Below are 113,035 nucleotides of genomic sequence, written 5' to 3' on the forward strand. Positions count from 1 at the left end.
AATGTCGGCAATGTCGGCAATGTCGGCAATGTCGGCAATGTCGGCAATGTCGGCAATGTCGGCTATCCGTACTCACCGCTCCAAAGCAGACCGTCGCCTCTCCACCCGGTCCAGCCGACCAGCATGAACGAAGCGGAGCCCCGGAAGCAATCCGGCGGCTCACGACCCCAATACGCCGTTGCCCGCGTGTCATGTGTTTCCCGCACGCAGCCGTTCGAGAAGCTCCGGACCATCAGAAGAGCGTTAGAGGTCGATCTCGAGAATGCTGGCAAAAAGCTCAGGGGCCTTCCTGCCAGCATCGATTTCGCCATTCGAGTCCAAATTTTCGGACTCGATCACGGCTAGGCGTCTGACGGGAATATCTTCGCGCGAGGCAATGTACCTGATCGGCAGCTCTGCATGATGGCGGCCGCTTCATCGCTTTCGATGTAGCGACGCGTCATAGGAACTGCGTCAGCCTTTCGGCTGATCTGGATTTGGAAAACGACAAGGTCATCGTACTCGAAGGCAGCTTGTGCCGCGGCGAGGTAGTATTCCCACATCCGGCAGAAACGGTCGTCGTAGAGCTCGGCGGCGGCGGCCCGGTTCGCCATGAAACGCTCGCGCCAGGCCTTCAGCGTCAGCGCATAGTGCCCCCGCAGCACCTCGATGTCGGTGACGACCAGTCCGGCGCGTTCGATCTCCGGCAGGATCTCGGAGAGCGACGGAATGTAGCCGCCGGGGAAGATGTACTTGTCGAGCCAGGGCGTCGTGAACCCGGGCTCGGCCGAGCAGCCGATGGTGTGCAGCAACATCACGCCATCCTCTGCCAGCAGCTTCTGGCACGTCTCGAAGAACGTGGCGTAGGAGGCGACGCCGACATGCTCGAACATGCCGACGGAGACGATGCGGTCGAAGCGGCCGGTGAGGCTGCGGTAGTCCATCAGGTCGAAGCGGACCTTGCCGGCCAGCGCCGGCGTCAGGCGCTCGCGGGCAAAGGCCAGTTGCTCCTCCGACAGGGTGACGCCCTGAACCTCGGCGACCCCTGCCTCGGCCAGCGACAGAGCAAGGCCTCCCCAGCCGGAGCCGATGTCGAGGACCTTATGCTGCGAGGCGACCAGGAGCTTGGCGATGATCCGCTGCTTCTTCACCCGCTGCGCCTCCTCGAGACTCCGGTCGGGCTGCTCGAAGTAGGCGCAGGAGTACTGCCGGTCGGCATCGAGGAAGAGGTTGTAGAGCCTGCCATCGAGATCGTAGTGGTGCGCCACATTGCGGCGGGAGCGCCCGGGCAGGTTGGTAAGGCGGAGGCGACGCAGCCGCGAGCGGCCGCGGTCCAGCAGGCGGGCCGGCAAGGAGTGGGTGCGGTTCTGGTTCTCGCGCAGCATCAAGCCGAGGAAATCGTAGATCGTCCCCTCCTCCACGACGAACCGGCCATCCATGAACAGTTCGCCGAGCCGCATGTCGGGATCCATGATGAGGGCAACCTCGGCCGCCCGGTCCGTCAGCCGCACGACGACCGGCGTCGACGCGCCGTCGCCGAAGACGAGCCGGGTGCCCCGGGCGGTGATGATGGTGAGCGATCCTCGCTGGACGATGCGGGCGAAGATGGCACGTAGGAGACGATCCAAGGCAAAAGCTCCCGTGGGCACGCCAGAGGGCGCGCGGCTGTCCGGCACAAACGGTTTCAGGGACTGCGGACTTCTTCGGACGATCCGGAGACGCGACGGCGGCGCTCAGGCCACGACCGTCCTCGCCACGTGGATGCCGTGTTTCTTGATCCGGTGCCAAAGGCTCCGCTCGTTGATCCCAAGGAGCTTTGCCGCCTCGACCTGCACGCCGCCCGACTGCTTCAGCGCCGCAAGGATCCGCGTCTGCTCGAACCGGTCCAGCGCCGCATCGAGGTCGATGGGGAATCCCTGCTCCTCCCGCAGCGAGGCCGGGCGCTCGAGCACGTAGGGCGGCAGGTCCTCGACGCCGATGGTGGGGCCGCGCGAGGAGATCAGCGAGCGCTCGACGCAGTTCTGGAGTTCGCGGATATTGCCGGGCCAGGCGTAGCGCGAGAGGATCGCCTCCGCCTCCAGCGCGAAGTGCACGTCTCGCCGCCCGACCTGCGGTCCGATCTCCTCGGCGAAGCGGCGAAGGAAGAGCGGGATATCGCTGGCGCGCTCGCGCAGCGGCGGCAGGGCGATGGGAAACACCGCCAGGCGATAGAACAGATCCTCCCGGAACGTGCCGTTGGCGACCATGCGCTGGAGATCGCGGTTGGTGGCGGCGACGATCCTGACGTCGACACTCTTCGTCTGCGAGCTGCCAACCGGCTCGAACTGGCGCTCCTGCAGCACGCGCAGGATCTTCGCCTGGAGGGCGAGCGGCATGTCGCCGATCTCGTCGAGGAAAAGCGTGCCGCCATCGGCCTGCGCAAACCGGCCGACGCGGTTGGCCGTCGCACCGGTGAAGCTGCCTTTGACGTGACCGAAGAACTCGCTCTCCAGCAGTTGCTCGGGGATCGCGGCACTGTTGACGGCGATGAACGGCTTGCGCTGGCGTGGACTGTTGAAGTGGATCGCCCGGGCGATCACCTCCTTGCCCGTTCCACTTTCACCGGTGATGAGAACAGTGGTGCGCGACGCAGCGACCTCGGTGACCGCCTTCGCCACCCGCTGCATTTCCGGCGAATTGCCGACGACGCCATCGAGGCGATATCGGCTCTCCAGCTCCCGGTGGAGGCGGTCGTTGTCGCGAAGGGCATCGTGCAGGCGCAGCGCGTTGGCCACCGTCGCCTCCAGTTCGTCGAACTCGATCGGCTTGCCGATGTAGTCGAAGGCGCCTTCCTTGATCATCTGGACGGCGTCGCGCACCGTGGTGAAGGCGGTCATCACCACGACCGGCAGTATGGAATGGCTGCGGCGGATCTCTCCGAGCAGATCTCGCCCGCTCATGCCCGACATCCGCAGATCCGTCAGCACGAGGTCCACCGTCTCGCGTCCGAGCTGGAGGAGAGCATCCGGCGCGCTGGAGGCCTGCAGCACCTCGTAGCCGATGCTCTGGAGCATGCCGCCGAGGACATCCAGCAGCCGCTCCTCGTCGTCGACGATCAGGATCGTGTGCGACATGGGTTCCGCCTTCCTAGTGGTTGTCCTGGAGGGAGGGGAGCATCAGCTCGAACACGGCACCGCCGTGGGGACCATTGCGCGCCTCGATCCACCCGCCATGACTCTCGACGATCGCGAAGACCGTCGCAAGCCCGAGCCCGGTGCCGTTGGCCTTGGTGGTGACGAAGGGATCGAAGATCCGCTCGAGGAAATCGGGAGCGATGCCCGAACCGGTATCGGACACCGTGATGACGACGCCCTTCGCCGCATCGAAGGCGAGCCGTACCGAGAGGACCGCCATCCCGGGCGCCATGCCATCCATCGCCTCGAGGGCGTTCAGCAACAGGTTGAGGAGCGCCTGGACCATCTGGTCGAGATCGACCGAGACGGGCCGGTCGCCGGCCTCATCGACCACCTCCAGCCGCACGCCCCTCGCCTCGATCTCGCCCCGCCAGAGGCCGAGCACCCGCTCGAGGAGATCGCTCGGGCGGATCTGCGTGTTGCGCTGCGCTGGCCGCGCAAAGATGAGGAAGTCGCGGATCAGGCGATCGACGCGGCGCACCTCGTCGGCGACGTAGCCGAGCCGGTGGGCATCGACGGCCTCGATGCCGGGACTGCGCTGCACGAGCTCGGCGGTCGTCTTGATGATCCCGAGCGGGTTGCGAACCTCGTGCGCAAAGCCGGCAGCCACTTCGCCGAGCGTCGCGAACCGCTCCTTGCGCCGCAGCCGCGCCTGCAGAAGGCGATAATCCTGAAGCTGCTCGGCCATGGCGTTGAACGCCAGGCCGAGGCGATCGAACTCGTCGCCACCCTCGACCGGGATGCGCTGGCTGAAGTCACCCTTGGCAACCGCGTCGACACCCTCGGCCAACCGCCCGACACGGCGCGTGACGAGGCCGGAGAGGATGATGCCGGCGAGGATCGCCAGCGTCATGCCGGACGCGAAGATCACCAGCAGCAGGCCGCGGGAGGTAATCGACGGCAGGCCGCCGAGCCCGATCTTGAACGAGCAGGCGATTGCACCGATCAGCCGGCCGCCGTCCTTGATCGGCAGATAGATGCCGATCGACGAACCTTTGCCGGAGTCCGAAGCGTCGAGATAGTTGTTCGGCGTCAGCGCGGCGAGCCGGCCGAGGATACCGGCGTCGAGGTCTGGCTGGCCGGCCGTCGGGCTCGAGGCGTAGACCGGCTGAAAACTGCCGTCGAGATTGTAGTAAAGGATGAGCCCCAGCGAGCCGATCGCATCGATATCCTCGATGAAGGAAGCGTCGAGGAAGGTTCCGACAAAGACCTCAACCGGGCCGGTGGTCGTGTCGACGCTGCGCTCGAGCCCGGTCGCCAGCAAGGTCTGCCCGCCGCCACGGAAGAGGTGTATTTGCCGCCCGTCTTCGAAGGGCAAGGTCCTCAGCTCCTCGATCGGACGGTTCGAGTAGAGCATGCGTCCGCCGGGGTCGCGCACCATAAGGACGTCGTAGCCCGAGAGCTCGATGAGATGCGGCTCGTTCTCGACCGCCAGCCCGCCCCGAGCCGACGCGACGATGCGCTCGATGCGGCCGCTGGTGCGCAGCCGCTCGATCAGCGGCGCGGCATCCTCGCTGCCGCGCTCGACGGCGGCGAGGAAAAAGCGCGATATCTGGAAAAGCCAGGACTCGACGTTTTCGGTATAGGTACGGGCGACGACGGAGGCAGCGATCTGCGAGGTCAGCAGCATCGGGAGGACGCTGACGGCGACGAGGGCCGCGACCAGCTTCCACCGGATGGAATCGCGCCAGGCACTGAGCAGCCCCCAGCCGCTCATGCGGCTTCGTTCCCAAGCATGACGAGGCCAAAGAGGATCAGCCCGACGCCGGCCCCCCGGACGAGACCCAGCGTCTCGCCGAAGGCCAGCACCGAGGTCGCGATGATCGAGACGGCGACGATCGACGTCAACGGGAAGCCGCGCGACAGCGGCACCTTGTCGAGAATGGCCATCCAGGCGACGAAGGCTCCGAGATAGCCGACGGCGCCGGCGTAAACCCAAGGCTCGCGCGATGCCGCGAGTGCAAAATCGGTGCCGAAGGGGACGTTCGACAGCGCAGCGCCCGCCGCCTTCAGCGCCGCCTGCGCCAGCGTCTCGAAGGCGACCAGAGCGGACCAGGCGAGGATCGACCGCAACAGCCCGCCGGCCCTCCATGCCGGGGCGACCACGGTCGTCATGCGGTCTCCGCCACGAGATTGGCGATCGCCGGATCGGCACGGTCGAGCCGAACGATCCGCGCAGCCTGGCACAGCACAAAATTCACCAGCGGATTGCGGTGCCGGAAGTACTGGGCGTTGGGCGACAGGCGACAACCGAGCAGCAGCTTCGGGCCATAGAGCGACTGGCCGCTCTGGTAGACCGGGATCCGCTGCTCGATGCACCACGACACGTTGACCATCCAGCTGTTGAAATAGAAATTCAGAGCGCGCGCGACGGCGTAGTCCATGCCGATATACTTGTCGATCAGCCGGCTCTCCGACTCGAGCAACAGATTGAAACCGAACAGCCTCTCCTCGTGAAAGTAGAGCACCATCACGGCATTCGGCGCGAGATGTTCCAGCATCGCGGGGAAAAACGTAGGCGGCAGGTGCTCGAAGGCGAGTGCGCTGTGCTCCAAAGTCTGGAGATAGAGGGCGTAGACCTCGTCCGCGACGTCGTCGATGTTCTGGCGCCGCTCGATCCGCACGCCGTGAAAGGTCTTGGCCTTCCGCCGGACGTTCTTGCGCGTCGCCTTGCCGAGGCTCGCAAGATAGCCGTCGACGCTGGAAAACGGCAGATCGAGGGTGGCGGTCGGAAGGCCAGGAAGGATCGCGAACTCCGCATCATCGACGATCGGTGCCCAGATGCCCCGATCGGCCTCCGCCGCGTCCTTCACCGCGAACAGCCCGTAGCCGAGGCTGACTGCCGCCTCTCTGGCGAACCCGACGAGCTGCGCCAGGGCAACATGGCGCGGGCCGCCGTCGACCCGGACGGAAATGCCGACATGGCATATTTCCGCGACCGGCGAGCCAAGGGCGAACAGCTTGACCTCCACCAGCCAGGGCACGACCCGGTGGACATGGTCGGATATGCGCCGCAGCGGACCCTGCAACGTAGTGTCGACGCGGTAGCGGGTGGCAAAGGCGGGGACGATCGCCAGCGGCCCGGCCTCATCGGCGAGGACCGCGTAGAACCACGAGAAGCCGGGTGGCCCGGCTAGTTCGCACGCGCGGTAGAAGTCGAAGTTCTCGGGCTCGTCCGGGAAGCACGCCTCCCACGCGTGGCGGCCTATCTCGTCGACACTGGTGGCGAGCGTGAAGTGGAGGGTCATCCCGCCAGCACCTCCGCGGAGATGTACTGGGGAGATGCCTCGGTCGGCCCCCCGATGCTCTGCATGAAGCGGATCGACAGATCGGCGACGCGCCCGCGCTCCCGGTCGACGGTGATCATGTGATAGCAGTCGTTCAGCAGATGGACTTCCGTCGGTCCGCCAAGATGCTGCTGCAGGTAGCGGGCATTGCGCGGGCTGGTGACGTCGTCATCGCTGGCCTGCAGGATCAGCGCCGGCGTGCCGATCTCGGCGAGCCGTGCCTTTATGACGCGGATCAACTTGACCAGCTCGTGCAGGCTGCGGCCCGGCGTATCCAGAAGCCCCGCCTCCGCGCTGTTTCCGCGCGTCATAGCAGCGAGGATTTTGTCGCGCAGGCGATCGTCCTTCAAGCCGTAGGGATAGCTCTCGCGGAACCGGTAGAAGCGCCCAAGCCCAAGCGACAGCAGCGGCGACAGCAGTATCTGGCTGCGCGGCACGCTCCAGCCGTCGTAGAACAGCGTCGGCGAATAGAGCAGTGCGCCGTCGATCAGCGGCCCGAGCTCGGCCGCGACATGTAGCGACAGCAGCGCCCCCATCGAGAGGCCACCGACGAAGACCCGCTCGTGGTGATGCGATAGACGTTCTGCCGCCTGCCTGGCCGACTGCGCCCAATCGGTCCAGCGGGTGGCGATGAGATCGGCCTCGGTGCCGCAATGACCAGGCAGCTCCATGGCATGGACGGTGAAGCCAGCCTGGGCGATGCGCCGCCCGACCAGCCGCATCTCGGCCGGCGTGCCGCCGAGCCCATGGATCAAAAGGACTGCGGCATCCCCGCCGGGATAGTAGAAACCGTCGGTCGGTGGAACGAACTCCTGGAAGCGAACGGTCATGCACTGGCTCCGACTAGGGCTGCGCCCGCGGCGATGAAGAGGGTCGCGATCCAGCGCCGGGGCGGCACGGCTTCGCCGAGAAACAGCCGGCTGGCGAGGATCACGCCGGGGTAGGACAGCGTGGCGATGGGGAAGGCGACGGACAGGTCGATCCGCGAAAGGACGTAGAGCCAGCCGACGAACTCCGCGGCATAGGCGAGGACGCCGGCGAGGATCGCGCGCGAGCCGAGGACGCGCCGGACAAGGCTAAGGGTGGCCGCGCTTCCCTCGGCGCCGAGGCCGAGCTTGAACGAGATCTGGCCGGCGACGTCGAGGATCACCGTCAGCGCCAGAACGAGAACGGTCGCTGCGCTCATCGCAGCGCCTCGAACGTCTCGATCAGGATGCGGTTCGTCTCGGCATTGCGCACCATCCCGCGGGCCAGCGTTTCGCCATCGGGCCTGCGCGGCTGGTCGATAAGCGCTTCCGCGAGCTTCATCGGATGGCGATGGCGGAGCGGCGCATACTCGCCGCAGATATCGGCGCCGACAATCCTGCGGCAGCCCGCGACGATGCAAATCGCCTCGATCAGCCGGTCCAGCGGCATGCGGCCCTGGTCCCAGTTGGTCAGGGCATCGTGGGGGGCAAGCACGTCCTTGTCGATGGTGATCCAGACACGACGGGTCGGCAGCGTGTCGACGACCCTTCTGAAGAACGCCGCGAAATCTTCGTCAACGACGTTGCGCCAGGTGACCTGGCCGTCGCGGTAGCGATGCCCGGGGCCATCCTCGATCTCCCGCCGCACCTCGGTCGCGGGCCGATCCCAGGCGAACACCTGGTGGCGGCCGCCGGAGACGGCGTCGAGATTGGCGCGCTTGCGGTCCGGACGGTCGAGATCGTCGCTGCACGGCCCGACCGTGACGACGCGCCGGACGTGGTCCATCCCGAGAACCATGTTGACCCAGGCGCCGCAATGGCGCGGCGGGAAGCTTCGGCACCAGTCGGGATGATTGTCGAAATGCAGCACGGTCAGCGGCCCGGACGCCCGCCGTATCAGCGCTGCCGAGACATGGTGGAAGTCGCCGGAGCCAACTAGCGTCAGCAACGGCGCGCCGCCTGTGCCGGCTCTCGCGGCATCGTCTTCGGCCAGCCGCTCTTCGAGGCGCGTCCAGGTGCGACGCGTCGACCAGAGGCGAAGCCCGCCGGCGATAGCCCTGAGATCGACGCGGCCCGCACGGCCGTCGCGCAGGCGATCGGCGATCGCCGGCTGGCCGACCAGGCTTTCGTCGAGATCCAGCACCCGCAGTGCCGACATCATGCAGCTTCCGAGGCGGCGGCCCGCGGCTCAATGGGGGCGACCTGTAGCATCCGCATGGCTGTCGGCAGCATCGGCGTCAGTTCGGCGAAGCACTCGAAAGCGAGATGCAGCGTGCCGTTCTCGGCGCAGTGGAGAGCCAGCGCATCCTTGGCAAGGACGAAATCGACCTCGGCGCTGACGCAGAAGTCCGATCGGCCATCGCCGACGAGGATCGCGGGCCTCGCAGGACTACCCGAGGCGACCGCGCACTTGCAGGTTCCCGCCCCCACCCGGCAGGCCTCGCGCGCCTGCGGGCTCTCCAGCGCGAAACGGCGGGGCCGAGTGGTGACCAGCCGGTTGGCAAGCACGGGCAGGCCCTGGATGTCATGCCGGGCGAGGATGCGCCGGATCGCATAGTCGAGTCCGTCGCTGACGACGGTGACGGACGCGCCGAGCTTGCCGGCCGCCCGCAGGAACCCCGGAAAGCCGGGATCGATGTCCACGCTGTCGAGCGCCACGTCGAGTTCGGCGAGAGAACAGTCGAGCAGCGCGACCTGCAGCGCCATGCACTCGCGCGAGCCGATGGACCCCGCCTTCCAGAGCGCCTCCACCTCCAGCCAACCGGGCGCCGCGAAACGCTCGAGCAGCAGATCGGTGACGTCCGTCGTCGAGATGGTACCGTCGAAATCGCAGAGAATGTCGAATGCCATGGGGATCGATCCTTTCAGGCCCGCACTTGCGGCCTGTCGACGGATGATCTCGCAATTGCCGTGCCAGATGGCGGAAACGCTTGCGCAGCCGGCATCTTGGCAGATGGTGCGGGATCGCAGGCAGACCTGACCTCCAAATTTTGTGGGTCGCCATGGCGACCTTTGGCCGGCGCGCCGGGGTTTGCCCGCCGGGCGCCCTGCGCCGCAGCAATCTCCAACTCGTCCTCCAAATTTTGGAGCGCCCTCCGCTTTTCGCAGGTGGTTTTGGGGTCGTTCACTGTCGGGAAGAGCCAAATCCCCTGAAAAGCAGGCTTTCGGGCAATTGGCACGCGGTTTGCGGCAGGGGAGGCAGACCATCGGTCGGGACGCGGGTCCCCGGTGGCCGGACACGCCCTGTCCCTCATCTGGCTGGAGACATGCCTTGACCATCGCCCATAAGAACCCTCGCCAAACCCATGCCAGCGCCAAGCTTTTCGCGGATGCGCAGACCGTCATTCCCGGCGGCGTCAACTCGACGGCACGGGCCACTTGGTCAGGCTGGGAGCCCTATCCGCTCTTCGTCACCAGCGGCTACGGATCCCATATCGTCGATTCCGACGGTAACGACTACGTCGACTATCTCCTCGGCCTCGGACCGATGATCCTCGGCCATCGGCCGCCCAGCGTAACGCGGGCTGTGGTCAACCAGATCGAGAACGTCGGCACGGTGTTCGCGCTGCCGGCAGCCGCCGAAGCCGACCTCGCGCGGAAAATCGTCGCGGCGGTGCCGAGCGTCGAGATGGTGCGGCTGTCGAACACCGGGACCGAAGGCGTGCTCTACGCGACCCGGCTGGCGCGGGCGTTCACCGGCCGGCGCAAGATCGTGCGGTTCGAGGGCATGTATCACGGCTTTTCCGACGGAGTTTACTGGAGCAAGCATCCCGACATCGCAAAGGCCGGCTCGGACACGCATCCCGTGCCCGTCGCGCAGGGGCCCGGCCTGCCGTTCGGCGTCGAGGAGAACCTCGTGATCCTGCCTTGGAACGACATCGAAAGCCTTCGCGAGGCCATTCGCGTACACGGCCATGAGATCGCCGCCGTGCTGACCGAGCCGATGATGTGCAATACCGGCTGCATCCTTCCCCGGCCAGGCTACCTCGAGGCCATGCGCGAGATGACCGCGGCCGCGGGCATCCTCCTCATCTTCGACGAGGTGATCACCGGTTTCCGGCTGGGCCTTGCCGGCGCGCAGGGCGTCTTCGGCATCACGCCAGACCTCTCGGTCTTTGCCAAGGGGCTTGGAGGAGGGTTTCCCGTCGCCGCGATCGGGGGCAGAAGGGACGTGATGGAGCTCGTCTCCGACGGCACCGTATCTCTCGCGGGCACCTACACCGCGAACGGCATCGCGGTCGCGGCTGCCAATGCAACGCTCGACGAACTCGCGGCACCAGGTGCCTTCGAGCGCTTGTATGCGACGTCCGACCGCCTTCGCTTCGGCCTGGTGGAAATCTTTGAGAGGAGCCGCATTCCAGCGCGCGTCGTTGGGCTGGGGCCGGTGCTGCAAGTGTGGTTCACAGCACAGGAAATTCGAAATTATCGGGATGCCGAGCGGTACGCCGACCAAGCGATGTTCCGCCGCTGGTGGCTGGGGATGATCGAGCGCGGGATCCTCTTCCATCCAGGCGCCTACGAGAACCTCTTCGTTTCGTTTGCCCACACCAAAACAGATATCGACTACACGCTCGCGATTGCGGAGGAAGTGGTGGCCTCGCTGGCCTAGAAACTAAAAAGCGCCCAGCAGGACAGAGACCGGGATTGTCTCCTGCTAGGCGCGACGCTGGAAGAGAATGGCACTCCGTATCTCTCGGGGTGTCAACATCAACGGAACGGGGCCGTTCGAGCCTATATCTAGATATGCCCGAAAACTGTCTCGCAATCTGCGACCACCGTCTCGACGGATTTCCTCGCATCAAGCGCGGTTGTGATCGAAGGTCAGCACGGCATGAGGTTGTCGAACAGTGCGGCCGTATTCGAGGCTTTTTCGCTCAGCGACGCCGCAGCCTTCGCTACCGAAATGCTGTATCATTCCGCGTCGGGGCAGAAAGGAGCGTCCCGCCCGGGAGACCGCTTGCGCATCCTTCTGATCGAGGACGACGAGATGATCGGCAAAGGGCTCGTCAGGGCCCTTGGCGACGCAGGCATCTCAACGGACTGGCTCCGGGACGGGACGTCCGGGTCGGAGGCCATGGCCGTCGGTGGCCATGAACTCGTACTGCTGGACCTCGGCTTGCCCGGGCGCGACGGGGTTGAAGTCCTGGAGATGGCACGACGGGAGGGTATTCACACGCCCGTCCTCATCCTCACCGCACGGGACGACCTCGAGACGAAGGTGAAGGGGCTCGACCTCGGTGCGGACGATTTCGTCCTGAAGCCGTTCGAACTGCCCGAACTCCTCGCCCGTATTCGTGCCGTTCTGCGGCGGCACGCCGGGCGCGCCACGTCTGTTCTCGACACGGCGGAGATCATGCTCGACCTAGCCTCCCACGACGTCTCCTACCGGGGCCGCACCGAAATCCTTCCATCCCGTGAGTTCGCGCTGATGCGAGCCCTTGTCGAAAGGCCGGGCGCCATCCTGTCGCGAGCGCAGTTGGAGGACCGCATCTATGGTTGGGGCGAGGAGGTCGAGAGCAACGCCGTCGAGGTGCTGATCCATTACATCCGGAAGCGCTTCGACAAGGACATCATCCGCAACGTGCGCGGGGCGGGCTGGATGGTGACCAAGGACTGATGTCGCTGCGCCGAACCACGGTCATCTCCCTCGTCGCGGCTCTGACGGCGCTGGGAAGCGTCGGCGGCGTTACCGCCTACGTGTCGGGCCTCGACGACGCCGCGGCGTTCCTGGATCTCCAGCAAAGCCAGATCGCCCGCTACGTCGGCGAACTGGCCGAGCCGGATCCGCAGGACGCGGCGACGATCGCCCACGACCCCGAGGACGACTATGTGGTCACCGTCCGCCACTCGGACGGACGGCCGCTTCGGTCGACGTCCTCCGAAACCGTCCTTCCACCCGCCGTCACGACTGGTTTCTCGGAGTTCGAGAATGCGGTTGGACGTTGGCGCATCTATGCGCTGGTCTCCGCCGATCGCACGGTTCAGGTCGCTCAGCAGGTCGTCGTAAGAGAGGAACTGGCGCAGGAGGCCGCCCTTCGAGCTACCCTGCCCTTCGCCCTGGCGATCCCGATCGCTTGGCTCGTCGTCGAACTCGTGGCGCGGGTGGTGTTTCGGCGGCTCGAAAGCGCCGCCTCGTCCATCGCACGCCGCGAGGCCCACGACCTCTCGCCCGTCTCGTCGGATGGTGTTCCCGCCGAGGTCCGTCCGCTCGTCGCAGCGATGAACGAGCTCCTCGATCGCTTACGGCTGGCGATGGCACGACAACGCATCTTCCTGTCGGACGCCGCCCATGAGCTGCGGACGCCGCTGACCGCGCTGACGCTTCAGATCGCAAACCTCCGCGAAACGCTGACCGACGCTTCGCATGTCGCGCGGGTCCTTGAACTCGAAGCCGGAGTGCGACGAGCCTCGGCCCTAACGCGTCAGCTTCTGCGGATCGCGCGCTACGACTCGGCCGAAGGCGCCCCCGCCCAGGATCCCGTGGCGCTGGACGAGCTCGCCCTCGAAGTCGTGGCCGGGCTCGTGACGCTGGCCGAGGAACGCTCGATCGACCTCGGCATGACCGGACGACAGCCGGCGACCGTTCTGGGCAGCCCGGCGGAGTTCCGCACGCTGATCGAGGTCCTCGTCGACAACGCGGTGCGCTACACGCCGCCCGGCGGCCTGGTCGACGTTGCCGTCGCGACCACCGGGGACCTTGCCACCGTCGTGATCACCGACAATGGCCCAGGCGTCCCGGAAGCCGAGCTTCCCCGCCTCTGCGAGCGGTTCTACCGCTCCCCCTCCGCGGACAGCGAGGGCAGCGGGATGGGCCTTGCGATCGCGGAGGCGGTCGCTCGGCGGCATGGCGTCCGCCTTGAACTTGCGAACCGGAAGGATCGAACAGGCTTCGTCGCCACGTTGGTTTTTGAGGCAATGCGCACCGACCCCGTTACCCTTCCTTAAGCGTGGCTGGAGACGGCGTTCGGCCTCTAAGTCTGCCCTAAGTCGCGGTCCCTAGCCTTCGGATGCGGGCCGATACCCCCTCCACGGGATCGAGATCCGACTGGTCCTTCCCTGCCCGGCCGATCCGGGCGTCCCATCGTTTCCCCTCCCGACCCAGCCGCCAGCGCAGCGATGCACATGGCTGTCGCTTGGCGACCAAAAGGTGACTGTCCGCATGAACAAGGTTCCCCACATCACCCTGGCGTTCTGGATCATGAAGATCTGCGCGACCACGCTCGGCGAGACCGCCGGCGACATGGTCTCGATGACCCTCGACGTCGGCTATGCCCTCAGTTCGATCATCCTCATCGGGCTCTTCCTGGCAGCGCTCGGCGCGCAGCTCCGGGCAAAGGCCTTCAATCCCTGGCTCTACTGGACGGTGATCCTCGCCACGAGCACGGCGGGCACGACGATGTCGGACTTCATGGACCGAACGGTCGGCCTCGGCTACGCGGAGGGCTCAACCCTTTTGATCGCGGTGCTTGCCATCGTCCTCACGGTATGGCGCGTCTCGGTCGGAACACTCGCTGTCGACGACATCCGCTCGCTGAAAATCGAAGCCTTCTACTGGACGGCGATCCTGGTCTCCAACACGCTCGGTACGGCGCTCGGCGACTTCCTGGCCGACAGTTCCGGACTTGGCTTTGCCGGCGGTGCCCTTCTCATCGGCACCATCATTGCGGCGATCACCGTCCTCCACCTCACGACACGGATCAACGGCACGCTGCTGTTCTGGGCCGCTTTCGTCCTGACGCGTCCGCTTGGCGCGACCGTCGGCGATCTCCTCACGAAGGTTCCGGAAAAGGGCGGACTCGGCTTCGGCACGATCGGCTCCTCGCTGATCCTCGGCGCCGTGCTCATTTCTCTCGTCGCCTGGTCGACACGCCGCAGTTCGGCGGCGAATGGCGCGCTGCCGCTCGAGGCCGCCGAGTAAGATCCATCGATCCAGGACGGCGCCCTGGACGAGGCGCCGTTGTCTCCCTTATCGGCCGCACCCCGGGCCCTCTGGGTTCAGGCAGCCTCTAAGTCTCCCCTAAGTCCGACCGTCTAGGTCAGTACTCAGCGTACCCCATCGAAGGACAGATCGAGATGACCATTCGCAACGCCTCCGCCTCGTTGATCGCCGTTTTGGCGATCACAGTGTTCGCCACCCCCGTCCTCGCGGGAACCGTACCCTGCGAGGACATGCTCAAGGACCTGCGCGCCGCCGTCGCCTCGGCCAAGCTCAGCGACGCCGATGCCAAGAAGGTCGCAGACCTCGAAGCCAAGGGCATCGAGCGCTGCAATGCCGACGACGACAAGCGCGCCGACACGTTCTTTTCCGATGCCATGAAGCTCCTCGGCAAATGAACCCTCGGGAGGTCTATGCCGCCGGCGCGGATCTTGACGCCGTCCCGACCGAGGCGCAGAACCGCGTTCCGGACGTCGACGTCCAGTTCTGGCTGATCAAGCTCATGGCCGTCACCATGGGCGAAACGGCCGCTGACTATCTTGCCGTCAATCTCGGGCTCGGATTGACCGCCACCTCGCTGATCATGAGCGTCGTCCTCGTCGCCGCCATCCTCCTCCAGTTTCGCCAGCAACGCTATGTTCCCTGGTCCTATTGGCTGGCGGTGGTCCTAGTCAGCGTCGTCGGTACGCTCACCACCGACAACCTCGTCGACAATCTCGGCGTCGCGCTCGAGACCACCGTGATCGCCTTCTCCATTGCCTTGGCCGCGACCTTCGCGGCCTGGTACGCATCGGAGAAAACGCTTTCCATCCACGAGGTCACGACGACGCGTCGGGAGGGCTTCTATTGGCTTGCGATCCTGTTCACCTTCGCTCTTGGAACGGGTGTCGGCGACCTCGTGGCTGAACAGTTCGAGCTTGGCTACCTAACGACGGGCCTGATCTTCGGAGCGGTCATCGCGGTCATAGCGTTCGCTTACCGCGGGCTGAAACTGAATGCCGTTTTGTCGTTCTGGCTTGCGTACATCCTGACCCGCCCGCTCGGCGCTTCCCTCGGCGATCTCCTGTCGCAACCGACCGAATATGGTGGTCTCGGCCTCGGCACGGTCGTTACCAGTGTTCTCTTCCTTGCCGTCATTGTCGCCGTCGTCACGGCTATGACCGTTCAGAAGCCGAAAGAAGGCGCTGCGCTCCACTCTGCATCCTGAAGGTATCGATCACGAAGGCCTCTGATCGTTTCGGCGCTAAGCAACCAGAGGCCCTTCCAGGTCGCCCGGTGGTCGGCCGGACGAACTCCCACCAGAAGCTCATCCAGTTGATCAGGCCGTCACGCTTGACGACGTGTTGGCGCAGTGCCCCCTCGGATATCGAGCCCCGTCGCGGGCAGAACCCAGGACAGGTTTCAGTCCAGTTCGAAGAGCCCGTCGTTTCTGCCTCATTTATCGAAATGGCGCCCTGAAGGGTCAGCCCAAAAGACCGTGTCCTGTCGCCGGACATGGCGAAGGAAGCCCCCAATATCGGCAGGGTAAGGAGCCAGGCGTAGAGCACGCCCTACACGCCGCAGGCCAGCGATCGCTCCCAACGCGGCAAGCCCGGCGTCTCCAGGTCGAGTTTCTGACAGAATCGTCTTCATGCCGGTCTGCCGCTTGGGCACTAGGCCGCCAAACTGAAAGAAGCGCCCCATGGGTTCCATCGACAGCAACGCCACGCTCGCCATCAACGGCTTATCGGGATCACTCCCGCTCGACATGCTCATGGTAGCCGCGTCTAGCTTCGGTGTGCCGCTGCTGATCATCGCGGTCGCCGGACAATGGTGGGTCCGCCTCGAACGACCCCATGTGAGGCATGTGGCGATAGCGTCGGGACTTTCCTTCCTCATCGGTCTCGGCCTGAACCAGATCATCCTTCTCTTCGTGCAGCGTCCTCGGCCCTACGACGCCGGCTTGACCCATCTCCTGATCGAACGGAGCGCGGACTTCTCGTTCCCGTCCGACCATGCGACGGCCACAGTCGCGATCGCTGCCGCCTTCCTGCTGAATGGTTTGACCCGTCGAGGCTTCTTCTTCCTGACGGTCGCACTCCTGGTTTCCTTTTCGCGCATCTATATTGGAACGCACTATGCCAGCGACGTCCTCGGCGGCGCCGTCACGGGACTGATCGCGGCTATCGTCGTTCGGGCAACCTACCGTGAAGGAAACTGGATTGACCGCCGAATGACAGAGCTCCTCTGACCGTGCGTCGCTCCAACTCTACCGGGTCAGGACGCGCGTGATCTCGATTCTCGGATATGATGCGACGCAACTGGTTGCCGACTACGGTAGCTGGATCGTGTTCCTGGCCGTCGGGCTGGAAAGTCTGGGGCTTCCGCTCCCGGGCGAAACCTTGCTCGTCGCCGCCTCGATCTATGCGGGAACGACGCATCGCCTCGATCTCGCGGCGATCATCGGCGCGGCCGCTTCCGGCGCCTTCATCGGAGACAACCTCGGCTACTGGATCGGACGTAGGTTCGGAGTCCCACTCCTTCTGCGGCACGGGAGAAAGGTCGGGCTTGGAGAGAACCGGCTGAAGCTCGGGCAGTACCTGTTCCTGCGGCACGGCGGGAAAGTCGTGTTCTTCGGGCGCTTCGTGGCGCTGTTGAGGACGCTCGCCGCGCTTCTGGCTGGCATCAACCACATGAACTGGCCACGCTTCGTCGCCTTCAATCTCGCCGGCGGGATCCTTTGGTCGGCGGTATTTGGCATCGGCGGCTATGCGCTCGGCCACCTTTTCGAACGGATCGCAGGCCCTGTCGGCATCGGCCTTCTCGCCCTCGGCATCGCTTTTGCCGCCGCTGGTGCCCTGTTCCTTCGCAGCGCCGAGGCAACGCTCCTCAAGCGGGCTCAGTTCGCGCTTCCAGGCCCCTTGGACGACCAATCAAGGACAAGCCTCGAGGATCGATCATCACCCTGAGCCGCGTGATCATGTCTCCTGCTCTGCGTCAGGTCCTTCTGACTTTTCATGCGGGCCGCCGTACCAGGCATTTCCCGGAGCATCGCCACCTCATCTCACGGGCAGTAACCCAAGGACCTCCCAACGTGCATCCAGCCGGATGCAGCTTGCCATGCGATCAGGGTCAGCTCCGTCTAAGCCGAGCTCGCGGACAAGGGGAATAGACCCTCAGCCCCTGCCGACGCAGTGAGATACGGCCGGAACAGGTGGGAGACCTGGTTGAGGCCCCAATCGAGATGACCGGCGTCAAGCTCGTCGATGCCCTCCTGAAGGTTGAGGTAGACCGCCCAGTAGGTCGAGACGATCCAGACGTTCGCGAGCAGCGGGTCGATGTCGTCGGCGGGCACGGCGACGATCCCGTCCTCGATCATGCGCCGCAGGAGCGCGTCGACGACGCCGCGCATCCGGGTGCTCATCTCTCTGATGGGGGCGGCCAAGGCGGGCATGGTCCCTGCCAGCGCGAGAAGGTCGCGAAACAGGAAACGATACGACCAGACCAGCCGGAACCAGTCGCTGAGGAAGTTTTCGTAGGCCTGTGCCTCGTCCTGTCTGCCGCCGAGAGCCCGGATGGCGAAGACCTCGGCGTCGGCCTCGAACCGGGCGAACAGCGCCAGGACCAGGCTCTCCTTGGTGCGGAAGTGGTAGTAGAGGTTGCCCTCGTTCATCCCGACCGTCCGGGCGATCTCGGCCGTCGTGACCCGGTCCGGCCCCCGTCCGTTGAAGAGCCCGAGCGTCGCTTCGAGAACGCGTTCGCGCGTTCCGCCGCGTGCCCGTTTCGAATTGCGCTCGTCTGCCGCGGTCATGGTCGCCCCTAGTCGTCTGAGGTAATCACCTTAATTCCGCCGGAATAAGGTATGCACCTTATGTCCCATGTTGGAGCCTCACTTGCAAACAGGGATACCCATGTCGTCGACCCCGCTTCGCCGCCGCCTTCCCTCGCTCGGTTCGTTGGCCGCCGCCCCTTCGACGGTGCGCGCCCTGTCGGCCGTCGTCCGAAACCCTCTGGAGGCGCTTCCGCCGGAGATCTACCGTGAGCCCTTCGTGGTCTCGCGCATCGCCGGGACGCCCCGGATCTACCTGGCCGATCCCGTCCTGATCCAGGAGGCGCTCGTCAAGAACGCCAACGCCCTCAGCAAGGGCGAGGAAGTTCGGCGCGCGCTTGGACCGGCCCTCGGAAAGGGCTTGCTGACGGCAGACGGGACGCACTGGAAGTGGCAGCGGCAGTCCGTCGCGCACGCGTTCCGGCACGACAAGTTGCTGGCCCTCCAGCCCGCGATGATCGCGGCAGCCGAGGATACCGGAGCGAGATGGCGGTCGCAGGGACCGGGAGCCGTCGACATCGGGCACGAGATGATGCGCACGACGTTCGACATCATCGTGGAGACGATGATGTCGGGTGGCGCCGGCATCGACGTCGCGCGGGTGGAACGGGGCATCACCGACTATCTCAAGCCGAGCGGATGGACGTTCGCGCTCGGGATCCTCGGCGCGCCCGACTGGGTTCCCTACCCCGGCCAGCGCAAGGCCGGAGAGGCGGTCGCGTTCCTGCGCTCCAGCCTGCATTCCGTCATCGCAGAACGACGCCGGAGAGACGATCCGAGACAGGACCTCGTCGCCATGCTGCTTGCGGCCGCGGATCCAGAAACCGGTCGGACCATGACCGACGAGGAGATGGTCGACAACTTGATGACGTTCATAACAGCCGGGCACGAGACCACGGCGCTCGGCCTAGCGTGGACCTTCCATCTCCTGTCGCTTCACCCGGCCATCGAGGCCAGGGTTCTCGATGAGATCGCCACCGTGACGCAAGGCCAGCCGATCACGTCGGACCACATCGCCAAACTGGCCTTCACCCGTCAGGTGTTCTCCGAAGCCATGCGGCTCTATCCGCCCGCCCCCATCATCACCCGCACGGCGATCAGGGACTTCGTTCTCGGCGAGCACTCGATCGCCAAGGGGACCGTCGTCTACGTCCCGATCCACGCGGTGCACCACCACACCGCTTTGTGGGACAACCCGGAAGCATTCGACCCCGATCGCTTTGCTCCGGAGGCCGCAAAGACCCGGCATCGCTACGCCTACATGCCGTTCGGCGCCGGGCCGCGCGTCTGCATCGGCAACGCCTTCGCCGTGATGGAGGCGGTCGCCGTGCTGGCGGTGCTCCTCCCAGCATTCAGGGTCACCATGATATCGCGTATCCCGCCGCAGCCGATCATGAGGGTCACGCTGCGTCCGAAACAGACCCTGTCGATGAGGGTCGAGGAACGGGACGTCAGAAGATCCAGCTAGGCCGAAAGCTCCGAGAAAGTTTGATCGACGCTGCCAACCCAGACGGACCCGCCGTTGTCATCCGAGCTGCCCCCGTAGGTGGCGCGGATGATAGGATAGTTGCTGGCCACGGCTCAGCCCCACTTCATCTCGCCGGTCGCGACCTTGGCGCCGATGTCGAGCGCGACATCCATGCCGAGTCCCGGGAAGCGGGACTTCATCGCGGAGACAAGTTCTGCCGACGTCGGCCGCTTGGCGAGCTCCTGATCGAACGCGACGAGATAGGCCTTGGTATGCTCGAGGCCGGAGAGGTCCGTCGCGGCCTCCGGCACCATGTGGCCGGGCACGACGATCGCAGGCTTCGCCGCCAACATCTTGTCGAGGTTGGCGACCCAGGCCGCGCGGGCCTCCCTCGTCTGCGTATCCGCGGTCCAGACGTGGACGCCCGAGAACACCAGCACGCCGCCGAACACCGCATCAAGGGCGGGGACTCGGAGATAGCGACGGTTGGCAAGCCCCTCGGCCGCGACGATCTCGATCTGCTGGCCGTCGACGGACAGCGCCTTGCCGTCGAAAGGCTCGGGCATCACGACGTCGGCGACCGCTTGCGGGCCGTTGTCCTTGAGTTGGGGCCCCCAGGCGGCGATCTTCTTCTCGACGCTCGCCTTGATGGCGGACACCGTCTCCGGCGCGGCAAGGACCCTGGCATCGGGGAACGCAGCCACGATCGGCCGCAGCCCGAAGTAGTAGTCGGGGTCGCTCTGGCTGACATAGACCGTGGTCAGGCGCTTGCCCGTCGCCTTGATCGCCTCGGCCAGCGCCCGTCCGTCCGAGAGCGTGAAGCCTCCGTCGACCAGCACGGCCTCGCTGGCGCCGGAAACAAGGACGGGCGCACGGAAGAAGCCGTTCTGGCCCGCCGGGAAATGCTGCCAGGTCAAGTCCGAAGCGGCAGCGGCAGCAGGTCCGCCGGGGATCAGGGTGGCGGCGCCGGCAGCAAGGGTCGTCTTCATCAGTTCTCTCCTGTTGAGCACGCGAATTCTCCGTTGGGCTAGGGATTGGTTGGGCTAGGGATTGGTTGGGCGACGGAATGGAAAGGAAGGGCGGCGGTTGGCCGGGGTTCACGGAAAGCGGCGGGCTCAACCTGCTCGAAGGTCTGCGAGCAACGCTTCGAAGCTTCCCATCAGGACGCCCGCGTTCACCCCGCGCCTTGCGCCAGACGCGCCGACGGCAATGGTGGGGACACCGCTGGCAGAAACCTCACGCATGATCGACCGACCCACGTCGAGGCGCCTGCGAACGGCTTCCAGAAGGACGTTGTCGGGTGCCAAAAGCCTTGCTGCGGCTGCGGTCAGTCCGAGATCGTTGAGGACGTCGGCCAATACATTGGCATCGGTAATGTCTCGACCATCGACGTAACGCGCTTTCTGCATGGCGCCGAGCGCCTCCATCTCGCGGGCGGGGACCGTCATGGTGACGCCCGTGAGAGCGAGGGTCGCCGGTCCTGAATCGAGTGCCCCCGAGAAGTCGCCCAATACCCGCTCACGGTAGCCTTGGCTGAAAGCCTGCCCGGTGAGTGTTGCGATGCGCTGGTCATTCGACCAGGCGAAGGCGGCAAGGCTCGCGTCCATCGAACGAGCCCCCGTCCCGGTGAAGAGGCCCGTGGGAACCATCGTCAACTTGAAGTCGGGAAGTTCTGCGAGCCGAGCCAGGACTGGCGCGGCTCCGTAGCACCAGCCGTAGAGGGGATCGAACAGGTAGCTGATCGCATGGACTTGCATCGCGGCGTTCTCCTTCCGCCGATCAGATGGCACGCCAACGAACGCGCGATAAGGCTGACAAAACCTACGAACTGTATGCTAAAATTTGACAATGTATCGGAAGGTTGGTTGGCTTAGCTGATGAACCTTAACCGACTTCCGTATTTTGCCGCCGTGGTCGAGGCGCAATCTTTCACCCGGGCGGCGGAACGCCTTGGGGTCACCAAGGCCGTCGTCAGCCATCAGGTAGCGGAACTCGAGCGCGAGGTCGGAGCGACCTTGCTGGTCCGTTCGACCCGGCGCGTCGAGCCGACGGAGGCCGGACGCCTCTTCCACGCGCGCTGCGTCTCAATCCTGAAGGACGCCGGAGATGCGCTCGCCGAGGTCACCTCCGCCGTGGACCGGCCGGTGGGTACGTTGCGGATCGCGGCCCCGAATGACTTTGGGGCCGCCGTGCTGGTTCCGATCGTCGCGGACTTCGTCGCACGATACCCGGACTGCCGCGTCGAGCTCGAACTTGCCGACCAGACGGTCGATCTCCTCTCTGGGCGGCTGGATCTCGCGATCCGCGTCGGCTGGCTGGAAGACTCGAACCTGCAGGCTCGCAAAGTCGGATCGTTCCGACAGCTTCTGGTGGCACGCGCTCCGTTCGCCTCGGGGATCGCCCAAATCAGCGATCCCTCAGATCTGGCGACCCATCCGTTCGTCTCCAACAGGGCACTGAAGCATCCGCTCGACTGGCGCTTCAGTCGCTTCTTCGATGCCGATCAGGATGTCCAGATGACCGCCGCGATCTCCATCGACACGACCCCGGCTGTTCTGGCGGCCGTTCTTGCCGGAGGCGGCATCTCGGTGCTCCCGGACTTCCTGGTCGACGATCTCATTGCGTCCGGCAGGCTGGTCCATGTCCTGCCGGCATGGACGCTGCCTTCCGGCGGAATCCACGCCGTCTTCCCCGTCGCGCAGTATCGCCCGGCGAAGGTCAGGGTCTTTCTGGACATGTTGGTGACGGCCAGCAGGCAGATGGGTAACGTCCAACCCGTTGCATGAGGCTCTCGGTGGTTTCAACTAGGTGAGCCAGTCTACCGTCAGACGGTCATGCCCATGCCCCAGATCACATTTTTCGCCATCGCTCATGAGGCCTGACACGGTGTCGGCGAAGCGCGGCGTAAGCGATCGCTTGAACAAGAGCGCCAAGCTTTCGCGGATGGTGAGCCAATGGAAATATGGCAGCTATCGCCGACAGCCTTTGTTGAAGCAGACGGACGGCTCTCCACCCTTCATTGCCATTCCGGAGCCTCGTACACCCTCACTGAAGCGGTCACTTGAACCATTGCAGATTTCAAGGATGTTGATAAACGGCAATTCCGGCTCGAACTAAAAGGATCGTCATGCCGGATTTCCCAACACTCGGACTTTTTGCTGTTGCCGCCTTCGTTCTGACAGCGACGCCAGGTCCTGACATGCTGCTCATTGCCTCGCGAAGCATCAGCCAAGGTCGGTCATCAGGCTTCCTAACTTTTGCTGGGATCGCGGCCGGCACCTACTGCCACGCGCTGGCAGCCGCGCTGGGCCTTTCTCAGCTCTTCCTTGCTGTTCCCGTTGCCTATGAGATTGTGCGCTGGGCCGGGTGCTTTTATCTGCTTTATCTTGCTTACCGTGCTCTTCGGTCCGACCTCACGGCCTTTACACCACAAGCCAGCACAAAACGGCTTTCGCCCCGCCGCATCTTTCTGGAAGGGTTGGGTACGAACATTCTGAACCCGAAAATGGCGCTCTTCGTGCTCGCCTTATTTCCTCAGTTCGTTTCGCCCAGCAGTGAGGCGCTGGTTCCGCAGATGTTACTGCTCGCAACAATCCTCAACGTTTCTGGTCTCGTCGTGAACGGAGCAATTATTCTTTTCAGTTCTCATGTTGGAAAACGCCTTGCCGGGATCAGTCGTTTCCCGCGGGTGCCGCAATATCTATTAGCGACTGTCTTTGCGGGTCTTGCCTGCCGTTTGGCATGGGGCACTAGTCGCAGCTAGAGCTTCAAACGTCCGCTTCTCCTTCACAAGGCTGGGAAGCGGACTACCCGCTTTCACCCGGTCGAGCCGAACGGTCCAGGTTAAACGGATGCCCGGAACCGCGCTGACCGGCAGCGACCCAACGTTGCCCTTCCTGCAAGGACCCATGCGTACGAAGAGCGTCGAATTGACCGTCGCGGGCGAGTCGAACGCGCTCCTAAATCGTTCAATGCCCTGCCGCGCATTTCCTTTGGCGGGACGACGTCCGGCGAAACGAGCTTCCCTTAGGACGAACCTAACGCACTGGCGGTAGAATGCTTAGCGACGACCGAACCGGATACCGACATCAATGCGCCCGTCTCAACCTTTCGACCTCGTCGCGGAATCCGATCGTCTCAACCGGCTGAGCTTCTCCCCCCCAGTGGAGGCGCGTTTCGATTTGGAGGGACTGGTCCAGCGCAAGCACATCGGCCGCATCGCCCTGTTCGTGGGAATGCTGGTCTACGACGCGGCCATTATTATGGATTGGCAGGTGATCCCGGACATGGTCGTCTGGCTTGCCTTCCTGCGCTTCGGCGTCTTCACCGCGATGGTCTTGTTCGTCCTTTGGCTGCTGCCCCGCACGACGGCGATCTGGCAGTTCGATGCCATGATCGTCGTCGGCACGATCGTCGGGGTCACCTTGCCAACGGCCGCGATGGTCTTCAGCCGCTCGGAGCATGTGCTGCTCTACCAGTTCGGCACCACGCTGACGCTCACCTACTTCACCTTGGTGCAGAGGGTGCGGTTTCGCTTTGCGGCCGTTGGCTTGGCTGTTGCCTTCGGAGTGCAGTTCGCATGTCTGCGCCTTCGCTCGGAAATCGACGCAACCGAGTTCGGCTTTGTTGTAAATTTCTATCTCAGCGGGGCGGCCCTCTTGCTGATGGGATCTTACATCCTCGAGCGGTCCGAGCGTCAGGCTTTCCTGGAGCGTCTGCGCTCCGAACTCCTGCTCGAACAGATCGAGAAAACGGCGCGCACCGATTCGCTTACCGGCCTGTCGAACAGACATCACCTCACCAGCATCAGGGAAGCGATCGCCGCCGGCTTGGTCAACGGCTACGTCTCCGTGTTGATGATCGACATCGATCATTTCAAGCGGTTCAACGACACGCAGGGGCATCTCGCCGGCGACCACTGCATCAGAGCGGTCGCGCAGCTAATTCGTGACTCGCTCGACAGCCACGGTGCCAACCTCTCTGGCCACGCTTTCCGGTACGGTGGCGAGGAGTTCCTCTTGCTGCTGCCGGGGAGAGACGCAGCCCATGCCGCCATTCTCGGTGAGACCATCCGCCAACGCCTGGCGGCTGCGCGAATTGCTCATCCGGCCGCTGGCGAGGGCGCGATGGTGACCGTATCTATCGGTGTTGCCGGATGCTGTATGACGGGCTTCTCGTTGGACGTCCTTATCGACACCGCCGATCACGCCCTTTACCGCGCAAAGCAAGAAGGCCGGGATCGCCTAGTTGTTGCCGCATGAATGCGCAGGGCGGAGCTGTTGCGCCGACTGTATAGCTGATGCCACGGCGACGCCCGTATAGACGAAAGGGACCTGTCCACTTCTGAACCACCGTCGGGATAGCTGCCGTGGCGGTGATGCGAGGGGCGAAGGCGCAAGGTGAGGCACCAATAGGACTGGAAGGCATCGGTCAAAGTGGTCGGGCTTGGTCTGCAGCTCTCGACCTGATGGAGACATTCCAGCGTTCGGCGTTTTCGGCTATCGTCGCGCAATGAGCGGCACATCTCGAGTGCAAGAAATCCTTCGGTCAGACCCTTATCGATGGCATCTTTTAGACGTCGTGCGCTCCCTAGGCTTGCCAGATTGCTGGATCGGCGCAGGCTTTGTTCGGAACGCAGTATGGGACTGTTTGCATCAGCGCACCCCGTCGCCGCCAACCGGCGACGTTGATGTCATCTGGCACGATCACACGCGAAGCTCGGCTATAATGGATCGACAGTTGGAAGCCCTTCTGTGTGCCGCCGAGCCTGGTATCCATTGGTCGGTAAAGAACCAAGCTCGGCTGCACGGGCGCAACGGCGACGATCCCTATACCTCCTCGGTCGAGGCGGTGCGGTATTGGCCTGAAACAGCAACGGCCATCGCCGTGCGTCGTCTTGGCCTTGATGAGTGTGAAGTCGCGGCGCCGTGGGGCTTGGATGATCTGTTAGCTCTAGTGCTGCGACCAACTCCATGTTTCCGGAGCGAGAAGCGCTGCATCTACGAACAGCGTCTGCGTACAAAGGGCTGGATCGCCTTTTGGCCGCGGTTGCAAATAGAGTACTGCTGAGTCCGCTTTCCACTCAAAGTCGACCAGCGATTGCCCTCGGACTAAGCTCAAAACGAACGAAAATCACTTCCCTCCAGCAATTCCGGTTCCGATCCGAGAACCGGCCTGCAGATTTCCCTCCATCCGCGCCCTGAAGCCCCGCCATGCTCCTGCGGAAACCGGCCCTACCCCGGCACCACCCACGCATCCGCCACGGCGACATGCACCCGCGCATCCCGCTCCAGCGCCACCCGGCTGTCCAGCGACAGCCGTTCGCCCGTCTCGGTGCGCAGCTGCACCTCGTGCACGGCGCCCCGGTAGATCGAGGATGTCACCGTGGCGGGGAGCCCGGTCTCGGCAAGCGTCAGCGCTTCCGGGCGGAGCAACACCGTCACCGGAGCGCCCTCCCCGCCGGCGCCACTCTCCGCCGTGCGGGCGGCGATCTCGGTGCCGCCGATCCGCACGGCATTCTTGCCCGCGACGCGCTCGGCCGTGACGAGCGAGCCGCGGCCGACGAAGCCCGCCACCGCCCGGTCGGCCGGACAGCGGTAGAGCGTTGCGGGATCGGCCGCCTGCAGGATGCGGCCGGCCTGCATCACGACCACCCGGTCGGCCAGCGCCAGCGCCTCCGACTGGTCGTGCGTGACATAGACCATGGTCGCCCCCGTCCGCTCGTGGATCTCGCGGAAAGCCTCGGCCATCGAGGCGCGCAGGTGCATGTCGAGATTGGCCAGCGGCTCGTCGAACAGGATCACCTTGGAGTCCGCCACGAGGCAGCGGGCGAGCGCCACGCGCTGGCGCTGGCCGCCCGACAGTTCCTCGATCCGCCGGTCACCGAAGCCGGCAAGCCCGACCGTCTCCAGCACGGCATCGCGGCGCCGCGCGATCTCCGGCTTGTCGACCCGGCGGGTCTTCAGCGGATAGGCGACGTTCTCGCCGACACTCATGTGCGGCCACAGCGCATAGGACTGGAAGACGACGCCGACGCCCCGCTCCTCCGGCGGCAGCTGCCGCTTCGGATCGGCGACGCGCACGCCGCCGATGTCGATCGTGCCCGCATCCGGCGCCTCGAAGCCGGCGATCAGCCGCAGCAGCGTGGTCTTGCCGCAGCCCGAGGCGCCGAGCAGCGCGGTGAAGGAGCCGCTGGCAAAATCCAGTGTGATGTCGCTGAGCGCCGGTGTCGCGTCAAAGCGCTTGCCGACCCCGGCAATGCTGATCGTGGTCATGAAGTCTCCCGATGCGTCCCGCCCCGTAGGGCCGGAAGATGACGGCCGAATGACGCCGGGGGTGCGGACGGCCGAAGGCGTCAGGCGGCCTGCGGCGCCGGGCTGATCCGCTCGGCCCGGTCCGGATCGATCAGCAGCGAGATCCCCGCCGCCGCCAGCGCCGTCAGGCCGGCGATGAGGAAGGCGGCCTGGTAACTGCCTTGCGCCTCGCGCATGAAACCGCCGAAATAGGCGGCGCTTGCAGCCCCCAGCTGGTGGCCGGCGACGATCCAGCCGAACACCAGCGGCCCCGCGCGGTCGCCGAAGCTTTCATTGGCAAGGCGCAGCGTCGGCGGCACGGTGGCGATCCAGTCGAGCCCGTAGAGCACCGCGAAGACGCTGAGGCTCAGCACCGAAAAGTCCGAGAACGGCAGAAAGATCAGCGAGAGGCCGCGCACGCCGTAATAGACGAAGAGCAGCTTGCGCGGATCGTAGCGATCGGTGAGCCAGCCCGACAGCGTCGTGCCGATGAGGTCGAAGGCGCCCATCGCGGCGAGGAACCCCGCGGCCCTGACCTCGGTGATCCCCATGTCGCCGCAGAACGAGATCAGATGCGTGCCGACGAGGCCGTTGGTGGTGAAGCCGCAGACGAAGAAGGTGGCGAAAAGGTACCAGAAGACGCGCGTCGCCGCGGCCTTCTTCAGCGTTGCGAAGGTCGCGGCCAGGAAGTTGCCGGTGGCCGCGGCGATCGGCGGCTCGGCTTCTTCCGCCCCGAAGCGGGTGAGACCGATGGCGGCAGGACGCTCGGGCACCAGGAAGAACACCAGCGGCAGCAGGGCCGCGCAGGCGCAGGCGACGGTGATCACCACCGGCTGCCAGCCGCCGCCCTGTGCCAGCATTGCGAGGAACGGCAGGAAGATCAGCATGCCGGTGGCGCTGCTCGCCGACATCAGCCCCATCACCAGGCCCCGGTTGGTCTTGAACCAGCGGTTGACGATGGTCGCCCCGAGGACGCTCGCGACCGCCCCGGTGCCGAGACCAGACATCACGCCCCAGGTGGCGACAAGGTGCCAGGGCTCGGTCATCCAGAGGCTCAGTACGGAGGAGCCGGCCATCAGCGACAGCGCCAGCAACAGCACGCGGCGCAGGCCGAAACGCTCCATCGCCGCGGCCGCGAAGGGACCGGCGAGACCGTAGAGGAAGATGCCGATGGCGGCCGCCAGCGAGATCGTGTCGCGCCCCCAGCCGAACGCGTTCTCCAGCGGCAGCATCATCACCGATGGCGACGAACGCAGACCGGCGGAGATCAGCAGCGCGAGGAAGATGACGCCGACCACCACGAAAGCGTAGCGCTGGCCGAAACGCCGAGTGAGGCTGGTGCTGGTCTTCATCATCTCGGCATCCCGTCGCACGCCCCCGCGCCGAGCTACCGATGATTCAGCCAGACTTGTCAACGGGCCCTGGCGGTCTGCCCTCTACCGGACAGTGCCCCGCAACAGGCCGGCCCGCCGTCAGGCCACGAGTTCCTCGCGCTTGAAGAACCAGGCGTCGATCGCCGCCGGCAGCATCGGCCGTCCGTAGAAATACCCTTGTGCCTCGTCGCAGCCGGCATCGAAAAGGAAGTCGCGCGCCCCCGTGTCCTCGATCCCCTCCGCCACCACCCGGTAGCCGAGATCGTGCGAAAGGCTGATCATCGCCCGAACCAGCGTCCGGGCCTTGTCGTCGGTCGCCAAGTCGAGGAGGAAGGAGCGGTCGATCTTCACGACGTCGACGGGGAGCTTCTGGAGATAGGACAGGCTGCTGTACCCCGTGCCGAAGTCGTCGATCGCCAGGCTGAACCCCATCGCCGACAGCGTCTTCAGCTTCGCCAGCCCGTTGCCGGACTCCTGCATGACGGTGCCCTCGGTCAACTCGAGTTCGATCGCCTCCGCCGGCACGTCATGGCGCAGCAGCGCCTCCTGCAGCATCAGGACGAACTCGCCGTCCTCGACATCCCGGGCGGAGATGTTGATCGACATGCACAGCCGCGAGCCCTCGGCCCGCCACTTGGCCATCTGCGCGAACGCAGCCTCGACCACCCAGTCGGTCAGCGACCGCATGTGCGACGTCCGTTCGATGATGGGCAGGAATTCCGCCGGCGAGATCAGCCCATGCAGCGGATGCGTCCAGCGCACCAGCGCTTCGACCCCGACGCCATATCCCGACCGCAGATCGATCCGCGGCTGGTAGACCAAATGCAGCTGACCGTCCGCGATGGCGCTCTTGAACTCGCGCAGGATCCAGTAGCGGCGCGCGTTCGCGTCGTCGTCGGCCTTTGAATAGAACTGCACCGCGTCGCCCAGCGCACGCGCCGCCTGCGCTGCCGAATGCGCCCGGCGCAGCGCTTCGCGCGGCCCGATGTCGCCGAGCGTGAAGCCAGCGACGCCCAGCCGGGGGCTGAGCAGGAAACGCGACTCCAGCGTCTCGTGGTTCACCTTCGTCCGGTTGCGCAGGGTCACTTCATACTCGGTCGCCCCGACACCCAGCGGTGCCAGGAAGGCGAACTGCGTCGCCGCCACATGGTAGAGCGAGCGGTCCGGCCCGATGATCGAGCGAATGGTTTCGGCGGCGGCCTGGACAACCTCGTCGAAGTACCGCGATCCCATCACCTGCGCCGCCTGGTCCATCTCGTCTGAACCGGCGATCTCGACGAGAACGACCATCCGCTCCTCACCCGGACAGTCGCGCGCCGTATCCTCGACGTCGTCGAGAAACTGGTTGCGGTTGGGGATGCCGCTGATCGGATCGACGCGTCCCCTGGTGACCTGCATCTCGACCTGCGACATGGCGAGGCTGGCCAGGTCGACGAGCGATGCGAGTTGCTCCGGCGTCGCCTCCCGCGGCTCCGAACCGAACACGCAGAGGGTGCCGATGGCCTTGCCCTGGTGGGTGATCAAGGGTGCGCCAGCGTAGAAGCGCATATCGTAGAGTTTGACCACGGGACAGTCGGCGTACCGCGCCTCTGCCTGCAAGTCGCGAAAACTCATGGCGTCGGCGGTGGCCGTCACGTCGGCGCACGGCGAGCCATCCTGGCACGTCCCGCCGAATTCAAAGCCGATATGGCGCGCGAACCAGATGTGGTGCCTTTCCGGCAGGACGATCATGGCCGTAACGGATTTGAAAAGCTCGGCGGCCAGGCGGGTAACCCGGTCCAGACCTTCATTCGGTTTGGTCGTCATCGCAGCGAGCTTGGTCAGCGCGCCGAGATGCGAAATCTCGTTGAATGTCGACATAATGTCCTTGGGGTCCGCGTCATGGCCGGTCTATGGCAGCGCAGATGTAAAGCAACCCCGCACTCGAATTAAAGTTCCGCTTCGGCAGATGGAGCGGTGATACAATGACTGCGTCAACAGTCTCCGGCAAATAACCAGTAAAGGGCGGCGCGCTTCGAACGGCGCCTACGGAAATTACCACCTGAATCTTAGTTAATTCCCTTGCGGTAGCTTGGGCAGGTGGCGGCATCGGGCATTCTGCAGCACGCTGGCATGGGCGATCTTCCAATCGCAACAGATGCCTCTGGGGAAATCGAGACCGGCATCAGCCTTTGTCCAATCGATACGACCGGACCTGCCGCACCTCAGGCAGCCGAGGCGTCGGGACGTGCGAGACCGGCCAGCCGCTGGCCGAGTTCGGCCTGCCGGAAGGGCTTGGTCAGCCGCGGCAGATCGTCGGTGGCTCCCCCGGCATCGCTATAGCCGGACACCAGCAGCACCGGCAGGCGCGGCCATTCCGCCTTGATCTTGCGGGCCAACTCGACACCGGTCATGCCCGGCATCAGATGGTCGGTGACGACGATGTCGATCACCTCGCCATTGCGCAGCACGCTTTCCGCCTCCAGGCCGGTCCCCGCCTCGACCGTGTCGTAGCCGAGTTCCTCCAGCATGGTGCAGGTCGCCATCCGGACGAACTCCTCGTCGTCGACGACCAGCGCCCTCCCCCGCTTGCGATGATCGTTGGCGATCGGACCCAGCACCTCGACCTCCGTCACATCCCTGCCGCTTACCGGCAGGAAGAGATCGATGCGGGTGCCAAGCCCCGGCTTGGAGTCGATCCGCAAGGCGCCGCCGAGCTGCGCGGCGAGCCCATGCACCATCGACAGGCCGAGTCCCGTTCCCTTGCCGATGCCCTTGGTCGAGTAGAACGGCTCGATCGCCCGCTTCATCGTTTCCGCGTCCATGCCCGTGCCGGAATCCGCGACCGACAGCCTGATGTAGCGTCCGGGAGCCAGCATCTCGCCCCTGTCGCCGGAGGGTTCCGCCAACTCCGCAATGTCGGCGGAAACGTTCAACGTCCCGCCCGTCGGCATGGCGTCCCGGGCGTTTACGCAAAGGTTCAAGAGCGCCATCTCCAGCTGGTTGGAATCGGCGAGCGCCGGCGGCAGGTCGTCCGCAACCTCAACCGACAGCCGGATCTGCGGCCCCGACGTGCTGGCGACCAGCCCGGCCATGCCCCGCACCACCAGCGCCACATCCACCGGCTCGGCGGTCAGCGGCTGGCGCCGGGCGAAGGCCAGAAGCCGCTGCACCAGAAGCTTGGCCCGATCGGCCGACTGCAGCGCGCCCTCGATCATCCGCCGCTCGCGCTCGGTGCCGGTGCCCCGCCGCGACAGCATGTCGAGGCTGCCGATGATCGGCGTCAGGAGATTGTTGAAATCGTGCGCGACACCGCCGGTCAGCTGGCCCATCGCGTCCATCTTCTGGCTCTGGCGCAGCGCCGCCTGCACCAGCTCGCGCTCGGTGACCGCCGCCTCGACGCGCTGTTCCAGCGTGGCGTTCATCTGCTGCAGCTGCACTTCTGTCTGCCGGCGTTGGCTGATATCGTTGAAGAGGATGCCGACGTGGCGGCCTTTCGCGGTCTCGATCGGAAAGGCATGGACGTCGAACCAGCGTTCGCCGAGTGGCTTTGCCTGGTTCTCGAAACGGATCGCACGCCCCGTCAGGACGACGTCGCCGAAGAGATCGAACCAGTGCCGCTCCTGGTCCGGCAAGAGTTCGCTGACCCATTGTCCGCGGGCATGGGCGATGCCGGTATGGCTCGCGAAGGCGTCGTTCACCTCGAGAAAGCGATAGTCGACGGGAAGGGATTCGGCGTCGAAGCGCAACTCGACGATGCAGAAGCCGGCGTCGATCGAGTCGAACAGCGTGCGGTAGCGGTCCTCGCTGAGGAGCGTCGCCGCCTCGGCCTGCTCGATTCGCTGCGTGTTCAACCGGCCGAGCTCAAGCGCCTGCTGCCGAAGGCGATCCTCGAGAACGGCGAGATGCCCTGCCTCCAGCGCGGCCTTCTCGCGCCTCTCCCGGTCGAGCTCGGCGCGGATCCGGCCATCGCGCACGATCAGCCAGCAGAGGGGCGCAGTCGTCAGCACCACCAGCAGCGCCATCGCCGTCTGGCCTTCCAGCAGCTGGTGGTTGGCCGCCTGCAGCAGCGCCCAGCCGATCGCCGCCGGCATCAAGGTCAGAAGAAGCCGACGCCGGGTGGACTGCCCGGACGCACCGCCGGCGCCGATCGTGGCAGCCCAGCCAGCGTTCTCGCGGCCGAGGATCGCGCCCATCGACAGCAGCAGGACCGCGAACGCGGTGTTCGGTGCAATCTTCTGAAGCCACGGCAACGTATAGAGGTCGGCCGCGCCGTAGGCGTAGCCCGCCAGCACGACGCCGGATATGAAGAGGGCAGCCGCGGCCAGCGGGTCACCCCAACGCGGTCGCTCGCGCAATCCCGGCAGCATCGCCAACGCCATCAGGGCGATCGACACGGCCGCGCCTGCCGACGTCCGGCTGCCCGCCGCCGCGGTCCCGCCCCACGCACTCGCGATGGCCGACGTGACGTGATCGTCGCCGAGGAGAATGCGGCTCGTCAGCAGCGTGACCGCAAAGGCTAGGCCGAGAGCGGCCAGCGCCGTCGCAATCCGTCGGCGCTGGTATGCGAGACCGGACATCGCAACGAGGGTCAGCGCACCGGCCGTCAGCGGCGACATCGGTGCCACACCGGGGTTGAGCCGGTACAGCCAGGAAGCACCGAGGACATGCCCGGCCAGTCCCAGCGATGACATCGCCAGCGCCGCAAGCAGGCAGGCGGTGGACAACCGCCGGGCAAAGCTCGAAGACGTCAGTAGATCTGCGTGAGAATGCACTGCCATCATCATGCCCACCCCGGTCGTCGACCGCAGCCCTGCACCCCGCAGCAGAGCCCGAATCAGCCCTCCTTCATTAGCAGACTACTGAAGTGCGCGCGACGTTTTCGAAGCCAAACTCTTGTAAAGATGAAGCTAAGTCTTTCGAAGCTCCCCAAGGGAAGCGATCATACTGGCGGACTTCCTCCGGGCGACCCGCCCTCGTATCAACTCGCGCGCGACCGGGGGTGAGGCAGTTCATCCCGAAGCGTCCGCATCGGCGGCATCTCCGCTCACGAGGGCCGAACTCTGCTGCCTTCCGGAAAATCTGAACGGCCGCCTGAGGCGCCGCCGGATCGCCGCTGGACTCAAGCCCTTTGACGCAGGCAGAGGCAATGGTTATTAAACATAACCATGAGATCATCTAAACTAACCGCGACGGCGAAACCCCTGCAGCGCCGGCATTACGACGATGCATGCGCCGCTGCGCATGGGCTCGATCTCGTCGGCGAGCGCTGGGCGCTGCTGGTCGTGCGCGAGCTGCTGCTCGGCCCCAAGCGCTTCGGCGACATCGGCGCGGGCTTGCCCGGCCTCTCCGCCAACGTCCTGACGCAGCGCCTCGAAGGACTGGAGCGCGCCGGCATCCTCACCCGGCGCCGGCTGCCGCCGCCTGCCAACGCGCCGGTTTACGCGCTGACCCCTTGGGGCCTCGAGAGCGAGCCGATCCTGCGGGCGCTCGGACGCTGGGCGGCACGCTCGCCGCGGCACGATCCGCGACTGCCGATCAGCGCCGCCGGACTGATCCTGACCTTGCGCACGCTGCTGGATCCGGGGCGGGCTGCGGGTCTCGACATCCGCGTCGGCCTCCGCCTCGGCGCCGAGACGTTTCTTGCCCACCTCGTCGGCGGCGTGATCGACATTGCAGCCGCGCCGGTGGACGGGGCCGATATCGTCTTCACCGGACCGCCGCACGCCATGGCTGCCGCCTTGCATGGCGGGCAGAAGCTTGGCGTGCTGGAGGATGCTGGTGCGCTGGAGATCGACGGCGACTGGTCGCTCGCCGAGCGCTTCGTCACGCTCTTCCCGTTGCCGCCAGCGGCCCCGTGTCCCGACTGACGCGCAGCGAAGCGTGCCGACCGGCCCGGCTTTGCCGGCCCCGCTGCCGTGCCAACGCCGCAGCCCGGTGGCCCCCAACCGTCACCGTCCGCTCCCGCGACAACTGCCGTCTGTCAGGACGTCACTGCGGACCGACGGGGTCGACGATGCCTTCCGGGCAGCCGGGCTTGGTTGGCGCGGCCGCCCTCATCAGAGCGCCGACATCGCCCTCCGGGGTGATCGCGCCGACCAGCCCGACGGTGATTTCGCCGATGATCTGCCGGTCGCCGTCGCGCTCACAGGTGACACGCACACGGTCGCCGGCGCCGGGCCCGAAACCGGCATCGAAGGCCGCCCGGATTTCCTGCGACGTCACGGCCTTGCCGACACGCCCGGCAAACAGCGCCCCGACGGGCGAGGCATTCACCGCATCCACCAGCCGGACAGAGTCCGCGAAATAGGTTTCCGCCGGGCCGTAGCAGCTGCCGTGCCGGATCCATTCGTGCCGGTCGAGCGCCGACTGGCTTCCCGGCATCAGGCGCTCCAGGCCCATGCGGGTGGCGGCGGAGAGCTCCGGCTTCGGCAGATCGCGCCAGCGTCCGTCGTCGTCGGTCCGCATGACATCTTCAGCGATCCCGCAATACTCCCGGCCGCGCGGCTGAGGCCAGAGCCCATGCAGCGAGAAGCGCGTCGCGTCCGGGCGGCCGGCGGTCTGGCTGGCGCATTCGGGTTTCGCTCCATTGCGCTCGCAGAAGCTCGCCTGCCAGCTGAGCGCGAGGAGGTTCTGCGTCGACGGGCTGCCTGGCGCGGGTGCCGGTGCCTTGCCGGCCGTGCTGCCCTTTCCGTTGGTAGCCTTGCCCTCTGCAGCCTTGCCGCCCGTGCCCGCGCGCTTCTCGCCGGTCCCTTCGACGCGGGTGCCGCAGGTCATCTCCACCCAGCGCCGCTCCGGCGAGGCGCCCGGCACCACCAGCCAGTAGTGCGTCCCCGGCACCTTGTTGCGGGCGATCAGCCGGTATCCCTCGCCGACCTTCAGCATCACGTCGCCCGGATTCTCGCCGCGGCGGATGCTCTGCAGCGCCGGGCACGCCCGGCTGGCAACGAACGTGCCATCCACCGTCGGCTGCGCGGCGGCAAGGCCTGGCAGCAGGAGCGCGGAAAGGCCCGCGAGAACAAGGCTGAGGCGCATGCGGCAATCCCGTCCGTAACAGTGGCCCAAACGATCGCCCATCGCCCGCCGACCCGCAAGCCGGCCCCGCCGTCTCGCCACCGGAATTTGCGTGGCCGTGCCGACATTTGGCATCGCACCGCCAGCCATTACGCCGTCTCCACCGTTACGTCGTAGTGGCATCGGCCCTCCAGCGATCATCGACCCGTCGCCGCTACCCCGAGCTTTATGGAGTGTTTCCCGGCTCTCACCGTGTCGGAAGGAGCCTGTTTCCTTGTCTGAGCCTCGCCGCCTGCGGACATCGCACTTGGAAAACACGGTTTGGAAATGCAGAGGAAGCCACGGCCGCGATCTGCCCCTCCCCGCCCTTCTCCGAAAGCCGCTCGGCAGAGCCTTATTCGGCTTTGGAACGACCACAGATCGCCGGCCCATCCGCGGTTGCTCCGCCTCGGATGGCCTTTATGAGAGAACGTGCGGCAACCGCAGCGCCGTTGTCTTGTTGAGGCAGCACTGTCTGGCCAGCTTGTGGTCGAGGACGCCTAGCGGAGAATAAATGATGTCGACGGCCGAAAACCTTACCAACGCCATGAACGCAGCGCTCGACGCCGCAAGGGCCGAATACCGGAAAGCCGTTCTGGAACTCGCCGGCCACGAGGCAGCCAAGGCCATTTCTGCCGACCGCGAACCCGCAAATGTGGATCACATTCACCACGCCCGGACCCGCGTGATCGCGCTGGAGGCTGCCCGCGAGGAAATGGCCCGCATGATCGACGAAGGCGCCCCATTGCCCACCGAGGGCTAGCGAGCGTCGCTTGCACCTCTGCGAGCAAGGTTCGTCTTCGCAGCCGCGTGCCGGAGATTTCCGGGCTATCGTCACCCGGCGATCCGTGGAAAATGAGCGGCTGCGCCCGCAAGCTTCGAGGTTCCCCTGTACGACGACCGCTTCAGCCTCGACAGCCCGACCGGCGCGCTGATCAATATCTACCATGCCGCCCCGAAAGGCCCCGCGCGTGGGGTGATGCTCGTGCTGCATGGGCTGGCCGAGCATGCCGGCCGCTATGCCCGGTTTGCCGGCGAGATGGCGTCGGCGGGATTTCATGTCTACGCGCCCGATCACCGTGGCCACGGGTCGACGTCTGCGTTCGACGCACCGCTGCGGCGGTTTGCTCACAGCCGCGGCGCCCAGAAAGTCGTCGCCGACGTCCACGCCGTGCTCGACCATGCCGCCATCCACCATCACGCTCTGCCGGTGGTGGTCTTCGGCCATTCCATGGGTGGGCTGATCGCGCTGCATGTCGGGCTGAAGCATGGCCGGTCCCTCGCAGGCCTCGCGGTCTGGAATGCCAACCCGGCGATGACGCTGCAGGAAAAGACCGCCGTGCTGGCGCTGAAGGTCGAGAAGGCGCTGAAGGGCTCCGACGTGAAGAGCGAGATCTTCGCCCGGGCGACGATCGAAGCCTGGGGGAAGGCGATCGTCCCCCGCCGCACCATGGCCGACTGGCTGTCGCATGATCCGGTTTCCGTCGACCGCTATCTCGACGACCCGCTCTGCGGCTGGACGCCCACCATCTCGATGGCCGAAGACCTGATCGCGCTTGTCGCGATGGCGGATCGCGGCGTGCTCAGCGGCGATCTGCCCTCCGGGCTGCCGGTGCATCTCCTCTGCGGCAGTGCCGATCCCGTAACCGCCTACGGCGCGGCGCTGACGAAGCTTGCCGACAAGCTTCGCCTTGCCGGTACCCGCGACATCACGACCATCCTCGTCGACGGCGCCCGGCACGAGACCTTGCGCGAGACCGAGCCCTTCCGCGGGACGGGCCTCGCCAGTCTCACCTCCTGGCTCGACCGGATCGTGCCGCCGCCCGCGGATCAGCCCTTGGCGATCGCCGCGCCGTAATCGGCGTCGCTGACCTGTTCCAGCCAGTCGACGGCCTTGCCGTCCTGCCGCTCGGCAATGGCGATATGGGTCATCGCTGTCGCCGGGGCCGCGCCGTGCCAGTGCTTCTCGCCAGGCTCGAACCAGACGATGTCGCCCGGGCGAATTTCCTCGACCGGACCACCCTCGCGCTGCGCCCGTCCGAGCCCGGCGATGACGATGAGCGTCTGCCCCAGCGGATGGGTATGCCAGGCCGTGCGCGCGCCCGGCTCGAAGGTCACGGTCGCGCCGCTGACGGCAGCCGGCGCCGTGCCCTGGAAGGGCGCATCGATCCGCACCTCTCCGGTAAAATAGTCTGCCGGCCCCGGCTTCGATGGCTGCGAACCGCTGCGCTCTATCAACATGGTCGTTATCCTTGCTTGTGACGCCGTCGCCGGCCACGGGTGGCCCTGATCGACATCGCGCCGGCATCGTCCCGGCTCGCGCTTCTAGTTAGCGTCCGCGGCCTCGGTGGAAAGCCAACGGCTGCGGTCACGCGCGTCTCGCGCAGGGGTGATCCTGCTTGTGAACCCCCAGGGCAAGCTTTCCGGCGCTCCCGCCGTATCTACCAGCGAGCCTCCACCGAGAGGCCTGTTTCACCGGGAGAGACCACATGATCCGCAGCACGATCCGCAATACCAGCATGGCCCTTCTTCTTGCAGCAACCGCCGTTGCCGCGCCGTCTGCCGTCTTCGCACAGGACATGCCGATGGTCGGCGGTGCCCCGATGGATCCGGCCAAGACCATTCCGGAGAACGCCTCCAAGGCCGCCAACCTCACCACGCTGGTTGCCGCCGTGAAGGCCGCCGGTCTTGCCGAGACGCTCGGCGGCAAGGGTCCGTTCACCGTCTTCGCGCCGACCAACGAAGCCTTCGCCAAGCTGCCCGCCGGCACCGTCGACACGCTGGTCAAGCCTGAGAACAAGGCGATGCTGACGAAGATCCTGACCTACCATGTGGTACCGGCCGCAGCGACCTCGGCCGCTGCCATGCAGATGATCAAGGACGATGGCGGCAAGCACGTGGTAAAGACTGTCGAGGGCGGCACGCTGACGCTCGCGATGTCCGGCGACAAGCTGACCATCACCGATGCCAAGGGCGGCGTCGCGACCGTCACCCAGGCGGACGTGATGCAGTCGAACGGCGTCGTGCACGTCATCGATACCGTGCTGATGCCGGAATAAGCAGCTTCAACCTTCCACAAGACCGGCCGGGAAACGCAAGTTTTCCGGCCTTTGCTTGTCTGGTTGGTTTGGGGTTCTCGGAATAGCGGTGGTCGTCGAATACCCGGCGTTTCGTGGTCCCAGGTTCGACCCGAGGTCTATTCCAAACCGCCTGAATTGCGAGGTCGGCTCGCTGCTGCGGCTTCCGGATACGGACTGCGCCCGCCCCAAAGGGCTCCCCGTCACGCCGCCGGGCGTAGCCCTGCCGGCATGGGCGGGCCGAAGCGCTCCGGCGTCACCACCGCGAAATCCGCGAGTTCATTCGGCGTCAGCACGTAAAGCTCGTCCGGCGGGGTGGTCATCGCCTTGATCCAGACCTCCGGCTTGACGCCCATGTCGACGAGCAGCTGCTGGCACTCGGCGATCGTCCGCTGGATGTCGGCGATCGAGGCGTCGACATCGCGCGGCTGCGTCGTCTCCGACATCGGCACGGCATAGACCTGATGGACGCCGATCCAGGCGCTCTCGCCCGCCAGCCGCTGCACGCCGCCGGCCATCAGCAGCGGACAGGCGGAGGCGCAATAGCCGTCGGCGGGCACGCGCGTGTCGATCTTCTTCTCGCGCAGCAGCCGCGCCATGGCGATGGCGTCGGAGACCGAGCCGCCGGGCGAGTGCAGCACCAGCGTCTTCACGCGCTCGTCCGGCTGGGCGAGGAGCGCTGCCAGAAGGTCTGCGGTGCCGGGGTCGATCCGGCCGATGGCGGTCACCTCGCCGTCCCCCGCCTCGATGAAGCGCATCGGCTGCGACATCGCCTCGCCGTCGACCGGGCCGTCATAGCCCGGCAGAACCGGCCGTCCCCGGTCGGGACCAACCGGGATGGTGCGCGGCAGATAGGGCCGGATCTGGTCACCCGGCGTCGGGCGCGGCAAGGGCAGCGGCTCGGTGCGGGCCGTGCGCGCGGAATCGGCCGCGGCCTGCGTCATCTGATAGTAGTCGAGGCCGACGATCCCGATGGCCATGCCGAGAAGAGCCAGGAACACGCCGCGCAGCACGGTGCCTTCCGGTATCCGCCGGAACAGAAGCTCGAAACGGCTGGGGGGAAAGTCCTCGTCGGTCATCGCCTGCGGTCTCGCCGTGGACTATCGCGGTCCAGCCACGCTGTAGGGCACGACCGCGCCCGAGGGCGAACGGACCTCGTCCACCTCCACCTCGGTGCGGGCCTCGGCGTCGCGCAGCTTCTTCTGGATCTGCAGCGCCCGCATCAGGTCGGCGGTGCTCATCTCGCTCTCGTCGAGCCCATCATCTTCCTCGCGGCGGATGACGTCCTGGATGATGCAGAGGATGAAGATGAGGACGCCAGGCACGAGGTCGATGGCTATGGCGCCGGCCCAGGACGGCAGGAAGTCGCCGGCATAGCGGATCACCGCCTCGGGTGCCGACAGCGGGGTGAAGCGCAGCGGCTCGACCACCGGCCGCGCCAGGATTTCGTCGGCAGCGCTCGACAGCGCGACGCTCTGCGCCTTCACCGCCGCCTCGACCCGGCCGACCACCTCGCTCTGGCGGTTCTGCAGGTCGATGTCGCCCGCCCCCGCGATCGGCGCGATGAAGCTCTGGCCGAGATCGTCGGCAGCACGCTTGACGGAGGGCGCGACGGAAGTCTGCTGCAGGTTGCTGATCAAGCCGGAGAGCTTCACCGCCTCCTCGGCATAGGCATTAGCGCGCTCGTCGATCGGCCCGCCGGAGGAGACGAGCTCACGCATCTTCGAGAGCCGCTTGCCGCCCTCGGCAAACAGCGCCTCGACGGCGGTGCGCGAAGCGACCACCTCGGCCTGCAGGCCCGACAGCTGCGTCGACATCTGCGACAGCAGCTGCACCACGGTGCCCGAACCGGACGTCCCGGTGAGCCCGCCCTGGCGCTCGATGTCGGCAAGGCCGGCAAAGCGCTGGGCGGCCAGCTGCAGGTCCGGCAGGAGGCTCTGCGCAGCGAGCGCGTTCTCGTTCGCGGCGTTGAACTTCTGCTGATATTCCTCGGTGGTGTTGGCGAGGTGCTGCTCGAGCGCTGCCGAGCCGGCCAGGGCCGAAGCGTTGAGCCAGGACGACATCGCCATGATCATCGCCGCGCCCATCAGCATGGCGAGGTAGAGCATCCTCCGGCTGCCGGCCTGGCGCACGTGCGGCATCAGCCGCATCAGGTAGGACCAGAAGGCGAAGATCGCGACCGACACGGCGCCTGAATAGATCACGGCGCCGAGGAAGACGGTCGTCGCCGAGCCGTCCAGCAGCTCGCGCACGCCGAGATAGGTGAAGACGCCGCTGCCGAGCGCCAGCACAGCGAGCGTCACCTGCGTGGTGGTCTCGAGCCGGCGAATCTGGCCGCGCAGCGTGTAGGACTGGGAACTGCTCATGAACGCTTTCGATGAGACGTCAATCGGCGGTTCGCCAGGTGGCGTTCCGTGACGGACCGGAGCTGAAACACCGCCATCCGCGCCGGCCGGATGGCAGGACGGAGCTTGGTCGGGCGCCGCCCGATGGCTGCGATCACACGATGCAGCGTTAATGAGATATTAAGACCAAGAAAGGGCGAGTGAACAGACCAGCGGTCCCACACGGTGCGGTGTGGGACGCGAAACTGCGATCGCAGTTAACGCCCGAAAGGCGATGGCGCGTCCGTCGCGGTCTCCGCGATGGGCGCCCGCGCGGCGAGAACCCGGCGTCGCGCTGCCAAGACGGCGGCGACGATCGGCCGCCATCCGGCCCGGCCGTCGGCGGACCCGCCAGGCCCGAACAGCGCGGCATCGAGCCCAGCCAGCGCGCTCTGCGCCTGCGGATCGGCGAGCCAGATCCCGCCGGCGGGACCATCCTCGCGCGCCAGACGGTAGACCGCCGCCCGCAGCGCCGCCGGGTCGCTCGCAAAGGCCGCGCGGCGGACGGAGAGGGTCTGCCGCAGCGCGCGCAGCGCTTCCGCCGCTTGCCCCGCCACCGGCGCCCGGTCGCGCCGCCCCGGCGCCAGCAGCACGCCGAGCCCGGCGAGGAACGCCAAGGCCCCTGCGCCAAGCCCGAGCACCAGACGCGACGGCCCGGCTTCAGCGGGGTCCTCGCCCATAGGCTGGCCGGGAATGATCATGCCCTGGCCGATGCTCGCGCCCGGCACGACGATCTGGCGCATCGCCCGCGATGCCGTATCGAACCAGGGAATCAGCACTTCCTTGAGGACCACGGGGTCGCCGGTGTGCGGGCGGATGTCATAGGCATAGACGGCATGGCCGACCGGCACGCCGTCGACGATCTCGGTGCGCCGCTCCACCGGCCCGCCGAACACGATCAGCCCCGGCGCCTGCCCCTCGACCGTCGGTGGCAACTGCTCCGCGGTGACGCCCACCGCCGTCAGCTCGACCCGCCGCCGCGTCGTCTCGCCCGCCTTCAGCGTCGACGGGTCGACCGACCAGGCGTCGGTGACGGCGACCGACTTCGCCGGCAGCCACCAGGCATTCTCGTCGTCCGGCCCGTCGGTGCGGCCGGTCCATTTTCGGATCTTCAGCTCGGTCGGCTTCGACTTGGCGTCGACCTTCCAGCGCACCCCGGCCGCGTCGATCAACGTCACGTGGTGGGTGAACGGCCGGATCACGTAGGTCTTCGCCTCCGGCGCGAAGACCGCGATGCGGCGGGTGAAGCCGAACCAGTTGGCGCTGCCGATGGTCGTCGGCGCCCAGCTGTCGCGGCCTGTCTGCGTCCAGCCGAGTTCGCCGAGGTCCGGCTGTTCCAGCTGCTCGGTCGTCGCGCGCACCTCGAAGTAGAAGCGGACCACCATGGTGATCATCTCCTGCGGATAGGCGCCGCCCTCCGGCATCTCGAAGCTCACCTCGCCGAAAGCCTCGGGCGGCTTGTCGCCAGCGCGCGCAGAACCGCTGACGAGGAGACCCGGCAGCAAGGCGAGCACCAGCCAGCAGAGGAACAGCCACCGCCGCCCGGACAAACCGCGGCCTGGCGTTGCCGGGCCCGGCGCGGAACGGGCCTTTCCCCGTGCAGTGGGCATGCCCGTCACCATGTGTCCGCCAATGCCTGGAGCGCCAGACCTTCGCGCTTGCGGCGCTCCATCTCGGCGACGAGCTGCAGCTTCAGGAAGGCGCCGGGGTCGTCGGCGATGGTCTTCAGCCATTGCCGCGTCGCCGGCACCGAGCGCGCGGCATTTCGCTTCTGCACGTTGCGCTGCATCTCGGCCATGGTGATGGCGGCCGCGCTCGCCTGCCCGCCGGAGCGCCCGGCGCCACCGGCATCGCCGGCCGAGCCGCGGGCGTCGCCGATGCCGCTCTCCTCGCCCTGGCGCGAGGTGCCGAGCCGCGCGACGCGGCTGCCGCCCGGTGCCTTGGCCTGCGAATTGCTCTCCTTGTCGCCCGCCCGCCCGGCGCCGGAGGTCGCCGTCTCCTTGCCGCTGTCGCTCGGATCTCCGGACGAGCGGTCCTTCTCGCCGAAAGCTGCGGCATTGGTTTTCGCCCGCCCACCGGTCTGCGCGTCGAGCCCGACGACGGCCAGCAGCAATTGCCGGTTGGCGCCGGCATCGGCGACGAGCGCGCGGGTCACGTGATGGCTATCCAGCACCGCTTCGTAGGCACCGATCGCGCCGGGCACGTCGCCGCTGCGGGCGAGCGCCTCGGCGCGGTTGTAGGCGGATATGGCGTCATGCCGGTCCTCCAGCCTCGCGGCCGCCGCCGGAAAGTCGCCGGCCTGCAGGAGCGCATAGCCCTCGAGCCCGGGGTCGGCGGAGACCGCCGCCGCCAGCCGCGGCAGGCCGGCCGACAGCGCCAGCCGCGCGACGCTCTCGCGCCCCGGGCCGAGGACGCCGACCGCCAGCGTCGCGACCGACAGGCAGAACACCGCGACGAGCCGCCTCATGTCGGCCGCCGGAACAGCATCAACGCCGGCACCAGCGCGAGGATCAGCAGCAGAGGCCCGAGGTCCCGCCAGGCCAGCGCCTGAAAATCGCTCGCACCGATCCGGCTGGCGGCGTTGTCGGCGAGCGCCGCAGCCACGGCCTCGGGCCGGGCGACGTCCCCGGCGACCCCGCCGGTCAGCCCGGCGAGCGCTGCGAGCTCGCCGGGATTGCCGTCGCGGCCGATGGCGCTCTGCGCCGCCAGCGTGTCGATCCGGAAGCCGGCCTCGGCGATCCGCAGCGCCGCAGCCCGCGTCTCCTCGCCGAAGGCGCCGCCGTCGGAGACCAGCAGAATATCGCCCGCCACCACGCCGGACCGCCGGAGGAGCTCGAGCGCGAGGTCCAGTGCCAGCCAGGGCCGCGATCCCTGGACCGGCACTGTCTTGGCGTCGAGACCGAAGATCGTGCGCGACAGCGCCGCGTGATCCGAGGTGAACGGCGCGCCGATGAAGGCCTCGCCAGCGTAGACGACGAGCGCCGCCTGCCGCGTGCCGGAGGCGGCCAGCGCTGCCTGCGCGGCGCTGCGGGCGTCCTCGAAACCCTTGGCCGTCGCGACCGACCGCGACAGGTCGACCACGACGACGGTGCCGTCGAGGTTGCGGAAACTCTCCGCCGCCGGCCGCTCGATCGCCGGGCCGACCAGCGCCAGCACAAGGAGCGTCGCGATACCCGCCAGCGTCAGGTTGCGCCGTCCGCGGCCGGCGACCACCGCCCCGCGCCGGGCGAGCGCGTCCATCAGCTTGGGATCGATGACCGCCGACCAGCCGCCGAGCGCGGCCACCCGCCGGGTCGCGAGCCCCGCAAGCACCAAGACCACCGGCAACGCCAGGAGGAACCAGGGCCGCAGGAGCCCGGCGTGCTCGACCGCGATCATGCCGCCCTCCCGAGGTCCTGCCGTCCGGCACGGGCCGGCCCGCCGGTGCCGCTCTCGCCACGGCGGCGGCGTTTCAGCCCGCCCCCGAGGCGGGTGAGCGCGGCCAGCGAAGGGCGCCGCCGACCTAGCATCATCACGGCGACCACGAGGAGCGCCAGCAGGCCGGGAACGGGCCACAGGCTGGCGTGGACGATGGTCGCCGGCGCAGCGCTCGGGCTGGTCTCCAGCGCGTCGATCGCGTCCATGACCTCGCGCAGCTGTTCGGTGTTGCGCACGCGGAACGTCTGCCCGCCCGCCTCGCTCGCCACCGCCGACAGCGTCGCCGTGTCGACCCCCTCGTCGCCGCGCTCGCCCTCGGCAAGGTCCAGCGGCCCCATGGCGATGGTGTCAACCTTGATACCCAGCGACTTCGCCAGCGCGGCGGCCGAGTCCGGCTGCACCGTGCCGGCGTTCTGCGCGCCGTCCGAGAGGAGGATCACCACCTTGGCCTTGGCGTCGCTGTCCGACAGCTTCTTCAACGCCAGCCCCAGGCCCTCGCCGATCGCCGTCGAACGGCCGGCGAGGCCGACGTCGATGCCGTCGACCACCTTCGCCACCGCCTCGACGTCGTAGCTCAGCGGCGAGGCGACGTACGCCCGCTCACCGAAGATCACCAGCCCCACCCGGTCGCCGGCCCGTCGCAGCACGAAGTCCCGCGCCAACAGCTTCAGCACATCCATCCGCCGCCTCTTGGCGCCGTCGAGCTCGAAGTCCGGCCGCTCCATCGAGCCGGAAACGTCGAGCGAGAGGATGATGTCGCGGCCCGATGCGGGCGCCGCCGGCACCGCCACCACCGTTCGCGGCCCGGCAATCGCCGTCACCAGCAGGATCCACAACAGCCAAGCGAGCAGCAGCCGCCGCTTTTCCGCCGAGAGCACGGCATCGCCGGCGGCAAAATCGGCCGTCAGCGTCTCCGGCACCCGCAGCGCGCCGCCCGCCTCGCCGACCGGCTTCAGCCAGCGCAGGGCGAGGAACGGCAGCGGCAGGAGCAGGAAGGCGAGCGGAAAGGCGAAGTCGAAATTCCCCATCAGGCGCGAACCCCGCCAAGGAGATTTTTCAGCCCTTGCCCCACCGCATCTGCCTCGGCGCGGTCCGGCGTGCCCGGCGCATAGAGGGCGATCAGCCGCCGCCCGGCGCCCGCGGTGAAGAAGTCGGTGCCAAAACGCTGGTCGAGATGGGCGGCATAGGCCTCGCCCTCGAGCCGTGCTGCCGCCGCGCCATCGCGAAGGGCGACGAAGCGCCGGACGAGGCGCGCCTCGGCAAGGATCGCGTCCGCCGGCGGCAGAGCCCGTGCCGCCTCGAGTTCGCTCAGAACCCGCAGCGACACCCGCCGGCGCCCCTTGATCCGCCGCGGCCAGAGCAGCGCGACGAGAAGCGCCAGCAGCAGGCCGAGCGCCACCGGCAGCATGAGGTCGGCCCAGCCGAAGTCCGCTGCCGGCGGCAAATGGGCCGGGCGCAGGGCTTCCAGGATCTTCGCCGTGTCCGGCAGTTCAGCGGCGTCTGGCATCGAACCCCTCGATCAGGCCGGCCAGCGCCAGCGGCTCCTCCGCCGCCGGCAGCACGATGACGCGGGCGCCGAGCCGTTCCAACTGGCGGACACGCCGGTCGAGGTCGCGCTCGGCCGGCCGCCCCGACACCTCGCCGGTCTCCCGCCGACCGGACGGCGCGAGGTACGGATAGCGCCCCGCCGGCATCGCTGCCTCGAAGGCGTCGGCGATCAGGAACACGTCGAGTGCCGCCCGGTGCACGACGTCGCGCATCACGGCCTCGAAATCGGGGCCGGGATGGTCGAGCGCGGTGGCGAGCAGCAGCGTGCCGTCGTGCGGCAGCGCGCGAGACGCCGCCTCGAGGATGCGGTCGAGCGGCGGATCCTCCACGGGCTTGCCACCGAGCGCGGCGGCGTGCGCTGCCGACAGCCGCCCGGCAACAGCCTTCATCGCCCGGTCGCCGGCGCCCGGCCGCTGGAAAAAGGTCTCGCCGGCAGTTGCCGCGAAGACGCCGACGCGCCCGCCTTGCCCGGCCGTCCGCCAGCCGGCAAGCGCCAAAGCCTCGGCAGCCGCCACCGACCGAAACGCCCGCTGCGTGCCGAACAGCATGGAAGGCCGGAAGTCTGCGACCAGCAGCACCGAGCGCTCCCGCTCGTCGCGGAACGTCCGCACATGCAGCTTGCCGGTGCGCGCCGTGGTGTTGCGGTCGATATGGCGGACGTCGTCGCCGTAGAGGAAGGGGCGGATGTCGTCGGTCTCGAGCCCGCGCCCGCGCCGGCGCGTGACGATGCCGCCCGGCAGCATCATGGTGCGCGCCCCCGCCCCCGCCTCGCCGGCGTCGATGAGGTGGCGCATCCACAGGAGCCGGTCGGTCGGGAGCGTGACGCCGTCGCTGATCGCCTCGTCGAGCATGTCTTGCCTCAGAGCGGCCGGACGCGGTCGAGCAGCATCTCGATCACCCCGCGCGGCGTCGCCCCGTCGGCGGTGGCGCGCCAGGTCAGCAGCGTGCGGTGCGCGAGGATGTCGGGCGCGAGGTCCGCCACGTCTTCCGGCACCACGAAGTCGCGGCCATAGAGATAGGCCCGGGCCTTGGCGGCCGCCGCCAGCGCCAGCGTGCCGCGCGGCGAGGCCGGGTGCTCGATGATCCCTCCGATTTCGGAGTCCTTGGCTGCCTCCCGCGGCGCCGTCACCAGCCGCACGATGAAATCCTTCAGCGCCGGCGACAGATGCACGCGCATCGCCGCATCGCGCGCCGCCCGCACCTCGGCAAGGCTCAGCTTCGTCGCCATCGCGCCGGAATGCGTCACCGTCTCGGCCTCGACCAGATCGAGGATTTTGCGCTCCGAGGCGGCATTCGGGAGGCCGACGACGACGTGCATCAGGAACCGGTCGAGCTGCGCCTCGGGCAGCGGGAACGTGCCCTCCTGGTCGATCGGGTTCTGCGTCGCCACCACCATGAACGGGTCCGGCAGCGCGTGCGTCTCGCCGCCCGCCGTCACCTGCCGCTCGGCCATCGCCTCTAGCAGCGCCGACTGCACCTTCGGCGGCGCACGGTTGATCTCGTCGACCAACACCAGCGAGGCGAAGACCGGGCCCGGCGCGAACTCGAAGCCACCCTTATCGGGCTGCCAGATCGGGGTTCCCGTAATGTCGGCGGGCATCAGGTCGGGCGTGCACTGGATGCGGTGAAAGGTGCTCTCGAGCCCCTCGGCGAGCCGCTTGACGGCGCGCGTCTTGGCAAGGCCCGGCATGCCCTCGACCAGCAGATGCCCACCCGAGAGCAGCCCGATCAGCAGCCGCTCGACCAGCGCCTCGCAGCCGATCAGCCCGTCCTGCAGGCCCTCTTTCAGCTGAAAAATCCGCCCCCGGATCGCCGCGTCCGCGTCAGGCCTGCCGGCCGTCGCCGCGCCGCCCGCCATCTGGCCGGGATCCGTCAAAGGGGCACGCACCGAGGGTGAATCCACCACATCGCCTCCATCCGGGTGCCCAATCCGGACCTCTGGCTTACGAAGGGATCAGCCGGAGGTCAACAGGCGGGAATGGGGATCGCGGCGAGTTGAGGGGGCGGGGCTGGCTCCGACGGCCTGTCGGACGGGAGGGATACACTCCGCACCGTACTCGGCACCGCGCACCGGCATCGTGTCGACGACCTTTTAGGCGACCGCGACCACTTTCTCGACCTTGATCCCGTTTGCAACGGCGCGTGCCTTTGCCAAATCACAGGCGGTCTGCATGCGCATCAGAGCGTCGGCGCTGACCCCGAAGGCTTTTTCGAAGCGGATCGCCATCTCCGCGGAAAGGCTGGCCTTGCCGTTCAGAAGATTGCTCATCGCCTGCCGCGTGACGCCAAGCTTGCCGGCAGCCTCCGTCACGGAAAGCCCGTAAGGCTCGACGATCTCGGTCCGCAGCCATTCGCCGGCGTGCACGGCAAAACTCGCATGCAACTTGACGGCCATCAGTGATAATCCTCCAGGTCCAGGTCCTCGATCGCGCCCGCCGCGTTGAGACGAAACGTCAGACGCCAGTTTCGGCTTACGGTCAGCGACCATGTTCCTTCTCGGTTACCCACCATTTGGTGCGCCCCGAAATTGGGCGGGATCGACAGCTGGTCTACCGCCTCGACCGCAACCAGAAAAGCCAGCATGTTTCGGAGCCGGGCGACGAGATCCCCTGGCAGCCCTTTGGCTTTTCCCGTTTCGGCGAATGTTTGGAGCGCTTTGTGGCGGATACTCTCGATCTCCATACCGCCAAATAGCATCATTGCGTCATCCGTCAAGCGTCACTTGACGGATGACAACCGGAAGACGTGGGATCGGTTATGGTGCTGAGACGGTTTGACCGGACGGCACTGGATTTTCCATTGCTTCGAGCCCGAAGCTTGCAGGGCAATTCGGCCATCCGTGACGCCAAATTTTGCATCGACCGTCATGACCGCGACAAGCCACGGCGCTATCCCCCGGCATCGCTGCAATTAAGGACACCGCCATGGGCCAGACCGCCTTCACCGCTGCCGGCAGCTTCTGGCGCGGCAACATCCACACCCATTCCACCGCATCGGACGGCGTGCTCTCTCCCGAGGCGGTCTGTCGGACCTATGCCGAGGCGGGCTACGACTTCCTCTGCCTCTCCGACCATTTCCTCAAGCGTTTCGGCTTCCCCGTGGTCGACACCACGCCGTTCCGAACGGAGAGCTTCACCACCATCCTCGGCGCCGAGATCCATGCGCCTGAGAACAGCCATGGCGAGATCTGGCATCTCCTCGCCTGCGGCCTGCCGGCGAATTTCGCGCCGCTCGGCGACGGTGAGGATGCCGTGGCGCTGGCGAAGCGTGCGGTGGCGGCCGGGGCGTTTCTCGGGATCGCGCATCCGCAATGGTCACAGCTGACCATCGAGGACGGTCGGCAGATGGCCGGCATCGCCCATGCCGTGGAGGTCTACAATACCGGCTGCCACATCGAATGCGACCGGCCGGACGGCACCGCGCTGCTCGACGCGCTTCTCTCGGAAGGGTTCCGCCTCACAGGCTATGCCGCGGACGACGCGCATTTCAGGATCGACGACGCGCTCGGCGGCTGGATGATGGTGAAGGCCGAGGCGAACGAGCCGGAAGTGCTCCTCGCCGCGATCAAGGCCGGCGCCTTCTACTCCTCGCGTGGCCCGGTGATCACCGACATCGCGGTCGCCGGCAAGATGCTCTCGGTCGACTGCGACCCTGCCGCCGGCATCGCCCTCGTCGGCCGCGGCTCCCGCGCCGAATACCGTGGCGGCCCCGGCATCACCCATGCCGACCTCCCCGTCGAACGCTTCGCCGGCGACTGGTGCCGCGTGGTGGTGATGGACGCGGCGGGAAAGCAGGCCTGGTCGAACCCGATCTGGCTGTAGGAACGCGCGGCTGCCGCGAACGCGTCGGCCGATGCCTGCCTGATGCAGCCCTTCCGAAGGGCTTTCCGAGAGCTTTGGCTGGCGTGCCATGCGTCTGGAGAAAGGCACAAAGGGTCTCCTGCTACCTTGATTTCAAAGCGTCTTTCCTTGATGGGGAGGACCTATGCAATCGCGAATTGTCCTTCGACAGAGCAGCGATCAGACGAGTGGACCCGATGCTGTCGATAAGCCTGCCAACGAACGAAATGGAAGAGGCTGGCAAGGGCTGGCAGACGCCGGCAAAGGGGCTGCGTATCCATCAGGCCTCGCCCCGGCCGGTGCGACAGATCCAGATCTTCGGGCAGCGCTGCAGCGGAACGAATGTCCTCACCAAACTGCTCGCCGCCAACTTCGGCTGGGAGACCATCACCGATCGCTACGGCTTCAAGCATTGGTTCGTACCGGATCAGATCCTGTTTCCGAGCGACGTCCTAGTCTGCGTCGTCGCGCGTCATCCGGTCGACTGGATCCGCAGCCTTTACCGGCAGCCCTGGCACGCGCATGCCGATCTCAAGGCCATGCCCTTCTCCGACTTCATCCGCGCGGAATGGCACAGCTACTGGGATCACGAGGTCGGTGGCATCGATGAGCGCCATCCGATGTACAACCGGGAAATGTTGCACGAGCGCGATCCCGCGACCGGCCGGCGGTTTGCCAATCCGCTGCGCAAGCGGACTGCCAAGCTACACGCATGGAGCGGACTGGGAACGCGCAGCGCCAGTCTGTGCCTGCTCGACCAGGCGCTCCTGACCTCCGCCCCCGACACCGTCCTTTCGGCGGTCGGCAATCTTCTTCAGCGCGCCCCGTCGGGAGACCTCGAAGTCCTCCAATCCTACAAGGGCAACGGGTTCAACCGCTTCGTCGAGCGGCATTACGAGCCCCTGTCGCCGGCGGATGAAGCCTTCGTGTGGTCGCAACTCGATCCCGACGTCGAGCGGCAGTTCGGCTACGCCCCCGGCTGATCCTTCGGGACAGGCCGACGTAACGCTGGGCCCGGCTTTTCGGCAGCCGCAACGGGAGCCCTGATCGCGCGGCAACCGAGAGCATCCGTCCCCCGGCGTCGCGCCTCGACCGATGCCCCGGCGGGATCGCAGGGGTGGCCGATCGCCATCGCCTGGCCGTCGATGGTTCTCACGTCCGGAACACCAGCTCGATCCGCTCCGCCAGAAACCGCGCCAGCGACAGCTGGATCGGCGCGTCGTCGGGATCGCAGTTCACCGAATCGGTCACCAGCACCACCGCGTCGCGCGGGCAGCCGAGATGCTCGGCGTCGGTGGGGGTGACCCGTGATGCGGTGACGCGGGTTTCCTGGCGGCGGTAGTCGGCGACGCCCTCGGCGGCGAGCGCCCGGGTGATCGAGCCGCTCTCGGCATAGGCGGCGACGATGCCGGGAAAGCGCTCGGCCGGAAACCAGGAGGTGGCAAGCGACATTGGCACGCCGTCGGCGACGCTCAGCGTCTCCAGCCGGTGCAGCGGCGCACCGGTGCGGATTTTCAGCGCCGCGGCGATCCGGGCGTTTGCAGCCTCGCGTTTGGAGGCGATCAGCCGCCCGGCCGGCTGGCGCGACTGGCTGGTGATGTTCTCGGAGAACCGCGTGCGGGCGCCGACGGGATAGGCGAGGCGCTCCGGCAGCCGGTCGACAAAGGTGCCGCGCCCCCGTTCGGCGCGCACCAGGCCCTCGGCCGAAAGCGCCGCGATGGCCCGTCGCACGGTGTGGCGGTTGACCTGGAAACGCTCGGCGAGTTCGGCTTCCACCGGCAACTTCTCCATCGCGCCCGCCGCATCGGCGATCAGCGTGCGGATGCCGTCGGCAACGCTGCGCCAACGCGCGATCCCTTCTTCGCCCCCGATCATGCCTGATCCTTTCCTGCGCCCGCCGAGAAACCTTCACGCGTCATTGTCCTGTCACGTCTCGGGGTGTAGATATCAGGAAAGAGATATAGATGTCTATACAAATAGACAACTTCTCGCAGATGACGGCGCAGAAAACAAAGAGACAACCGAGGGCGAGATGATCGAAGAGAGCAACGCCATCCCCGACACCGACGCAACGGCGGCCCGCCAGCGGGCCATCGGCGCCTTTGCCGCCGCCGCAACGCCGGTGCTGGCAGAAGGCTGGCGTTCCATCAGCGGCGGCATGGCGGCGCTGCCGGTGCGCGGCCCGGATGCCGGGCTGGTGATGCTGCGCGGCCGCATCGGCGGTGGCGGTGCGCCGTTCAACCTCGGCGAGGCGAGCGTCACCCGCGCGACGGTGCGCCTTGCCTCGGGCGAGGTCGGCCACGCGATGGTGCTCGGGCGCGACGCCGACAAGGCGCGGCTTGCCGCCACGCTCGATGCCGCCTGGCAGCGGCCGGACTGGCGCGCGGCGATCGAGGCTCGGATCGTCGGTCCGGTCCTTGCCGCTCAGGCCGAGGACGATCGCAAGGCCGCCGAGGAGACCCAGGCGACGCGGGTCGATTTCTTCACCGTCGTACGCGGAGACGATTGATGGACAAGCCCACGAACAGCATTCCCGCTTCCGGACGCGCCGGCTCCGGCCTACCCGCCTCCGGCATCGACGGCGGCTTCACCGACCCGGTCTTCGACAGCCAGGCGATCTTCGCCGGTGTGATGCAGGCCTTGTCGCGGCCGGGCACGGCGGTCGAGCTCGGCGCGCGGGTCAAGGCGCCCGGCGCCCTCGCCCCGGCAGCGGCCAGCATCCTCGCAGCGCTTGCCGACTACGACACGCCGGTCTGGCTCGACGCCTCGCTGCGCCAGGCGCCGGACGTCGTCCAGTGGATCGGCTTCCAGACCGGCGCGATCCAGGTGAAGGCACCGGGCCAGGCCCGCTTCGCCGTCGCGAGCGCCGGCGCCGACCTTCCCAACCTCTCCGACTTCGCGCTCGGCACCGCCGACTATCCCGACCGCTCGACCACGCTGATCCTGGTGCTGGACGATCTTGCGACCGGCGCCCCGCTGACGCTGACCGGCCCCGGCATCGAAGCCTCAGTGTCGATCCGCCCGCGCGGGCTGACGCCGGCCTTCTTCGCCGACTGGGCGATCAACCAGGCGCTGTTCCCGCGCGGCATCGACGTGCTGCTCGTCGCCGGAAACCAGGCACTCGGCCTGCCGCGCACCACCCGCATCCGGAGCGCCTGACATGTATGTCGCCGTCAAGGGTGGCGAAGCCGCCATCCAGAATGCCCACCGACTTCTCGCCGACCGCCGCCGCGGCGCCCGCGACGTTCCGGCCCTGACGCTCGAGCAGATCGCCGGCCAGCTCGCGCTCGGCCTCGACCGTGTGATGGCGGAGGGCTCGCTCTACGACGTCGAGCTCGCCGCCATGGCCGTGCGCCAGTCGCGCGGCGACCTGATTGAGGCGATCTTCCTGCTCCGCGCCTACCGCACGACGCTGCCGCGCTTCGGCAACTCCGTGCCGGTCGACACCGGCAGGATGGCGATCGAGCGCCGGGTCTCGGCGACCTACAAGGACCTGCCGGGCGGGCAGCTGCTGGGGCCGACCTTCGACTACACCCACCGCCTGATCGACCCGGCCATGGCCAGCGACGAGCCAGTCGAAGCCGGGCTGCGCCGCGCACTGTCCGGCGACGGGGGGCTTTGTCCGCGCGTTACCGACCTTCTGGGCGACGAAGGGCTGATCGAGCCGGACCAACGCGCCGTCACGCCCGCCACCGGTGCAAGACCCGACGCTGACGCCGGCGAGCGCGAAGACGGCGCCGTCGGACATGGAACGGCTGGCGATGCCGAACCCGGCGATCTCACCCGCGAACCGCTCTCCTTTCCCGCCAGCCGGGACCTCCGCCTGCAGGCGCTGGCCCGGGGCGATGAGGGTTTCCTGCTCTCGCTCGCCTATTCCACGCAGCGCGGCTTTGCCCGCACGCATCCTTTCGTCGGCGAGATCCGCATCGGTCTCGTCGATGTCGAGGTCGAGATGCCCGAGCTCGGTTTCCCCGTCACCATCGGCCGCGTCCGCCTGACCGAATGCCAGATGGTTAACCAGTTCTCGGGCTCGGCGAAGGAACCGCCACAGTTCACACGCGGCTACGGTTTGGTGTTCGGCCAGTCCGAGCGCAAGGCGATGGCGATGAGCCTCGTCGACCGTGCGCTGAGGGCCGACGAGTTCGGCGAGGAGCGCGTTGCGGTGGCGCAGGACGAGGAATTCGTCATCGCCCATTCCGATAATGTCGCCGCCACCGGCTTCGTCGAGCACCTGAAACTGCCGCACTACGTCGACTTCCAGGCCGAGCTCGACCTCGTCCGCCGGATGCGCGCCGAGCATGCGGCATCCGCGAGCGAGATGAAGGACGCGGCGGAATGAGCCCGGTCCTAGCGCGCGCCTGGGCCGAGAAAATACCAGGCGGCGACGAGGCCGCCGAGGATCACCACCAGTTCGCCGAGCACGATCCAGCCGCTCATCTCCGCCTCCTCCCCGACGCTTCCCAGCAAGGTCCGGCATCATGACCGCAGCCCTTCCCGTCTACAACTTCGCCTATCTCGACGAGCAGACGAAGCGGATGATCCGCCGGGCGATCCTGAAGGCGATCGCCATTCCCGGCTACCAGGTGCCGTTCGCCAGCCGGGAAATGCCGATGCCCTACGGCTGGGGCACCGGCGGCGTGCAGGTGACGGCGGCGATCATCGGGCCAGACGACGTGCTGAAGGTCATCGACCAGGGCGCCGACGACACCACCAATGCTGTCTCGATCCGCGCCTTCTTCCAGAAGACCGCCGGCGTCGCCACCACGACGAAGACCGCGGACGCGACCATCATCCAGACCCGGCACCGTGTCCCCGAGACCGCGCTGACGGAGAACCAGACGCTGGTCTACCAGGTGCCGATCCCCGAGCCGCTGCGCTTCCTTGAGCCGCGCGAGACCGAGACGCGGGTCATGCACGCGCTGGAGGAATACGGGCTGATGCACGTGAAGCTCTACGAGGACATCGCCCGGCACGGCCACATCGCGACCACCTACGCCTATCCCGTCAAGGTCGAGGGGCGCTACGTCATGGATCCCTCGCCGATCCCGAAATTCGACAATCCGAAGCTGAACCGCTCGCCAGCGCTGCAGCTGTTCGGCGCCGGCCGCGAGAAGCGGATCTACGCCCTGCCGCCCTTCACCGACGTCGTCAGCCTCGACTTCGAGGATCACCCGTTCGAGATCCAGCATTTCGAAAAACCCTGCGCGCTCTGCGGCGGCACCGGCGCCTATCTCGACGAGGTCATCACCGACGACCGCGGCGGACGGATGTTCGTCTGCTCCGACACCGACCACTGCGAGACGCGGCGCGCCGAAGGGCATGTCGGGGATGGTGGGCCGAAGGGCTACGAGGAGGCGGCGGAGTGAGCTACGCCGCTACCAGCGCCTCCCGCAGGATGGCGTTGGCCCGCTCTTCCCAGTCATCGCCTTGTTTCTCCAAGAGATCGGCGACATCGGCAGCAAGCGGCAGCATGGCCCGCAATGGCAAAGCTTCATCCGGTGTCAGACGGCGGGCATTGGCGAACTCCTCGTCCGTCATTGGAATGCTGTCTGGGTCCGACATTGCATCTGCGGTGATGGCGGCATCTTCTTCAGGCGTCATCTCGGATAGAGCCTGTGCGTTGAGGGCACGAATTTCGGCCCAGCGCTCCGGTGAAACCTCAGTCCGGAGTTCGATCCAGCGTCTCACGAGCATAACGTGCGGTCTCCCTGTCATTGGCATGGCGGAAAGAAATCACACGAATTCCGCCACCGCGCTCGGTGAAAACAAGAACATGCAGGCGGCGATCGACATAGCTGATCGCCACCATTCGCCGCTCACCATAGTCCTTTCGCCCGTCCTCGAAAATCATCGCTGCATCGAAATCGAACCGCACGACATCGTCGAACGGCGGGCGCTTCTGCACGACGTTCCGTGCGGACTTCTGCTCGTCCCATTCGAGAGCAACAGGGCGCTTCATAAAGGCAGATTAGCCGCGGTTGCCGCCGCCGACGAGACTGAACGCCCTCTCCTGATGGAGCTTATTTCATGAGCCACGCATCCACCGACGACACCCCCATCCTCGACGTCCGCGGCGTCACCAAGCGCTACGGCAGCCGGATCGGCTGCGAGGGCGTCACGTTCAAGGTCTATCCCGGCGAGGTGTTGGCGATCGTCGGCGAGAGCGGGTCAGGCAAGACCACGCTGCTGAACTGCATCTCCGCTCGCCTGCCCCGCACCTCGGGCGCAGTGCTCTACCGCATGCGCGACGGCGAGGCGCGCGATCTCGAAGACCTCAGCGAGGCCGAGCGGCGCTTCCTTGCCCGCACCGACTGGGGCTTCGTGCATCAGAACCCGGCGGATGGCCTCCGCATGCGCGTCTCGGCCGGGGCCAATGTCGGCGAGCGGCTGATGGCGGTCGGCGAGCGGCACTACGGCCAGATCCGCGCGACCGCGACCGACTGGCTCGGCCGCGTCGAAATTTCGGGCGACCGGATCGACGACCAGCCGGTCGCCTTTTCGGGCGGCATGCGCCAGCGGCTGCAGATCGCCCGCAACCTCGTCACAGCGCCGCGCCTGGTCTTCATGGACGAGCCGACCGGCGGCCTCGACGTCTCCGTCCAGGCGCGACTTCTCGATCTCCTGCGCCAGCTCGTCGCCGATCTCGGCCTGTCGGTGGTGATCGTCACGCACGACCTCGCAGTGGCCCGCCTCCTGTCGCAGCGGATGATTGTCATGAAGGACGGCCGCGTCATCGAGACCGGCCTCACCGACCGCGTCCTCGACGACCCGCAGCATCCCTATACCCAGCTGCTCGTCGCCTCGATTCCGGAGAGCTAGAATGTCCGCCACAACCAAGCCCATCCTCGTCGTCGAGAACGTCGCAAAATCCTTCACCGTGCACCTGCGCGGCGGCATCCGCCTGCCGGTGGTGGAGAACGTCTCCTTCCAGCTCGCCCCCGGCGAATGCGCCGTGCTCGGCGGGCCGTCCGGGGTCGGCAAGTCGTCGATCCTGCGCATGGTCTACGGCAATTATGCCGTCGACGCCGGCCGCATTCTCGTCGGCGAGGCCGGTGAAGACCTTGCCTCCGGCGATCCGCGCCTCGTGATGCGGCTGCGGCGCGAGCGCATCGGCTATGTCAGCCAGTTCCTGCGCGCCGTGCCGCGGGTGCCGGCCGTCGACGTCGTCGCCGAGCCATTGTTCGCCCGCGGTGTCGAAGCCGGCGAGGCCCGTGCCCGCGCGAGCGCCCTCCTCGCCCGGTTGAACCTGCCGGCGGCGCTGTTCGACCTGCCGCCCGCGACGTTCTCGGGCGGTGAAAAGCAGCGGGTGAACATCGCCCGCGGCTTCATCACCGACCATCCGATCCTGCTGCTCGACGAGCCCACCGCCTCGCTCGACGGCGTCAACCGCGACACGGTGGCGGCGATGATCGAGGAGAAACTCGGCCTCGGCGTCGCCATCCTCGGCATCTTCCACGACGAGGTGGTCCGCGCCCGGGTCGCGACGCGGGTCATCGACGTCACCGGTTTCTCCGCCCGAAAGGCCGCCTGAATGCCCCGCCTTTCCGAACAGACGCCGCTGATCCACGAGACCGCAATCGTCGAGACCACACGTCTTGGCCGCTATGTCGAGGTCGACGAACGCTGCCGCGTCGCCGAGTCCGAGATCGGCGACTATTCCTACATGATGCGCGACTGCGGCGTCTGGGGCACCACGATCGGCAAGTTCGTCAACATCGCCGCGAGCGCGCGGCTGAACGCCACCAACCATCCGGTCGAGCGCGCGACCTTGCACCACTTCACCTACCGCGCGAACGACTATTTCGACGATGCCGAGGAGGAAGCGCCGTTCTTCGCCGCGCGCCGGGCCCGCCGCGTGACCATCGGCCACGACGTCTGGATCGGCCACGGCGTCACGGTTCTGCCGGGCGTCACCATCGGCAATGGCGCGGTGGTGGGCGCCGGTGCCGTCGTCTCCAAGGACGTCGCGCCCTACACCATCGTCGGCGGCGTTCCCGCCAGAAAGATCCGCGATCGCTTCGCCCCCGGCGTCGGCGAGCGCATGGACAACCTCGCATGGTGGGACTGGCCGCACGACCGGCTGCGCGCGACCCTCGACGATTTTCGCACCCTGGATGCCGCCGATTTCCTGACGCGGCACGGCGGATAGCCTCCGGCAGACCCGGCGGCTATTGCCTTGCGAGGCCAGCCAGATCGAAGGCCGGTATGCCGAGCGGCTCGAAATGCCGCTGGTTTTCGGTAAGCACCGAGAGGCCCCTGGCTTTGGCGATACCCGCAATGGCGACATCGGCAAAGCCAGGGTGCCGACCGATGCCGACGGCATGGTCGGCGATCTCGCCGGCAGCCTCGGCTGCATCGGCGTCGAAAGCCAGCACGCGCTGTCCGTAGTCGCGCCGCAACGCGCCGATCCAGGCATCCAGCAGGCCTGCCCGCGACGCCGAGCCCTTCCGGCGCAACTTACAAATGCCTTCACGGATCTCCGCGAGCGCGATGGTGGGCAGGAACAGTCGGTCGGAGTGCCGGCGCAAGGCCGCGGCAACATCATCCGGCAGCGCCGGCCTGCCGGGTGCCAGCAGTGACAGCACCGAGGTGTCGAGCAGGAAGCCGCCGCTCACAGGTCGATCGACCGGGTCCGCGTCGGGTCACGCTCGAAGAGCGTTTCGTCGCCCGGAAACGACAGCAGAAAGTCTGCAAAAGACGGCTTTTCGTCTGGATAAAGCCGGCGCGCATCTGCGACGGACACGAGGACCGCCGCCGGCCTCCCATGCCGGGTGATCGTCGTCGGCTCGCCGCGCTCAGCCGCCTCGACCAACGCGGAAAAGCCCGCCTTGGCATCCCGAACCTGAATCGTCCGCATCGAAACAGCCTTCCGTGACCACAGGAGGTCACACTATGGCGGACCGCCTGTTTCGGCAATGGTTTTGAGCCCGAGTTTTCCGTCATCGAAGCGTCATCCCGGCGTCATCCCGCCTACACGCAAGCGGACTACCCATAGCGCCAAGTCTGCAGGGGCAACCATGCGATCCCACCGCATCGCAACCGCCATGCCGTCATCGTCCAGGAGGCTGCGGGGCAGCGCCGACGGACCACCCGCTTTCCGCACGAAGGGTACCGCATGAACGCGATCCGCGTCAGCAAACTGTCAAAGCGCTTCGGCAAGAAGCAGGCGCTGAAGAGCATCGATATCGAGATCGGCGCCGGCGAGATGGTGGCGCTGATCGGCGCCTCCGGCTCCGGCAAGTCGACCCTGATGCGGATCATCGCCGGACTGGAATTCTGCGATAGCGACGGCGGCAAGATCGAGATCCTCGGCAGGACGCTGCAGCAGGGCGGCAAGCTCGACCCCAAAGCACGGGAGATGCGACGAGAAATCGGCGTGATCTTCCAGCAGTTCAACCTCGTCGGCCGCCTGCCGGTGCTGACCAACGTCCTCACCGGCCTGCTCGGCCGCATTCCGCGCTGGCGCGGCACGCTCGGCCTGTTCAGCAAAACGGAAAAGCTTCTCGCCCGCGAGGCGCTCGGGCGCGTCGGCATTCCGGAAGTCGCCTGGCAGCGCGCCTCCACCCTTTCCGGTGGCCAACAGCAGCGCGCAGCGATCGCCCGGACGCTGGTGCAGAAGTCGAAGATTCTGCTCGCCGACGAGCCGATCGCCTCGCTCGACCCATCCTCGGCCCGGCGCGTCATGGACGTGATCGCCGACATCAACCGCACCGACAAGATCACCGCCGTCGTCTCGCTGCACCAGGTCGAATACGCTCGCCGCTACTGCCCGCGCACGATTGCCCTGAGAGACGGCGTGGTGGTGTTCGACGGGCCGTCGCTGGCGCTGACCAACACCTTCCTGCGCGAGCTCTACGGCACCTCGTCGGAAGAGCTGATCCTGCCCGAGCCGCAGGCGCCGGCGCGCGAATTGAACCCGACCCAGGATCTTTCCGCGGCAATGCGCGCGCTGGTCTCCGCCTGACAACCTTCACCCCGAGCCGACGCCCACCCAACCCCAGGAGTTTTCAATGAACCTCTTCGCCAAGGGCCTCGCCGCCCTCTCGCTCGCCGCCGCCTTCACGACGCCGGTGCTCGCCGAACCCATCAACTTCGGCATCATCTCGACCGAATCGCAGTCGAACCTCCGCCCGCTCTGGGAGCCCTTCCTCGCCGACATGGCCAAGGAGACCGGCCTGGAGATCAAGCCCTTCTTCGCCTCGGACTATGCCGGCGTCATCGAGGGCATGCGCTTCAACAAGGTGCAGGTCGCCTGGTACGGAAACAAGTCGGCGATGGAAGCCGTCGACCGCGCCGATGGCGAGGTCTTCGTCCAGACCGTCGCCGCGAACGGCGAAGCCGGCTATTACGGCCTGATCCTCGCCCCCGCCGACAGCAAGCTGAATTCGGTCGACGACCTCCTGACCTGCGACAAGTCGATGAACTTCGGCATCGGCGACCCGAACTCGACCTCGGGCTACCTGGTGCCGATGACCTTCATCTTCGCCGCCAAGGGCATCGACCCGAAGAACTGCTTCAAGAACGTCACCAATGCCAACCACGAGACCAATGCGATGGCGGTCGCCAACCATCAGGTCGACGCCGCCGCCAACAACACCGAGAACCTCGCCAAGATCGAGATGAACCGTCCCGACGACTTCAAGAAGATCAAGGTGATCTGGAAGTCGCCGCTGATCGCCTCCGATCCGATCGTCTGGCGCAAGGACCTTTCGGCCGAGACCAAGGAGAAGCTGAAGACCTTCTTCCTCGACTACGGCACCGAGCGCTCGAAGGGCGATGCCGCGGCCGAGCGCAAGACCCTCGAGGGCCTGCAGTGGGCGCCGTTCCGCGCCTCGACCGATGCCCAGCTGCTGCCGATCCGGGTGATGGAGTTCACCAAGAAGATCGCCGGCATCAACGCCGACACGACGCTCGCCGCCGACGCCAAGAAGGCGCAGATCGAGAAACTGACCGCCGAGAAGGCCAAGGTCGAGGCCGAGATCGCCAAGAACCCGCAGAGCTGAGGCTGGTTTTTTGAAAGGCACGCGGCCTGCGACGGCCGCGTGCTCGGATGCGCACCTCGTCCCGTCAAGCGCAACTGCCACGCTGCTTCTTCTCCCCTCCGGGGAGAAGGTCGCGGCAGCGGGATGAGGGGCGCGCGCCGCGACGGTGACCACCGTCCATCGGCGGCATGTCCCCCCTCATCGGCCTGCCGGCTACTTCTCCCCGGAGGGGCGAAGAAGGCAGCTTTGACGCCTGCCGCTAAACCAGATCCACCGCCAGGAAACCACACCGATGTCCGACGCCCTCCATACCGCCCCTGCCAAGCCGATGATCGAGCGGAACTGGTCCGAGGCCGCGTGGGGCTACGTGATCTGGATCGCGCTCGCCGCCTTGCTGGTCTGGAGCTGGGGACCGGCCGAGATGGGGCGCTGGACCTATCTGTTCACCGATGCTGACAACATGGCGCAATACGCCTCCGGCTTCCTGTCGCCGGACTTCAAGGACTGGAACTATTACGTCTCGGAGATGATCGTCACCATCCAGATCGCCCTCTGGGGCACGGTGCTCGCGACGCTTCTCTCCATCCCGTTCGGCATTCTTTGCGCCCACAACATGGTGCCCTGGTACATCCTGCAGCCGACCCGCCGGCTAATGGACGCCTTCCGTGCGATCCACGAGGTGGTGTTCGCGGTGCTGTTCGTCGTCGCCGTCGGCCTCGGTCCGTTCGCCGGCGTGATGGCGCTGTTCATCCACACCACCGGCATCCTCGCCAAGCTGTTCTCCGAGGCCGTCGAGGCGATCGATCCGCGCCCGGTCGAGGCGATCCGCGCGACCGGCGCCTCGAAGCTGCAGGAGATCGTCTATGGCGTCATCCCGCAGGTCCTGCCGCTGTGGATGTCCTACACGCTCTACCGCTTCGAATCGAACGTCCGCTCCGCGACGATCCTCGGCCTGATCGGCGCCGGCGGCATCGGCCAGGTGATGTTCGAATCGATCCGCGGGTTCTATTACGCGCAGGCAGCCGCCATCCTCCTGCTCGTGGTGATCAGCGTGACCTTGACCGACCTTCTCTCCCAGCAGCTGCGCAAGCGGGTGATGTAACCCTTGCGCACCGCGATCTATTTCACCCCGCCGGCGGGTGCACCGCTGACGCGCGCCGCCGCCCTCTGGCTCGGGCGCGACGCCTTCGTCGGCGAGGCAACGCGCGAGCCCGACGCAGAGATCGACCCGGTCGTCGCCGAGCCGGCGCGCTACGGCTTCCATGCGACGATGCGCGCGCCGTTCCGCATCGCCGAGGGTTTCGATCTCGCCGATATCGACGAGCGGCTGGCCCGCTTTGCCGCATCGCGCCCGGTGGTGACGCTGCCGGAGATGGCGCTGCGCCGGCTCGGGCCGTTCTTCGCGCTGGTGCCGGCCACGCCGAGCGAGCCGCTGGCGACGCTCGAGGCGGACCTCCTGGAGGCCTTCGACGGTCTGCGGGCGCCGCTGACCGAGGCCGAGATCGCCCGCCGCAGGCCGGACAGGCTAAGCGAACGCCAGCGCGCGCAGCTGGACCGCTGGGGCTATCCGCATGTGCTGGAGGATTTCCGCTTCCACATGACCTTGACCGGCCCGGTCATGGCGGCGAGAATCGACGCGGTCGACGCCTTGTTGCGCGAGCGCTTCGCCGGCTTCGACGGCGCACCGCTGGCCATCGACGGCCTCGCAGTCTTCATCGAGCCCTCCCCCGGCGACGCCTTCCGGGTGCATTCGCTTCACACCTTCGGCGGCGCCTGACCGCGCCGCGCCCGGGCTCTCAGCCGAGCGCCCCTCTTATGGCAGACCCCTCCCATGCCCCATGAAACCGTCCTGTCCAACGCCCGCATCGTCCTTGCCGACCAGATCATCCACGGCCATGTCGTGCTGCGCGACGGGCTGATCGCCGAGGTCGCCGAGGGCAACAGCGCCGTCGGCGAGGATCTCAGCGGCGAGACGCTGGTGCCGGGCTTCGTCGAGCTGCACACCGACCACATCGAGGGGCATTACCTGCCACGGCCGAAGGTGCGCTGGAACAAGCTCGCCGCGATCCAGGCGCACGACGCGCAGATCGCCTCCTCCGGCATCACCACCGTGTTCGACGCGCTGCGCGTCGGCATGGACGAGAACGCCGACATCGGCGCCGCCGACATGCGCGACATGGCCGACAGCATCGCCCGCTCCGTCGACGAGGGCCGGCTGCGGGCCGACCACTTCATCCATTTGCGCTGCGAGGTTTCGGCCGCCGACGTGATCGAGGGGTTCGAGGCGATGCTGGGCAACCCGCTGATCCGGCTGGCGTCGCTGATGGACCACGCGCCGGGGCAGCGCCAGTTCGTCAACATCGACACCTACCGCATGTACTACCAGGGCAAGATGAAGCTCACCGACGCCGAGTTCGACCGCTTCTGCCGGCGGCGGACCGAGGAGTCGGAGGCCAATGCGGCGAGAAGCCGCGACCACATCGCCGCCCGGGCACATGAAGTCGGCATCGCCCTCGCCTCGCACGACGACGCGACGCTCGCCCATGTCGAGGAGGCCGTGAACTACGGCATCGCGCTCGCCGAGTTCCCGACGACGCTGGAGGCCGCGCGCGCCTCGCACGCCGCCGGGCTGAAGGTGCTGATGGGCGCGCCGAACGTCGTGCGCGGCGGCTCGCATTCCGGCAACATCTCGGCGGCCGAGCTGAAGGCGGCCGGGGTGCTCGACATCCTCTCCTCCGACTACGTGCCGTTCAGCCTGATGCAGGCGGTGTTCCAGCTCGGCGAGGAGAGCGACGCCGCGCTGGTCGACGCGATCCGGCTGGTGACGCGCAACCCGGCCGATGCCGTCGGCCTTGCCGACCGCGGCGAGATCACCACCGGCAAGCGGGCCGATCTCGTGCGGGTGCGGGCGGTCGCGGGCGCACCGCCGGTGATCGGCGCGGTCTACCGCGAAGGCCGGCGCGTTGCCTGATCAGCCCGGCGCGTTCATCGCCGTCGTCGGGCCGAGCGGCGCCGGCAAGGACACGATCCTCGGGCTGGCGCAGCAGGCTCTCGCAGGGGAGACCCGGCTGCGCTTCGCCCGGCGGGTGATCACCCGGGTGTCGCAGGTCGAGGCGGAGGACCACGACTGCCTCAGCGAGACCGAGTTCGCGGCGGCGGAAGCGGCCGGCGCGTTCTGTCTCACCTGGGGGGCGCACGGCCTGCGCTATGGCCTGCCCGCCGCCCTTGCCGACGATTGCAGCCGCGGCACGACGGTGATCGCCAATGTCTCGCGCCGCGCCCTGGCGCCGGCAACGCAGCGTTTCGACGCCGTCCATGTCGTCGAGATCACCGCGCCGCGCCAGCTCCTGGTGAAACGCATCGCCGGACGCGGGCGCGAGAGCGCCGAAGAGATCGAGGCGCGGCTGGCGCGGAGCGTCCAGTTGACGGTGCCAGCATCCGCGCACGGCCCCCACCGCATCGACAATTCCGGGGCAGCCGAGGATGCCGCAGAGACGTTCGTGGCGCTGGTACGCCGCGTGATGGCCGGCTGATCGCGGATCATCCCGCGCCTATCGCGTATCTTGTAGCGCAACGGTTTTGCGCCGGCGCTCGAACGAGCCAGGCGATTGCGTCCTGCGTAGTTTTCGGCGCTCCGAACTGTAATGACGAACCTGCCCCTGCCGCCGCGACGACTTCGATCAGCCGCGATAGCTGGCGAACAGGCTGTCGATCAGCGGTGTCGCGGTCTCCAACAGGTCGAACTCGCCTTCGAGCCGCAGCCATTCCGAAAACAGGCCGACCACGGCGCAGAGATAGGCACTGGCCGCGGTCGAGGGCTGCCAGGGACGCGACAGCTGCTGCAACGTGCTGGCACGGTCGAAGACGGCAAGGATCGTGTGCTTCATCTGATGGTCGGCTTCGCGCCGCTTCAGCAGGGCATCGCCCATCTCGCCGACATATTCACAGCGGAATAAAATGATCGTGTAGACCCGCTGGGCGCGCGTATCGGCCGCGAAGCTGCGCAGCGCTTCGAGCGTTGTTTCCTGCAGCAGGTCTAGACACCGGTCGGAGCGCGTCATTTCCCGGCTCTGGAAGAACTCTTCCTGCGGCATGCGGACCCTGTCCTGCATAGCCTTGAACAGTTCGACCTTGTTGGCGAAGTGCCAGTAGATCGCGCCGCGGGTGACATCGGCGGCCGCGGCGATCTGGGCGAGGCTGGTCTGGCCGACGCCGCGCTCGTGGAACACGGCCTCCGCCGCGTCCAGGATCGCTGCCCGCGTTTCCATCGCTTCCTGCTTGGTTCTGCGCAACCGAAGGCTCCTTGCTTACATGCATCTATGAATGTATGGATGTTGCATTGCAATAGGCCGCGTGCCGTATCGTCTGGACCCTTCCATGAGTTCGTTCCGTCTTCCGGCCCTTGGCACCGTCCTGGCTACCCTTCTCGCAACCGCCGGCATCGCAGTGGCCCAGGCACCCGGTGGCGCCGCGCCGCCGCCGCCCGTGGTGAGCACCGAGACGGTCGAGGCGAAGACGCTGCCGATCTCCTATGAATATGCCGGCCGGGTCGCCGCCTCGCGCGAGGTCGAGGTGCGGGCGCGCGTCGCCGGCATCCTGCTCGACCGGACCTTCGAGGAAGGCGCGGTGGTCGCGCCGGGGCAAACCCTCTTCAAGATCGACGCGCGCGAGTTCGAGGCGCAGGTGGCGCTGGCCGAGGCGCAGTTGCGCCAGAGCCAGGCGACTCTTGGCCAGGCCCAGCGCACCGAGGACCGCCAGCGCGCCCTGACCCGCAGCGGCGCGGTCTCGACCGCCCAGCTCGACGATGCGACCTCCAGCCGCGAGCTGGCGGAAGCCCAAGTCGCCGCCGCCCGGGCGACGCTCGACACCGCCCGCCTGTCGCTGACCTATGCCACCGTCAACGCCCCCGCCGGCGGCATCACCAGCCTCGAGCAGGTACCCGAGGGCAGCCTGCTCAGCGTCAACACGCTGCTGACCCGGATCAGCCAGCTCGACCCGATCTACGTCAACTTCTCGGCCGCCGACACGGAGGCGATCGCCATCCGCCGGCTGATCGAGAGCGGTGCGGCCGGCGGCGCTGCCGCCAACCTCTCGGTCGAGGTGCTGTTCGGCGACGGCAGCGTCTACGACAAGAAGGGCTCGATCGACTTCACCTCCGCCTCGATCGACGCCGAGACCGGCACCATCCTGTCGCGTGCCGTGCTCGCCAATCCCGAGAGCCAGCTGCTGCCGGGACAGTTCGTGCGCGTCAAGGTCGACGGCCTCGTCCTGCCGGATGCCATCACCATTCCCGACGCCGCACTGATGCAGGGCGCCCAAGGCACCTTCGTCTACACCGTCGACGACAAGAGCGTCGCACAGGTCCGCCCGGTCGAGATCGGGCGCCAGCTGGGCGACCGCATCGTCGTCTCCAAGGGCCTGAAGACCGGCGACAAGGTGATCACCGTCGGCGTCATCAAGGCGCGGCCGAACGCCCCCGTCAAAGTCGACACCACGCCGGCCCCCGTCCCCGCCGCCGCAGAGTCTGCACCGGCCGCCGACGCGCCGACCGGCGACGCGCAGAAGCCGACGGCGAGCGTCGCGCCGGCCAAGACCGAGGGCTCGGCCCAATGAATTCGCGCTTCTTCGTCGACCGGCCGGTCTTTGCCGCCGTCATCTCGATCGTCATCGTGCTGGCCGGCGTCATGGGCCTGCGCGCGCTGCCGATCGAGCAGTACCCGCAGCTGGTGCCGCCGGAAGTCGTGGTGACCGCGACCTATCCCGGCGCCAGCGCCGAAACCCTTGCCCAGACCGTGTCCGCGCCGCTCGAAGAACAGATCAACGGCGTTGAGGACATGATCTACATGAAGTCGACGAATTCCTCGTCGGGTTCGGCCTCGGTGACCGTGACGTTCCAGAGCGGCACCGATCCGGACCAGGCGACGATCAACGTCAACAACCGCGTGCAGCAGGCGGTGTCCTCGCTGCCCTCGGAAGTGCAGCGCCTCGGCGTGACCGTCGTCAAGCGCTCGTCGTCGATCCTCGCGGTGCTGACGATGACCTCGTCGGACGAGCGCTACGACGCGACCTACGTGTCGAACTACGCCCTCCTCTACGTGCTCGACGAGCTGAAGCGCCTGCCGGGCATCGGCGAGGCGCAGCTGTTCGGCCAGCGCGACTATTCGATGCGCATCTGGCTGCGGCCGGACCAGCTGGCGCAGTACAATCTGACGCCAACCGACGTCGCCACCGCCATCCGCGAGCAGAACGCGCAGTTCGCCGCCGGCCAGTTCGGCGCCGAACCGAACCCGAACCCGCTTGCCTTCACCTATTCGGTGACCACCGGCGGCCGCCTGCCGGACGCCGCGGCCTTCGAGAACATCATCCTGAAGTCAGACAAGAACGCCGCGTCGCTGCTCTTGAAGGACGTCGCGCGCGTCGAGCTCGGCGCCCAGGATTACGGCTTCAACGCGACCTATAACGGCCGCTCGACCGTTCCGATCGGCATCTACCTGCAGCCCGGCGCCAATGCGCTGGACACGCTAGCCGGCGTTCGCACGCGCATGGACGAGCTGACCAAGCAGTTCCCCGACGGCATCACCTACGCCATCCCCTACGACACCACGAAGTTCATCTCGGCGTCGATCGAGGAGGTCATCAAGACCTTCATCGAAGCGATGGTGCTGGTCTTCATCGTCGTCTTCGTCTTCCTGCAGAGTTTCCGCGCGACGCTGATTCCGATGATCGCGGTGCCCGTCTCGATCATCGGCACTTTCGGGCTGCTGCTGGCCTTCGGCTTCTCGATCAACCTCCTCACCCTCTTCGCACTGGTGCTGGCGATCGGCATCGTCGTCGACGACGCCATCGTGGTGCTGGAAAACGTCGAGCGGATCATGACGACGGAGAAACTGCCGCCGAAGGAAGCCACCGCCAAGGCGATGGGCGAGGTGACGAGCCCGGTCATCGCGATCGTGCTGGTGCTCTGCGCCGTGTTCATTCCGGTCGCCTTCCTCGGCGGCCTCGCCGGCACCATGTACCGCCAGTTCGCGATCACCATCGCGGTCTCGGTGACGATCTCCGGCATCGTCGCGCTGACGCTGACCCCGGCGCTCTGCGGGCTGATCCTGCGGGAGACGCATTCCAAGCCGTGGGCGCCGTTCCGCTGGTTCAACAGCCTCTTCGAGAAGATCACCAACGGCTACGGCCACGGCGTCGCCTTCCTGATGCGGCACGTGATCATCGCGCTGATCCTCTTCGCCGGCGTCTGCGGCGGGACCTACTACCTGTTCACCGCCTTGCCGAGTTCGCTCGTGCCGGACGAGGACCAAGGCTCGAACTTCGTCGTCGCCATCCTGCCGCCGGCAGCTTCCCTCGCACGCTCCACGGCCGCGATGGCGACCGTCAGTGAAAACCTGCAGAAGAACCCGGCCGTCGCCGACGTCGTCTCCTTCGCCGGCTTCGATCTCCTCGCCGGCACGCAGAAGACCTCGGCCGGCGTCGCCTTCGTGACGCTGAAGGACTGGAGCGAGCGCACCGATCCCGCCCAGGACGGTCGCAACCTGCCGGGCGCCTTCATCGGTGCCAATGCCGGCATCCAGGACGCCATGGTGCTGGCCTTCAACCCGCCGCCGATCCAGGGTCTCTCGACCACCGGCGGCTTCGACCTCTACGTCCAGGACCGCACCGGCGGCGGCGCCGACAAGCTGATCGAGGCGACCAATGCGCTCGTTGCGGAAGCCGCCAAGCGGCCAGAGCTCGCCGGCGTGCGCACCACCTTCACCGCTGCAGTCCCGCAGTACAAGATCGACGTCGACCGCGAGAAGGCGAAGGCGCTGGGCGTGCCGATCGAGCAGATCTTCACGACCATGCAGGCGACCTTCGGCAGCCTCTACGTCAACGACTTCACGCTTCTCGGCCGCAACTACCAGGTCAGCCTGCAGTCGGAAGCGCGCTTCCGCGAGCGGCCGGAGGACCTGAAATACACCTTCGTCCAGGCGACCTCAGGGTCGATGATCCCGCTGGATTCGCTCCTGAAGGTCACCCGCATCGTCGGTCCCGACCTGATCGAGCGCTACAACGCCTTCACCGCGGCCAAGGTCAGCGGCGGCCCCGCCCCCGGCTTCTCGTCCGGACAGGCGCTGCAGGCGATGCAGGAACTGTCGGCCTCGATGCCGGAAGGCTACGAGATCGCCTGGACCGGATCGGCCTATCAGGAGATCGAGACCAGCGGCACCGGCGCCATCGCCATCGGTTTCGGCATCTTCATGGTGTTCCTGATCCTCGCCGCGCAGTACGAGAAGTGGTCGCTGCCGATCGCCGTCATCCTGGCGGTGCCCTTCGCGATGCTGGGCGCACTCGGCGCGATCTGGCTGCGCGGGCTCGAGAACGACGTCTACTTCCAGATCGGTCTGGTGACGCTGGTCGGCCTAGCGGCGAAGAACGCCATCCTGATCGTCGAGTTCGCGGTGCTGAAACGCAGCGAAGGCCTCAGCGCCTTCGACGCGGCGCTGGAAGGCGCAAAGCTCCGCTTCCGACCGATCGTGATGACCTCGCTCGCCTTCATCCTCGGCGTCGTGCCGCTGGCGATCTCAAGCGGCGCCGGCTCGGCCAGCCGACACTCCATCGGCACCGGCGTGATCGGTGGCATGCTGTTCGCGACCTTCATCGCGATCTTCTTCATCCCGCTGTTCTACATGCTGCTGTCCGGCCGCGACAAAAAGCCGAAACCGACCGATACGGCGGTCGAAAAGGGCCCGGCCACGGTGCCTGCCGCGTCCTGACAGGCACTCAACGGAGGCCAATTGTGTTGCAGTGCGGTATCGCGGGTTCGTCCCGTCGATGCCGCCGGCTCGCATCACGGTTGCGATTCCGCGCGACTGCGGCTAGCAAGCTCGCCCAAGGTGGTGTCCCGGCCAATCGTTCGATGCGATGATGCCGCCCGGACCACGGGCGGCTCCCTCCGGAGCGCGGCGGAGAACAACGCTTGTCGGATACACACGAGACGATGCATCCGGCCGCGGTGCAGCACCAGACCAGCGGGTTCTGGACCTTGCTTCTCGGCTGCATCGGCGTCGTCTATGGCGACATCGGCACCAGCCCGCTCTACGCCCTGCGCGAGGCGCTGGTTCACTCGGCCTCCGACGGCCTGCTCGACTCGGAGGTCGTCGGCGTCGTCTCGATGCTGCTCTGGGCGCTGACGCTGATCGTCACGATCAAATACGTGCTCTTGATCCTCAACGCCGACAACAACGGCGAAGGCGGCACGCTGTCGCTGCTGGCGCTGGCGCAGAAGGTGATGGGGCGGCGCAACTTCCTGATCATCGTCGGCATTCTCGGCGCCTCGCTGTTCTACGGCGACGCGGTGATCACCCCAGCGATCTCCGTCCTCTCCGCCGTCGAGGGCCTGAAACTCGTCGCGCCGAGCCTCAGCGAATGGGTGCTGCCGATCACCACGGTGATCCTGATGGTGCTGTTCATGGTGCAGAGCCGCGGCACCGGCAAGATCGCCGCCTATTTCGGCCCGATCACCCTCGTCTGGTTCGTGGTGATGGGCGTCCTCGGCATCATGAACATCGGCGACGAGCCGGCGATCCTCGCCGCGGTCAATCCCTTGAATGCCATCAGCTTCGTGATCGACCACGGCTGGATGGCGCTGATCATCATCGGTTCGGTCTTCCTCGCCATTACCGGCGCCGAGGCGCTCTATGCCGACATGGGCCATTTCGGCCGCAAGCCGATCCAGCTCGCCTGGTTCTCGCTGGTCTTCCCGGCATTGGCGCTGAACTATCTCGGCCAGGGCGCGCTGATCATGGCGCGGCCGGAGACGCTGGAGAACCCGTTCTATCTCTTGGCGCCCGACTGGGCGCTGCTGCCGCTGGTGATCCTCGCGACCATGGCAACCGTCATCGCCAGCCAGGCGGTGATCACCGGCGCCTTCTCGCTGACCCAGCAGGCGATCCAGCTCGGCTTCATCCCGCGCCTAGAAATCCGCCACACCTCGGCAGAGCAGTTCGGCCAGATCTACATCCCCAAGGTCAACGCCATCCTGTTCGTCGGCGTGATGGTCCTCGTCTGGACCTTCCAGTCCTCCGGCCGCCTCGCCAGCGCCTACGGCATCGCCGTCACCGGCAACATGGTGGTCACCTCGATCCTCGGCTTCATCGTCTTCTGGAAGTGCTGGAAATGGTCGCCCTGGCTGTCGGGCATCGTCGTCCTGCCGTTCATCATCATCGAGTTCATCTTCCTCGGCTCGAACATGCTGAAGGTGCTCGACGGCGGCTATGCCCCGCTCGGCCTCGCGGCCGTGCTCTCGCTGATCATGTGGACCTGGATCCGCGGCACCCGCATCGCCTATTCCAAGGCGCACCGCGAGAGCATCGCCCTCACCGACCTCACGCGCATGCTGGAGCGATCGAAGCCGATGCGGGCGCGCGGCACGGCGGTGTTCCTGACCTCCGATACGACGCTCGCGCCGAGCGCGCTGATGCACAACCTCAAACACAATGGCGTCATCCACGAGCGCAACATCATCATGACCATCAAGGTCGAGAACACGCCGCGGGTGGCCCCGGAGGACCGGGTGCAGATCGAGGAGGTCTCGGAGCTCTTCACCCGCGTCTTCCTGACCTTCGGCTACATGGAGGAGCCGAATGTGCCGAAAGCGCTAACGCTCGCCAAGAAGAAGGGGCTGAAGTTCGAGATCATGTCGACCTCGTTCTTCCTGTCGCGCCGGGCCTTCCGCGCGACCTCGGCCAACGGCATGCCGCTCTGGCAGGACCGGCTCTACATCTCCATGGCGCTCTCGGCCGCCGACACGTCCGGTTTCTACTGCCTGCCGACAAACCGGGTGGTTGAGATGGGACAACAATTCACCATTTAGAGCGAGCATATCCCGGTCGACGGCGCGGGCGGCCGGGAGAAGACGATGGATGCAACAGATCACGAACGGAAGCGACGTGCCGAGGAGGCGCCGGTGAACGGGGCCGCCCGCGATGCGTTGGCGCCGGACAGCACAACCCTCTTCCCGAGAGACCGGCATGCCGAAAACGGCACGGCCGCGGTCGGTCCGCGGACGGCCTCGGCCATGCTGGAGGGCGAGCCCACCGGCTCCACCGAGCCTGTTCCGTCGGCTTACCCCCCTTCCCCCCCTGTAGAAGCAGACCAGGCCCTCGCCGTCCCGTCGGATGCTGAAGCCGTTCCGACCAAGCGGACGCTGGCGGCGATCCTCATTTCGCTGGCCGACGACACCTCGCGCGAGCGCGTCTCGGTCGCGGATCTCGTTGCCGTCATGCAGGACCGTGCCTTCGGGGCGCTGATGCTGATCTTCGCCATGCCGAACGCCTTGCCGACGCCGCCCGGCACCTCGGCCGTCCTCGGCGCACCGCTGGTGTTTCTCGCAGCGCAGCTGATGCTCGGGCGCAAGCCGTGGCTGCCGAAGATCATCGCCAATAGATCGATGGCGCGCGGCGACTTCGCCACGATGATCGGCAAGGCCGCGCCCTGGATCGCCTGGGCGGAAAAACTCCTGAAGCCGCGCCTCGAGGGACTGGCACGGCCGCCGGCCGAATATGTCGTCGGCGCGGTCTGCCTGCTGATGGCGACGATCCTGTTCCTGCCGATCCCGCTCGGCAACATGCTGCCGGCGCTGGCGATCTGCCTGTTCTCGCTGGGCCTGCTCGAGCGGGACGGCGTCTGGGTGCTGGCGGGTCTCGTCGCCTCCGTCGTTTCCTGCATCCTGGTGTCGGGCGTTGTCTTCGCCCTCGTCAAAGGCGGGCTCTTCCTGTTCTCCCAGGCTTTTGGCTAACGGGCGTCTGGCGGGCGAAGTCGATCTGCCGGCAGCTTTTCCATTTTCGCAAAGAAAGACAGGCTGAGGAACCGGCACACCTTGCCGTCGGACGGCGTGTGCGGCATGCATCGGGCCCGCCGTCTTCGGCGCCGCGAGAATGGGGAGCGCCCCTTGAGCAAGACCACTCCCCTCGGCACCAGCCACATGTTCGCCCGGCTGTCGAATATCTTCGATCTCTCGCCGGAGGACCAGGCGGCGATCGAGACGCTGCCGGTGACGGTGCGCGAGTATGCCGCCGACCAGGACATCGTCCGCGATGGCGAGCGGCCGACGCATTGCTGCATCGTGCTCGACGGCTTCACCTGCCGCTACAAGGTGATCAGCGACGGCCGCCGGCAGATCCTCGCCTTCAACATCCCCGGCGATGTGCCGGATCTTCAGAGCCTGCATCTCGACGTCATGGACCACAGCCTGGCGACCGTGGTCGCGAGCCGTCTCGGCTTCGTCGCGCATTCCGACATGCGGACACTCTGCGAGGCACGCCCGGGCGTGGCGGCGGCGTTCTGGCGCGAGACTTTGATCGACGGGGCGGCGTTCCGCGCCTGGATCACCAATATAGGCCGGCTGTCGGCGCGGGCCCGGCTGGCCCACCTCCTCTGCGAACTCCTGCTGCGGCTTGACGCGGTCGGCCTTGCCGACGGCTTCCGCTACCGGCTGCCGCTGACCCAGGCCGAGATCGGCGATGCACTCGGCCTCAGCGTCGTCCACGTCAACCGGCTGCTGCAGGACCTGAAGGCCGAAGGCCACATCGTCACGGAGAAGAAGACGGTGACGATTCAGAACTGGGAAACGTTCAGCACCATCGCGCAGTTCGACCGGGATTATCTTCACCTGAAGCCGCGGGCAACGTCGATCCGCTAAGCGGTCGGGGCGCGCAGGAACACTGTGCCAAGCCCAGAATTCATCATCCGGGCGACGAACGAACCGAGAAAACGCCGCCTCTTCAGTCTGGAGAATCTCCCTGGTGGGGTCAGTTCGCCCCACCGCAGGATGCCTCAGGACCCCGCCAAGGCCTTGTTTCCGGGCCGGTAGTTCTGGAGCAGCGCGCTGAGTTCCGGCTCGGCCACCAGCTTTGCCGCCTCGCCGGGCGTGAACCACTGCCGCTCGCGCTCCAGCGCTTCCTTCCAGCGATTGTCGAGCGAGCGCACTTCCAGCGGGAAAACGGTCACGGTGCAGCGGATCGAAAGGCCGTCGTCCGTCAGCTTATCGTACTGATAGTCGCCGATCGGGCGCTTCTGCGGCTTGCCGACCACGCCGGCCTCCTCCAGCGCTTCCTGCGCGGCGGCCTGGTGCGGGCGGCGGAGCTTCATCGGCCAGCCTTTCGGGATGATCCAACGGCGCGTCGTCCGCGACGTCACGAGAAGAATCCGCAGTTCGCCATCCTTGCCGACAGCGTAAGGCAACGCGCCGTACTGTACGTTCCCTTTCTTCTGCGGCACGGGGTGGCTCCTTCAGATTCTGTCGACTCGCCATGCGATCATAGACTTAGCTGCCTATGCCCATTGTCCGTTTACGACATTAAGCTTGCCTGGCACCTAATTCGTGGTTGCATACATTTGCATCAGTTTATACGCTGCACTTCACGGTCAGCGCGCTCGAAACACTAATTAGGTGTATGGCTAGATATCGCAAGAGCGCAAGCCGTGCGCTTTTTAGCTACCAGAGATGCACTGAGTGCGCCAAATCCCCCAGTTTCCAGGCGTATAGGGGGTTTTCACGGCAGCGCGCATTTGGCTGATCAAGGATAGATGATCTGGACCTGCAAAGATGGGATCGTCCGTGCGGTTCCGGACACAGGCAGCGCTATGCTGGACCGAACGTCCGACGGGCGCGCTCCACGCCGACGTCGATGACATGCAGCATCGCTTGCCGCGTCGCTTCCTCGTCGCGTGACGCGATCGCGTCGACGATCTTCAGATGGTTGGCAGCGCACTCGGCGATCTTGTCGAGATCGGAGGCCGGCGAGCTCAACTTGAACGAGATCGCCAAGGCCGCCTCGATGAGGCTCGACACCGAGCGCATGAACGGGTTCTTCGACACGTCGGCGATGGCGAGGTGAAACTCGAGGTCGACCGTGGCGATGCTGACCCGGTCATGACCTGGGTCCCCAAGCCGCCGGGCGATCTCGTAGAGTTTTTCGATGTCCTCCGGCGTCGCACGGCGGGCCGCCATCGCCGCGGCCGCCGGCTCGAAGGCCGCGCGCATCTCGGCAAGGTCCCGCACCAGTTCCTCGTCCAGCCCCACCTCGAAACGCCAGATCAAAACGTCGGAATCAAAGAGATTCCAGCGGTTGCGCTCCAGTACGCGCGTGCCGACGCGGGCTTTCGAGAGGATCAGGTTCTTGGCCGCCAGCGTCTTCATCGCCTCGCGCAGCACGGTGCGGGAAAAGCCGAAACGGGCGCAGAGCTCCTCGTCGCCCGGCAGGATCGAACCGACCTCGAACACGCCGGAAACGATGTTGCGGCCGAGCTCCCCGACGACATGCGCATGGCTGTTGCCGGGCCGTCCGCCGGTGATCGCCGTGTGCAGGAGGCCGCTCTCGCTCATCTTGCAGCGCCTCCCGGCAAGGCCGCAGCCTTCGGCAGGGGGCCGGACTGCAAGGCCTCGGCGCGCGCCGGCACCGGCTGGCGGGCGGAAGCCCAGAGCATGGCGCGCTGCAGCGCGATGAAGACGAAGAGGAGGATGCCGATGACGATCTTCGTCCACCAGCTCGACAGCGTGCCGTCGAAGACGATGTAGGTCTGGATCAACCCCTGGATCAAGACGCCGAGCAGCGTGCCGGCGACGAAGCCCGAGCCGCCGGTCAGCAAGGTCCCGCCGATCACCACGGCGGCGATGGCGTCGAGCTCGACGCCGACGGCGGCGAGCGAGTAGCCGGCCGAGGTGTAGAGCGAGAAGACGATGCCCGAGAGGCCGGCGAGGAAGCCGGACAGCGCGTAGATGCCGATCGTCGTGCGGGCGATCGGCACGCCCATCAGCTGCGCAGACTGCCAATTGCCGCCGAGCGCGTAGACATTGGTGCCGAAGCGGGTGCGCTGGGCGATGAGCGCTCCGACGGCGAAGACCACCAGCATGGTGATGCCGACGAAGGTCAGCCGGCCGCCGCCGGGCAAGCGGATGTAGAGCTGCTGCAGCGTCTCGTAGAAGGGGTGCAGCACCGGCACCGAGTCGGTCGACAGCACGAACGCCATGCCGCGGGCGAAGAACATGCCGGCGAGCGTGACGATGAAGGCCGGCATCTGGAGGTAGTGGATGATCGCCCCCATCAGCGCGCCGAAAGCGGTGGCGATCATCAGTGCCAGGGCGAACGCCAGCAAAGGGTGGATCGAGGTGTCGCGCAGCACGACGGCGAGGAAGACGCCGGTAAAGGCGATGACCGAGCCGATCGAGAGATCGATGCCGCCCGACAGGATGACGAAGGTCATGCCGACCGCGGCGATACCGAGGAAGGCGTTGTCGGTGAGGAGGTTGCCGACCACCCGCGTCGACAGGATGTTCGGGAACTGCAGCGCGCAGGCGGCATAGGCAAGAACGAAGATCAGCGCCGTCGTCGCCAGCGGCAGGTAGCGGGACTTCATCACGACGGCACCTGCTTCGTCTCGGCCGTCGCGCGGCGCTCGACCTTGAAATAACCGAAGAGCACGCGGCTCGCCGGTGACTGGATCACCAGAATGACGACGATGATCGCGGCCTTGATGATCAGGTTGAACTCCGGCGGGAAGCCCGACAAGAGGATGCCGGTATTGACCGACTGGATGATCAGCGCACCGAGCAGCGAGGCGATGATCGAGAACCGCCCGCCGAACAGCGAGGTGCCGCCGATCACCACCGCCAGGATCGCGTCGAGCTCCAGCCAGAGCCCGGCATTGTTGGCGTCGGCGCCGCGGATGTCGGCGGTCGCGATAATGCCGGCAACCGCGGCGCAGAGGCCGGACGCGGCGTAGACAGCGAAAAGCAGCAGGCCGGCACTGACGCCGGCAAGGCTCGACGCCCGGCGGTTGACGCCGACCGCCTCGATGAGCAGCCCGAGCGCGGTCTTGCGCACCAGCAGCGTCGCGAGCAGTGCCAGCGCCAACGAGATCAGCACCGGCAGCGGGAAGCCGAGGAAGGCGCCGGAACCGAGATAGATGAAGCTCGGCTCGTTGAAGGTGAGGATCACCCCCTCGGTGACGAGCTGTGCGATGCCGCGCCCCGCGACCATCAGGATCAGCGTCGCGATGATCGGCTGGATGTCGAGAAGCGCTACGAGCGCCGCATTCCAGAGGCCGCAGACGAGGCCGATGCCGAGGGCGGCGGCGACCGTGACGGGCAGCGGATAGCCCGCCGCGACGAGCGAGGCGGCGACCGCGCCAGCGATCGCCATGACGGCGCCGACGGAGAGGTCGATGCCGCGGGTGGCGATCACCAGCGTCATGCCGATCGACAGGATGGCCACCGGCGCGCCGCGGTTGAGCACGTCGATCACGCTGCCGTAGAGCCGGCCGTTCTGCACGACGACGTCGAAGAAGCCGGGGAACAGGAAGCCGTTGAGGGCGAGCACGACGGCGAGGACGACAAGCTGCGGGGCGAGGCGTTTCAGGGCGCTCATGCCGCGAGCTCCTTTGCGGACGGCGCCGCGATGGCGTGCATGATGCGGCCGGGCGTCACCGCAGCGCCGGTGAGCTCGGCGACGTGGACGCGGTCGGCCAGCACCACGATGCGGCGGGAATAGACGACGAGCTCTTCCAGCTCCGAGGAGATGACGAGCAGCGACATGCCCTCGGCACAGAGGCTGTTGATCAGCCGGATGATCTCGGCATGGGCACCGACGTCGATGCCGCGGGTCGGCTCGTCGAGGATCAGGAAGCGCGGCTCGGTGGCGAGCCAGCGGGCGAGGATCACCTTCTGCTGGTTGCCGCCGGACAGGAATTTGATCGGCTGTTCGGGGCCGGAAGTGCGAATGTCGAGCGCCTTGATATAGCGGTCGGCCAGTTCCCCTTGCTCGCGGCGCGAGAGCGGCTTTGCCCAGCCGCGCCGGGCCTGCAGCGCGAGGATGAGGTTCTCGCGCACCGAGAGCTCGGCGATGATGCCGTCGGTCTTGCGCTCCTCCGGGCAGAAACCGAAGCCGTGGCCGATCGCTTCGCGCGGCGAGGTCAGCGAGATGGTCTGGCCGTCGATCTCGGCCGTTCCGCTGTCGGCGCGGTCGATGCCGAAGAGAAGGCGCGCCGTCTCGGTGCGGCCGGAGCCGAGGAGACCGGCAACGCCGACCACCTCACCGCGGGCGATCTCGAGGTCGAACGGCTGGATGCTGGTGCGGCGGCCGTAGTTCCGGAAGCGGATGGCGGGCGTGCCGGCGGTCTCGCCGGAAGCGGGCGTCGTCGCGTCGTGCTCCTCGGTCAGCGCCCGGCCGAGCATCAGCTGGACGATGGCGAGCCGGTCGAGACCGGCGACGGGCTTGGTCGCGATCAGCCTTCCGTTCCGCAGCACGGTGACGGTGTCGGCGATCTCGAACACCTGGTCGAGGAAATGCGTGATGAAGACGACGGCAAGGCCCCGGGCGCGCAACCCGCGGACGACATCGAACAGCACCTTTACCTCGGCGGCATCGAGGCTCGCCGTCGGCTCGTCGAGCACCAGCACCTTGCCGGACAGCTCGACAGCGCGGGCGATGGCGATGATCTGCTGCACGGCGACGGAATAGCGCCCGAGCGGCGCGCCGACATCGATGTCTAGGCCGTATTGGGCAAGGATTTCCCGCGACCGTCGGCGCATCTCGCCATGGCGGGTCAGGCCGAAGCGTGTCGGCTCGCGGCCAAGGAAGAGGTTTTCGGCGACGGTGAGGTTCGGCAGGAGGTTGACCTCCTGGTAGACGGTGCCGATGCCGAGATCCTGCGCGTCGGAGACGCTGCGCGGATCGATCGGCACGCCGTCGAGGAAGACGTCGCCCGCATCGCGGCGGTAGGCGCCGGTGACGATCTTGATCAGCGTCGACTTGCCCGCGCCGTTCTCGCCGAGCAGTGCATGCACCTCGCCGGCGCGGATGACGAGATCGATGCCGGAGAGGGCGGGAATGCCGAGAAAGGCTTTCGAGACGCCAGCGATGCGCAGAAGGGGGATGTCTGTCATGGGCACCTTGCAGAGATGGGACGCGCGTCGGCGGACAGGCGGCGGGCGGCCCCCCTCTGTCCTGCCGGACATCTTCCCCTCAAGGGGGGAGATCGGCTGTGTCGACGCCAGCGATGATCGATCTCCCCCCTTGAGGGGGAGATCGGCGGCAGCCCAGAGGGGGGTGTGCGGCACGACGTATCAAGGCGCCGGCCGCACGCAGGAACGCTCCTAGTAGCCGAGGCCCTTCTTGGACTCGTACACCGCCTTCGGATCATCCGCCGGGGTGTAGAGCTTCGACTCCGTCTGGATCCACTTCGCCGGCTTGGTGCCGTCGGCCTTGAACTTCTCGATCGCGTCGAACGCCGGGCCCGCCATGTTCGGGGTCAGCTCGACGGTGGCGTTCGCCTCGCCGTCGACCATCGCCTGGAAGATGTCGGGCACGGCGTCGATCGAGACCACCTTGATGTCGGTGCCCGGCTTCAGGCCGGCTTCCTTGATCGCCTGGATGCCGCCGACGGCCATGTCGTCATTGTGGGCGTAGAGGGCGCAGATGTCCTTGCCGCCATTGGAGGACTTGATGAAGCTCTCCATCACTTCCTTGCCCTTGGTGCGGGTGAAGTCGCCGGTCTGGCTCTTGACGATCTTGATGTTCGAGGCGGCCGCGATGCCTTCCTCGAAACCCTTCTTGCGGTTGATGGCCGGCGACGAACCGGTCGTGCCCTGCAACTCGACGACGTTGCACGGCTTGTCGCCGATGTCCTTGACCAGCCAGTCGCCGGCGACCTTGCCCTCGTGCACCTGGTCGGAGGTGACGGCGGTGAGGTAGAGCGAGTCCGGCGCGTCGATCTGGCGATCGAGCAGCACGACCGGGATCTCGGCCTCCTGCGCTTCCTTCAGGACGGCGTCCCAGCCGGTGGCGACGACGGGCGCGATCAGGATGGCGTCGACGCCCTGCGCGATGAAGCCTCGGACGGCCTTGATCTGGTTTTCCTGCTTCTGCTGCGCGTCGGCGAACTTCAGCGTGATGCCGCGCTTTTCGGCTTCCTGCTTGGTGACCGAGGTCTCGGCGGCGCGCCAGCCGGACTCCGAGCCGATCTGCGAAAAGCCGACCGTCAGGCCGGCGGCCATCGCGGTCGAGGCCATCAGCGTCGCGGCCGTCAAGGTTGCGGCCGCGAGCGTACCCGCCCGGAGTTTCCAGGTGTTCATGCGTGTTCCTCCCAAAACTGTTCTCTTTCGAGACCGATCCTCCAACCGGTAGCCATTGATAGTATTATATGACTTTTGACGTCCAGCGAAAAAGAGTGCGACTTTGGGTGGAGGCTATCGGTTGCCTGCACGCAGGCTTCGGCGGTTCGGGAAGGCCCCCGCGACGCGGTTTCCGGACGCCGGCATTGTTCCGTAACAAAACACCGGAATCCCGCCACAAAACGCTATCTTAAGGCCCGACTTTCGCCGCGCCCCTCGCCCAGTCTGGCTGCACCGGACGTGAAGGAGACGAGGATGAACAGGACGACATTCAGGCATGGCTTCGGCGGCGTTGCAGGGCGCGCTTCGATCACCGTCGCCGCCTCGGCGGTGCTGATGGCAGGGCTCCACTACGCCCCGCTGCGTGGCTTCTCCCCGGGCAAGATCCTGCTAGGACACGAGAGCGAGACGGCGGCGGTCCCGATGCCGCAGCCGAACATCCGCTTCGTCGCCATTCCCGCCCGTGACGCGTTCCCACCAGCGCCTGCTGCAGCAGCAACAGTGCCGGCGCCGGCCGTCGAGGGCTCGTCGGCCGCGCTTCCCGCCGAACCCGCCACCGTCATCCCGACGCCGCGGCCAGCCTTCGTTGCAGCGATGGTCCGGCCGAGAACGCCGGCAACGGCAACGCCCCCGGCAACGCTTGCCCGGACCGCGGCGCCCGTCGCCGCAATGCCGGACAGGCAGGCATCCGTTCCTGCCGACGCCACGACGCCCTTGCGGCAGCACCGTCTGCCGGCGGACGACGCGCTGATGGCTTCGGCCGGTCCCGCGCCGGAACTCCAGCGCGCCGACAACCTCGTCCCCTACCCGGCCGCATCGGAGGATCGCAGCTTCGAGCTCGCCGATCTCGTGCCGAGCGGTTCCGGCGTCCTCAACGGCGTCGTCTCGGTCGGCCGGACCGTCGGCGATGGCGCGATGTTCGCGGTGAACGGCATCACCGACAGCGCGCTGGCCATCGTCGGGCACTGACCGCCTCGGCGGAAGACGCACCGAGACGGCAAGCCGGCGGCAGACGTCTCCGCCGCCGGCTGCCGCGACGGTTTACCTGCCGTGCCAGCCGTGAAACATTCCGCCGCCGCCGTTCGCGCGAATCCGGGCAAGCGGCGGAGCGGACGCGCAGCGCGTGCCGGCATGGCAGAGGCGGGACATCATGAAGCTGGGTTTCATCGGCACGGGCGCGATCGTCGAGGCCATGGTCACCGGGCTGCTGACCGCCCCCTCCCCGGACCTTGCCATGCTGCTGTCGCCGCGCAATGCCGAGACGGCGGCGCGGCTCGCCGCCCGCTTCCCCGACCAGGTCCGCATCGCCGCCTCCAACCAGGCGGTGCTCGACGGCTGCAGCCTTGCCGTGATGGCGGTGCGCCCGCAGATCGCCGCCGACGTGCTGCCGAGCCTCCGCTTCCGGCCGGATCACCACGTTCTCAGCCTGATCGCCACCTTCTCGCTGGCGACACTCTCCGGCATGGTCGCGCCGGCAACCCTCATCACCCGCGCCGTGCCCTTGCCCTCGATGGCGCTGGGCGCAGGACCGACGGTGCTGACCCCACCGAATGCAACGGTCAAGGCGCTGTTCGAGCGCGCCGGCGTCGCGATCGAAGTACAGGACGAGCCGGCCTACGACGCGCTTACCGCCTCCTCGGCGATCATGGCGGCGCATTTCACGACGGGGCAAACGATCGTCGACTGGCTGGTCGGCCAAGGCATCCCTGCCGAGGACGGGCGCCGCTATATCGGCCAGGTGTTCTCGGGCCTCGCCAAAACAGCCGACCTCCATGCCGGCTCCAGCTTCCACGCGCTGTCGGTCGAGCACCGGACGGTCGGCGGCATCAACGAGCAGGTCGAGCGTCACCTCGCCGAGCACGGCGCCTATGCCGCGCTGACCGAAGCGCTCGACGGCGTGCTCGCGCGGCTGCGCGGGGTGAAGCCGGCGGGGTGAGGCCGGATCGATGCGATCAGCGCGGCCGGTCGACCGGAGAGGGTTTGTTCTGCGCCGCGGCATGGGTCCCCGCGCTGCGCGCGAGGATGACGAGCTTTCAGGATCTGGGCGCCAACATCAACGGTCGTCGGCGTGAGCGCTGGGGATGACGGGCCTTCAGAACCTCGGCGCCAACGTCAACGGTCGTCATCCTCGGCCGCAAGGCCGGGAACCCATGCCTCGATCGTGTCGCGTCGGGTCGGTGCAGAGGCGGCGCTCGCAGGCATCCTTCCCAGGCCCCAGCACTCTATGCCCCCCCTCAGCCGGCCATCTCCACCGTCTTCAGCCGGACCGTCTGGCGCAGGCCGCCCTCGGGCCGGTTGGCGATGTCGATCGTGCCGCCGACCTGGTCGAGGATTTCCTTGGCGATGGCAAAACCGAGGCCGGCGCCGGGAACCGTCTGGCGGCGGCCGGCATCGACGCGGAAGAACGGCTCGAACACGCGCTCCAGAAGGTTTTCCGGAATGCCGGGGCCGGAATCGTCGATCTCCAGCACCGTCGTCTCGCCATCGATGCGCAGCCGCACGCTTGCCCCGCCGCCATGGGTCGCGGCGTTGTCGATGAGGTTGCGCAGCGCCCGCTTCAGCGCCAAGGGCCGGGCCTCGACGCAGGCCGGCTCCGCCGCGACGACGCTGACGCTCCGGCCGACTTCCGTCAGTTCGCGGCCGATCTCGTCTACCAGCCGGTCGAGCCGCACGCCCTCCTCGCCGGCTTGGTCGGCGACCTCCTCGCGCACCAGGCGAATGGCGCTGTCGGCGATCCGGTCGAGTTCCTCGAGGTCCTTCAGCCAGGTCTCCTGCTCCTCCGGCGGCAGGAACTCCGCCCGCAGGCGCATGCGCGTCATCGGCGTGCGCAGGTCGTGGCCCGCCGCCGCGACGAGCCGCATGCGGCTGTCCATCGCCGATCGCAGCCGCGACGACAGCCGGTTCAGCGCCTGGGCAGTGGCCCGCACCTCGACCGGCCCCCGCTCGTCGATGCGCAGGAGGTCGCCGTCCGGCCCGACCGAGGCGATCGCGTGCTCCAGCATCTTCAGCGGACTGACGATCTTGTTGGCCGCGAGGATCGCGACGGCGATCGAGCCGATCACGACGATGGCGAGGTAGGCAAAGAGCGGCGGGATTGGCGACGGCGGCAAGGTCGGAAACGCGAGGTAGATGAAGACGCCGGCCGACAGCGGCACCACGAGATAACCCTTCTCGGCGTCGCTCGGCAGTCCGAGGACCACGCTGACTTCAAAGCCGGCACCGTCCTCGGCAAGCTGCCGGTTGACCCCCTCGGTCTGCTCCGCGGCGATACGCGCGGGGTCGGGCGGACCGCCAAGGGTCAGGCCAATCATCCGCGCCCGATCGACCGAGCCGGCGAGCAGCGTCGTCGTCACCCGCGCCTCCTCGGCGAAGGCGCGATCAAAACTTTGACGCAGCGGGCGGCCGATGATGTTGTAGGTGACGAGCGCCGCCAGCATCGCCACGGCGACGATGGCGACCATCAGCAGCAGCACCAGCCGGGCGCGGAGCGAGTTCACGCGCTGGCTTCCGGGCTGGCACCGTGGTGCGGGCCGGCCGGATCGATGCGCTCGACCCGCGCGGCGAACTGGTAGCCACCGTTGCGCACGGTCTTGAACAGCCGGAAGACGCCGTTGTCGCCGAACTTGCGCCGCAGCCGGCTCATGGTGACGTCGATAGAGCGGTCGAACGGGTCGATGGCACGGCCATGCAAGAGGTCCAGCAACACGTCGCGCGACAGGACGCGGCCGGGGCGTTCGAGGAAGATCTGCAGGAGATCGAACTCGGCCCCCGTCAGATCGACCTCGCTGCCGTCGGCGGCCGAGACGCTGCGGCGCTCCGGGTCGACACCGTAGCCCTCGAACCGGTAGCCGGCGGCCGGCGGCGCGATGGCCTCGGTGCCGCCCCCGCTTCGGCGCAGCACGGCCTTGATGCGGGCCGCGAGCTCGCGCGGGTTGAACGGCTTGCCGAGATAGTCGTCGGCGCCGAGCTCGAGGCCGACGATGCGGTCGACGTCCTCCTTCAGGGCGGTGAGGAGGATAATGGCAAGGTCCGGCCGGCGATCGCGCAGCTCGCGGCAGATGTCGAGGCCGGAACCGTCGGGCAGCATGACGTCGAGCACCACGAGGTCGATCTCGGCGTCGAGAAGCTTCTGTTCGCACTCGCGCCGGCTGCCGGCGAGCACCGTCTGGAAACCCTGTCCGTCGAGATACTTGCCGAGCAGGCGCCGAATTTCGAGATCGTCGTCGACGACCAGCACTTTGATCTTGGAGTCCATGGCAACGTCCTCGGGTTCGCCACTCTCTATCCCGCATCGCCGGCGGAGGGGCGACCGAAAACTTGTTGCGAACTGTTTCGCCCAGAGGCCTGCCGGGACGGGACGGAAGACCTTGGCCGCCGCCCTGATATCTTTCGTAACACATTGACATTGCGGGGCCATACTGCAGCCCGACAGGACCGCCTATGTCAGTCCCACGAGATCGAGCGGAGCCGGGCCCTTGCCCGCCGCAGCACGGTTCGGCGTGTCGCCTGACCCCTCAAGGCACGCCGAAAACGCCGGGACGTTCGCCACCGAGCGTCCCGGCACTCCTTTTCCGCGACCCTGGAAAGACCCTGATGTCGACACCCGCCGCGCTGCTGCTCGCATCCGCCCTGCTGCTTTCGCAAGGGCTTCCGGCTGCGGCACAGGGCAGCGCGGCCGCAGCCGCGCCGCCGGCTCCCGCCAGCCTGACGGTGACGGTCGACCCAGTGCGGCGCGAGACGGTGGCGCAGGCGATCACCGGCACCGGGCTCGTCATCGCCTGGCAGGAATCCACCATTTCCGCGACCACCAGCGGCGTCGCCCTGACCGAGATGCTGGTGCGCGAGGGCGACCGGGTCGCCGCCGGCCAGGTGATCGCGCGGCTCGACGATGCGCTGATCCAGGCGGAGATCGCCGAGCAGCAGGCCGCCATCGAGAGCGCCGAGGCCAGCTACGAGACCGCCGTTTCCTCCAACACCCGCGGCCAGCGCCTATCGAAGACGGGAGCGCTGTCGGCCGAGACGGCGGAGGAGCGCGAGACGACGGTGAAGACCGCCGCCGCCACCGTCGCCAAGGCGAAGGCCGCGCTGAACACCCTCGCCGTTCAACAGGACCGCACCGTCATCCGCGCGCCGTTCGACGGGATCGTCTCGTCGCGTCCGGCAACGCTCGGCATCACCGTGCAGACCGGCACGGAGATCGCCAAGATCCAGCGCGACGGCGCGCTCGGGGCCGCGATCGACGTGCCCGAACACTATCTGCCGAAGCTGTCGGCGGGCGATGCCGCCGAGGTCTCCGGACCATCGGGAACCGCCATTCCCGGCGAGATCGCCGCTATCGCCGAGACGGTGGACTCCACCACCCATCTCGGCCGCGTCGAGATCGCCCTGCCGGCCGGGTCGGGCCTGCGCGCCGGCATGTTCGTGCGCGCGACGATCTCGGCAGGCGGCGCCGAGGCGATGACCGTCGCCGACAGCGCGCTGACCTGGCGCGACGGCAAGACCGCGGTCTTCATCGTCACCGACGCCAACGCCGTCGCCATCCGGCCGGTCACCGCCAGCGAGCGGCGCGACGGGCGCGTCGCCGTGACCGGCGACCTCACCGAGGGCGAGCGGGTCGTCACCACCGGCGCCGGCTTCCTCAACGACGGCAACACGGTGCGCGTCGTCTCCGAGCAGGCCGCGGCCGGAGCCGCCCAATGAACGGCATCTCCGCCTGGTCGATCCGCAACCCGGTCCCGACCATCGTGATGTTCCTGGCGCTCGCCTTCGCCGGCTGCTGGGGTTTCACCCAGCTGCGCATCAACAACATGCCGGACATCGACTTCCCGATGGTGACGGTGACGGTGACGCAGACGGGTGCCGCGCCGACCGAGATCGAGACGCAGGTCACCGACATCGTCGAGAACGCGGTCAACACGCTGTCGAACGTCGAGAGCGTGACCTCGACGGTCAGCGAGGGCGCCTCGACGACCACCATCGAGTTCGCGCTGGGCAGCGACCTGACGCAGGCGACCGACGACGTGCGCAACGCCGTGACCTCGGTCGAGAGCGACCTGCCGCCGGCCGCCGACACGCCGCTGGTCGCCCGCGTCAACGCCGGCGACAATTCGGTGCTGACCTATGTCGTCGACGCCCCGTCGAAGAACCCAGACGATCTCTCCTGGTACATCGACAACGACATCTCGAAGGCGCTGCTAAAGGTCGACGGCGTCTCCAAGATCACCCGCTCGGGCGGGGTCAGCCGGGCGATCCTGGTCAAGCTCGACCCGGACCGGCTGACCGCCCTCGGGGTGACGGTCCAGGACATCTCGCAGGCGCTGGCCGCGCAGAACGCCAACCAGTCGGGCGGCCGCACCGTGGTCGGCCGGTCGGAGCAGTCGGTGCGCACGCTCGGCCGCGTCGACACCATTGCGGGCCTCGCCGATACGCCGATCGCGCTCGCCGACGGCAAGTCGATGCGGCTCGCCGACTTCGGCGAGATCGAGGACAGCTGGGAGGAGCCGCGCTCGCGCGCCCGGCTCGACGGGCGCGAGGTGGTCGCCTTCTCCGTCTATTCCGCCAAGGGCTCGAGCGAGATCGGCGTCACCCACGCCGTGCGCGCCGAAATGCAGGCGATCGATGCGGCCGATCCCGATGCGAGCTTCACCGAGGTGACCTCGTCATCGACCTTCGTCGAGGAGAGCTACGACGCGGCCATCGAGGCGCTCTGGCTCGGCGCGGTGCTGGCGATCGTCGTCGTCTTCCTGTTCCTGCGCGACCTCCGCGCGACGCTGGTCGCGGCGACCGCGCTGCCGCTGTCGCTGATCCCGACCTTCGCCGTCATGGCCTGGCTCGACCTGTCGCTCAACAACATCACGTTGCTGGCGCTGTCGCTCGTCGTCGGCATCCTCGTCGACGACGCCATCGTCGAGATCGAGAACATCGTGCGCCACATGCGCGAGAGCGGCCGCACCGCCTACCAGGCGGCGATCGAGGCCGCCGACGAGATCGGCCTTGCGGTCGTCGCGACCACCATGACCATCGTCGCGGTGTTCGTGCCGGTGGCCTTCATGCCGGGCATTCCCGGCAAGCTGTTCACGAGCTTTGCCATCACCGTCTGCGTCTCCGTGCTGTTCTCGCTGCTCGTCGCACGCACGCTCACCCCCCTCCTCGGCGCCTTCTTCGTCAAGGCGAGCGATGCAAGGCACGACGATACGCCGGCCTGGGTTTTTGGCTATCTCGCGGTGCTCCGCCAGGCGATGCGCTTCCGCTGGCTGACGGTGCTTGCCGGCATTCTCTTCTTCGCCGGCTCGATCTTCCTCGCCGTGCAGCTGCCGACCGAGTTCATGACCGCCGCCGACCGCGGCCGCTCGATCGTCTCGGTCGAGCTGCAGCCCGGCTCGACGCTTGCCGAGACCGATGCGGCGGCGATGGCGGTCTCGGCCAAGCTGAAAGCGCAGCCGGAGGTCGCCTCGGTGTTCACCGCCGTCGGCGCGACCACCGAAGGCGGCGGCGGCCCGGTTCGCCAGAGCACGGCCGCCTCGGTGACCTCGGCGACCGTCACCGCCAACCTCAAGCCGCGGGCTGAGCGCGATGTCAGCCAGCAGGACTTCGAGAAGCGCGCCGCGCGCCTGTTCGATGATATTCCAGGCGCCCGCATGCAGTTCGGCGCCGACGGGCAATCGGGCGCGAAGGTCTCGATCACCCTCGTCGGGGCGGACAGCGCGCTCCTGGAGACGACGGCCGCCGGGCTGGCGACCGAGATGCGCGGCATCGACGGGATCACAAACCCGATCTCCTCGGCCGCCGCCGCCAAGCCGGAACTGGTGATCACGCCGGACAAGCAGCGGATGGCGAGCGCCGGGGTGACGTCGAGCCAGATCGCGACGCTGGTCAACGTCGCCACCATCGGCGATGCCGACCGGTCGCTGGCGAAATACAATCTCGGCGACCGCCAGATCTACGTCATCCCGACGCTGTCGGACGCGGCGCGCGGCGATCTCGCCCGGCTGAAATCGCTGATGGTGAAGGGCACCATGGCGACCGTTCCGCTCGACGCGGTGGCGACCTTCACCTTTGGCGCCGGACCGACCAGCATCTCGCATGTCGACGGCGACCGGACGATCGCCGTCGAGGCCGAGCTCACCGGCCTGACGCTCGGCGAAGCGCGCGCGGCGGTGGCGGCGCTGCCGGTGATGCAGAACCTGCCGGCCGGCATTTCCGAACGCCCCGAGGGCGATGCCAAGCGGATGGCCGAGCTGTTTTCCGGCTTCGTCATGGCGATCGCCGTCGGCATCCTTCTGATGTTCGCGACGCTGGTGCTGCTGTTCAATTCCTTCGTCCAGCCGATCACCATCCTCACCGCCCTGCCGCTCTCCATCGGCGGCGCCTTCGGCTTCCTCTACCTCACGGGGTCGACGGTGGCGGTCTCGGTGCTGATCGGCGTGCTGCTGCTGATGGGCATCGCCGCGAAGAACTCGATACTGCTTGTCGAATACGCCATCATCGCCCGGCGCGGCGGCATGGCGCGGACGCAGGCGCTGGTCGAGGCGGCGACCAAGCGGGCCAGGCCGATCGTGATGACCTCGATCGCCATGGCCGCCGGCATGGCGCCGATCGCGCTCGGCATCGGCGCCGACGCCGAGAGCCGTGCGCCGATGGCGATCGCGGTGATCGGCGGCCTCGTGTCCTCGACGGTGCTGAGCCTCGTCTACGTGCCGGTAGTCTACACGGTGATGGACGATCTCGAGCGGCTGCTCGGCCGGCTGCTGTCGAAGCTGCTGCCGACGCCCGCGAAGGTCCAGCCGGCGGAGTAGCCGGGTCCGGCGGCCCGCGGCAGCGCCGGAAAGGCACTCCGCACGCGGCGGGACATGCCGCCGTGCGGCCTGGCGAGGGCGTCCGCAGAATGTCAGCCGAACGGTGCGCGGCGGCCTGCCAGCCGTTGCGCAACGGTGCCGGCGTTCTCATCTCTTGCCCATCGGCATGCCAACGTGCCGCCCGATCAACGGTAGTGGGAGCGACAGACGATGGACAACAACGACCGCCAGGCGATCCAGGGCCTCTTTTCCAAGCTCGGCGACGTCGAGCGCCAGGCTGGGCCACGCGATGCCGAGGCCGAGCGTTTCATCGCCGACAGCCTGAACCAGCAGCCGGGCGCACCCTACTACATGGCGCAGACCATCGTCATGCAGGACATGGCGCTGGCCAACCAGCAGAAGCGCATCGAGGAGCTGGAACGGGCGGCGCAGTCGGCGGGCCAGGCCTCGCAGGTGCCGCAGGCCTCTCCCGCCGCGCAGACGACGCCGGTTGCCGCTGCGGCACAGGTCGCTGCAGCCCCCGAAGGCGGCGGCATGTTCTCGCGCATCTTCGGCGGCGGCGCACCGCGCTCGGTCCCCTCGGTCGGTGGTGCCCGCCCGGGTGAAGCCCGCCCCGGCGGCGCATGGGGCAATGCCGGCGCCCAGCAGAGTGATCCCCAGACCACCCCCGCCGGCTACGCCCCGCGAGGACGCGGCTTCGGGGGCGGCATGGGCGGCGGCGGCTTCCTCGCGGGCGCGGCGCAGACCGCCATGGGTGTCGCCGGCGGCGTCATCCTCGGCAATGCGATCGGCAACATGTTCGGTGGGCACGAGGCGCAAGCGGCAACCCCGGCCGCCGATGCGACACCTGCGGCCGCCGATACCGCTGACGCCGACAAGGCCGACACCAACACGGCGGACAACAACACGGCCGACAACAACTCCGCTGATAACAACACCGCGGATACGGGCCGGGACGCCGGCAACGAGCCGGAGGTGCAGAATGCCTCGGACGACGGTGGCTGGTTTGGCGGCGACGATGGCGGCGGCTTCGACGATGGCGGCTTCGACGACATCTGACCGGCATTGCCAGACCGGGGCTGCCCGCCGTAAGCCGTGGCGCAACGCCGCGCCCGTCGTGCGGCCCCGTCTGGAGACATCGCCATGGATCTCGGTCTGAAAGGACGCAACGCCATCGTCTGCGCGTCGAGCCGCGGGCTCGGCCGAGCCTGCGCCATGGAACTGGCGCGGGCCGGCTGCCGCGTGGTGGTGAACGGCCGCGACGCGGCGGTGCTGGCGGAAACCGCCGAGGCGATCCGCACTGAAACCGGCGCCGAGGTGATCGCCGTGGTCGCCGACGTCAGCACGCGGGATGGTCAGGACGCGCTGCTGGCCGCCCTTCCGCAGGTCGACATCCTCGTCAACAACAATGGCGGCCCGCCGTTGCGCGATTTCCGCGAGATCGACCGGGAGGCGATGCTGGCCGGCGTCACCGCCAACATGGTGGCGCCGATCGAACTGGTGCAGCGGGTGATCGACGGCATGGTCGAGCGGAAATTCGGGCGGATCGTCAACATCACCTCCGCCTCGGTGAAAATGCCGCTGGCCGGCCTCGACCTCTCCAGCGGCGCCCGCATCGGCCTAACCGGCTTTCTCGCCGGCGTCGCCCGCACGGTGGCGCACGCCAACGTCACCATCAACTCGCTGCTGCCGGGCTCGTTCGACACCCGCCGCCTGCAGTCCGGCCAGCAAGCCGCCTCCGAGCGGACAGGCGTCGACATCGAGGTGATCCGCGACCAGCGGCGCGCTGAAATCCCCGCCGGCCGCTTCGGCGAGGCTGCCGAGTTCGGCACCGCCTGCGCGTTCCTCTGCTCGGCGCAGGCCGGGTACATCACCGGGCAAGCGCTGTTGATCGACGGGGGGGCGTATCCGGGCGTACTGTAGGTAGCGGCCCCTTAAAGCTGCCGCCGAGAGCAAAGCCGGACAGATCACGCGACGGCGACGCGCCTTCTTCGCCCCTCCGGGGAGAAGTGCCCGGCAGGGCAATGGAGGGCGCGCCACCCGCGCCTCGCCGCAAGCGCTGCCCCCTCACCCACCTTGCTGCGCTCGGCACCCTCTCCCCGTCGGGGCGAGGGGGCGCCTCGCCTCCCTACTCCGCCGCCTCCGCCACCGGCACGTAGTTCAGGATCGGCCCCAGCCAGCGTTCGACCTCGGCGAGCGGCATCTTCTTGCGCGCCGCGTAATCCTCGACCTGGTCCCGCTCGACCTTGGCGACGCCGAAATAGTGCGCCTCGGGGTGCGAGAGGTAGAGGCCGGCGACCGAGGAGCCGGGCCACATCGCGAAGCTCTCGGTCAGCGTGACGCCGATCGCCGCCTCTGCGTCGAGGAGGCCGAAGAGCGTGCGCTTCTCCGTATGGTCGGGCTGGGCGGGATAGCCCGGCGCTGGGCGGATGCCCTTGTAGGGCTCGCCGGCGAGTTCGTCGGGCTTGAACGTCTCGTCGGCGCCATAGCCCCAGAACTCGCGCCGGACTTTCTCGTGCATGGCTTCTGCGAAGGCTTCGGCGAAGCGGTCGGCGAGCGCCTTGACGAGGATCGCGGCGTAGTCGTCGTTCTGGCTGGCGAAGCGCTTGGAGATCGCCTCCTCCTCGATCCCCGCGGTCACCACGAAGCCGCCGACATAGTCGCTTGCGCCCGATTCCATGGGCGCGACGAAGTCGGACAGCGCCATGTTGGGGCGACCGTCGCGCTTCGAGAGCTGCTGGCGAAGGGTGAAGAACGTCGCCTTCTCCGCAGCCCGCGTCTCGTCGGTGAACAGGCGGATGTCGTCGCCGACCGCGCCCGCCGGCCAGAAGCCGATGACGGCCTTGGGATGAAACCACTTCTCCGCGATGATCTGCTTCAGCATCGCCTGCGCGTCCGCGAACAGAGCCCGCGCGGCCTCGCCTTGCTTCTCGTCCTCGAGGATCGCGGGATAGCGCCCCTTCAGCTCCCAGGTCTGGAAGAACGGCGTCCAGTCGATATAGGCGGCAAGCGTTTCGAGGTCGTAGTTCTCGAACACGCGGGTGCCGAGGAAGCTTGGCTTGGGCGGCACGTAGCCCGCCCAGTCCAGCTGCATCGCGTTTTCGCGGGCGCGCTCCAGCGGCAGCCGCTTCTTTTCGGATTCGCTGCGGGCGTGGTTGGCCGCGACCTTGATGTACTCGTCGCGGATGCCGGAGATGTAGGCGTCCTTGCCCTCGGGCGAGAGCAGGCTGGAAACGACGCCGACGGCGCGGCTGGCGTCGGTGACGTAGATCGTCTGGCCGGCATTGTAGCGCGGGTCGATCTTAACGGCGGTGTGGACGCGGCTGGTGGTCGCCCCGCCGATCAGCAGCGGGATGTCGAAGCCCTCGCGCTCCATCTCGGCCGCGACGTGCACCATCTCGTCGAGTGAGGGCGTGATCAGGCCGGAGAGCCCGATGACGTCGACATTGTGCTTGCGGGCCTCCTCGAGGATGCGCGTCGCCGGCACCATGACGCCGAGGTCGATGATCTCGTAATTGTTGCAGGCGAGGACGACGCCGACGATGTTCTTGCCGATGTCGTGCACGTCGCCCTTGACGGTCGCCATCAGTACCTTGCCGGCGGCCTGGCGCTCGGCCCCGCCATTGGCGAGCTTCTCGGCCTCCATGTACGGCAGGAGGATCGCCACGGCCTGCTTCATCACGCGGGCCGACTTCACCACCTGCGGCAGGAACATCTTGCCGGCGCCGAAGAGGTCGCCGACGACGTTCATGCCGGCCATCAGCGGCCCCTCGATGACGTGCAGCGGGCGGGCGACGCCCAGCCGCGCCTCGTCGGTGTCGACGTCGATGTATTCGGTGATGCCGTTGACCAGCGCATGCGCCAGCCGCTTGTCGACCGGCCATTCGCGCCAGGCGAGGTCCTGGACCCGGGCCTCCTTGCCGGCGGTGCCGCGGTACTTCTCGGCCTGTTCCAGCAGCCGGTCGGTGGCGTTGCCCTCGCCCTTCGGCGTGCGGTTGAGGACGACGTCCTCGCAGGCTTCCCTGAGTTCCGCATCGATCGTCTCGTAGACGGCAAGCTGGCCGGCATTGACGATGCCCATGTCCATGCCCGCCTGAATGGCGTGGTAGAGGAAGACGGCGTGCATCGCCTCGCGCACCGGCTCGTTGCCGCGGAACGAGAAGGAGAGGTTGGAGATGCCGCCGGAAATGTGGACGTGCGGCAGGGTCTCGGTGATCCGCCTGGTCGCGCCGATGAAATCGACGCCGTAATTGTTGTGCTCCTCGATGCCGGTGGCCACCGCAAAGACGTTGGGATCGAAGATGATGTCTTCCGGCGGGAAGCCGATCTCCTCGGTCAAAAGCTTGTAGGCCCGGGTACAGATCGCGACCTTGCGCTCTTCGGTATCGGCTTGCCCCTCCTCGTCGAAGGCCATCACCACGACGGCCGCGCCATAGGCGCGCACCAGCCGCGCCTGTTGCAGGAAGGCCGCCTCGCCCTCCTTCATCGAGATCGAGTTGACCAGCGGCTTGCCCTGGACGCATTTCAGCCCGGCCTCGATGATCGACCATTTGGAGCTGTCGATCATCACGGGCACGCGCGCGATGTCGGGCTCCGCGGCGACGAGGTTGAGGAACTCGACCATCGCGCGTTCCGAATCGATCAGGCCCTCGTCCATGTTGATGTCGATGACCTGCGCGCCGTTCTCGACCTGGTCTCGTGCGACGACCAGCGCGGCGTTGTAGTCGCCCGCGGTGATCAGCTTGCGGAATTTGGCCGAGCCGGTGACGTTGGTCCGTTCGCCAACGTTGACGAAGGGGATGTCCGAGGTCAGCGTGAACGGCTCGAGGCCGGACAGCCGCATGACCGGGACGTGCTCGGGCACCGCGCGCGGCTTCTTGCCCGCGACGGCCGCGGCGATGGCGCGGATGTGGTCGGGCGTCGAGCCGCAGCAGCCGCCGACGATGTTGAGAAGGCCCTCGTCGGCGAAACCGGCGATCTGGGCGGCCATCTCCTCCGGGCTCTCGTCGTACTGCCCGAACTCGTTCGGCAGGCCGGCGTTCGGATAGGCGCAGACCAGCGTGTCGGCGACGCCCGAGATTTCGGCGAGATGCTCGCGCATAGCCGCGGCGCCCAGCGCGCAGTTGAGGCCGACGGTGAACGGCCGGGCGTGCCGCACAGAGTGCCAGAAAGCGGTCGGCGTCTGGCCGGACAAGGTGCGGCCGGAGAGATCGGTGATCGTGCCGGAGATCATCACCGGCAGGTCGACGCCCTTTTCGAGGAAGATCTCGTTGCAGGCGAAGATCGCCGCCTTGGCGTTCAGCGTGTCGAAGATCGTCTCGATCAGGATCAGGTCGGCGCCACCGTCGATCAGCCCGCGCAGCTGCTCGCCATAGGCGATGCGCAGCTCGTCGAAGGAGGTGGCGCGGAAGCCGGGATTGTTGACGTCGGGCGAGATCGAGGCGGTACGGTTGGTCGGCCCGAGCGCACCCGCGACGAAGCGGCGCTTGCCATCCTCCTGCTCGGCGCGGATGCAGGCCCGCCGCACCAGTCGCGCGCCGTCGCGGTTGAGATCGTAGACCTGGTCCTCCATGCCGTAATCGGCCTGGGCGATCGAGGTGGAGGAGAAGGTGTTGGTCTCGATGATATCGGCGCCGGCGATCGCGTAGGCGTAGTGGATCGCCTCGATCGCTTTCGGCTGGGTCAGGATCAAGAGGTCGTTATTGCCCTGCAAATGGCAGGCGCAGCCCTCGAAGCGGTCGCCGCGGAAGTGGCTCTCCTCGTAGCCGAGCCCCTGGATCTGCGTGCCCATGGCGCCGTCGAGGATCAGGATGCGCTCGGATGCCGCCTTCATCAGCGCGGTCCGGGCGTCGTCGCGCGGCACGCTCGGCTGATCGAACAGATGATCGGTGATGTCGGTCATGGGTCACCTCGGCGCGGGGCACGTGAAGAGCTGCAGCACAACAGCAGCGCTTGATATAAACATATCCTTATATGAAGATAAGACCTATGGCGAGGCGTCGCACAACGCTACCTCGCGGAAAACATTACGTCGGCGGGGCCTGGGGGAAAAGAGCGGATGCTGCGGCGAGACTTCTTCGACCGGCCCGCGGCCGTGGTCGCCGCTGAATTGGTCGGCTCCCTGCTGACGGTGGACGGTGTCGGCGGCATCATCGTCGAGACCGAGGCCTATGACGGCACCGACCCCGCCTCGCACAGCCTCAACGGGATGACGCCCCGCAATGCAGCGATGTTCGGGCCGCCCGGCCACGCCTACGTCTACCGCTCCTACGGCATCCACTGGTGCCTCAACTTCGTCTGCGAGCCGGCGGGCGACGGCGCGGCCGTGCTGATCCGGGCGCTGGAACCGACCGCCGGCATCGACGCGATGCGCGCCCGGCGTCGCATGGAGGACATCAGCAAGCTGTGCGCCGGGCCCGGACGGCTGTGCCAGGCGCTGGCGGTCGACCGCGGGCATGACGGGATGGCGCTCGACGCGCCGCCGTTTGCGATTCTAGCGCCGACCACGCCGCCGACGCTGATAGTCGGGCCGCGCATCGGCATATCGCGCGGCATCGAAACACCCTGGCGTTTTGGCCAGGAAGGCTCGCGCTATCTCAGCCGAAACTTCCAAAAATTGGGCGCTGCGAAAATTTAGGCAGAAATTCTAGCCCGGGGGTTTTGCGAAGCGGCTCGGGGCGGTGCTAGGCTCCCGGCATCGAAGCGTTGGAAAGCCCTCTCCCATGAAGCCGCTGCCGAATTCCATCTATGCCCGCGACGTCGAATACGTGCTGCATGCCGCCACCAATGCGCGCAAGCACGAGGAGATCGGGCCGATCGTCATCGACCGTGGCGAGGGCATCTATGTCTTCGACGACCAAGGCAATAAGTATATCGAGGCGATGGCCGGCCTCTGGAGCGTCGGCGTCGGCTTCGGCGAGAAGCGGCTGGCGGACGCCGCCTACAAGCAGATGCAGAAGCTGCCCTACTATCATTCGTTCAGCCACAAATCGAACGAGCCGGCGATCAACCTCGCCGAGCGGCTGGTGAAGATGAGCCCGGAAAAGCTCGCCAAGGTGTTCTTCACCAATTCCGGCTCGGAAGCCAACGACACCGTCGTCAAGTTGATCTGGTACTACAACAATGCCCGCGGCAGGCCGGAGAAGAAGACCTTCATCTCCCGCGTCAACGCCTATCACGGCATCACCATGGCGTCGGCCTCGCTGACCGGCCTGCCGACCAACCACCGCGACTTCGACCTGCCGATCATTCCGGTCAAGCACGTCACCTGCCCGCATTTCTACCGCTATGGCCTCGCCGGCGAGACCGAGGCCGAGTTCACCGACCGCCTCGCGGCAGAGCTGGAGCAGACGATCCTCGACGCCGGACCCGAGACCATCGCCGCCTTCATCGGCGAGCCGCTGATGGGCGCCGGCGGCGTGCTGCCGCCGCCGGAAGGCTACTGGACCAAGGTGCAGGAGATCTGCCGCAAGTACGACGTGCTGATCGTCGCCGACGAGGTGATCAACGGTTTTGGCCGCCTCGGCACGATGTTCGCCTGCGAGTACTACGGCATCGAGCCGGACATGCTGGTGGTGTCGAAGCAGATCACCTCGTCCTACCAGCCGCTAGCCGCGGTCCTGCTGTCGGACGAGATCTACCAGGGCATCGCCGACAACACCGCCAAGATCGGCACGCTCGGCCACGGCTACACCGCCGGGGCGCATCCCGTGGCGACGGCGGTCGGCCTCGAGAACCTCGACATCATCGAGGAGAAGGGCCTTGTCGCCAATGCGAAAGCGATGGGCGATATCCTGCAGTCGGAACTGCGTCGGCGCTTCACCGACCACCCGCTGGTCGGCGAGGTCCGCGGCGTCGGCCTGATCGCGGCCCTGGAGCTGGTCGCCGACAAGGCGAATAAGACGCGCTTCGACCCGGTCGGCAAGGCCGGCGGCTTCGTGTTCCAGAAGGCGCATGAGCACGGCCTGATCATCCGCGCCATCGGCGACCAGATCGCCTTCTGCCCGCCGCTGATCATCACCGAGGCGGAGATCATGGACATGCTCGACCGGTTCGCCCTGACGCTGCAGGATACGGTTACATTTCTGCGGGGCTGACCGCCACGATCCCGACGCAAGGCGCCGCTAGGCCGGCACTATCGGCCCGCGCTGCGGCGCCTTCGGTCCGCGTGCGGGCCATCGAGACCGGGTGCGCCTGGAGACAAGGACTTTGCGATGCAGGTGCGTGCCTGTCAGCTCAGCGCCGACATGGGCGATCCCGTCGCCCGGCTGGCCGCCATCCGGTGGATGATCATCGATGCCGCGTCGGATGGCGCCGACGTCATGGTGCTGCCCGAGCTCGCCTTGACCGGCTACGGCGCGGGCGACCCGATCCGCGACGCAGCCGAAACGATCGACGGCCAGACGGTCAGCGAATTGCGCAAGCTCGCCGATGCGAACGGCATCGCCGTGGTGACCGGCATTGCACTCCGCGAAGAACAGGGCGTGATCAACGCCGCGATCATCCTGCGGCCACGGCTGCCGCCGCTGGTGTATGCCAAGCAGCACCTGTTCGGTCCTTACGAGAAAGCGCTGTTCGCCGCCGGCAACCGATCCTGCGAGGTGTTCGAGGTCGGCGGCCTGAAGGCGGCCGCGCTCGTCTGCTTCGACGTCGAGTTTCCCGAGCGGGTGCGCGAACTCGCCCAGGCCGGCGCGCAGGTGATCTTCGTGCCGACCGCCCTCCCCGCCGGCGGGTCGGGGCGGATGGTGGCGGAATACGTCGTGCCGACCCGGGCGTTCGAAAGCCAGGTCTTCATCGTCTATATCAACCATGTCGGGCATGACGGCCGCTTCGTCTACCAGGGGCTTTCCTGCATCGCCGCGCCCGACGGCACCCGCATCGTCGTCGCACCCGACGACAAGCCGCAGCTGATGAGCGCGACGCTCGACCCCGAGGACTACGCCCAGAGCATTGCCGACAATCCCTATCTCGCCGAACTCGCCCTGCACCGCCGGCCGTGAAACGTCCGGAGAGAGAAGCCGGGCCCGAGCGCCAACCAGGGGCAGGATCGGTCGATAGGATGAAAGCATGAGAGAGATTTCGGGCGTGCTGTTCGACAAGGACGGCACGCTTCTGGACTTCGAGGCGACCTGGGGACCGGCGACGGCAGCGGTGCTCGGCGAACTCGCCGGTGGCGACGCCGCGTGCCTTGCCGACATGGCGGAGGCGGCCGGCTTCCTGCCGGCGACCCAGAGCTTCACCGCGACCTCGCCGATCATCGCGGGCGCGACGAGCGACTTCGCACCGCAATGGGCGGCAAGGCTCGGGCTGGCGCAGGACGGCGCCTTCGACGACCGCGTGAACAGGCTCTACCGCGCGGCGAGCCTTGCCTCGCTGACCGGCTATGACGACAATGCCGGGGCGCTTGCCGCGCTCCGGCAGCGCGGCATCGCCATCGGCCTTGCCACCAACGACTCCGAGCAGAATGCCCGCGCGCATCTTTCCGCGCTGGGGATCGAGCATTGGTTCGACTTCGTCGCAGGCTATGATTCAGGCCATGGCGCCAAGCCCGGCCCCGGCATGGTGATCGCCTTCGCCCGGCATGTCGGCGTCGCGACGACGGCGGTCGCCCTTGTCGGCGACTCCACCCACGACATCGACGCCGCGCGGGCCGCCGGCGCGCTGGGCATCGGCATCGCGCGCACCAAGGCTGCCGCGGAAGCCCTCGGCACGCACGCCGATTACCGCGTGGACGACCTCGACGCCTTGCTGGCTCTCCTCGGTACGCCGTCCAAGGACTGATCCCGGGATGCCGGTGCCCGACCAGATGTGCTGCGGGCATCGCGGCTGCTGCGAGAAGTTTGCTTTTCAGCCGCGTCCAGCCCATGTGGAGGGCTCCCGACCGCGCGGCGGCCGCTGGAATTCCCACGGAAGTCCCATCCGCTTGCCTCTTCGCTCCCCCCTCGCAATGCTCGGCCTGTCGGCAGCCTTGCTGTGGGCGCTGGGTGCCGGGGCGGCCCATGCCGGCGAGCGCGTCCCGTTCGAGGACACCGGCATCGCCCGCGGCACCATCGTCATCCACACCGCCGAACGCCGCCTCTACCTGCTGCTGGGATCGGGCAAGGCGATGGCCTATCCGGTCGGCGTCGGACGGGCGGACCGGCAGTGGACAGGCCTGTCGTCGATCACCGGCAAGTATGTCCGTCCCAACTGGACGCCGCCGGCAGCCGTGAAGCGCGACAGCCCGAACCTCCCCGACATCAACCCCGGTGGCGCGCCGAACAATCCGCTCGGCGTCGCCGCCCTGACGCTGGCTGGTGGCGAATACGCGATTCACGGCACGAACAGGCCGAACTCGGTTGGTGGATTTGTTTCCTACGGCTGTATCCGCATGACCAACGAGGACGTCGTCGACCTCTACGACCGCGTCCGCGTCGGGACGCCGGTGGTGGTCCAGCGCTGAGGCGACCGGCGGCCCGCCCGGATCAGAGTTCCAGGCTGCCCTCGGACGAGCGGTCGTAGAGGATCACGGTCAGCAGCGAGGGATGGACCTCCAGCGTCTCGCCATAGCTGATGAAGCCCAGCCGGCGGAACTTGTTCATGAAGAAGCTGACACGCGAGCGGGTCGTGCCGATCATCTCGGCCAGCGTCTCCTGGCTGACCTTGGCAACCACCGCCGAGGACTGTCCGTCCATGCCGAAATTCGCCAGCAACATCAGCGTTCGAGCCAGCCGCTTCTCGCTGGAATTGAACATCTGGTCGATCAGGCTCTCCTCCACCCGGATCGTCCGGCGCAGGAGATAGGCGACGAAGAATTCGGAAAACACGGGCTCGGTCTGGAGCAGACGGGCAAACGTCGCGCGGTCGATCCGGATGAGATCGCAGTCCGTCATGCCGGTGGCGGTCGCCATCCGGTTGGGCTGCCCTGCAAGGCATCCCTCGCCGCAGAACTCGCCACCGTTCAAGATGGCAACGACGGCATCCTTGCCCTGCTGCGATACGACGGAGAGCTTCACCTGTCCTCGCGAGATAAAAAAGATCGTGTCAGCGATCTCGCCCTGCACGAAAATTCTCTCGTTCTTGGAAAATCTTACTGGATTCTTGGCCAGACCAGCTTGGCTCAGAAAATCCTTCACATCAAAATCGTCCGGCAAAATATGTTGCACGTTACGACCTCCCGAAATTGTTAACCGAGATTCTCGTAAAATTATTTCAAGTGAGCAATTTTGCTCAGAAGAATCTCATTATAAATTTAAGAAAGACAGGAATTACTACATTTCGGAGCAGGGCATGCGTAGAAATTCTGGAAAAAACTTGGCCTGGCCGGATTGGTTCCGCTCGCCGTTGCGGCAGGTTTTTCGAGTGTAGTTCAAGCCGAAGACCTGACGAGCTTTGCCATCCTCGCCGGCTCGACGGTGACGAACACCGGGCCAAGCGTCATCACCGGCAATATCGGCCTCAGCCCCGGCACCGCCGTCACCGGCTTCTTCTCGCCCGGCATCGTGACGCCGCCCTACAGCATCTTCATCAATGACGGCGTCGCGGTGCAGGCGCAGATCGACCTCGTCGCTCAGTATACCGACCTCGCCAACCGGCCGGCGACCAGCAACCTAACCGGCCGCGACCTCGCCGGTCTGGTGCTGGCGCCCGGCGTCTATTCCTATGACACCTCTGCCCAGCTGACGGGCACGCTGACCCTCGACGCCCAGAACAATCCGAATGCGGTATTCGTCGTGAACATCGGCAGCACGCTGACCACCGGCAGCGCCTCGCGGGTCGCGCTGATCAACGGCGCGCAAGGTGCCAACGTCTTCTTCGTCGTCGGCAGCTCGGCAACCGTCGGCACCGGCAGCGTCCTGTCCGGCCAGATCCTGGCGCTGACCAGCATCGCGCTGAACACCAGCGCCAGCATCAACTGCGGCGCGGCGCTTGCCCGCAATGGCGCGGTGACGCTCGACACCAACACGATCTCGGTCTGCACCGCCACGACGGCGCCGATCGCGCCGATCGTGTCGCCGACGACGCCAACGACGCCTGTCGTGACCGTGCCCGCCGGAACCCCCGTCACCACCACACCCGACGGCACCCCGGTCGTCACCTTGCCGGACGGCACCCCCGTCACCGTTCCCGAAGGCACCCCCATCGTCACCGCGCCCGACGGCACGCCAGTGGTCAGCACGCCGGTGGTCGTCCCGTCGCCGGTCGTAACCACACCTGTGGCGGTGACCCGGCGCGCGACGCGGAACGAGATCGCCGTCGCCCGCGGCATCGACAACGCCGTCGGACGCGGCAGCCGGCTGCCGCTGGTGTTCGCGCTCCTCACCCCCAACCAGCTGCTGGACGTGCTGGGCCAGCTGACCGGCGAGATCGGCACCTCCGTGGCGCCCGCCGGACGGGAGGCGATGAACTCGTTCCTGACCCAGATCTTCGACCGGATCAACGGCGACCGCAGCCCGTTCGGCGACCGCCCGGGCCGGGGTCCAAACGGCGAGGGTCCGAACGGCCCGGGCGGCCCTGGTGGCCCAGGTGGCTCCGAGGGTCCCGGTCCGGGCAATGATCGGTCGCCGCCTGGGGACGACGGCCTCATCCCGGCCAACGAGCGCTTCAACAGCCGCCAGCCGACCGGACCGTCGCCGACGATCCGCGCGCTCGGCTACGGCCCCGGTGACGCCGCCCCGCTCGGCGCGATGGCGACACTGCAGTCGCGCGAGCCGCTGCTGCCGCTGGCCCGGCCGGATCCGCGGCTCTGGAGCGCCTGGATTTCCGGCTATGGCGGCACGACGTCCACCGACGGCGACAACCGCATCGGCAGCCATGACCGCGACATCAACACCGCGGGCTTCGCCGGCGGTATCGATTACCTCGTCGATCCCGACACGCTGGTCGGTTTCTCGATCGGTGGCTCGAACAGCCAGTTCGACCTTTCCGGCGGCAACGGCTACGGCAGCATCGACACGGTGAGTGCCGCGCTCTACGGCCGCAGGAACTTCGATGCCGCCTACGTCTCGGCGGCCCTGGCGGCCAGCTACAACGACGTCTCGACCGAGCGGAGCGTCATCATCGGCGCGATCGACCGGTACAGCGCGGACTTTTCCGCCTACGACGTCGCCGCGCAGATCGAAGCGGGCTACCGGTTCGACGTGCCGGACCTTATCGCCCTGCCCGGTTCGGGCTGGGTGACGCCTTACGCCTCGCTGCAGGTCCAGACCTTCTTCACGCCTTCCTACGGCGAGACGACCTCGGCGAGCGGCGCGCTGTTCGCTCTCGACACGGCCTCCGACCAGTCGACGTCCACCCGCACCGAACTCGGCGCGCGCTTCGGCCGGAGCATTGTCCTCGACGAGAATGCCTTGCTGGCGCTTCGGGGCCGGCTGGCCTGGGCGCACGACGAGGGCGCGGACGCCGAAACCGACGTCAGCTTCCGGGCGCTGCCGGGCTCGAAGTTCCGCGTCGAGGGCGCCGACGACGGTGGCGATGCGCTGCTGGCCTCGGCCGGCGCCGAGGTTCGCTTCACCAACGGCTTTGCCGTCGCAGGCTTCGTCGACAGCAAACTGTCGGGGGACAGCCAGAGCTATTCCGGAACCGGACGGCTCAGCTACAGCTGGTAGCTCGCTGGCCGCCAGCATGACACCGTCGGCGGCGAAGGCTGCCGGCGGCCATCCGGCGCTCTGGCCGTTTCAGTCGCCATTTCAATCAGCCGCATCAGTCGCCGGCAATGGCGAGGGACCGGCGGCTATCGGCGTGCTCGCGCCAGATCAGCACGAGGCTGGACGCGACGATGACAAGGGCGCCGGCCACCACCTGCAGCGTCGGCACGTCCGCCCAGACCAGGTAGCCGTAGAGGAAGGCCCAGACGAGGCCGGTATACTCGACCGGGGCCACCGCCGAGGCGGGCGCGAACCGGAAGCCCTCGTACAGGAAATACTGTCCGAGCCCGCCGGCGAGCCCGAGCCCTGCCAGCATGCAAAGATCCGCCGCGCCCGGCGTGACCCAGACGAACGGCAGCATGGCGAGGGTGGCGAGGACGAACAGGATGTTGCTGACGACCATCTGGTTGGTGGTCGTCTCGGTCCGGCTGATCATCCGCACCAGGATGACGCTCAGCGCCCAGCAGCAAGCGGCGAACAGCGCCGACAGCGCGGGGTAGAGCACGAGATCGCCGCCGGGATCGGCCGCAAGCACCACGCCGCAGAAACCGGCGATGACGCAGATCCAGCGGACCGGCGTCACCTTCTCCTTGAGGATCAGCACCGACAGTACCACGACGACGATCGGCGCGGCGAAGTAGATCGTGGTGAGCTGGGCGAGGCCGAGGTCGCGGGCGGCGGAATAGAAGCACAGCCAGGCGACCAGCATCAGCCCGGCCCGCACCGCGAGGGCACGCTTGTTGGGGCTGTGGGCGACGGCCCGAAGGCCCGACCGGCCGCCGATCGCGAGCGCCATGGCGACGATGATGAGACTGCGGAAGAACAGTACCTGCGGCACGGCGAAGGTGGTGACGAGGAGCTTCACCAGCACGTCCTGCACCGAGAACAGGCTGTAGCCGAGGGCGCAGTAGCCGATCCCGCCGAGACGGCGGGCGGGGTCGTCTTGTATGGCGGTGGTCAAGCAAGGCTCCCTGCACCTTTCGGCGGGGAGCCCGGCATGTCCGACCCCTTGCGTCCGATTCGGCCAGCCCCGCGGCCAGCGTCCAGAGAAATGCCATTCCGACACCCGGAGGAGAAGGGGTCTTCTCGCCGCGGTTGAGGCGGGCGCATAAAAAGGCCGCCGTCATCCTCTGATGACGGCGGCCAGTGGGGCGTTGCGGCGACTTTACCGGCCGGCGATGATGCTGGCGATGACGCCGCTGGTGATGCCGACGAGGATGTAGGTGTTGTCGACCTTCACCCAGCGCTGGTTGCGGCCCGGCGCACGCAGGCCGTAGCGCTTGTAGTCGCTGACGCGGGTGCCGCCGCGCTGGTATCGACCGCCCTGCTTCATCCAGGCCGGGCGACGCGACTGGCGGACTTCCTTCCGGCTCTGACGAACCTCGCGCTTGCTATCGCGGACGTCGCGCCGGTCCTCGCGCAGCTCGCGCTTGTCCTGGCGCAGTTCCTGAACCTGCTGGCGGCTCTGGGCGGAGGCCTCGACCGCGGTCAGCACCGGCGCGGCAAAGAAGGAGAGAGCAAGGGCGACGATGAGCGATTCTTCATGGGGGTGGTTCCTCTGGAAGCGCCGAGAAGCACGGCGCCGCTGTTTAGATGAGGGGACCATGGACCTTCGGAGATGAACGCCGGGTGAGGATCGCATTACGATGTCGTAAGCTTTGCTGACGAGTGCGCGGGAGCCACCCTGCGGTTGCCGGAGGCATTGCCAGAAGGCCAGCAGCGCGTGAACCAAGCCTCTCGCGGCGGGCAGGACAGTTTCGGACAACGGTGGCGCGCCAGGGTTGTACGGGCGAAGGGCATTTATGCGAGGAAAACCATGACCAGCAAGCCAGGCTCGACGGCGGTCGGCGTCGGCCGCAAGGGTGCGTGGGAGATTAACGAGGCGCCCCCGCCTGCGCCAGCCCTGTCGCAGCCACGCCTGTCGAACGACGAGGTAGTCGCGATCTTCAGCCCGGACAGCCCGCCGATGTCGGCGATCAAGCTGGTCTGGGACAATCCGGAGCGGCTGGACCTCGAGAAGATGCGCCAGCGCCTGCAGGAACTCGCCCGCATCCTCCGGGCCAAGCCGCTCAACGACAGCATCGACATGATGATCGCAGCCGTCGATGTCGCCATCGCGCAGATCGAACGCGATCCGGCCGGGCTGACGCTCGAACAGGCGCGGGCCCTGCGCACCGCTGCCGAACAGTTGCGCCATCTCCTCGCCGGCGGCGCACCTTTCGCCAACAGCAATGGCTGACCGCAGCGATCGGATCGCGGGGCGCCCCCGGCTCCGGACCTTGAGAGAACAGCGAGCCTGTCGTCAGCCGGGGCGGCGCGAGATGCCGACCTTGCGGATGGTGAAGTTGGACTGGATGCGCGAGACGCCCGGCAGCCGCGAGAGCACGTCGGTGTGGATGCGCTCGTAGTCGCCGAGGCTTCGCGCCTCGACCTTCAGCAGATAGTCGGCGGACCCGGTCATCAGGTAGCATTCGAGAATCTCGCCGCATTTGCGCACGGCCACCTCGAACTTGCGCAGAAACTCCTCGGTCTGCCGCTCCAGCGTGATCTGGATGATGATCACGGTGGCTTCCTCGGGCCCCGGCAGATCGATCAGGGCGGTATAGCCGCGGATGACGCCGCTGTTTTCCAGCGCGCGCAGCCGGCGGAGGCAGGTCGAGGGCGACAGGCCGACGGCCTCGGCGAGCCTCGCATTGGTGATCCGCCCGTCGACGCTCAACTGGTCGAGGATCCGGCGGTCCGCTTCGTCGACGAGGGCCATGGCAGAATTCTCCAAACGGATGGTGTTTATCGCCGGCCAGGCGGCAAGAATGGCAGAACCTGCGATAGTTCGGCGTGAAATGCCAGGATGGAGCCAATAGCGTAGGTGCTGGAATTCATCCAGGAGTGCGCGATGGCCGTCGACGACCAAGCTCTTCCCGCAACGGCCGGGTGCCTTGCCGCAAGCGGTGGGGACTGGCGTAGCGCTGGCGGCGTGCTGCGCGTGGATGCCGGTGCTGTCGCGGAGAATTTTGGGCGTCTCGAGGCCGAGGTCGGTAGGGGGCGCTGTGCCGGCGTGGTGAAGGCCGATGCCTATGGTCTCGGCGTCAATGTCGTCGTGCCCGCCCTCGTCGAGGCCGGTTGCCGCGACTTCTTCGTGGCGCAGCTGAACGAGGCGCTGGCAGTGCGGCAGATCCTGCCGCAGCCGGCGCGGATCTTCGTCCTCAACGGACTGGTGCCCGGGGCGGAGGAGGCTTGCGCGGCCGCCGGCATCATCCCCGTCGCCAACCATTTCGGCCAGGTCGCCGCCTGGGCCGCGCTCAGCCGGCGCACCGGCCAGCGCTTGGCGATGGCCCTGCAGCTGGACAGCGGCATGTCGCGCCTCGGCCTGTCCTTCGACGAGGTCACGCGGCTCGCCGCCGAGCCGGGCCTTCTCGAGGCGGTCGACCTCCAGCTGGTGATGAGCCACCTCGCCTGCGCCGATCAGCCGGACCATGCCGCCAGCCGCGAGCAACTGGCCGCTTTCGATGCCGCCCGCGCGCTGCTGCCGGCTGCCCCCGCCTCGCTCGCCAACTCCGCCGGCATCTTCCTCGGCGAGGAGTTTCACCTCGACCTCTGCCGGCCGGGCGCGGCGCTCTACGGCATCAGCACCGGCCCCGCCTCCCCGCGCCTTCGCCCGACGGTCGCGGTCTCCGGCCGGGTCGCGCAGGTCCGGGAGATCGAGGCCGGCCGCCATGTCGGCTACGGCTACGCCTTTCGTGCGACGCGACCGATGCGCCTCGCGACGATCGCGGTCGGCTATGCCGACGGCTGGCCACGGCACCTCGGCGATGTCGGCGCGGCGTTCTGGGGCGATGCGCGCCTGCCGATCGTCGGGCGGGTGTCGATGGACAGTTTCGTCGTCGACCTCGCCGCCGCCGGCGACGCGCCGCCGGTGCCGGGTGACTTCGTCGAACTGATCGGCGAACATCAGAGCGCCGACGACGTCGCCGAGGCCGCCGGCACCATCGGCTACGAGATCCTCACCCGCCTCGGACACCGCTTCCACCGCATCACCGTCTGATCCTCTCCCGGAGCGCCTGCCATGCAAGTCCTGATCCTCGGTGCCGGTGTCATCGGCGTGACCTCCGCCTACGAACTCGCCAAGGCCGGGCACGAGGTCACCGTCGTCGACCGCCAGCCGGCGCCGGCGCTGGAGACGAGCTTTGCCAATGCCGGCGAGATCTCGCCCGGCTACGCCTCGCCCTGGGCCGGGCCGGGCGTGCCGATGAAGGCGCTGAAATGGCTGTTCATGCGCCACGCGCCGCTGGTGCTGCGGGCCAATCCCGACCCGAGGATGTGGCTCTGGATGGCGCAGATGCTGCGCAACTGCACCGCCGAGCGCTACGCGGTGAACAAGGGGCGCATGGTGCGCGTCGCCGAATACAGCCGCGACCGGCTGATCGCGGTGCGGGCCGAGACCGGCATCGCCTATGACGAGCGGACGCGCGGCACGCTGCAGCTGTTCCGCACGCAGAAGCAGGTGGACGGCACCGCCGGCGACATCGCCGTGCTCCGGGACTACGGCGTGCCCTACGAGGTGCTCGACGCCGATGGCTGCATCGCCGCAGAGCCTGGGCTCGCGGCCGTGCGCCCCCTCGTTGCCGGCGGTCTGCGCCTGCCGAACGACGAGACCGGCGACTGCCACATCTTCACCCAGCGCCTCGCCGCCGAATGCGAGCGGCTCGGCGTCATCTTCCGGTTCAACACCTCGATCGAGGCGATCGAGGCGTCCGGCGGCAGCGTGACGGGGGTGCGGACCGACAAGGGCCTGATGACGGCGGACACCTATGTTCTGGCGCTCGGCAGCTATTCGCCGCTGCTGACGCGGGCGCTCGGCTTCGCGCCGCCGGTCTACCCGGTGAAGGGCTATTCGATCACCGTGCCGATCGCCGATGCCGCGACGGCGCCGGTCTCGACCGTCATGGACGAGACCTTCAAGGTGGCGATCACCCGGCTCGGCGACCGGATCCGCGTCGGCGGCACGGCGGAGCTCTCGGGTTTCAACTCGGCCCTCTCGCCGGCGCGCAAGGCGACGCTGGTGCAGTCGCTGACCGATCTGTTCCCGACCGCGGGGAATGTCGAGGCCGCGACCTTCTGGACGGGCATGCGGCCGATGACGCCGGACGGCACCCCGGTGATCGGCCGCTCGCCGGTGGAGAACCTCTTCCTCAACACCGGCCACGGCACGCTCGGCTGGACCATGGCCTGTGGCTCGGCGCGGGTGCTGGCGGACATCGTCTCGCAGAAGAAGCCGGACATCCAGACCGACGATCTCGACCTGTCGCGCTACGGCTGACGCGCACGGCGCGCCGTCTGGCGACGCCTGGTGGCGGGCAAAGCACCCTCAATGGCAGCGGTAGCGGTGGCGGTGGCGGTGGCGGTGGCGGTAAGACCCGCCCGAGCACGCAGTTCGGCGCAACCTGTCGCGCACTGCAGAGCACCGAAATGCACGTCGAAAGATGCTAACTGCGCCGCGACGAATTTCATTAGCAGATTATTCAAATTTGATCGTTAGCTTCCTACGTGAAGCAGCGCAACGACCGGCGACCCCGGCGGCGCAGGCATGAAGCCGATGTTTCAGACGGTTCGCCGTCATGTCCCACGTATCTCTTTACGGGACTAAACCTATGACCTCGATCAATTTCAACGTTGCCGCTACTACCGCTCTTCGTACCCTGCAGCAGACCAACAGCGCCCTCGAGACCTCGCAGAACCGCGTCTCGACCGGCCTGAAGATCGGCGAAGCCAAGGACAACGCCGCCTACTGGTCGATCTCGACCACCCTGAAGTCCGACAACAAGTCGCTGTCGACCGTCAAGGATGCCCTCAGCCTCGGCGCCGCCACGATCGACACCGCCTACCAGGGCCTGAACAAGACCAAGGAAGTTCTCGACGAAATCAAGTCCAAGATCACCGCTGCCAGCCAGGCCGGCGTCGATCGCAAGGCCATTCAGTCGGAAATCACCCAGCTTCAGGATCAGCTGAAGTCGATTGCCCAGGCTTCGAGCTTCTCGGGCGAAAACATGCTCTCGGTTAACTCCGGGGTCGCCTCCTACACGGCTGTCAAGAATGTCGTCTCCGGCGTCCAGAAGGACTCCGCCGGCAACTTCACCATCAACACCATTGCCGTTGATGGCAGCAGCTTCGCGCTGATCGATGCGAACGCCTCCAGCGAGGCCATTCTCGATGCCGGCAAGAGCGGCAACGCGCTGCTCGGTGGCCTCGCCGCCGCCGGTACTGCAACCGTCGGCACCTCGACGGCCGGAAAGTCGCAGCAGGCGGCAGCCTACACCTACGCCGCCGGTACGGGCCTTAATGCTGATCCGACGGCCGAGACCCTCACCGTCGCTTTCACGATCGATCAGGCGTCGGTTTCCTTCACGCTGACGGACTCCGCCAAGTTCGACACGCTCGCTCACCTCGTCACCAACCTGAACATTCAGTTCGGCGGCCGCGCAACCGCGTCGGACAACGGCGGCACGCTGCTTGTCACCAGCAACACCGCCGGTGCTGGCTCTGTCGCCGATCTGACAGCCGTGACCTACACGACCCCAGCGGCAACTGCCGCGACGGTCACCGGCCTGACGCTTGGTGGCGAAACCTCGACCAACGGTACCGCCTCCACGGTTGCCGTCACCCAGACGGCAAGCTTCGGCGGTTTGATCACGCTCGACAGCAATGACTCGATCGCCTTCCAGCTTGAGCTGAACGGCGCTACCGCCAAGACGATCACGGTGACCAAGGATACCGTCAAGGCGGCTCTTGGAACGACGAACGGCAACATCGCGACGGCCGGCCAGTACGCCACGGTACTGAACCAGGCCTTCCAGGACGCGGGCGTTACCGACGTGACGGCCACCGTCACGGGCAGCCAGATTACCCTCACCAGCAGCGTGGCGGGTGCCGGCGGATCGATCCGTCTGGCCGATGTCGAAGCAAAGAAGGGCACCAGCGTTCTGGATATCGACGTCACCAGTGCGTCCACGATCCAGCTCGCCACTTTCCTCAATGCCGTCAGCAAGGCCAGCGACGGCGTCACTGCTGCTGCTGCTTCCCTCGGCGCTGTCTCTTCCAGAATCGAACTGCAGAACACCTTCGTCAACACCCTCATCGACACCATCGACAAGGGCGTCAGCAACCTCATCGACGCCGACCTGTCGGAAGAGTCGACCAAGCTGCAGGCCCTGCAGACCAAGCAGCAGCTGGGCATCCAGGCGCTGTCGATCGCCAACTCCTCGACCCAGAACATCCTGTCGCTCTTCCGTAGCTAATCCCTGCGCGAAAGGCTCTAAGACCGCACCTCCCGACCGCTCATGCGGCCGGGGGGTGTTTTCGTTAGTCGGCCGGACAATGGTTGGCGGCAGCCCGGGTCTCGACAAGTCGGCCGGGAGCGCTCACAGCAGCGCCACGACGCAATGCTTCCCCTGTCGCTTCCGCTCGAAGGCCTGCCGCCGTGCTCGATGCGGCCGCCCGGGAGGCTCATCCCGGAAGGTCCATGTCGGACAGCACCCTCCCCCGCATCGCCCTCCCCCGCATCGCCCGTGGCACGCCGGCTTTCTGGAAGGCCAACATCGCGCTCTTCCTCGGCGCCATGTCGGTCTTCGCGCTGCTCTATTCCGTCCAGCCTCTGCTGCCGCTGTTCAGCCAGGAGTTCGGGCTCAGCGCCGGTGCGAGTTCGCTGTCGCTCTCGGTGACCACGGCGGCACTGGCGGTGGCCTTGCTCCTCGCCAGCTGGGTCGCCGACCGTTTCGGCCGCAAGATCCTGATGGCGTCCTCGCTGGTGGCCGCAGCTCTCCTCGGCCTCCTGACGGCGATGGCGCCGGACTGGTCGCTGGTGATCGCCGGCCGGCTGTTCACCGGCTTCGCGCTCGGCGGCGTGCCGGCGGTGGCGATGGTCTATCTGTCGGAGGAGATGGAGCCGGAGGCGCTTGGCTTCAGCATGGGGCTCTATATCGGCGGCAACGCCATCGGCGGCATGGCGGGCCGGCTGTTCGTCGGCATTCTGGCGGACTACACCTCCTGGCGGGTGGCGCTGACGGCGCTGTCGGCCTTCGTCATCGCCAGCACCGTCGCCTTCTGGCTGCTGCTGCCGGCCCCCCGCCATTCCGTCAAGAACCGCTTCGGCCCGAAAACCTTCGCGCGGCTGATCAAAGTGCAGTTCAAGGATGCGGCGCTGCCTTGGCTGTTCGCCGAGGCGTTCCTGATCATGGGCGCCTTCGTGACGCTCTATAACTACGCCGGCTTCCGGCTGGTCGCGCCGCCCTATGGCCTCAGCCACAGTGCGATCTCGGCGATCTTCGTGATCTACCTCATCGGCACGGCGAGCTCGACCTGGATCGGCGCGCTGGCCGGGCGGCTCGGGCGGCGCAAGGTGCTCTGGCTGATGGTGGTGGTGCTGCTCCTCGGCATCGCCATCACCTGCGCCGAGCCGCTGCCCTGGATCATCATCGGGCTCGCCGTCGCGACCTTCGGCTTCTTCGGGGCGCATTCGGTGGCGAGCAGCTGGGTCGGCCGGCGGGCACGGACCGGGCGAGCCCAGGCAGCAGCGCTCTATCTCCTCGGCTACTACCTCGGCTCGAGTACGATCGGCACGCTCGGCGGCTTTGCCTGGAATGCCTATGGCTGGGGCGGCGTGGTCGCGGTCGCCGGGTTGTCGGCCGCGGGCGCCCTCGCCGTCTCGCTTCATCTCGCCAAGGTCATGCCACTGGAGAAGTTGTCACCCTGACGTCGGCGCACGAAAAGACGTCGGCGCACGAAAAAGCCGCCTGGAGATATCTCCGGCGGCTCCGCGTCTCTTTCGAGAATGTGCGACCCTCAGCTTCAAACTCGCCAGTACATCCGTGGTCGGCTTGAGGCTAGAAGATCTCGGCGCATTCAACCGGTGTTACCGGGATGTCCTGCACCACCAGGATATGGATAGAGCATCTGGCTTGCGCAAGGCTGGACTGGAAAAAACGTTGCCAGGCGAAAGCTTGCGCCTTTCCTCAAAACAATGTCCGGGCTTCACCCCTTTTGGACGCGGACTCCGTCCACCTTGTCCTGCTCGGCTGCGCTCACGCCGCCCAACTGGCTCTCGCGGCTTTCGTCCTCAGGCCCGACCCTCACACGTTTGCCGCTGACCGGCTCCGGCGCTGCTGGCGGGGTCCCTTCGATTTCCCGCGACGCCTGCGCCCAGAACTCGTGTTCGCGGCCCATGGGGCGACCAGCCAGCTCCCACAGGATATAGGCGCGATCACGAACGGCGGCGTCGTTGTCGACAGGTGACATATCAAATTCCCACGCTTGCAGAGTTCAGGTCGGCCGATAACGTATGAACGCGTCCTTCGATCCTCGCATGCCGGCGAGCTCAGTGGAGAATATTCGGACCGCCGACTGGTTAGGCGGGGTCACCTTGCCTTGAAAGTGCCCGATGCGATCGCCTAATGGGCGTCCGGATCAACAAGCAGAAGGAAGGATCCCGTATGCGCACCATCCGCTGGACCGATATCGGCTTTACCGAGAACACGGGCGAGATCGCCTATAACGACATGGTTCTGGCCGTCGAACCCAATCAGATCGCGCGCTGGAAAGATGATCCGGAGGGTCGCTTCGCACTCTCCGTGCAGGCTGCGGCCGATGGACGGAAGCGCGCGGCGCTGTCGAAGTTCTACCCGAGCCTCTGACCCTTCTGACGTCGGCGTCTTCCGATGGCGCAAACAAAAGCCCGCACGCAGCGGGCTTTTGTCGTTCAAATAAAGCTCGTGCCGGAAGACCGGAGCAATCCTAGTTCAGGCGGATGACGACGCCGTTGCCGCGGTGATGGCGGCGGTCGTAGCGACGCTCGCGGTCATGACGCGAATAGCGGCTATGCCGGCGGCCGTCGTAATAGCGATCGCGATAATGGCGGCGTTCGGCGCGGTAGTGCCGGCGCTCCGCGCGGTGATAGCGACGCTCGGCACGATCGCCACGGTGGCCGTCGCGGACCATCACGACATCAGACTGCGAAAAACCCTGCGCCATGGCCGGGGCTGCCGTGAAGCCGGCGGTGACGATGGCGACGGCCATCGCGACTGACTTGAATGACATACGCATGCAATCCTCCCAATGATGCCAGAGAACACGCCCGGATTGCGAAGGTTCCGCCCGAACACTCGGACGGGACTGCGCCAGACCGGATGTCAGCGCCACTTGCTGTGCGCCAAGCCGGCCGCGGGGCGCCCCGAGAAATGTCGCGATCGCTGGCCTCAGCCCGATTAGCGAGGAAGCTGCAGCATCGAAAGCGATAGAGCGTCCCGTCCGCGTCCGTCGGGCGATGTGGCGGCTAGCGCTGCTCCTCCAGCCGGACGCGAAGTCCGTCGGCGAACAGCCGCAGCGCCGCCTGGACGTCGGCAAGATGCCGCTCCTCTCCCTCATAGCCGGCGCGCGGCGCCCGTTCGATCGAGGTGGCGAGAGCGATGACCTCCTCCTCCGCCTCGACGGGAAAGATTTCCCGCTGGGTCGCGCGCTCGGCGTACAGCGCCTTCAGAAGCAGATCCTGCGCCTGCGCCTGGCTCTGCAGCTTCATGATGGCGCCGGCCATGAACTTGAGGGCGGTCTCGCTGGCGGACATGGCGATCTTTCCGGAAATAGACGGGTCGGGCTCGACCGCAGGACGGCCGTCGAAGGGCCTGAAATGGGCCGGCACGCCGCGGGAAGCAAGCGGGGACGCAGCGCTGCCTCCTCCGCCGTGGTTGCGTCCGGCGGCGCCGGTCTCCATCCTTGCGCGGAAAACCGGACGTGAACCAACGAGCGAGACGCAATGATCGACGACACCACAGCGTCCGGCCAGACCGGAGAAGCAGGCGAGGCGGACCTTGCCACCGGATCCAACGCGCCCCGCACCGAGCACCGCAACCTCG

Annotated in this window: 108 protein-coding genes (1 of these 108 cut by a window edge); 57 read left to right on the forward strand and 51 right to left on the reverse strand. The window is 67.1% G+C overall.

Features of this window, described 5'->3' with window-relative positions; genetic code table 11:
* Window positions 1-345: hypothetical protein (locus tag ACZL02_RS13200; protein WP_496258431.1), on the forward strand; the 345-nt coding region annotated here is incomplete at its 5' end.
* On the opposite strand, the gene ACZL02_RS13205 is transcribed toward ACZL02_RS13200, so the two are convergent.
* The 9 genes from ACZL02_RS13205 to ACZL02_RS13245 form a co-directional block, all read right to left on the reverse strand.
* A complete protein-coding gene (locus ACZL02_RS13205) occupies window positions 342-1,607 on the reverse strand; it encodes a class I SAM-dependent methyltransferase (RefSeq protein ID WP_472937026.1) in 1,266 nt (421 codons plus the stop codon). The genes ACZL02_RS13200 and ACZL02_RS13205 overlap by 4 nt on opposite strands.
* Before the next feature lie 105 nt (window positions 1,608-1,712).
* The gene (locus tag ACZL02_RS13210; RefSeq protein WP_472937025.1) at window positions 1,713-3,092 is read right to left on the reverse strand and encodes a sigma-54-dependent transcriptional regulator; all 1,380 of its coding nucleotides are present in this window, start codon (window positions 3,090-3,092) and stop codon (window positions 1,713-1,715) included.
* A gap of 13 nt (window positions 3,093-3,105) precedes the next feature.
* Complete coding sequence (locus ACZL02_RS13215) at window positions 3,106-4,869, reverse strand: sensor histidine kinase (protein ID WP_472937024.1); 1,764 nt, start codon at window positions 4,867-4,869, stop codon at window positions 3,106-3,108.
* On the reverse strand, window positions 4,866-5,267 hold the full coding sequence (locus ACZL02_RS13220) for a DMT family transporter (protein WP_472937023.1): 402 nt from the start codon (window positions 5,265-5,267) through the stop codon (window positions 4,866-4,868). The genes ACZL02_RS13215 and ACZL02_RS13220 overlap by 4 nt, the downstream gene beginning before the upstream one ends.
* Window positions 5,264-6,400: a GNAT family N-acetyltransferase gene (locus ACZL02_RS13225; protein WP_472937022.1), complete on the reverse strand. Its 1,137-nt coding sequence runs from the start codon at window positions 6,398-6,400 to the stop codon at window positions 5,264-5,266. The genes ACZL02_RS13220 and ACZL02_RS13225 overlap by 4 nt, the downstream gene beginning before the upstream one ends.
* Complete coding sequence (locus tag ACZL02_RS13230) at window positions 6,397-7,269, reverse strand: alpha/beta hydrolase (protein WP_472937021.1); 873 nt, start codon at window positions 7,267-7,269, stop codon at window positions 6,397-6,399. The genes ACZL02_RS13225 and ACZL02_RS13230 overlap by 4 nt, the downstream gene beginning before the upstream one ends.
* On the reverse strand, window positions 7,266-7,625 hold the full coding sequence (locus ACZL02_RS13235) for a DMT family transporter (RefSeq protein WP_472937020.1): 360 nt from the start codon (window positions 7,623-7,625) through the stop codon (window positions 7,266-7,268). Before ACZL02_RS13235 ends, ACZL02_RS13230 begins: the two co-directional genes overlap by 4 nt.
* Entirely contained in the window at window positions 7,622-8,563 is a 942-nt protein-coding gene (locus ACZL02_RS13240) for an arginase family protein (protein ID WP_496258432.1), read from the reverse strand. Before ACZL02_RS13240 ends, ACZL02_RS13235 begins: the two co-directional genes overlap by 4 nt.
* Complete coding sequence (locus ACZL02_RS13245; RefSeq protein ID WP_472937018.1) at window positions 8,563-9,255, reverse strand: HAD-IB family phosphatase; 693 nt, start codon at window positions 9,253-9,255, stop codon at window positions 8,563-8,565. The genes ACZL02_RS13240 and ACZL02_RS13245 overlap by 1 nt, the downstream gene beginning before the upstream one ends.
* Before the next feature lie 421 nt (window positions 9,256-9,676).
* On the opposite strand from ACZL02_RS13245, the gene ACZL02_RS13250 reads away from it, so the two are divergent.
* From ACZL02_RS13250 to ACZL02_RS13285, 8 genes are all read left to right on the forward strand, one after another.
* Entirely contained in the window at window positions 9,677-11,014 is a 1,338-nt protein-coding gene (locus tag ACZL02_RS13250) for an aspartate aminotransferase family protein (RefSeq protein WP_472937017.1), read from the forward strand.
* A 348-nt stretch (window positions 11,015-11,362) separates the two neighbouring features.
* Window positions 11,363-12,022: a response regulator gene (locus tag ACZL02_RS13255; protein ID WP_472938102.1), complete on the forward strand. Its 660-nt coding sequence runs from the start codon at window positions 11,363-11,365 to the stop codon at window positions 12,020-12,022.
* Window positions 12,023-12,102: 80 nt separating this feature from the next.
* The gene (locus ACZL02_RS13260) at window positions 12,103-13,350 is read left to right on the forward strand and encodes an ATP-binding protein (RefSeq protein ID WP_472937016.1); all 1,248 of its coding nucleotides are present in this window, start codon (window positions 12,103-12,105) and stop codon (window positions 13,348-13,350) included.
* Window positions 13,351-13,564: 214 nt separating this feature from the next.
* Window positions 13,565-14,323, forward strand: a complete 759-nt coding sequence (locus ACZL02_RS13265; RefSeq protein ID WP_472937015.1) for a COG4705 family protein — start codon at window positions 13,565-13,567, stop codon at window positions 14,321-14,323.
* A 155-nt stretch (window positions 14,324-14,478) separates the two neighbouring features.
* Entirely contained in the window at window positions 14,479-14,739 is a 261-nt protein-coding gene (locus tag ACZL02_RS13270; RefSeq protein ID WP_472937014.1) for a hypothetical protein, read from the forward strand.
* Window positions 14,736-15,548: a COG4705 family protein gene (locus ACZL02_RS13275; protein WP_472937013.1), complete on the forward strand. Its 813-nt coding sequence runs from the start codon at window positions 14,736-14,738 to the stop codon at window positions 15,546-15,548. The genes ACZL02_RS13270 and ACZL02_RS13275 overlap by 4 nt, the downstream gene beginning before the upstream one ends.
* 474 nt (window positions 15,549-16,022) lie before the next feature.
* Window positions 16,023-16,571 (forward strand): phosphatase PAP2 family protein, encoded by a 549-nt coding sequence (locus ACZL02_RS13280; RefSeq protein ID WP_472937012.1) that lies wholly within the window; start codon window positions 16,023-16,025, stop codon window positions 16,569-16,571.
* Between the two features lie 37 nt (window positions 16,572-16,608).
* Window positions 16,609-17,289 carry a DedA family protein gene (locus tag ACZL02_RS13285; protein ID WP_472937011.1) on the forward strand — a complete coding sequence of 227 codons (681 nt, stop codon included), beginning with the start codon at window positions 16,609-16,611 and terminating at the stop codon, window positions 17,287-17,289.
* 173 nt (window positions 17,290-17,462) lie between these two features.
* Here ACZL02_RS13285 and ACZL02_RS13290 read toward each other — a convergent pair whose 3' ends face one another.
* A complete protein-coding gene (locus ACZL02_RS13290) occupies window positions 17,463-18,131 on the reverse strand; it encodes a TetR/AcrR family transcriptional regulator (RefSeq protein WP_472937010.1) in 669 nt (222 codons plus the stop codon).
* Window positions 18,132-18,231: 100 nt separating this feature from the next.
* Between ACZL02_RS13290 and ACZL02_RS13295 the strand changes: the two genes are divergently transcribed.
* Complete coding sequence (locus ACZL02_RS13295) at window positions 18,232-19,617, forward strand: cytochrome P450 (RefSeq protein WP_472937009.1); 1,386 nt, start codon at window positions 18,232-18,234, stop codon at window positions 19,615-19,617.
* Between the two features lie 113 nt (window positions 19,618-19,730).
* Here the strand turns inward: ACZL02_RS13295 and ACZL02_RS13300 are convergent, their stop codons facing one another.
* Window positions 19,731-20,627 (reverse strand): MBL fold metallo-hydrolase, encoded by an 897-nt coding sequence (locus ACZL02_RS13300; protein WP_472937008.1) that lies wholly within the window; start codon window positions 20,625-20,627, stop codon window positions 19,731-19,733.
* A 105-nt stretch (window positions 20,628-20,732) separates the two neighbouring features.
* The gene (locus ACZL02_RS13305) at window positions 20,733-21,374 is read right to left on the reverse strand and encodes a DsbA family protein (protein WP_472937007.1); all 642 of its coding nucleotides are present in this window, start codon (window positions 21,372-21,374) and stop codon (window positions 20,733-20,735) included.
* Between the two features lie 120 nt (window positions 21,375-21,494).
* On the opposite strand from ACZL02_RS13305, the gene ACZL02_RS13310 reads away from it, so the two are divergent.
* The 4 genes from ACZL02_RS13310 to ACZL02_RS13325 all read left to right on the forward strand — a co-directional run bounded on the left by ACZL02_RS13310 (window position 21,495) and on the right by ACZL02_RS13325 (window position 25,686).
* Entirely contained in the window at window positions 21,495-22,403 is a 909-nt protein-coding gene (locus ACZL02_RS13310; protein ID WP_472937006.1) for a LysR family transcriptional regulator, read from the forward strand.
* A 341-nt stretch (window positions 22,404-22,744) separates the two neighbouring features.
* Window positions 22,745-23,380, forward strand: a complete 636-nt coding sequence (locus ACZL02_RS13315; RefSeq protein WP_472937005.1) for a LysE family translocator — start codon at window positions 22,745-22,747, stop codon at window positions 23,378-23,380.
* Between the two features lie 328 nt (window positions 23,381-23,708).
* Complete coding sequence (locus tag ACZL02_RS13320; RefSeq protein ID WP_472937004.1) at window positions 23,709-24,878, forward strand: GGDEF domain-containing protein; 1,170 nt, start codon at window positions 23,709-23,711, stop codon at window positions 24,876-24,878.
* A 250-nt stretch (window positions 24,879-25,128) separates the two neighbouring features.
* On the forward strand, window positions 25,129-25,686 hold the full coding sequence (locus tag ACZL02_RS13325; RefSeq protein ID WP_472937003.1) for a nucleotidyltransferase family protein: 558 nt from the start codon (window positions 25,129-25,131) through the stop codon (window positions 25,684-25,686).
* 164 nt (window positions 25,687-25,850) lie between these two features.
* Here ACZL02_RS13325 and ACZL02_RS13330 read toward each other — a convergent pair whose 3' ends face one another.
* From ACZL02_RS13330 to ACZL02_RS13345, 4 genes are all read right to left on the reverse strand, one after another.
* Window positions 25,851-26,891, reverse strand: a complete 1,041-nt coding sequence (locus ACZL02_RS13330) for an ABC transporter ATP-binding protein (protein WP_472937002.1) — start codon at window positions 26,889-26,891, stop codon at window positions 25,851-25,853.
* An 80-nt stretch (window positions 26,892-26,971) separates the two neighbouring features.
* A complete protein-coding gene (locus tag ACZL02_RS13335; protein ID WP_472937001.1) occupies window positions 26,972-28,264 on the reverse strand; it encodes an MFS transporter in 1,293 nt (430 codons plus the stop codon).
* Between the two features lie 117 nt (window positions 28,265-28,381).
* Complete coding sequence (locus ACZL02_RS13340; RefSeq protein WP_472937000.1) at window positions 28,382-30,142, reverse strand: sensor domain-containing phosphodiesterase; 1,761 nt, start codon at window positions 30,140-30,142, stop codon at window positions 28,382-28,384.
* A gap of 344 nt (window positions 30,143-30,486) precedes the next feature.
* On the reverse strand, window positions 30,487-33,042 hold the full coding sequence (locus ACZL02_RS13345; RefSeq protein ID WP_472936999.1) for an ATP-binding protein: 2,556 nt from the start codon (window positions 33,040-33,042) through the stop codon (window positions 30,487-30,489).
* A 387-nt stretch (window positions 33,043-33,429) separates the two neighbouring features.
* Here ACZL02_RS13345 and ACZL02_RS13350 point away from each other — a divergent pair, with 387 nt between their 5' ends.
* Window positions 33,430-34,131: a winged helix-turn-helix transcriptional regulator gene (locus tag ACZL02_RS13350; RefSeq protein ID WP_472936998.1), complete on the forward strand. Its 702-nt coding sequence runs from the start codon at window positions 33,430-33,432 to the stop codon at window positions 34,129-34,131.
* A gap of 121 nt (window positions 34,132-34,252) precedes the next feature.
* On the opposite strand, the gene ACZL02_RS13355 is transcribed toward ACZL02_RS13350, so the two are convergent.
* Window positions 34,253-35,296, reverse strand: coding sequence for a ribonuclease T2 family protein (locus ACZL02_RS13355; protein WP_472936997.1), 1,044 nt, complete (start codon window positions 35,294-35,296; stop codon window positions 34,253-34,255).
* 535 nt (window positions 35,297-35,831) lie between these two features.
* Here ACZL02_RS13355 and ACZL02_RS13360 point away from each other — a divergent pair.
* On the forward strand, window positions 35,832-36,077 hold the full coding sequence (locus ACZL02_RS13360; protein WP_472936996.1) for a hypothetical protein: 246 nt from the start codon (window positions 35,832-35,834) through the stop codon (window positions 36,075-36,077).
* A 177-nt stretch (window positions 36,078-36,254) separates the two neighbouring features.
* Window positions 36,255-37,172, forward strand: a complete 918-nt coding sequence (locus ACZL02_RS13365) for an alpha/beta fold hydrolase (protein WP_496258437.1) — start codon at window positions 36,255-36,257, stop codon at window positions 37,170-37,172.
* Here ACZL02_RS13365 and ACZL02_RS13370 read toward each other — a convergent pair.
* Window positions 37,145-37,555 carry a (R)-mandelonitrile lyase gene (locus ACZL02_RS13370; RefSeq protein ID WP_472936995.1) on the reverse strand — a complete coding sequence of 137 codons (411 nt, stop codon included), beginning with the start codon at window positions 37,553-37,555 and terminating at the stop codon, window positions 37,145-37,147. The genes ACZL02_RS13365 and ACZL02_RS13370 overlap by 28 nt on opposite strands.
* Before the next feature lie 248 nt (window positions 37,556-37,803).
* Here ACZL02_RS13370 and ACZL02_RS13375 point away from each other — a divergent pair, with 248 nt between their 5' ends.
* Window positions 37,804-38,373 carry a fasciclin domain-containing protein gene (locus ACZL02_RS13375; protein WP_472936994.1) on the forward strand — a complete coding sequence of 190 codons (570 nt, stop codon included), beginning with the start codon at window positions 37,804-37,806 and terminating at the stop codon, window positions 38,371-38,373.
* A gap of 221 nt (window positions 38,374-38,594) precedes the next feature.
* On the opposite strand, the gene ACZL02_RS13380 is transcribed toward ACZL02_RS13375, so the two are convergent.
* From ACZL02_RS13380 to ACZL02_RS13430, 11 genes are all read right to left on the reverse strand, one after another.
* Entirely contained in the window at window positions 38,595-39,470 is an 876-nt protein-coding gene (locus ACZL02_RS13380; protein WP_472936993.1) for a COG3904 family protein, read from the reverse strand.
* A 21-nt stretch (window positions 39,471-39,491) separates the two neighbouring features.
* The gene (locus ACZL02_RS13385) at window positions 39,492-40,757 is read right to left on the reverse strand and encodes a hypothetical protein (protein ID WP_472936992.1); all 1,266 of its coding nucleotides are present in this window, start codon (window positions 40,755-40,757) and stop codon (window positions 39,492-39,494) included.
* 236 nt (window positions 40,758-40,993) lie between these two features.
* Window positions 40,994-42,385, reverse strand: a complete 1,392-nt coding sequence (locus ACZL02_RS13390) for a hypothetical protein (RefSeq protein ID WP_472936991.1) — start codon at window positions 42,383-42,385, stop codon at window positions 40,994-40,996.
* Window positions 42,386-42,390: 5 nt separating this feature from the next.
* Window positions 42,391-43,242, reverse strand: coding sequence for a hypothetical protein (locus tag ACZL02_RS13395; protein WP_472936990.1), 852 nt, complete (start codon window positions 43,240-43,242; stop codon window positions 42,391-42,393).
* Entirely contained in the window at window positions 43,239-44,153 is a 915-nt protein-coding gene (locus tag ACZL02_RS13400; RefSeq protein WP_472936989.1) for a VWA domain-containing protein, read from the reverse strand. Before ACZL02_RS13400 ends, ACZL02_RS13395 begins: the two co-directional genes overlap by 4 nt.
* On the reverse strand, window positions 44,150-45,220 hold the full coding sequence (locus tag ACZL02_RS13405; protein WP_472936988.1) for a VWA domain-containing protein: 1,071 nt from the start codon (window positions 45,218-45,220) through the stop codon (window positions 44,150-44,152). The genes ACZL02_RS13400 and ACZL02_RS13405 overlap by 4 nt, the downstream gene beginning before the upstream one ends.
* Window positions 45,220-45,699, reverse strand: coding sequence for a DUF4381 family protein (locus tag ACZL02_RS13410; RefSeq protein ID WP_472936987.1), 480 nt, complete (start codon window positions 45,697-45,699; stop codon window positions 45,220-45,222). Before ACZL02_RS13410 ends, ACZL02_RS13405 begins: the two co-directional genes overlap by 1 nt.
* The gene (locus tag ACZL02_RS13415; protein ID WP_472936986.1) at window positions 45,683-46,591 is read right to left on the reverse strand and encodes a DUF58 domain-containing protein; all 909 of its coding nucleotides are present in this window, start codon (window positions 46,589-46,591) and stop codon (window positions 45,683-45,685) included. The genes ACZL02_RS13410 and ACZL02_RS13415 overlap by 17 nt, the downstream gene beginning before the upstream one ends.
* Window positions 46,592-46,599: 8 nt before the next feature.
* Window positions 46,600-47,598, reverse strand: a complete 999-nt coding sequence (locus ACZL02_RS13420) for an AAA family ATPase (protein WP_472938100.1) — start codon at window positions 47,596-47,598, stop codon at window positions 46,600-46,602.
* Window positions 47,599-47,832: 234 nt separating this feature from the next.
* Window positions 47,833-48,135, reverse strand: coding sequence for a HigA family addiction module antitoxin (locus ACZL02_RS13425; RefSeq protein WP_472936985.1), 303 nt, complete (start codon window positions 48,133-48,135; stop codon window positions 47,833-47,835).
* Entirely contained in the window at window positions 48,135-48,440 is a 306-nt protein-coding gene (locus ACZL02_RS13430; RefSeq protein WP_472936984.1) for a type II toxin-antitoxin system RelE/ParE family toxin, read from the reverse strand. Before ACZL02_RS13430 ends, ACZL02_RS13425 begins: the two co-directional genes overlap by 1 nt.
* 224 nt (window positions 48,441-48,664) lie before the next feature.
* On the opposite strand from ACZL02_RS13430, the gene ACZL02_RS13435 reads away from it, so the two are divergent.
* Window positions 48,665-49,561 carry a PHP domain-containing protein gene (locus tag ACZL02_RS13435; protein WP_472936983.1) on the forward strand — a complete coding sequence of 299 codons (897 nt, stop codon included), beginning with the start codon at window positions 48,665-48,667 and terminating at the stop codon, window positions 49,559-49,561.
* A gap of 74 nt (window positions 49,562-49,635) precedes the next feature.
* Window positions 49,636-50,562, forward strand: a complete 927-nt coding sequence (locus ACZL02_RS13440; RefSeq protein WP_496258439.1) for a hypothetical protein — start codon at window positions 49,636-49,638, stop codon at window positions 50,560-50,562.
* Window positions 50,563-50,731: 169 nt separating this feature from the next.
* Here the strand turns inward: ACZL02_RS13440 and phnF are convergent, their stop codons facing one another.
* Complete coding sequence (phnF, locus tag ACZL02_RS13445; RefSeq protein ID WP_472936982.1) at window positions 50,732-51,454, reverse strand: phosphonate metabolism transcriptional regulator PhnF; 723 nt, start codon at window positions 51,452-51,454, stop codon at window positions 50,732-50,734.
* A gap of 157 nt (window positions 51,455-51,611) precedes the next feature.
* On the opposite strand from phnF, the gene phnG reads away from it, so the two are divergent.
* The 4 genes from phnG (at window position 51,612) to ACZL02_RS13465 (ending at window position 54,945) form a co-directional block, all read left to right on the forward strand.
* Window positions 51,612-52,088 (forward strand): phosphonate C-P lyase system protein PhnG, encoded by a 477-nt coding sequence (gene phnG, locus ACZL02_RS13450; protein ID WP_472936981.1) that lies wholly within the window; start codon window positions 51,612-51,614, stop codon window positions 52,086-52,088.
* Window positions 52,088-52,738 carry a phosphonate C-P lyase system protein PhnH gene (phnH, locus tag ACZL02_RS13455; RefSeq protein WP_472936980.1) on the forward strand — a complete coding sequence of 217 codons (651 nt, stop codon included), beginning with the start codon at window positions 52,088-52,090 and terminating at the stop codon, window positions 52,736-52,738. Before phnG ends, phnH begins: the two co-directional genes overlap by 1 nt.
* Window position 52,739: 1 nt before the next feature.
* Entirely contained in the window at window positions 52,740-53,918 is a 1,179-nt protein-coding gene (locus ACZL02_RS13460; protein ID WP_472936979.1) for a carbon-phosphorus lyase complex subunit, read from the forward strand.
* Window positions 53,919-54,057: 139 nt separating this feature from the next.
* Window positions 54,058-54,945 carry an alpha-D-ribose 1-methylphosphonate 5-phosphate C-P-lyase PhnJ gene (locus ACZL02_RS13465; RefSeq protein WP_472936978.1) on the forward strand — a complete coding sequence of 296 codons (888 nt, stop codon included), beginning with the start codon at window positions 54,058-54,060 and terminating at the stop codon, window positions 54,943-54,945.
* Between the two features lies 1 nt (window position 54,946).
* Here the strand turns inward: ACZL02_RS13465 and ACZL02_RS13470 are convergent, their stop codons facing one another.
* Complete coding sequence (locus tag ACZL02_RS13470) at window positions 54,947-55,273, reverse strand: hypothetical protein (RefSeq protein ID WP_472936977.1); 327 nt, start codon at window positions 55,271-55,273, stop codon at window positions 54,947-54,949.
* Window positions 55,239-55,538: a BrnT family toxin gene (locus ACZL02_RS13475; RefSeq protein ID WP_472936976.1), complete on the reverse strand. Its 300-nt coding sequence runs from the start codon at window positions 55,536-55,538 to the stop codon at window positions 55,239-55,241. Before ACZL02_RS13475 ends, ACZL02_RS13470 begins: the two co-directional genes overlap by 35 nt.
* A gap of 68 nt (window positions 55,539-55,606) precedes the next feature.
* Between ACZL02_RS13475 and phnK the strand changes: the two genes are divergently transcribed.
* From phnK to ACZL02_RS13490, 3 genes are read left to right on the forward strand one after another with little or no spacing between them, the layout of a single operon-like run.
* The gene (gene phnK, locus ACZL02_RS13480; RefSeq protein WP_472936975.1) at window positions 55,607-56,398 is read left to right on the forward strand and encodes a phosphonate C-P lyase system protein PhnK; all 792 of its coding nucleotides are present in this window, start codon (window positions 55,607-55,609) and stop codon (window positions 56,396-56,398) included.
* A gap of 1 nt (window position 56,399) precedes the next feature.
* Window positions 56,400-57,110, forward strand: coding sequence for a phosphonate C-P lyase system protein PhnL (gene phnL, locus ACZL02_RS13485; RefSeq protein ID WP_472936974.1), 711 nt, complete (start codon window positions 56,400-56,402; stop codon window positions 57,108-57,110).
* Window positions 57,111-57,728: a DapH/DapD/GlmU-related protein gene (locus ACZL02_RS13490; protein ID WP_472936973.1), complete on the forward strand. Its 618-nt coding sequence runs from the start codon at window positions 57,111-57,113 to the stop codon at window positions 57,726-57,728.
* 19 nt (window positions 57,729-57,747) lie between these two features.
* Here ACZL02_RS13490 and ACZL02_RS13495 read toward each other — a convergent pair whose 3' ends face one another.
* Both ACZL02_RS13495 and ACZL02_RS13500 read right to left on the reverse strand, forming a co-directional pair.
* Window positions 57,748-58,194: a PIN domain-containing protein gene (locus ACZL02_RS13495; protein ID WP_472936972.1), complete on the reverse strand. Its 447-nt coding sequence runs from the start codon at window positions 58,192-58,194 to the stop codon at window positions 57,748-57,750.
* Window positions 58,191-58,436 carry a type II toxin-antitoxin system Phd/YefM family antitoxin gene (locus tag ACZL02_RS13500; protein ID WP_472936971.1) on the reverse strand — a complete coding sequence of 82 codons (246 nt, stop codon included), beginning with the start codon at window positions 58,434-58,436 and terminating at the stop codon, window positions 58,191-58,193. The genes ACZL02_RS13495 and ACZL02_RS13500 overlap by 4 nt, the downstream gene beginning before the upstream one ends.
* Window positions 58,437-58,694: 258 nt before the next feature.
* Here ACZL02_RS13500 and phnC point away from each other — a divergent pair, with 258 nt between their 5' ends.
* The 6 genes from phnC (at window position 58,695) to phnN (ending at window position 64,094) form a co-directional block, all read left to right on the forward strand.
* Complete coding sequence (phnC, locus tag ACZL02_RS13505; protein ID WP_472936970.1) at window positions 58,695-59,543, forward strand: phosphonate ABC transporter ATP-binding protein; 849 nt, start codon at window positions 58,695-58,697, stop codon at window positions 59,541-59,543.
* Between the two features lie 46 nt (window positions 59,544-59,589).
* Window positions 59,590-60,582 carry a phosphonate ABC transporter substrate-binding protein gene (phnD, locus tag ACZL02_RS13510; protein WP_472936969.1) on the forward strand — a complete coding sequence of 331 codons (993 nt, stop codon included), beginning with the start codon at window positions 59,590-59,592 and terminating at the stop codon, window positions 60,580-60,582.
* 271 nt (window positions 60,583-60,853) lie between these two features.
* Window positions 60,854-61,663, forward strand: a complete 810-nt coding sequence (gene phnE / locus ACZL02_RS13515) for a phosphonate ABC transporter, permease protein PhnE (RefSeq protein WP_472936968.1) — start codon at window positions 60,854-60,856, stop codon at window positions 61,661-61,663.
* Window positions 61,664-61,666: 3 nt separating this feature from the next.
* Window positions 61,667-62,338, forward strand: a complete 672-nt coding sequence (locus tag ACZL02_RS13520) for a DUF1045 domain-containing protein (RefSeq protein WP_472936967.1) — start codon at window positions 61,667-61,669, stop codon at window positions 62,336-62,338.
* A 54-nt stretch (window positions 62,339-62,392) separates the two neighbouring features.
* On the forward strand, window positions 62,393-63,532 hold the full coding sequence (locus ACZL02_RS13525) for an alpha-D-ribose 1-methylphosphonate 5-triphosphate diphosphatase (protein WP_472936966.1): 1,140 nt from the start codon (window positions 62,393-62,395) through the stop codon (window positions 63,530-63,532).
* Window positions 63,525-64,094: a phosphonate metabolism protein/1,5-bisphosphokinase (PRPP-forming) PhnN gene (gene phnN, locus ACZL02_RS13530; RefSeq protein ID WP_472936965.1), complete on the forward strand. Its 570-nt coding sequence runs from the start codon at window positions 63,525-63,527 to the stop codon at window positions 64,092-64,094. The genes ACZL02_RS13525 and phnN overlap by 8 nt, the downstream gene beginning before the upstream one ends.
* A 147-nt stretch (window positions 64,095-64,241) precedes the next feature.
* On the opposite strand, the gene ACZL02_RS13535 is transcribed toward phnN, so the two are convergent.
* Window positions 64,242-64,853, reverse strand: a complete 612-nt coding sequence (locus tag ACZL02_RS13535) for a TetR family transcriptional regulator (RefSeq protein ID WP_472936964.1) — start codon at window positions 64,851-64,853, stop codon at window positions 64,242-64,244.
* Between the two features lie 85 nt (window positions 64,854-64,938).
* On the opposite strand from ACZL02_RS13535, the gene ACZL02_RS13540 reads away from it, so the two are divergent.
* The 5 genes from ACZL02_RS13540 to ACZL02_RS13560 all read left to right on the forward strand — a co-directional run bounded on the left by ACZL02_RS13540 (window position 64,939) and on the right by ACZL02_RS13560 (window position 73,246).
* Window positions 64,939-66,174 (forward strand): efflux RND transporter periplasmic adaptor subunit, encoded by a 1,236-nt coding sequence (locus ACZL02_RS13540; RefSeq protein ID WP_472936963.1) that lies wholly within the window; start codon window positions 64,939-64,941, stop codon window positions 66,172-66,174.
* A complete protein-coding gene (locus ACZL02_RS13545) occupies window positions 66,171-69,320 on the forward strand; it encodes an efflux RND transporter permease subunit (RefSeq protein WP_472936962.1) in 3,150 nt (1,049 codons plus the stop codon). Before ACZL02_RS13540 ends, ACZL02_RS13545 begins: the two co-directional genes overlap by 4 nt.
* A 203-nt stretch (window positions 69,321-69,523) precedes the next feature.
* Entirely contained in the window at window positions 69,524-71,419 is a 1,896-nt protein-coding gene (locus tag ACZL02_RS13550) for a potassium transporter Kup (protein ID WP_472936961.1), read from the forward strand.
* 204 nt (window positions 71,420-71,623) lie between these two features.
* Entirely contained in the window at window positions 71,624-72,343 is a 720-nt protein-coding gene (locus ACZL02_RS13555; RefSeq protein WP_472938099.1) for an exopolysaccharide biosynthesis protein, read from the forward strand.
* 153 nt (window positions 72,344-72,496) lie between these two features.
* Window positions 72,497-73,246 (forward strand): Crp/Fnr family transcriptional regulator, encoded by a 750-nt coding sequence (locus ACZL02_RS13560; protein ID WP_472936960.1) that lies wholly within the window; start codon window positions 72,497-72,499, stop codon window positions 73,244-73,246.
* Window positions 73,247-73,380: 134 nt separating this feature from the next.
* Here ACZL02_RS13560 and ACZL02_RS13565 read toward each other — a convergent pair whose 3' ends face one another.
* From ACZL02_RS13565 to ytfQ, 6 genes are all read right to left on the reverse strand, one after another.
* Window positions 73,381-73,824 (reverse strand): NUDIX hydrolase, encoded by a 444-nt coding sequence (locus ACZL02_RS13565; RefSeq protein ID WP_472936959.1) that lies wholly within the window; start codon window positions 73,822-73,824, stop codon window positions 73,381-73,383.
* A gap of 364 nt (window positions 73,825-74,188) precedes the next feature.
* On the reverse strand, window positions 74,189-74,932 hold the full coding sequence (locus ACZL02_RS13570; protein WP_472936958.1) for a FadR/GntR family transcriptional regulator: 744 nt from the start codon (window positions 74,930-74,932) through the stop codon (window positions 74,189-74,191).
* The gene (gene yjfF / locus ACZL02_RS13575) at window positions 74,929-75,963 is read right to left on the reverse strand and encodes a galactofuranose ABC transporter, permease protein YjfF (RefSeq protein ID WP_472936957.1); all 1,035 of its coding nucleotides are present in this window, start codon (window positions 75,961-75,963) and stop codon (window positions 74,929-74,931) included. Before yjfF ends, ACZL02_RS13570 begins: the two co-directional genes overlap by 4 nt.
* Entirely contained in the window at window positions 75,963-76,973 is a 1,011-nt protein-coding gene (locus tag ACZL02_RS13580; protein WP_472936956.1) for an ABC transporter permease, read from the reverse strand. The genes yjfF and ACZL02_RS13580 overlap by 1 nt, the downstream gene beginning before the upstream one ends.
* Window positions 76,970-78,490: a sugar ABC transporter ATP-binding protein gene (locus ACZL02_RS13585; protein ID WP_472936955.1), complete on the reverse strand. Its 1,521-nt coding sequence runs from the start codon at window positions 78,488-78,490 to the stop codon at window positions 76,970-76,972. Before ACZL02_RS13585 ends, ACZL02_RS13580 begins: the two co-directional genes overlap by 4 nt.
* Window positions 78,491-78,700: 210 nt before the next feature.
* Window positions 78,701-79,678, reverse strand: coding sequence for a galactofuranose ABC transporter, galactofuranose-binding protein YtfQ (gene ytfQ / locus ACZL02_RS13590; RefSeq protein WP_472936954.1), 978 nt, complete (start codon window positions 79,676-79,678; stop codon window positions 78,701-78,703).
* Between the two features lie 294 nt (window positions 79,679-79,972).
* Between ytfQ and ACZL02_RS13595 the strand changes: the two genes are divergently transcribed.
* On the forward strand, window positions 79,973-80,686 hold the full coding sequence (locus ACZL02_RS13595) for a hypothetical protein (RefSeq protein WP_472936953.1): 714 nt from the start codon (window positions 79,973-79,975) through the stop codon (window positions 80,684-80,686).
* A gap of 181 nt (window positions 80,687-80,867) precedes the next feature.
* Window positions 80,868-81,653, forward strand: coding sequence for a pyrroline-5-carboxylate reductase (locus ACZL02_RS13600; RefSeq protein ID WP_472936952.1), 786 nt, complete (start codon window positions 80,868-80,870; stop codon window positions 81,651-81,653).
* A 298-nt stretch (window positions 81,654-81,951) separates the two neighbouring features.
* On the opposite strand, the gene ACZL02_RS13605 is transcribed toward ACZL02_RS13600, so the two are convergent.
* Window positions 81,952-83,214, reverse strand: coding sequence for an ATP-binding protein (locus tag ACZL02_RS13605; RefSeq protein WP_472936951.1), 1,263 nt, complete (start codon window positions 83,212-83,214; stop codon window positions 81,952-81,954).
* Entirely contained in the window at window positions 83,211-83,972 is a 762-nt protein-coding gene (locus tag ACZL02_RS13610) for a response regulator transcription factor (protein WP_472936950.1), read from the reverse strand. Before ACZL02_RS13610 ends, ACZL02_RS13605 begins: the two co-directional genes overlap by 4 nt.
* Before the next feature lie 338 nt (window positions 83,973-84,310).
* Here ACZL02_RS13610 and ACZL02_RS13615 point away from each other — a divergent pair, with 338 nt between their 5' ends.
* From ACZL02_RS13615 to ACZL02_RS13630, 4 genes are all read left to right on the forward strand, one after another.
* Window positions 84,311-85,417: an efflux RND transporter periplasmic adaptor subunit gene (locus ACZL02_RS13615; protein WP_472936949.1), complete on the forward strand. Its 1,107-nt coding sequence runs from the start codon at window positions 84,311-84,313 to the stop codon at window positions 85,415-85,417.
* Window positions 85,414-88,512 carry an efflux RND transporter permease subunit gene (locus ACZL02_RS13620; RefSeq protein ID WP_472936948.1) on the forward strand — a complete coding sequence of 1,033 codons (3,099 nt, stop codon included), beginning with the start codon at window positions 85,414-85,416 and terminating at the stop codon, window positions 88,510-88,512. Before ACZL02_RS13615 ends, ACZL02_RS13620 begins: the two co-directional genes overlap by 4 nt.
* Window positions 88,513-88,722: 210 nt before the next feature.
* Window positions 88,723-89,571, forward strand: a complete 849-nt coding sequence (locus tag ACZL02_RS13625) for a DUF2076 domain-containing protein (protein ID WP_472936947.1) — start codon at window positions 88,723-88,725, stop codon at window positions 89,569-89,571.
* Between the two features lie 84 nt (window positions 89,572-89,655).
* Window positions 89,656-90,435, forward strand: a complete 780-nt coding sequence (locus ACZL02_RS13630; protein WP_472936946.1) for an SDR family oxidoreductase — start codon at window positions 89,656-89,658, stop codon at window positions 90,433-90,435.
* Window positions 90,436-90,640: 205 nt separating this feature from the next.
* Here ACZL02_RS13630 and metH read toward each other — a convergent pair whose 3' ends face one another.
* The gene (gene metH / locus ACZL02_RS13635) at window positions 90,641-94,414 is read right to left on the reverse strand and encodes a methionine synthase (RefSeq protein ID WP_472936945.1); all 3,774 of its coding nucleotides are present in this window, start codon (window positions 94,412-94,414) and stop codon (window positions 90,641-90,643) included.
* A gap of 156 nt (window positions 94,415-94,570) precedes the next feature.
* Here metH and ACZL02_RS13640 point away from each other — a divergent pair, with 156 nt between their 5' ends.
* From ACZL02_RS13640 to ACZL02_RS13660, 5 genes are all read left to right on the forward strand, one after another.
* Entirely contained in the window at window positions 94,571-95,149 is a 579-nt protein-coding gene (locus ACZL02_RS13640) for a DNA-3-methyladenine glycosylase (protein ID WP_472936944.1), read from the forward strand.
* An 85-nt stretch (window positions 95,150-95,234) separates the two neighbouring features.
* Window positions 95,235-96,608 (forward strand): aspartate aminotransferase family protein, encoded by a 1,374-nt coding sequence (locus ACZL02_RS13645; RefSeq protein WP_472936943.1) that lies wholly within the window; start codon window positions 95,235-95,237, stop codon window positions 96,606-96,608.
* Window positions 96,609-96,725: 117 nt separating this feature from the next.
* On the forward strand, window positions 96,726-97,511 hold the full coding sequence (locus ACZL02_RS13650; RefSeq protein WP_472936942.1) for a nitrilase-related carbon-nitrogen hydrolase: 786 nt from the start codon (window positions 96,726-96,728) through the stop codon (window positions 97,509-97,511).
* A gap of 67 nt (window positions 97,512-97,578) precedes the next feature.
* A complete protein-coding gene (locus ACZL02_RS13655) occupies window positions 97,579-98,292 on the forward strand; it encodes an HAD family hydrolase (RefSeq protein WP_472936941.1) in 714 nt (237 codons plus the stop codon).
* A gap of 166 nt (window positions 98,293-98,458) precedes the next feature.
* Window positions 98,459-98,953, forward strand: a complete 495-nt coding sequence (locus ACZL02_RS13660; protein ID WP_472938098.1) for a L,D-transpeptidase — start codon at window positions 98,459-98,461, stop codon at window positions 98,951-98,953.
* A gap of 22 nt (window positions 98,954-98,975) precedes the next feature.
* On the opposite strand, the gene ACZL02_RS13665 is transcribed toward ACZL02_RS13660, so the two are convergent.
* Complete coding sequence (locus ACZL02_RS13665; RefSeq protein ID WP_496258433.1) at window positions 98,976-99,656, reverse strand: cyclic nucleotide-binding domain-containing protein; 681 nt, start codon at window positions 99,654-99,656, stop codon at window positions 98,976-98,978.
* A 162-nt stretch (window positions 99,657-99,818) separates the two neighbouring features.
* Between ACZL02_RS13665 and ACZL02_RS13670 the strand changes: the two genes are divergently transcribed.
* Window positions 99,819-102,098, forward strand: coding sequence for an ice-binding family protein (locus tag ACZL02_RS13670; protein ID WP_472936940.1), 2,280 nt, complete (start codon window positions 99,819-99,821; stop codon window positions 102,096-102,098).
* 94 nt (window positions 102,099-102,192) lie between these two features.
* Here ACZL02_RS13670 and ACZL02_RS13675 read toward each other — a convergent pair whose 3' ends face one another.
* On the reverse strand, window positions 102,193-103,098 hold the full coding sequence (locus tag ACZL02_RS13675) for a DMT family transporter (protein ID WP_472936939.1): 906 nt from the start codon (window positions 103,096-103,098) through the stop codon (window positions 102,193-102,195).
* 204 nt (window positions 103,099-103,302) lie between these two features.
* Complete coding sequence (locus ACZL02_RS13680) at window positions 103,303-103,743, reverse strand: RcnB family protein (protein ID WP_472936938.1); 441 nt, start codon at window positions 103,741-103,743, stop codon at window positions 103,303-103,305.
* Between the two features lie 210 nt (window positions 103,744-103,953).
* On the opposite strand from ACZL02_RS13680, the gene ACZL02_RS13685 reads away from it, so the two are divergent.
* Window positions 103,954-104,376, forward strand: coding sequence for a hypothetical protein (locus ACZL02_RS13685; protein WP_472936937.1), 423 nt, complete (start codon window positions 103,954-103,956; stop codon window positions 104,374-104,376).
* A gap of 63 nt (window positions 104,377-104,439) precedes the next feature.
* Here the strand turns inward: ACZL02_RS13685 and ACZL02_RS13690 are convergent, their stop codons facing one another.
* A complete protein-coding gene (locus ACZL02_RS13690; protein WP_472936936.1) occupies window positions 104,440-104,898 on the reverse strand; it encodes an Lrp/AsnC family transcriptional regulator in 459 nt (152 codons plus the stop codon).
* Between the two features lie 132 nt (window positions 104,899-105,030).
* Here ACZL02_RS13690 and alr point away from each other — a divergent pair, with 132 nt between their 5' ends.
* The 4 genes from alr to ACZL02_RS13710 all read left to right on the forward strand — a co-directional run bounded on the left by alr (window position 105,031) and on the right by ACZL02_RS13710 (window position 110,883).
* Complete coding sequence (gene alr, locus ACZL02_RS13695) at window positions 105,031-106,179, forward strand: alanine racemase (protein ID WP_472936935.1); 1,149 nt, start codon at window positions 105,031-105,033, stop codon at window positions 106,177-106,179.
* A 21-nt stretch (window positions 106,180-106,200) separates the two neighbouring features.
* Window positions 106,201-107,454: a D-amino acid dehydrogenase gene (locus ACZL02_RS13700; RefSeq protein WP_472936934.1), complete on the forward strand. Its 1,254-nt coding sequence runs from the start codon at window positions 106,201-106,203 to the stop codon at window positions 107,452-107,454.
* A 331-nt stretch (window positions 107,455-107,785) separates the two neighbouring features.
* Window positions 107,786-109,429 (forward strand): flagellin N-terminal helical domain-containing protein, encoded by a 1,644-nt coding sequence (locus tag ACZL02_RS13705; RefSeq protein ID WP_472936933.1) that lies wholly within the window; start codon window positions 107,786-107,788, stop codon window positions 109,427-109,429.
* A 224-nt stretch (window positions 109,430-109,653) separates the two neighbouring features.
* Window positions 109,654-110,883: an MFS transporter gene (locus ACZL02_RS13710; RefSeq protein WP_472936932.1), complete on the forward strand. Its 1,230-nt coding sequence runs from the start codon at window positions 109,654-109,656 to the stop codon at window positions 110,881-110,883.
* A 278-nt stretch (window positions 110,884-111,161) separates the two neighbouring features.
* Here ACZL02_RS13710 and ACZL02_RS13715 read toward each other — a convergent pair whose 3' ends face one another.
* Entirely contained in the window at window positions 111,162-111,425 is a 264-nt protein-coding gene (locus tag ACZL02_RS13715; protein WP_472936931.1) for a DUF2934 domain-containing protein, read from the reverse strand.
* 194 nt (window positions 111,426-111,619) lie between these two features.
* Between ACZL02_RS13715 and ACZL02_RS13720 the strand changes: the two genes are divergently transcribed.
* The gene (locus ACZL02_RS13720) at window positions 111,620-111,820 is read left to right on the forward strand and encodes a hypothetical protein (RefSeq protein ID WP_472936930.1); all 201 of its coding nucleotides are present in this window, start codon (window positions 111,620-111,622) and stop codon (window positions 111,818-111,820) included.
* Window positions 111,821-111,920: 100 nt separating this feature from the next.
* On the opposite strand, the gene ACZL02_RS13725 is transcribed toward ACZL02_RS13720, so the two are convergent.
* The gene (locus tag ACZL02_RS13725; RefSeq protein ID WP_472936929.1) at window positions 111,921-112,223 is read right to left on the reverse strand and encodes a hypothetical protein; all 303 of its coding nucleotides are present in this window, start codon (window positions 112,221-112,223) and stop codon (window positions 111,921-111,923) included.
* A 235-nt stretch (window positions 112,224-112,458) separates the two neighbouring features.
* A complete protein-coding gene (locus ACZL02_RS13730; RefSeq protein WP_472932839.1) occupies window positions 112,459-112,746 on the reverse strand; it encodes a hypothetical protein in 288 nt (95 codons plus the stop codon).
* Window positions 112,747-112,935: 189 nt separating this feature from the next.
* Here ACZL02_RS13730 and ACZL02_RS13735 point away from each other — a divergent pair, with 189 nt between their 5' ends.
* A protein-coding gene (locus ACZL02_RS13735) for a helix-turn-helix domain-containing protein (RefSeq protein ID WP_472936928.1) crosses the window boundary here: on the forward strand, window positions 112,936-113,035 show its beginning. The gene runs 563 nt beyond the window's last position; 100 of the gene's 663 nt are visible here — the first part of the coding sequence; its start codon is at window positions 112,936-112,938; its stop codon lies beyond the right edge, outside the window.

This window comes from Mesocryomonas fontinalis (genome assembly GCF_055730125.2).

Bases quoted from the DNA above. Each gene is read 5' to 3' on its own strand.
- ACZL02_RS13525 (WP_472936966.1), top strand. From the start codon at position 62,393: ATGCCCCATGAAACCGTCCTGTCCAACGCCCGCATCGTCCTTGCCGAC.
- ACZL02_RS13360 (WP_472936996.1), top strand. From the start codon at position 35,832: ATGTCGACGGCCGAAAACCTTACCAACGCCATGAACGCAGCGCTCGAC.
- ACZL02_RS13245 (WP_472937018.1), bottom strand. From the start codon at position 9,255: ATGGCATTCGACATTCTCTGCGATTTCGACGGTACCATCTCGACGACG.
- ACZL02_RS13355 (WP_472936997.1), bottom strand. From the start codon at position 35,296: ATGCGCCTCAGCCTTGTTCTCGCGGGCCTTTCCGCGCTCCTGCTGCCA.
- ACZL02_RS13410 (WP_472936987.1), bottom strand. From the start codon at position 45,699: ATGCCAGACGCCGCTGAACTGCCGGACACGGCGAAGATCCTGGAAGCC.
- ACZL02_RS13370 (WP_472936995.1), bottom strand. From the start codon at position 37,555: ATGTTGATAGAGCGCAGCGGTTCGCAGCCATCGAAGCCGGGGCCGGCA.
- ACZL02_RS13715 (WP_472936931.1), bottom strand. From the start codon at position 111,425: ATGTCACCTGTCGACAACGACGCCGCCGTTCGTGATCGCGCCTATATC.
- ACZL02_RS13685 (WP_472936937.1), top strand. From the start codon at position 103,954: ATGACCAGCAAGCCAGGCTCGACGGCGGTCGGCGTCGGCCGCAAGGGT.
- ACZL02_RS13465 (WP_472936978.1), top strand. From the start codon at position 54,058: ATGACCGCAGCCCTTCCCGTCTACAACTTCGCCTATCTCGACGAGCAG.
- phnG (WP_472936981.1), top strand. From the start codon at position 51,612: ATGATCGAAGAGAGCAACGCCATCCCCGACACCGACGCAACGGCGGCC.
- ACZL02_RS13390 (WP_472936991.1), bottom strand. From the start codon at position 42,385: ATGCCCACTGCACGGGGAAAGGCCCGTTCCGCGCCGGGCCCGGCAACG.
- ACZL02_RS13570 (WP_472936958.1), bottom strand. From the start codon at position 74,932: ATGAGCGAGAGCGGCCTCCTGCACACGGCGATCACCGGCGGACGGCCC.
- ACZL02_RS13720 (WP_472936930.1), top strand. From the start codon at position 111,620: ATGCGCACCATCCGCTGGACCGATATCGGCTTTACCGAGAACACGGGC.
- ACZL02_RS13500 (WP_472936971.1), bottom strand. From the start codon at position 58,436: ATGCGGACGATTCAGGTTCGGGATGCCAAGGCGGGCTTTTCCGCGTTG.
- ACZL02_RS13540 (WP_472936963.1), top strand. From the start codon at position 64,939: ATGAGTTCGTTCCGTCTTCCGGCCCTTGGCACCGTCCTGGCTACCCTT.
- ACZL02_RS13730 (WP_472932839.1), bottom strand. From the start codon at position 112,746: ATGTCCGCCAGCGAGACCGCCCTCAAGTTCATGGCCGGCGCCATCATG.
- ACZL02_RS13630 (WP_472936946.1), top strand. From the start codon at position 89,656: ATGGATCTCGGTCTGAAAGGACGCAACGCCATCGTCTGCGCGTCGAGC.
- ACZL02_RS13405 (WP_472936988.1), bottom strand. From the start codon at position 45,220: ATGGGGAATTTCGACTTCGCCTTTCCGCTCGCCTTCCTGCTCCTGCCG.
- ACZL02_RS13305 (WP_472937007.1), bottom strand. From the start codon at position 21,374: ATGCAAGTCCATGCGATCAGCTACCTGTTCGATCCCCTCTACGGCTGG.
- alr (WP_472936935.1), top strand. From the start codon at position 105,031: ATGGCCGTCGACGACCAAGCTCTTCCCGCAACGGCCGGGTGCCTTGCC.
- ACZL02_RS13700 (WP_472936934.1), top strand. From the start codon at position 106,201: ATGCAAGTCCTGATCCTCGGTGCCGGTGTCATCGGCGTGACCTCCGCC.
- ACZL02_RS13210 (WP_472937025.1), bottom strand. From the start codon at position 3,092: ATGTCGCACACGATCCTGATCGTCGACGACGAGGAGCGGCTGCTGGAT.
- ACZL02_RS13350 (WP_472936998.1), top strand. From the start codon at position 33,430: ATGAGATCATCTAAACTAACCGCGACGGCGAAACCCCTGCAGCGCCGG.
- ACZL02_RS13640 (WP_472936944.1), top strand. From the start codon at position 94,571: ATGCTGCGGCGAGACTTCTTCGACCGGCCCGCGGCCGTGGTCGCCGCT.
- ACZL02_RS13545 (WP_472936962.1), top strand. From the start codon at position 66,171: ATGAATTCGCGCTTCTTCGTCGACCGGCCGGTCTTTGCCGCCGTCATC.
- ACZL02_RS13415 (WP_472936986.1), bottom strand. From the start codon at position 46,591: ATGCTCGACGAGGCGATCAGCGACGGCGTCACGCTCCCGACCGACCGG.
- ACZL02_RS13310 (WP_472937006.1), top strand. From the start codon at position 21,495: ATGAACCTTAACCGACTTCCGTATTTTGCCGCCGTGGTCGAGGCGCAA.
- ACZL02_RS13395 (WP_472936990.1), bottom strand. From the start codon at position 43,242: ATGAGGCGGCTCGTCGCGGTGTTCTGCCTGTCGGTCGCGACGCTGGCG.
- ACZL02_RS13710 (WP_472936932.1), top strand. From the start codon at position 109,654: ATGTCGGACAGCACCCTCCCCCGCATCGCCCTCCCCCGCATCGCCCGT.
- phnF (WP_472936982.1), bottom strand. From the start codon at position 51,454: ATGATCGGGGGCGAAGAAGGGATCGCGCGTTGGCGCAGCGTTGCCGAC.
- ACZL02_RS13585 (WP_472936955.1), bottom strand. From the start codon at position 78,490: ATGACAGACATCCCCCTTCTGCGCATCGCTGGCGTCTCGAAAGCCTTT.
- ACZL02_RS13270 (WP_472937014.1), top strand. From the start codon at position 14,479: ATGACCATTCGCAACGCCTCCGCCTCGTTGATCGCCGTTTTGGCGATC.
- yjfF (WP_472936957.1), bottom strand. From the start codon at position 75,963: ATGAAGTCCCGCTACCTGCCGCTGGCGACGACGGCGCTGATCTTCGTT.
- phnK (WP_472936975.1), top strand. From the start codon at position 55,607: ATGAGCCACGCATCCACCGACGACACCCCCATCCTCGACGTCCGCGGC.
- metH (WP_472936945.1), bottom strand. From the start codon at position 94,414: ATGACCGACATCACCGATCATCTGTTCGATCAGCCGAGCGTGCCGCGC.
- ACZL02_RS13680 (WP_472936938.1), bottom strand. From the start codon at position 103,743: ATGGTCCCCTCATCTAAACAGCGGCGCCGTGCTTCTCGGCGCTTCCAG.
- ACZL02_RS13315 (WP_472937005.1), top strand. From the start codon at position 22,745: ATGCCGGATTTCCCAACACTCGGACTTTTTGCTGTTGCCGCCTTCGTT.
- ACZL02_RS13220 (WP_472937023.1), bottom strand. From the start codon at position 5,267: ATGACGACCGTGGTCGCCCCGGCATGGAGGGCCGGCGGGCTGTTGCGG.
- ACZL02_RS13660 (WP_472938098.1), top strand. From the start codon at position 98,459: ATGCTCGGCCTGTCGGCAGCCTTGCTGTGGGCGCTGGGTGCCGGGGCG.
- ACZL02_RS13620 (WP_472936948.1), top strand. From the start codon at position 85,414: ATGAACGGCATCTCCGCCTGGTCGATCCGCAACCCGGTCCCGACCATC.
- ACZL02_RS13615 (WP_472936949.1), top strand. From the start codon at position 84,311: ATGTCGACACCCGCCGCGCTGCTGCTCGCATCCGCCCTGCTGCTTTCG.
- ACZL02_RS13235 (WP_472937020.1), bottom strand. From the start codon at position 7,625: ATGAGCGCAGCGACCGTTCTCGTTCTGGCGCTGACGGTGATCCTCGAC.
- ACZL02_RS13475 (WP_472936976.1), bottom strand. From the start codon at position 55,538: ATGAAGCGCCCTGTTGCTCTCGAATGGGACGAGCAGAAGTCCGCACGG.
- ACZL02_RS13555 (WP_472938099.1), top strand. From the start codon at position 71,624: ATGCTGGAGGGCGAGCCCACCGGCTCCACCGAGCCTGTTCCGTCGGCT.
- phnD (WP_472936969.1), top strand. From the start codon at position 59,590: ATGAACCTCTTCGCCAAGGGCCTCGCCGCCCTCTCGCTCGCCGCCGCC.
- ACZL02_RS13610 (WP_472936950.1), bottom strand. From the start codon at position 83,972: ATGGACTCCAAGATCAAAGTGCTGGTCGTCGACGACGATCTCGAAATT.
- ACZL02_RS13335 (WP_472937001.1), bottom strand. From the start codon at position 28,264: ATGATGAAGACCAGCACCAGCCTCACTCGGCGTTTCGGCCAGCGCTAC.
- ACZL02_RS13425 (WP_472936985.1), bottom strand. From the start codon at position 48,135: ATGGCCGTCAAGTTGCATGCGAGTTTTGCCGTGCACGCCGGCGAATGG.
- ACZL02_RS13290 (WP_472937010.1), bottom strand. From the start codon at position 18,131: ATGACCGCGGCAGACGAGCGCAATTCGAAACGGGCACGCGGCGGAACG.
- ACZL02_RS13380 (WP_472936993.1), bottom strand. From the start codon at position 39,470: ATGACCGACGAGGACTTTCCCCCCAGCCGTTTCGAGCTTCTGTTCCGG.
- ACZL02_RS13240 (WP_496258432.1), bottom strand. From the start codon at position 8,563: ATGTCGGCACTGCGGGTGCTGGATCTCGACGAAAGCCTGGTCGGCCAG.
- ACZL02_RS13690 (WP_472936936.1), bottom strand. From the start codon at position 104,898: ATGGCCCTCGTCGACGAAGCGGACCGCCGGATCCTCGACCAGTTGAGC.
- ACZL02_RS13725 (WP_472936929.1), bottom strand. From the start codon at position 112,223: ATGTCATTCAAGTCAGTCGCGATGGCCGTCGCCATCGTCACCGCCGGC.
- ACZL02_RS13650 (WP_472936942.1), top strand. From the start codon at position 96,726: ATGCAGGTGCGTGCCTGTCAGCTCAGCGCCGACATGGGCGATCCCGTC.
- ACZL02_RS13295 (WP_472937009.1), top strand. From the start codon at position 18,232: ATGTCGTCGACCCCGCTTCGCCGCCGCCTTCCCTCGCTCGGTTCGTTG.
- ACZL02_RS13595 (WP_472936953.1), top strand. From the start codon at position 79,973: ATGAACAGGACGACATTCAGGCATGGCTTCGGCGGCGTTGCAGGGCGC.
- ACZL02_RS13625 (WP_472936947.1), top strand. From the start codon at position 88,723: ATGGACAACAACGACCGCCAGGCGATCCAGGGCCTCTTTTCCAAGCTC.
- ACZL02_RS13470 (WP_472936977.1), bottom strand. From the start codon at position 55,273: ATGCTCGTGAGACGCTGGATCGAACTCCGGACTGAGGTTTCACCGGAG.
- ACZL02_RS13705 (WP_472936933.1), top strand. From the start codon at position 107,786: ATGACCTCGATCAATTTCAACGTTGCCGCTACTACCGCTCTTCGTACC.
- ytfQ (WP_472936954.1), bottom strand. From the start codon at position 79,678: ATGAACACCTGGAAACTCCGGGCGGGTACGCTCGCGGCCGCAACCTTG.
- ACZL02_RS13230 (WP_472937021.1), bottom strand. From the start codon at position 7,269: ATGACCGTTCGCTTCCAGGAGTTCGTTCCACCGACCGACGGTTTCTAC.
- ACZL02_RS13325 (WP_472937003.1), top strand. From the start codon at position 25,129: ATGAGCGGCACATCTCGAGTGCAAGAAATCCTTCGGTCAGACCCTTAT.
- ACZL02_RS13490 (WP_472936973.1), top strand. From the start codon at position 57,111: ATGCCCCGCCTTTCCGAACAGACGCCGCTGATCCACGAGACCGCAATC.
- phnE (WP_472936968.1), top strand. From the start codon at position 60,854: ATGTCCGACGCCCTCCATACCGCCCCTGCCAAGCCGATGATCGAGCGG.
- ACZL02_RS13385 (WP_472936992.1), bottom strand. From the start codon at position 40,757: ATGAGCAGTTCCCAGTCCTACACGCTGCGCGGCCAGATTCGCCGGCTC.
- ACZL02_RS13655 (WP_472936941.1), top strand. From the start codon at position 97,579: ATGAGAGAGATTTCGGGCGTGCTGTTCGACAAGGACGGCACGCTTCTG.
- ACZL02_RS13645 (WP_472936943.1), top strand. From the start codon at position 95,235: ATGAAGCCGCTGCCGAATTCCATCTATGCCCGCGACGTCGAATACGTG.
- ACZL02_RS13265 (WP_472937015.1), top strand. From the start codon at position 13,565: ATGAACAAGGTTCCCCACATCACCCTGGCGTTCTGGATCATGAAGATC.
- ACZL02_RS13330 (WP_472937002.1), bottom strand. From the start codon at position 26,891: ATGACCACGATCAGCATTGCCGGGGTCGGCAAGCGCTTTGACGCGACA.
- ACZL02_RS13430 (WP_472936984.1), bottom strand. From the start codon at position 48,440: ATGATGCTATTTGGCGGTATGGAGATCGAGAGTATCCGCCACAAAGCG.
- ACZL02_RS13420 (WP_472938100.1), bottom strand. From the start codon at position 47,598: ATGGCGGGCGGCGCGGCGACGGCCGGCAGGCCTGACGCGGACGCGGCG.
- ACZL02_RS13320 (WP_472937004.1), top strand. From the start codon at position 23,709: ATGCGCCCGTCTCAACCTTTCGACCTCGTCGCGGAATCCGATCGTCTC.
- ACZL02_RS13375 (WP_472936994.1), top strand. From the start codon at position 37,804: ATGATCCGCAGCACGATCCGCAATACCAGCATGGCCCTTCTTCTTGCA.
- ACZL02_RS13435 (WP_472936983.1), top strand. From the start codon at position 48,665: ATGGGCCAGACCGCCTTCACCGCTGCCGGCAGCTTCTGGCGCGGCAAC.
- ACZL02_RS13460 (WP_472936979.1), top strand. From the start codon at position 52,740: ATGTATGTCGCCGTCAAGGGTGGCGAAGCCGCCATCCAGAATGCCCAC.
- phnC (WP_472936970.1), top strand. From the start codon at position 58,695: ATGAACGCGATCCGCGTCAGCAAACTGTCAAAGCGCTTCGGCAAGAAG.
- ACZL02_RS13580 (WP_472936956.1), bottom strand. From the start codon at position 76,973: ATGAGCGCCCTGAAACGCCTCGCCCCGCAGCTTGTCGTCCTCGCCGTC.
- phnH (WP_472936980.1), top strand. From the start codon at position 52,088: ATGGACAAGCCCACGAACAGCATTCCCGCTTCCGGACGCGCCGGCTCC.
- ACZL02_RS13600 (WP_472936952.1), top strand. From the start codon at position 80,868: ATGAAGCTGGGTTTCATCGGCACGGGCGCGATCGTCGAGGCCATGGTC.
- ACZL02_RS13215 (WP_472937024.1), bottom strand. From the start codon at position 4,869: ATGAGCGGCTGGGGGCTGCTCAGTGCCTGGCGCGATTCCATCCGGTGG.
- ACZL02_RS13340 (WP_472937000.1), bottom strand. From the start codon at position 30,142: ATGTCGACATTCAACGAGATTTCGCATCTCGGCGCGCTGACCAAGCTC.
- ACZL02_RS13225 (WP_472937022.1), bottom strand. From the start codon at position 6,400: ATGACCCTCCACTTCACGCTCGCCACCAGTGTCGACGAGATAGGCCGC.
- ACZL02_RS13280 (WP_472937012.1), top strand. From the start codon at position 16,023: ATGGGTTCCATCGACAGCAACGCCACGCTCGCCATCAACGGCTTATCG.
- ACZL02_RS13345 (WP_472936999.1), bottom strand. From the start codon at position 33,042: ATGGCAGTGCATTCTCACGCAGATCTACTGACGTCTTCGAGCTTTGCC.
- ACZL02_RS13400 (WP_472936989.1), bottom strand. From the start codon at position 44,153: ATGATCGCGGTCGAGCACGCCGGGCTCCTGCGGCCCTGGTTCCTCCTG.
- ACZL02_RS13275 (WP_472937013.1), top strand. From the start codon at position 14,736: ATGAACCCTCGGGAGGTCTATGCCGCCGGCGCGGATCTTGACGCCGTC.
- phnL (WP_472936974.1), top strand. From the start codon at position 56,400: ATGTCCGCCACAACCAAGCCCATCCTCGTCGTCGAGAACGTCGCAAAA.